The 84,196-nt window shown below is 72.2% G+C and carries 76 protein-coding genes and 2 tRNA genes; 50 read left to right on the top strand and 28 right to left on the bottom strand.

Annotated elements, in window-relative coordinates; all coding sequences use genetic code 11:
• Nucleotides 1–113 precede the first annotated feature (113 nt).
• Nucleotides 114–1,511: a carbohydrate-binding protein gene (locus KUA19_RS38950; protein ID WP_217404484.1), complete on the bottom strand. Its 1,398-nt coding sequence runs from the start codon at nt 1,509–1,511 to the stop codon at nt 114–116.
• 317 nt (nt 1,512–1,828) lie between these two features.
• On the opposite strand from KUA19_RS38950, the gene KUA19_RS38955 reads away from it, so the two are divergent.
• The 7 genes from KUA19_RS38955 to KUA19_RS38985 all read left to right on the top strand — a co-directional run bounded on the left by KUA19_RS38955 (nt 1,829) and on the right by KUA19_RS38985 (nt 9,125).
• A complete protein-coding gene (locus tag KUA19_RS38955) occupies nt 1,829–3,046 on the top strand; it encodes a deoxyguanosinetriphosphate triphosphohydrolase (protein ID WP_217404486.1) in 1,218 nt (405 codons plus the stop codon).
• A gap of 79 nt (nt 3,047–3,125) precedes the next feature.
• On the top strand, nt 3,126–4,973 hold the full coding sequence (gene dnaG / locus KUA19_RS38960; RefSeq protein WP_217404488.1) for a DNA primase: 1,848 nt from the start codon (nt 3,126–3,128) through the stop codon (nt 4,971–4,973).
• The gene (locus tag KUA19_RS38965; protein ID WP_217404490.1) at nt 4,973–5,482 is read left to right on the top strand and encodes a hypothetical protein; all 510 of its coding nucleotides are present in this window, start codon (nt 4,973–4,975) and stop codon (nt 5,480–5,482) included. The genes dnaG and KUA19_RS38965 overlap by 1 nt, the downstream gene beginning before the upstream one ends.
• A gap of 78 nt (nt 5,483–5,560) precedes the next feature.
• The gene (locus tag KUA19_RS38970) at nt 5,561–6,475 is read left to right on the top strand and encodes an ABC transporter ATP-binding protein (protein WP_217404613.1); all 915 of its coding nucleotides are present in this window, start codon (nt 5,561–5,563) and stop codon (nt 6,473–6,475) included.
• A complete protein-coding gene (locus KUA19_RS38975) occupies nt 6,475–7,230 on the top strand; it encodes an ABC transporter permease (protein WP_217404491.1) in 756 nt (251 codons plus the stop codon). The genes KUA19_RS38970 and KUA19_RS38975 overlap by 1 nt, the downstream gene beginning before the upstream one ends.
• Before the next feature lie 11 nt (nt 7,231–7,241).
• Nucleotides 7,242–8,063 carry an ABC transporter permease gene (locus KUA19_RS38980; protein WP_217404493.1) on the top strand — a complete coding sequence of 274 codons (822 nt, stop codon included), beginning with the start codon at nt 7,242–7,244 and terminating at the stop codon, nt 8,061–8,063.
• A gap of 168 nt (nt 8,064–8,231) precedes the next feature.
• Nucleotides 8,232–9,125: an IolE/MocC family protein gene (locus KUA19_RS38985; RefSeq protein ID WP_217404495.1), complete on the top strand. Its 894-nt coding sequence runs from the start codon at nt 8,232–8,234 to the stop codon at nt 9,123–9,125.
• 80 nt (nt 9,126–9,205) lie between these two features.
• On the opposite strand, the gene KUA19_RS38990 is transcribed toward KUA19_RS38985, so the two are convergent.
• Nucleotides 9,206–9,412, bottom strand: coding sequence for a hypothetical protein (locus KUA19_RS38990; protein WP_217404497.1), 207 nt, complete (start codon nt 9,410–9,412; stop codon nt 9,206–9,208).
• A 168-nt stretch (nt 9,413–9,580) separates the two neighbouring features.
• Here KUA19_RS38990 and KUA19_RS38995 point away from each other — a divergent pair.
• The 4 genes from KUA19_RS38995 (at nt 9,581) to KUA19_RS39010 (ending at nt 11,859) form a co-directional block, all read left to right on the top strand.
• Nucleotides 9,581–9,653, top strand: a tRNA-Asn gene (locus KUA19_RS38995).
• Between the two features lie 184 nt (nt 9,654–9,837).
• Nucleotides 9,838–11,304: a hypothetical protein gene (locus KUA19_RS39000; RefSeq protein WP_217404499.1), complete on the top strand. Its 1,467-nt coding sequence runs from the start codon at nt 9,838–9,840 to the stop codon at nt 11,302–11,304.
• A gap of 208 nt (nt 11,305–11,512) precedes the next feature.
• Complete coding sequence (locus tag KUA19_RS39005; RefSeq protein ID WP_217404501.1) at nt 11,513–11,695, top strand: hypothetical protein; 183 nt, start codon at nt 11,513–11,515, stop codon at nt 11,693–11,695.
• A gap of 90 nt (nt 11,696–11,785) precedes the next feature.
• Nucleotides 11,786–11,859, top strand: a tRNA-Ile gene (locus KUA19_RS39010).
• A gap of 233 nt (nt 11,860–12,092) precedes the next feature.
• Here the strand turns inward: KUA19_RS39010 and KUA19_RS39015 are convergent.
• Nucleotides 12,093–13,052 (bottom strand): hypothetical protein, encoded by a 960-nt coding sequence (locus KUA19_RS39015; RefSeq protein WP_217404503.1) that lies wholly within the window; start codon nt 13,050–13,052, stop codon nt 12,093–12,095.
• A gap of 523 nt (nt 13,053–13,575) precedes the next feature.
• Between KUA19_RS39015 and KUA19_RS39020 the strand changes: the two genes are divergently transcribed.
• The gene (locus KUA19_RS39020; protein WP_217404505.1) at nt 13,576–16,752 is read left to right on the top strand and encodes an ATP-binding protein; all 3,177 of its coding nucleotides are present in this window, start codon (nt 13,576–13,578) and stop codon (nt 16,750–16,752) included.
• On the opposite strand, the gene KUA19_RS39025 is transcribed toward KUA19_RS39020, so the two are convergent.
• Nucleotides 16,736–17,485, bottom strand: a complete 750-nt coding sequence (locus KUA19_RS39025; protein ID WP_217404507.1) for an ABC transporter permease — start codon at nt 17,483–17,485, stop codon at nt 16,736–16,738. The genes KUA19_RS39020 and KUA19_RS39025 overlap by 17 nt on opposite strands.
• Nucleotides 17,482–18,420 carry an ATP-binding cassette domain-containing protein gene (locus tag KUA19_RS39030; RefSeq protein ID WP_217404509.1) on the bottom strand — a complete coding sequence of 313 codons (939 nt, stop codon included), beginning with the start codon at nt 18,418–18,420 and terminating at the stop codon, nt 17,482–17,484. Before KUA19_RS39030 ends, KUA19_RS39025 begins: the two co-directional genes overlap by 4 nt.
• A 121-nt stretch (nt 18,421–18,541) precedes the next feature.
• On the opposite strand from KUA19_RS39030, the gene sigJ reads away from it, so the two are divergent.
• Both sigJ and KUA19_RS39040 read left to right on the top strand, forming a co-directional pair.
• On the top strand, nt 18,542–19,486 hold the full coding sequence (gene sigJ / locus KUA19_RS39035; protein WP_217404511.1) for an RNA polymerase sigma factor SigJ: 945 nt from the start codon (nt 18,542–18,544) through the stop codon (nt 19,484–19,486).
• A gap of 114 nt (nt 19,487–19,600) precedes the next feature.
• Complete coding sequence (locus KUA19_RS39040; protein ID WP_217404513.1) at nt 19,601–20,791, top strand: NAD(P)/FAD-dependent oxidoreductase; 1,191 nt, start codon at nt 19,601–19,603, stop codon at nt 20,789–20,791.
• Between the two features lie 94 nt (nt 20,792–20,885).
• Here KUA19_RS39040 and KUA19_RS39045 read toward each other — a convergent pair whose 3' ends face one another.
• The 4 genes from KUA19_RS39045 to KUA19_RS39060 form a co-directional block, all read right to left on the bottom strand.
• Nucleotides 20,886–21,953: a hypothetical protein gene (locus KUA19_RS39045; protein ID WP_217404515.1), complete on the bottom strand. Its 1,068-nt coding sequence runs from the start codon at nt 21,951–21,953 to the stop codon at nt 20,886–20,888.
• 197 nt (nt 21,954–22,150) lie between these two features.
• Nucleotides 22,151–22,804, bottom strand: coding sequence for a hypothetical protein (locus tag KUA19_RS39050; RefSeq protein WP_217404517.1), 654 nt, complete (start codon nt 22,802–22,804; stop codon nt 22,151–22,153).
• A complete protein-coding gene (locus tag KUA19_RS39055; RefSeq protein ID WP_217404519.1) occupies nt 22,801–23,364 on the bottom strand; it encodes an RNA polymerase sigma factor in 564 nt (187 codons plus the stop codon). Before KUA19_RS39055 ends, KUA19_RS39050 begins: the two co-directional genes overlap by 4 nt.
• A 309-nt stretch (nt 23,365–23,673) precedes the next feature.
• Nucleotides 23,674–23,826, bottom strand: coding sequence for a hypothetical protein (locus KUA19_RS39060; protein WP_217404521.1), 153 nt, complete (start codon nt 23,824–23,826; stop codon nt 23,674–23,676).
• A gap of 198 nt (nt 23,827–24,024) precedes the next feature.
• Between KUA19_RS39060 and KUA19_RS39065 the strand changes: the two genes are divergently transcribed.
• The 4 genes from KUA19_RS39065 (at nt 24,025) to KUA19_RS39080 (ending at nt 29,271) form a co-directional block, all read left to right on the top strand.
• A complete protein-coding gene (locus KUA19_RS39065; RefSeq protein ID WP_217404523.1) occupies nt 24,025–24,714 on the top strand; it encodes a RibD family protein in 690 nt (229 codons plus the stop codon).
• A complete protein-coding gene (locus KUA19_RS39070) occupies nt 24,711–25,160 on the top strand; it encodes a cytidine/deoxycytidylate deaminase family protein (RefSeq protein WP_254550819.1) in 450 nt (149 codons plus the stop codon). Before KUA19_RS39065 ends, KUA19_RS39070 begins: the two co-directional genes overlap by 4 nt.
• A 77-nt stretch (nt 25,161–25,237) precedes the next feature.
• Nucleotides 25,238–28,537 (top strand): phosphodiester glycosidase family protein, encoded by a 3,300-nt coding sequence (locus tag KUA19_RS39075; protein WP_217404525.1) that lies wholly within the window; start codon nt 25,238–25,240, stop codon nt 28,535–28,537.
• A gap of 104 nt (nt 28,538–28,641) precedes the next feature.
• Entirely contained in the window at nt 28,642–29,271 is a 630-nt protein-coding gene (locus KUA19_RS39080; RefSeq protein ID WP_217404527.1) for a DUF899 domain-containing protein, read from the top strand.
• A gap of 40 nt (nt 29,272–29,311) precedes the next feature.
• Here KUA19_RS39080 and KUA19_RS39085 read toward each other — a convergent pair whose 3' ends face one another.
• Entirely contained in the window at nt 29,312–30,190 is an 879-nt protein-coding gene (locus KUA19_RS39085) for an aminoglycoside phosphotransferase family protein (RefSeq protein WP_217404529.1), read from the bottom strand.
• Between the two features lie 292 nt (nt 30,191–30,482).
• On the opposite strand from KUA19_RS39085, the gene KUA19_RS39090 reads away from it, so the two are divergent.
• A complete protein-coding gene (locus tag KUA19_RS39090; RefSeq protein WP_217404531.1) occupies nt 30,483–30,626 on the top strand; it encodes a hypothetical protein in 144 nt (47 codons plus the stop codon).
• Between the two features lie 14 nt (nt 30,627–30,640).
• On the opposite strand, the gene KUA19_RS39095 is transcribed toward KUA19_RS39090, so the two are convergent.
• Nucleotides 30,641–31,846 (bottom strand): glycoside hydrolase family 3 N-terminal domain-containing protein, encoded by a 1,206-nt coding sequence (locus tag KUA19_RS39095; RefSeq protein ID WP_308167900.1) that lies wholly within the window; start codon nt 31,844–31,846, stop codon nt 30,641–30,643.
• Nucleotides 31,847–32,253: 407 nt separating this feature from the next.
• Between KUA19_RS39095 and KUA19_RS39100 the strand changes: the two genes are divergently transcribed.
• The 6 genes from KUA19_RS39100 (at nt 32,254) to KUA19_RS39125 (ending at nt 37,907) form a co-directional block, all read left to right on the top strand.
• Nucleotides 32,254–34,698 (top strand): glycosyl hydrolase family 28-related protein, encoded by a 2,445-nt coding sequence (locus tag KUA19_RS39100; protein ID WP_217404535.1) that lies wholly within the window; start codon nt 32,254–32,256, stop codon nt 34,696–34,698.
• Between the two features lie 254 nt (nt 34,699–34,952).
• Entirely contained in the window at nt 34,953–35,300 is a 348-nt protein-coding gene (locus KUA19_RS39105; RefSeq protein ID WP_217404537.1) for a hypothetical protein, read from the top strand.
• Nucleotides 35,300–36,334: a hypothetical protein gene (locus KUA19_RS39110; RefSeq protein WP_217404539.1), complete on the top strand. Its 1,035-nt coding sequence runs from the start codon at nt 35,300–35,302 to the stop codon at nt 36,332–36,334. The genes KUA19_RS39105 and KUA19_RS39110 overlap by 1 nt, the downstream gene beginning before the upstream one ends.
• Nucleotides 36,335–36,519: 185 nt before the next feature.
• Nucleotides 36,520–36,909 (top strand): roadblock/LC7 domain-containing protein, encoded by a 390-nt coding sequence (locus KUA19_RS39115; protein WP_308167901.1) that lies wholly within the window; start codon nt 36,520–36,522, stop codon nt 36,907–36,909.
• Between the two features lie 51 nt (nt 36,910–36,960).
• Complete coding sequence (locus tag KUA19_RS39120; protein WP_217404541.1) at nt 36,961–37,332, top strand: hypothetical protein; 372 nt, start codon at nt 36,961–36,963, stop codon at nt 37,330–37,332.
• 158 nt (nt 37,333–37,490) lie between these two features.
• On the top strand, nt 37,491–37,907 hold the full coding sequence (locus KUA19_RS39125; protein ID WP_308167902.1) for a hypothetical protein: 417 nt from the start codon (nt 37,491–37,493) through the stop codon (nt 37,905–37,907).
• A 71-nt stretch (nt 37,908–37,978) separates the two neighbouring features.
• Here KUA19_RS39125 and KUA19_RS39130 read toward each other — a convergent pair whose 3' ends face one another.
• The 4 genes from KUA19_RS39130 to KUA19_RS39145 form a co-directional block, all read right to left on the bottom strand.
• Nucleotides 37,979–39,907, bottom strand: coding sequence for a multicopper oxidase family protein (locus tag KUA19_RS39130; protein ID WP_217404543.1), 1,929 nt, complete (start codon nt 39,905–39,907; stop codon nt 37,979–37,981).
• 231 nt (nt 39,908–40,138) lie between these two features.
• Nucleotides 40,139–41,401, bottom strand: coding sequence for a ketosynthase chain-length factor (locus KUA19_RS39135; RefSeq protein WP_217404545.1), 1,263 nt, complete (start codon nt 41,399–41,401; stop codon nt 40,139–40,141).
• Complete coding sequence (locus KUA19_RS39140) at nt 41,398–42,663, bottom strand: beta-ketoacyl-[acyl-carrier-protein] synthase family protein (protein WP_217404547.1); 1,266 nt, start codon at nt 42,661–42,663, stop codon at nt 41,398–41,400. The genes KUA19_RS39135 and KUA19_RS39140 overlap by 4 nt, the downstream gene beginning before the upstream one ends.
• A 95-nt stretch (nt 42,664–42,758) precedes the next feature.
• Nucleotides 42,759–43,601, bottom strand: a complete 843-nt coding sequence (locus KUA19_RS39145; RefSeq protein ID WP_217404549.1) for an AfsR/SARP family transcriptional regulator — start codon at nt 43,599–43,601, stop codon at nt 42,759–42,761.
• 253 nt (nt 43,602–43,854) lie between these two features.
• On the opposite strand from KUA19_RS39145, the gene KUA19_RS39150 reads away from it, so the two are divergent.
• The 12 genes from KUA19_RS39150 (at nt 43,855) to KUA19_RS39205 (ending at nt 56,289) form a co-directional block, all read left to right on the top strand.
• Nucleotides 43,855–44,778 (top strand): SRPBCC family protein, encoded by a 924-nt coding sequence (locus KUA19_RS39150; protein ID WP_217404551.1) that lies wholly within the window; start codon nt 43,855–43,857, stop codon nt 44,776–44,778.
• Complete coding sequence (locus tag KUA19_RS39155) at nt 44,771–46,462, top strand: class I adenylate-forming enzyme family protein (RefSeq protein WP_217404552.1); 1,692 nt, start codon at nt 44,771–44,773, stop codon at nt 46,460–46,462. The genes KUA19_RS39150 and KUA19_RS39155 overlap by 8 nt, the downstream gene beginning before the upstream one ends.
• A 14-nt stretch (nt 46,463–46,476) precedes the next feature.
• Nucleotides 46,477–46,770, top strand: coding sequence for an antibiotic biosynthesis monooxygenase family protein (locus KUA19_RS39160; protein ID WP_217404554.1), 294 nt, complete (start codon nt 46,477–46,479; stop codon nt 46,768–46,770).
• A gap of 33 nt (nt 46,771–46,803) precedes the next feature.
• Entirely contained in the window at nt 46,804–47,064 is a 261-nt protein-coding gene (locus KUA19_RS39165; protein WP_217404556.1) for an acyl carrier protein, read from the top strand.
• The gene (locus KUA19_RS39170) at nt 47,061–48,770 is read left to right on the top strand and encodes an acetyl-CoA carboxylase carboxyltransferase subunit alpha (protein ID WP_372452013.1); all 1,710 of its coding nucleotides are present in this window, start codon (nt 47,061–47,063) and stop codon (nt 48,768–48,770) included. Before KUA19_RS39165 ends, KUA19_RS39170 begins: the two co-directional genes overlap by 4 nt.
• A complete protein-coding gene (locus tag KUA19_RS44330; RefSeq protein WP_217404558.1) occupies nt 48,767–49,369 on the top strand; it encodes an acetyl-CoA carboxylase biotin carboxyl carrier protein in 603 nt (200 codons plus the stop codon). Before KUA19_RS39170 ends, KUA19_RS44330 begins: the two co-directional genes overlap by 4 nt.
• 12 nt (nt 49,370–49,381) lie before the next feature.
• On the top strand, nt 49,382–50,743 hold the full coding sequence (locus KUA19_RS39180; protein ID WP_217404560.1) for an acetyl-CoA carboxylase biotin carboxylase subunit: 1,362 nt from the start codon (nt 49,382–49,384) through the stop codon (nt 50,741–50,743).
• Between the two features lie 85 nt (nt 50,744–50,828).
• On the top strand, nt 50,829–52,067 hold the full coding sequence (locus KUA19_RS39185; protein ID WP_217404562.1) for an FAD-dependent oxidoreductase: 1,239 nt from the start codon (nt 50,829–50,831) through the stop codon (nt 52,065–52,067).
• A gap of 9 nt (nt 52,068–52,076) precedes the next feature.
• Nucleotides 52,077–52,844 carry a cyclase family protein gene (locus tag KUA19_RS39190; protein WP_217404564.1) on the top strand — a complete coding sequence of 256 codons (768 nt, stop codon included), beginning with the start codon at nt 52,077–52,079 and terminating at the stop codon, nt 52,842–52,844.
• A 26-nt stretch (nt 52,845–52,870) separates the two neighbouring features.
• Complete coding sequence (locus tag KUA19_RS39195) at nt 52,871–53,329, top strand: nuclear transport factor 2 family protein (RefSeq protein ID WP_217404566.1); 459 nt, start codon at nt 52,871–52,873, stop codon at nt 53,327–53,329.
• A 270-nt stretch (nt 53,330–53,599) separates the two neighbouring features.
• A complete protein-coding gene (locus tag KUA19_RS39200; RefSeq protein ID WP_308167903.1) occupies nt 53,600–55,048 on the top strand; it encodes an ATP-binding protein in 1,449 nt (482 codons plus the stop codon).
• Nucleotides 55,049–55,098: 50 nt separating this feature from the next.
• Complete coding sequence (locus KUA19_RS39205) at nt 55,099–56,289, top strand: GNAT family N-acetyltransferase (protein ID WP_217404568.1); 1,191 nt, start codon at nt 55,099–55,101, stop codon at nt 56,287–56,289.
• Nucleotides 56,290–56,523: 234 nt separating this feature from the next.
• On the opposite strand, the gene KUA19_RS39210 is transcribed toward KUA19_RS39205, so the two are convergent.
• Together KUA19_RS39210 and KUA19_RS39215 are read right to left on the bottom strand one after the other, a co-directional pair.
• Nucleotides 56,524–58,752, bottom strand: coding sequence for a M4 family metallopeptidase (locus KUA19_RS39210; protein ID WP_217404570.1), 2,229 nt, complete (start codon nt 58,750–58,752; stop codon nt 56,524–56,526).
• A gap of 154 nt (nt 58,753–58,906) precedes the next feature.
• A complete protein-coding gene (locus KUA19_RS39215) occupies nt 58,907–60,208 on the bottom strand; it encodes a hypothetical protein (protein WP_217404572.1) in 1,302 nt (433 codons plus the stop codon).
• 398 nt (nt 60,209–60,606) lie between these two features.
• Here KUA19_RS39215 and KUA19_RS39220 point away from each other — a divergent pair, with 398 nt between their 5' ends.
• Nucleotides 60,607–61,725: a DUF3626 domain-containing protein gene (locus tag KUA19_RS39220; RefSeq protein ID WP_217404574.1), complete on the top strand. Its 1,119-nt coding sequence runs from the start codon at nt 60,607–60,609 to the stop codon at nt 61,723–61,725.
• 132 nt (nt 61,726–61,857) lie between these two features.
• Here KUA19_RS39220 and KUA19_RS39225 read toward each other — a convergent pair whose 3' ends face one another.
• Entirely contained in the window at nt 61,858–63,045 is a 1,188-nt protein-coding gene (locus tag KUA19_RS39225; protein WP_217404576.1) for an aminoglycoside phosphotransferase family protein, read from the bottom strand.
• Between the two features lie 51 nt (nt 63,046–63,096).
• A complete protein-coding gene (locus KUA19_RS39230; protein ID WP_254550821.1) occupies nt 63,097–64,707 on the bottom strand; it encodes an MFS transporter in 1,611 nt (536 codons plus the stop codon).
• Between the two features lie 121 nt (nt 64,708–64,828).
• Between KUA19_RS39230 and KUA19_RS39235 the strand changes: the two genes are divergently transcribed.
• From KUA19_RS39235 to KUA19_RS39255, 5 genes are read left to right on the top strand one after another with little or no spacing between them, the layout of a single operon-like run.
• Nucleotides 64,829–65,755 (top strand): STM4015 family protein, encoded by a 927-nt coding sequence (locus KUA19_RS39235; RefSeq protein WP_217404578.1) that lies wholly within the window; start codon nt 64,829–64,831, stop codon nt 65,753–65,755.
• A gap of 13 nt (nt 65,756–65,768) precedes the next feature.
• On the top strand, nt 65,769–67,109 hold the full coding sequence (locus KUA19_RS39240; protein ID WP_308167904.1) for an STM4014 family protein: 1,341 nt from the start codon (nt 65,769–65,771) through the stop codon (nt 67,107–67,109).
• Nucleotides 67,106–67,960 (top strand): STM4013/SEN3800 family hydrolase, encoded by an 855-nt coding sequence (locus KUA19_RS39245; protein ID WP_254550822.1) that lies wholly within the window; start codon nt 67,106–67,108, stop codon nt 67,958–67,960. The genes KUA19_RS39240 and KUA19_RS39245 overlap by 4 nt, the downstream gene beginning before the upstream one ends.
• A 7-nt stretch (nt 67,961–67,967) precedes the next feature.
• On the top strand, nt 67,968–69,287 hold the full coding sequence (locus KUA19_RS39250) for an STM4012 family radical SAM protein (RefSeq protein WP_254550823.1): 1,320 nt from the start codon (nt 67,968–67,970) through the stop codon (nt 69,285–69,287).
• Nucleotides 69,284–70,195 carry an STM4011 family radical SAM protein gene (locus KUA19_RS39255; RefSeq protein WP_217404580.1) on the top strand — a complete coding sequence of 304 codons (912 nt, stop codon included), beginning with the start codon at nt 69,284–69,286 and terminating at the stop codon, nt 70,193–70,195. Before KUA19_RS39250 ends, KUA19_RS39255 begins: the two co-directional genes overlap by 4 nt.
• On the opposite strand, the gene KUA19_RS39260 is transcribed toward KUA19_RS39255, so the two are convergent.
• Entirely contained in the window at nt 70,158–71,279 is a 1,122-nt protein-coding gene (locus KUA19_RS39260) for a DUF6745 domain-containing protein (RefSeq protein WP_217404582.1), read from the bottom strand. The genes KUA19_RS39255 and KUA19_RS39260 overlap by 38 nt on opposite strands.
• A gap of 11 nt (nt 71,280–71,290) precedes the next feature.
• Complete coding sequence (locus KUA19_RS39265; RefSeq protein ID WP_217404584.1) at nt 71,291–71,611, bottom strand: DUF8820 family protein; 321 nt, start codon at nt 71,609–71,611, stop codon at nt 71,291–71,293.
• A gap of 131 nt (nt 71,612–71,742) precedes the next feature.
• Here KUA19_RS39265 and KUA19_RS39270 point away from each other — a divergent pair, with 131 nt between their 5' ends.
• Complete coding sequence (locus tag KUA19_RS39270; protein WP_217404586.1) at nt 71,743–73,008, top strand: hypothetical protein; 1,266 nt, start codon at nt 71,743–71,745, stop codon at nt 73,006–73,008.
• A gap of 54 nt (nt 73,009–73,062) precedes the next feature.
• Complete coding sequence (locus KUA19_RS39275) at nt 73,063–73,221, top strand: hypothetical protein (RefSeq protein ID WP_217404588.1); 159 nt, start codon at nt 73,063–73,065, stop codon at nt 73,219–73,221.
• 64 nt (nt 73,222–73,285) lie between these two features.
• Here KUA19_RS39275 and KUA19_RS39280 read toward each other — a convergent pair whose 3' ends face one another.
• Nucleotides 73,286–74,746 (bottom strand): MFS transporter, encoded by a 1,461-nt coding sequence (locus KUA19_RS39280; RefSeq protein WP_217404590.1) that lies wholly within the window; start codon nt 74,744–74,746, stop codon nt 73,286–73,288.
• Between the two features lie 62 nt (nt 74,747–74,808).
• Between KUA19_RS39280 and KUA19_RS39285 the strand changes: the two genes are divergently transcribed.
• Both KUA19_RS39285 and KUA19_RS39290 read left to right on the top strand, forming a co-directional pair.
• Nucleotides 74,809–75,768 (top strand): helix-turn-helix transcriptional regulator, encoded by a 960-nt coding sequence (locus KUA19_RS39285; RefSeq protein ID WP_217404592.1) that lies wholly within the window; start codon nt 74,809–74,811, stop codon nt 75,766–75,768.
• Nucleotides 75,769–75,810: 42 nt separating this feature from the next.
• Nucleotides 75,811–76,722, top strand: a complete 912-nt coding sequence (locus tag KUA19_RS39290) for an ADP-ribosylglycohydrolase family protein (protein WP_217404594.1) — start codon at nt 75,811–75,813, stop codon at nt 76,720–76,722.
• A gap of 85 nt (nt 76,723–76,807) precedes the next feature.
• Here KUA19_RS39290 and KUA19_RS39295 read toward each other — a convergent pair whose 3' ends face one another.
• The gene (locus KUA19_RS39295; protein WP_217404596.1) at nt 76,808–78,043 is read right to left on the bottom strand and encodes an MFS transporter; all 1,236 of its coding nucleotides are present in this window, start codon (nt 78,041–78,043) and stop codon (nt 76,808–76,810) included.
• Nucleotides 78,044–78,147: 104 nt separating this feature from the next.
• Here KUA19_RS39295 and KUA19_RS39300 point away from each other — a divergent pair, with 104 nt between their 5' ends.
• A complete protein-coding gene (locus KUA19_RS39300; RefSeq protein WP_217404598.1) occupies nt 78,148–78,519 on the top strand; it encodes a hypothetical protein in 372 nt (123 codons plus the stop codon).
• A 138-nt stretch (nt 78,520–78,657) separates the two neighbouring features.
• Nucleotides 78,658–79,527: a hypothetical protein gene (locus KUA19_RS39305; protein ID WP_217404599.1), complete on the top strand. Its 870-nt coding sequence runs from the start codon at nt 78,658–78,660 to the stop codon at nt 79,525–79,527.
• Here KUA19_RS39305 and KUA19_RS44840 read toward each other — a convergent pair.
• From KUA19_RS44840 to KUA19_RS39320, 3 genes are all read right to left on the bottom strand, one after another.
• The gene (locus KUA19_RS44840) at nt 79,500–80,261 is read right to left on the bottom strand and encodes a phosphotransferase enzyme family protein (RefSeq protein WP_308167905.1); all 762 of its coding nucleotides are present in this window, start codon (nt 80,259–80,261) and stop codon (nt 79,500–79,502) included. The two genes, KUA19_RS39305 and KUA19_RS44840, sit on opposite strands and share 28 nt — an antisense overlap.
• A 727-nt stretch (nt 80,262–80,988) precedes the next feature.
• Nucleotides 80,989–81,546: an orotate phosphoribosyltransferase gene (locus tag KUA19_RS39315; protein ID WP_217404603.1), complete on the bottom strand. Its 558-nt coding sequence runs from the start codon at nt 81,544–81,546 to the stop codon at nt 80,989–80,991.
• 63 nt (nt 81,547–81,609) lie between these two features.
• Nucleotides 81,610–82,179, bottom strand: coding sequence for a hypothetical protein (locus KUA19_RS39320; RefSeq protein WP_217404605.1), 570 nt, complete (start codon nt 82,177–82,179; stop codon nt 81,610–81,612).
• A 162-nt stretch (nt 82,180–82,341) separates the two neighbouring features.
• Here KUA19_RS39320 and KUA19_RS39325 point away from each other — a divergent pair, with 162 nt between their 5' ends.
• A complete protein-coding gene (locus KUA19_RS39325; protein ID WP_217404607.1) occupies nt 82,342–82,851 on the top strand; it encodes a GNAT family N-acetyltransferase in 510 nt (169 codons plus the stop codon).
• On the opposite strand, the gene KUA19_RS39330 is transcribed toward KUA19_RS39325, so the two are convergent.
• Together KUA19_RS39330 and KUA19_RS39335 are read right to left on the bottom strand one after the other, a co-directional pair.
• On the bottom strand, nt 82,848–83,600 hold the full coding sequence (locus tag KUA19_RS39330; RefSeq protein WP_217404609.1) for an alpha/beta fold hydrolase: 753 nt from the start codon (nt 83,598–83,600) through the stop codon (nt 82,848–82,850). The two genes, KUA19_RS39325 and KUA19_RS39330, sit on opposite strands and share 4 nt — an antisense overlap.
• Before the next feature lie 414 nt (nt 83,601–84,014).
• Nucleotides 84,015–84,196 (bottom strand): hypothetical protein (locus KUA19_RS39335; RefSeq protein ID WP_217404611.1); only part of this gene is annotated, 182 nt, incomplete at its 5' end.

Consider the following 84,196-nt stretch of genomic DNA (forward strand, 5'->3'; position numbering starts at 1 on the left):
ATCGGGCGTATGTGGGTCCTTGATACGCCCGATTGCCCGGCAACTCGAACGATCACGGCGTCCGGTGGGCGCGGCCGAGAAGACCGCGCCCACCGTCGCCACACCGTGTGGGATCAGTGCCGGAACTGGAACCAGTCGATGTTGACGTAGTCGGCGGGCTGGCCGCTGGTGAAGGTCAGGAAGACCGTGTGCGTGCCGGTCACCGCCCCGACGTTGGCCGGGATGTTCTGCCAGCTCGTCCAGCCGCCGGTGTTGGCGATGGCGAAGCTGCCGATCGGGGCGTTGGACCTGCTGTCTATACGCACCTCGACCAGGCCGCTCACGCCCCCGGCCGCGCCCGAGGCGGCCCTGGTCACGAAGTCGATCGGGCGGGTCGACCCGAAGTTCACCCCGTCGAACTGCAGCCAGTCACCGTTGGCGATCGCGGTGACGTAGCTGCCGCTGGTGGTGGTGCCCGACTGGGCGTTGCGGCTCTCCGCCTGGATCTGGGCGTACGCGTCGCGGTTGCCGGTCGGCGGCGGGCTCGACGACGGCGACGCGGGCGGCGGCGACGATGGCGGGACCGTGGTGGAGTTGGTGTACACCGCGATGTAGTCCACCCGCATCGGCTGCCCCGACACCGTGCTGCCGGTCGGCGTCGCGCCCCCGGCCAGCGCGTTCGGGAACGCCCCGCCCATGGCCACGTTCAGCAGGATGAAGTAGCCCGCGTGCGAGGTCATCGTCGACCAGTACGACCCGACCTGGCTCTGGTTGACCGTGTGGAACAGCGTCCCGTCCACATACCAGCGCAGCTGCTGGGCGCTCTCGTTGGTCCGGTCCCACTCGAACCGGTACGTGTGGAACGCCGACTGGCAGCTGCTGCCCGGACAGGCGCGGCTCGCGCCGAGGCCGGTCGTCTCGTTGCACGGGCCGCCCGGGTTCACGCCGCAGTGCAGCACGCCCCAGACCGAATTGATCCCGTTGACGTTCTCCATGATGTCGAACTCGCCGATGCCCGGCCAGTTCCAGTAGTTGCCCCGGTACGGCGCGCCCAGCGCCCAGAACGCGGGCCAGTATCCGGCCGCGCTGGCACCGGTCACGTTGGGCATCTGGATGCGGCCCTCGATGCGCAGGATGCGTCCGGCGGCGGGCTTGAAGTCCGACCGGACCGACTCGATCCGGCCGGAGGTCCAGCTCGAACCGCTCTTGATCGGAGTGATGAGCAGGTTGCCCGCCCCGTCCTGACGCAGGTTGGACGTGCTGTTGGTGTACGTCTGCACCTCGCCGGTGCCCCAGTTGGCGGGGCCGCCCGGGTACTGCGTGCCGGTGTCGACGATCCAGTTGCTCGACGAGGGGAGCGTGTTGTTGGCGCCGTTGAAGTCGTCACTCCAGACCAGCGACCAGCCGGAGGGGGTGGCGGGCAGGGAGGCCTGAGCGGGCAGTGCGTTGACCGCGCCGAGCGCGGTGACGACCAGGCAGGCAGCGCCCGCCGACAGGGCCGCCCAGCGGCGCCTGGAGATTCGCATACTCATCAGGGGGTTCTCCTCGGGGGAGTGTTCAGCCGGGTGTGAGAGCGCTCTCTTGGAGAAGTACTTAACGCGCTCGCAACAAATAAGTCAACGCCTGTCAATGCCAACCTCGCGGTCACGCTCGCGGTGCGTTGCGCTCGCGGTGCGTTGCGCTCGCGGTGCGTTGCGCTCGGTCGGCAGTTTCGGGGAAACTGCACGAATCCGGCCCAAGATTCCAGCACTTTCCCCGAAACTGCAGCCTGGCGTTTGGTCATCCAGCGGACGGGTGGGGTTGGTCCGTCCTATGCGAACGGGCCTCGGGGGCTGCGTACGCTTGGTTGATGGTTGATCCCAGCGAGCGGTTCACCCCCGAGCCCGGCAAGGACACCGGTTCCGGGCGCAGCCCGTACGAGCGCGACCGGGCGCGGGTGCTGCACTCGGCCGGATTCCGGCGCCTGGCCGCCAAAACCCAGGTGCATACGGCGGGCAGCGGCGACTTCCTGCGTACCCGGTTGACGCACTCGATCGAGGTGGCGCAGATCGCCCGCGAGATGGGCGCCCGCCTGGGCTGCGATCCCGACGTGGTCGACGTGGCCGGGCTGGCCCATGACCTGGGGCATCCGCCGTTCGGGCACAACGGCGAGGACGCGCTGGACGAGGCGGCGCGGCCCTGGGGCGGCTTCGAGGGCAACGCGCAGACGCTGCGAGTGCTGGCGCGGCTGGAGGCCAAGGTGGAGGGTGCCGGGCTGAACCTGACCCGGGCCTCACTGGATGCGACCTGCAAGTATCCGTGGCCGCGCCGCGAGGGCACCCGCAAGTTCGGCGTGTACGCCGACGACCGCCCCGTCTTCGACTGGGTCCGCCTGGGTGCCCCCGACGCCGACCGGCGCTGCCTGGAGGCGCAGGTCATGGACTGGTCAGACGACGTCGCGTACTCGGTGCACGACGTGGAGGACGGGTTCTTCTCCAACTTCATCTCGCTGCAGCCGCTGTTGACCGACGCCGACGAGCGGGCCGCACTCTGCGCCGATGTGGCGAAGGTGTATTCGTCGGAGTCGACGGCCACGCTGGCCGAGGCGCTGGTCGAGCTGCTGGCTGATCCGGCGGTGGCGCCGCTGGCGGGCTACGACGGGTCGTACCGCGCGCAGATCGCGCTCAAGGCCTGCACCAGCGCGCTGACCGGCCGTTTCGTCGCCGCCGCGCTGGACGCCACCCGGGAGAAGTACGGCGACGGCCCGCTGCGCCGCTACGACGCCGACCTGATCGTGCCCAGTACCGCCCGCATCCGCTGCGCCCTGCTCAAGGGCATCGCACTGCGGTACGTGATGCGCCGTCGGGGCATGGAGCCCTGGTACACGCGGCAGCGCGAGATCCTGACCGAACTGGTCGCGGTGCTGGCCGAGCGGGCACCCGACGAGCTCGACCCGATGTTCGCGCCGCTGTGGCGCGAGGCTCCCGACGACGCGACCCGCTGGCGCGTCATCATCGACCAGGTCGCCTCCCTGACCGACCCCGCCGCCCAGTCCTGGCACCACCGCCTGACCAGTATCGGCTCCTGAGCCTCCCGAGGTGGGGTGGGCCACGTCGGGGCGGGATCGGTCGTGCGAGGCGTCGGCGGGGACTGGCAGGATGTAGCGCATGGCTGGGGGACGCGTTCGAGACGAGGACATCGCGCTGGTACGCGAGCGCAGTTCGATCGTGGACGTCGCCGGTGAGCAGGTCACCCTCAAGAACGCCGGTGGCGGCAACCTGAAGGGCCTGTGCCCGTTCCACGACGAGAAGACCCCGTCGTTCACCGTGTCCCAGGGCCGCAACGTGTGGTTCTGCCACGGCTGCGGCGAGGGCGGCGACGTGATCAACTTCGTCCAGAAGATCGATCACCTGACCTTCATCGAGGCCGTCGAGCGACTGGCCGACCGTGCGGGCATCCAGCTGCGGCGGATCGAGGGCGGCCCGGCCGTGGCGCGTCCGCAGCAGGGTCAGCGCCAGCGCCTGGTCGCGGCGCACGCCGCCGCCGCCGAGTTCTACGCCGAACAGCTGCTCACGCCGGGCGCGCGGGCGGCGCGGGAGTTTCTGGCCCAGCGCGGCTTCGACCGCGACGCCGCGCAGCGGTATGGCTGCGGCTTCGCCCCGGCCGACTGGGACCTGCTGACCAAGCACCTGCGTGGGCGCGGTTTCGGCAACGCCGAGCTGGAGACCGCGGGCCTGGCCCGCCCGGCGCGCTCGGGCAGCATGGTGGACCGGTTCCGGCGGCGGCTGCTGTGGCCGATCCGGGACGTCTCCGGTGACGTGATCGGGTTCGGCGCGCGCAAGCTGTTCGACGACGACGACGGCCCGAAGTACCTGAACACCCCCGAGACGCCGCTGTACAAGAAGTCGCACGTGCTCTACGGCATCGACCTGGCCAAGCGGGACATCGCCCGGCAGGGGCGGGCGGTGATCGTCGAGGGGTACACCGATGTCATGGCCTGCCACCTCGCGGGCGTGACCACCGCGGTGGCGACCTGCGGCACCTCGTTCGGCACGGACCACATCGGGGTGCTGCGACGGCTGCTGCTGGACACCGACACCTTCGCCGGGGAGATCATCTTCACCTTCGACGGCGACGCGGCCGGGCAGAAGGCGGCGCTGCGGGCCTTCGGCGACGACCAGCGGTTCGTCGGGCAGACGTTCATCGCGGTCAGCCCCGACAGCATGGACCCGTGCGAGCTGCGCCTGGCAAAGGGCGAGCTGGCCGTGCGCGACCTGGTCGCCAGCCGCGAGCCGCTGATCTCCTTCGCGCTGCGCTCGACCCTGGCCCGCTACGACCTGGACACGGTGGAGGGTCGGGTCGCGGCGCTGCGCGCCACCGCCCCGATGGTCGCCAAGATCAAGGACAGATCACTGCTCACCGGGTATGCCCAGAAGCTCGCCGGCGACCTCGGCGTCGACGTCGACCAGGTGCGTACGGCGGTCCGCAACGCGTCCAGCGACAACCCCGCCCCCGCGCCGCGCCCGGCGACCCCCGCGCCCGACAACCCGCGCCTGGTGGTCGAGCGTGAGGCGATCAAGCTCGCCATCCAGAATCCGGTGCTGGCCGGGCCGGTCTTCGACGCGGTCGACGAGACCCACTACGCGCATCCGCCGTACCAGGCCGTCCGTGCCGCGATCGCCGCCGCCGGCGGGGCCAGCGCGGGCGTCGCCGGGCCGGGCTGGGTCAACGCCGTCCGCGACGCGTGCCCCGATCTCGCCGCGCAGATGCTGGTGCTGGAGCTGGCGGTCGAGCCGGTGCGCTACGACGGCGAGCCCGACTCGGCGTACCTGCACGTGGTGCTGGCCCGGCTGCAGCTGGCGATGCTCAACCAGCGCATCGGCGAGGTCAAGTCGAAGCTGCAGCGGATCAACCCGGTCACCGAGGCCGACGCCTACCGCGCCCGGTTCACCGAGCTCGTCGCCCTGGAACAGCATTCCCGGGCCCTGAAAGAGAAGGCCGCGGGAGGGCTGTGATGGCGTTTTCACTGTTCAAGGGTCGACGGGTGCTGCCCGTGGAGCGCCGCCCGGCGCTGGAGCGCGACGAGCGGGTGCTGGCGTGGGCGCCCTCGGGCGACGAAACCGTCGTGGCCACCAACCTCGGCCTGTGGTGGGACGGGGAGCGCGTCGGCTGGCACCGTATCGACAAGGCGGCCTGGGACGGCACGGTCCTGGCGATCACTCCGGCGACGGTCGTCGCCGAGCGGGCGGGGTACGAGGTCGTCGCCGACGCGCCGCCCGTACGGCTGCCGCTGACCGACCCCGACCACCTGCCGCACCAGGTGCAGCTGCGGGTGACCAACTCGGTGCGCTACCCGCTGCACCACGAGGTGCCCGGCGGCGGCCTGTGGGTCTTCGCCCGGCGGGTGCCCGGCCAGGACGGCCTGGCCTGGACGGTTCGCTACGACGAGGGCACCGATCCGGACAACCCGGCGGTGGTCGCCGCCACCGACCAGCTCGTCGCGGCGGCGCGCAACGATCTATGAACTGGTAAAACCGTTGCGAACTTGTCGGCCGGTGCCGATAGGGTCGCCGACGTGACAGAGCAAGCCGCCAGGCCACCCATGATCTACGCCCGCAACCTGGTGAAACGCTTCGGTGAGTTCACCGCCGTCGACGGCATCGACCTGGAGGTGGCGCCCGGGGAGGCGTTCGGCTTCCTCGGCCCCAACGGGGCGGGCAAGTCGTCGACCATGCGCATGATCGGCTGCGTCTCCCACCCGACCAGCGGTGAGCTGCGCATCCTCGGCATGGACCCGGTGGGCGAGGGCTCGAAGATCCGCGCCCGGCTGGGCGTGTGCCCGCAGACGGACAACCTCGACCCCGACCTCACCGTCTTCGAGAACCTGACCACGTATGCGCGCTACTTCGGCATCCCGCGCGCCGAGGGCCGTCGCCGCGCCGCCGAGCTGCTGGAGTTCGTGCAGCTGACCGAGAAGGCGACCAGCACCGTCGAGCCGCTGTCGGGCGGCATGAAGCGGCGCCTGTCCATCGCCCGCGCGATGATCAACGAGCCCGACCTGGTGCTGCTCGACGAGCCCACCACCGGCCTGGACCCGCAGGCGCGGCACCTGCTCTGGGAGCGGCTGTTCCGGCTCAAACAGCGCGGGGTCACCCTGGTGCTGACCACGCACTACATGGACGAGGCCGAGCAGCTGTGCGACCGGCTCGTGGTCATGGACGGCGGGAAGATCGTCGCCGAGGGCTCGCCCCGGCACCTGATCGAGACCCACTCCACCCGCGAGGTCGTCGAGCTGCGCTTCGGCGAGGAGACCCCCGCGTCATACGTGGAGAAGCTGGCCGGGATCGGCGAGCGGCTCGACCCGCTGCCCGACCGGCTGCTGCTGTACAGCGCCGACGGCGACGCCGCGGTCAACGAGGTGCACCGACGCGGCTTCACCCCGTCCAGCGTGCTGGTGCGCCGCTCGACGCTGGAGGACGTGTTCCTCATCCTCACCGGCCGGACGCTGGTCGACTGATGGGCGGCACGTTCGCGGTGCTGGAACGGCACCTGACCCTCTACCGGCGGCTGTGGCAGGCGTCGGTCTTCTCCTCGTTCATCCTGCCGATCCTGTTCGTGGTCAGCATCGGCATCGGCGTCGGCGGCTACGTCAACGACGTCGACGGGGTGAGCTACCTGGACTGGATCGTGCCGGGCGTGCTCGCCTCGACCGCGTTCCAGCAGGCCGTCGGCGAGTCGACCTTCTCCGTGCTGGGCGACTTCAAGTGGGTGCGCGGCTATCACGCCATGCGGGCCACGCCGGTGCGCATCGCCGACATGGTCGCGGGCTGGCTGCTCTACATCGTGTTCCGGGTGCTGCTGGGCGCGATCGCGTTCCTGGCGGTCAGTGCGGCGTTCGGGGCGATCCACTCGGCCTGGGTGGTGGTCACGCCGCTGGTGTGCGCGCTGCTGGCGGTGGCCGTGGCCGCGCCGACCATCGCGTTCTCGGCCCGGATCGAGAACGACAGCTGGTTCGCGATGCTGTTCCGGTTCGTGGTCATCCCGTCGACGCTGTTCGCCGGGGTGTTCTTCCCGGTGTCGCAGCTGCCCGAGGCGCTGCGGGTGCTGGCGTACGCGTCGCCGCTGTGGCACGCGGTGGAGCTGTGCCGGTCGGCCACGCTGGGTGTCGCGCCGCCCTGGCCGATCTGGGCACACCTGAGCTACCTGCTGCTGTGGGCGGCCGGCGGCAGCCTGCTGGCGTACGCGTCGTACCGGCGTCGGCTGAAGGACTGAGGGGTAAGCACATGGTCACCACGTATGCCGTGACGCGGGCCGCCCGCGAAGGTCTGGTCTCGCCATCACGGATCTTCTCGGTCATCAACCGCAACGTCGGGGCGCTGCGCTCCGGCCCCGCCTACTGGCTGGTGCTGGCGTCGGGCTTCTTCGAGCCCGTGCTCTACCTGCTGTCGATCGGCGTCGGGGTCGGCGCACTGGTCGGTGACCTGACGCTGAAGAACGGCCAGGTCATGCCGTACGCCACCTTCGTCGCTCCGGCGATGCTGGCGGTGGCGGCGATGTCGGGCGCCCTGTCGGAGACGACCTTCAACTTCTTCTTCAAATTCAAGTACGCCAAGACGTACGACGGCATGCTGGCCACCCCGCTGCGGCCGATGGAGATCGCGCTCGGCGAGCTGGTCTGGGCCATCACCCGCGGCTCGATGTACACCGGCGCGTTCCTGGTCCTCATGGTGATCCTCGGGCTGACCACGGTGCCGCTGGCGCTGCTGGCCTTCCCGGCCACGATGCTGATCGGGCTGGCCTTCGGCGGGGTCGGCATGGCCGTCAGCACGTTCGTGCGCGGCTGGCAGGATTTCGACCTGATCAACGCCGGGCAGTTCTCGCTGTTCCTGTTCTCGGGCACCTTCTCGCCGGTGCAGAACTACCCGCTGCCGGTCGAGGTGCTGATCGCGCTCACCCCGCTGTACCACGCGGTCGAGCTGATCCGGGGCATCACCACCGGCACGTTCGCCTGGTCGATGCTGCTGAACGTGGCCTACCTGCTGGTGATGTTCACCATCGGGCTGTGGGTGGCCGGACGGCGGATGACCTCGGTGCTGTGCCGCTGACCCTGACCGGGTGAAAGGGCCGCTCCCGCCCGTGCTGGAGCGGCCCTCTTGACGTGAATGAGAAGATGAGCGAGATCAAGTTCACCGTCTCATTAGCTACCCTCTATTTGTCTGATGTGGATCAGGCGAGTACTTTCTCGGCAACACCGCGCCGTGCGGAGGTGACCGATGCGCCTACGACACCCCGACGGACAGACCGTGCACGTGGCGACGGTCGTCTCCGTCGAGAACGTCAAGGACGTGCGCGGCCTCCTGCGGCGCCTGGACGCCGCGGTCGTGCCGCAGCGCCAGCGTCTGCTCGCCGATGTGCTCAGCATCAGCCTCCGGCTCGGCCCCATCCTCGCCACCACCCTCGCCTCGTCCATCGGGCTGCGGCGGCGGCTGCGCAGCGAACTGGCCAGCCGCTCCCTCGAAGTCGTCACCCTCGACGCCGGAGCGGAGGCCACCCCCGCCGACGGCACCTGGCGCAGCTGGTGGCTCTACACCCTGGACCTGGCCCGGGTGCTGGTGGACCTGATGCCCGAGGACAGCAACCACGGCTCCGTCTCCACCACCCTGCCCCGGTTCGGCACCGAGCACGCCGACGCACACCGCGAGATCGCCGCCCGGCTGTTCAGCGACCTCAGCGCCGGGCTCACCGAGGTCGCCTGGCACACCGGCCGCCTGGTCCGCGTCGCCGTCGAAGCCGCCCCGCAGACCCTGGTCGGCGGCTCGCAGGACATCGTGGCGCTGCTCGACCGCGCCGACCCGGCCCGCATCGGCGCCTGCCTCAGCCCGGCCCATCTCATGCACTCCGCGGAGAGCGCCACCCAGGCGCTCAACCAGCTGCGCCGGGCCCGGCTGGCGGTGGTCAAGGTCCGCCTCGGCCGCCACGACGACCCTGAGCAGGCCGAACTCGCTCGCACCATGCTCGCCGCGGTGCTCGGCGGACCGCACGCCGACTGCGACCACCTGGAAGTCGACGACGTGGAGGAGCTCGACGCCGCCCGGGACGAGCTCGGTGTCGTCGGGCTCGACGGCGCCGCCGACCGCCCCCTACCCGGCGCCGGCCGCTCCGCCTGACCGCCTACACGAGTTGCCGGGCAATCGGGCGAATCTTGTACTGCCATACGCCCGATTGCCCGGCAACGTGGATGATCTTGCTAGACGTGCTGGTTGAGCTTGCGCAGGCCCTCGTCGTAGAAACGCGCCGCCTGCGCCTGCACCACACCCGCGGCCTCCTGGACCGTCGGGTGGTCCATCACCTTCCGGGCGGTGATGACCAGCTCGTCGTACTTCTCGCGACCGGCACGAGTGCCGAACACGTACCCGACCGCCGCACCGGCGGCGAACCACCAAAGCTTGCTCATCGTGGCTCCTGTCCTCGATCGCGTGTTGTGTCCCATCCTGCCTGGTACGTGCGCTCCAGGACACCGGACGGGCCGGGGGTTACCCGTTTGCCATACCCGGGGTGGTGTCCTGTACTCTTGTCGAGGCGCGGTGCTGAGGAGAGATCCGGAGCACAGCGTCGAGCACATTCCCCTGTAGCTCAATTGGCAGAGCAGCCGGCTGTTAACCGGCAGGTTCTTGGTTCGAGTCCAAGTGGGGGAGCAAGCAAAGCCGGAGACCCCATGCCTGTTGGCATGGGGTCTCCGGCATTTCGCCTCCGGTCGCGTGGGTTGACGCGAAGAAATGACGCGTTTGCGTATTTGGTCATATTTATGCGGATACTGGGACATAAGCTCCGTCTCGGGTGTTTTTCTGGCACACCGTCACCCGTACCGGAGGTAGACGCATGACGACCACAGCCCGTTCAAACCGGAAGATCCTGCCGGTAGCGCGTGCCGCACTGGTGAGCCTCGGGCTCGCGACCGTGCTGGCCCCGGGGGCGACCTTCCCGCAGTCCAGCCGCGTCACCGAAGCGGGTCTCACCACCGAACTGCGTACCGCGTCCCAGGCGACGCTGACCACCACGGCGCCGTCGAACCTCCCGGTGGGCAGCGCTCTCAAGGACCGGGCGACGCTGGCCGGCGGGGTCGAGAACCCGACCGGCACGATCACGTTCCGCCTGTTCTTCGCCGAAGACGAGATGTGCTCCTTCCAGCTCTTCACCTCGACCGTGGAGGTCGACGGCAACGGGACGTACGACTCCGGGACCTATACGCCGACCGGCATCGGCTACTTCCAGTGGACCGCCGAGTACAGCGGAGACGACCACAACGAACCGGTCTCGACCAGCTGTAACGACATCCACGAGACCACCTCGGTAGTGCCCGTGCAGCCGACGCTCAGCACGGTCGCGTCGGACGACATCGTGCTCGGCGGCTCGATCCACGACACCGCGACGCTGTCCGGCGCCTACATGCCCTACGGGTCGATCGAGTTCTACCTGTTCGGACCGGCGGATCCGGACTGCCACGGCCCGGCCGTGTTCAGCTCGGTGAAGTCGCTGACCGGCGAGAACGGGTCGTTCGACTCGGCGAGTTTCACGCCGACCGTCGCCGGGACCTACCGGTGGGTCGCCGACACCCTCCCCGACGAGAACAACCTCCCGGTCCACACCGGATGCCATGACCCGGGCGAGGACGTTGTGGTCAGCACGCGGGGCGTGTCCCTGACCACGGCCGCCTCCCCCAACGTGGCCCTGGGCGGCAAGATCAGCGATGTCGCGACTCTGGCTGGTGGCGCTCAGCCCACCGGGACGATCACGTTCCACCTCTACGGGCCGAACGACGCGACCTGTGCGAAGGCAGCGGTGTTCACGGCGTCCGCAACGGTCGACGGCAACGCCGCATACCCCTCCGGCGAGTTTCAGCCGACCAAGGCCGGAACCTACCGGTGGACCGCTGCCTACAGCGGGGACGTGGACAACGAGCCCGTCGCGAGCCTCTGCAACGCGCTCGGCGAGCGCGTGATCGTGAGCCCGGTGACGACCCCGAAACTGGTCACGGATGCTTCGGGAAACACGCAGGTCGGCAGCCGCGTCTACGACCGGGCGACCCTTTCCGGCGCCGTCAACCCCACCGGCACCATCAAGTTCAGCCTCTACGGGCCCAACGACAGCACCTGCACGACGAAGCCGGTCTTCACATCGACCGTCCAGGTCAAGGGAAACAGCGGCTACCGGTCCACGGACTTCCGGCCTGCGAAGGCGGGCACCTACCGCTGGCGGGCCAGCTACAGCGGTGACACCCGCAACGCCGGCGTCACCACCCGCTGCGACGACTCGGCGGAACGGGTGATCGTCCGCCCGAAGCCCTGAACTCTGTCTCGATCTGTCCCGGTGGGCCTGGTACGCGTCAGGCCCACCGGCGTGTCCGGATCCTGGGCGCCGGGGGTCGGAACTGCTGCCCGAAAACACCAGTGGTGGACGCCAGCGCCGACCCGGCACCACCGAGGCGGCGATCGCGACGGCCGGGCTGCGGGTCGACGAGCGCATCGAGATCGGGACCGAATGGGGCGAGCGCGCCATGGAACGTCGCGGCGGGCCGGGGCGCAAGCTGCTGCAGGCGGCGCGACTGCGGCGTTTTCGGGACGAGTACGTCGCACGGTATGGCGAGGCGGTGTACGAGATGAAGCTCGGCGACTGCCGGTGGCACGGGTACGCGATGATCGGCAAGCTGACCCGGCGGGCATATGTGCTGTCCCGGTAGGGCGGGTGCGTTGCCGCTGTGCACGGTGATCGGGTATGAAAACAGCGGGCCCGAACGGTTACGCTAGGGCCCGCCGACCGTGGTCGGCTCGGGGCGGTAGCTCAGCAGGTTAGAGCAGGGGACTCATAATCCCTCGGTCGCGGGTTCGAGTCCCGCCCGCCCCACAAAAGCACACGCGCTTGACCTGCAAGTTCGTTCAAGGTGCGTGGTCTTCCGGGATCGCCACCGATTTTGGATCACTCCGCGTGGCCGTTGCGTGGCCATGAGAGGCGTGAAGATCCTTCGGTTGTTTCTGGGGCGCCCAGTGCAGGTGCGCCAGGCGCCCATCAGCGGCACTCGTCGAAGAGCGTCTTGTGCGGTCTTCCCCGTTGGGCCGCACACGATCTTGTCTCGTCTTCTACAATCCGAACTCCGCAATGATCGACTGCAGGTCGGCCACCGTGACCGCCGCGTTTCCCTTGGCGTGCAGCAGATTGTGGGCCTTGACGACGGCGCCCTCGTTGCCCGAAGACGCGATCTTGTCGATGAGCTCGAATCGGGTCTGATCCCCGGAGAGCATGTACTCCGAACCGGCGCTGCTAAGGCTCGATTGGCCAGAGTTCTCAAGGAACGTCGGTGAGCCGCCCGCGATGTCACCCATGGTCTTCGCGGTGCTCAACGTCCCGGCCGCCTTACCTGCGACTTGCAGTGGAACAGTGGCACCCGGCACGGAGCCGGCGGTCTGCACTCCACCGCTGTTCTGCAGGGCGCTGTCGAGGGTTTTGCCAAGTTCACCGCGGACGGACGTGTGAGCTCTGTTCCACCAGAACTTGAACTTGAACCAGCGTTTGTACCAGGCTGCTCCGGCACCGGCCAGCAGCGCGGCGAGCAGGGCGAGGAGCCATTTCCACAGGTCACTGGACGGCTTCGGGGGCGGTGGAGTGTCGATTTTGACGATGGGAATGCACTGGTCCACCACCTCGCGATTGGGGCTGGTGACGCACAGGGTCCCGGTGATGTCGCTATCCAGCGTCAAGGTCGCTGTGCCTGGGCCGATGGACTTGCACTCGGGGCTGGTCTGCAGCCACTCCGTCGAGCCTGAGTAATTCTTGCCGGAACCGGCCATCCGCCAGTTCACGAACCCGCCGAGCGAGTTGCCGCAATCGTCTACGCCGCCCAGATAGGTGCCGACATAGGAACCGCCACCCGCGCTGGTCACCTTGATCTGGCGAGCGTCCGAACCCTCGCCCCAGGTCCAGGTCCCGAGGATTGGCGCATCATCGTTCGCCAGTGCGGTGTTGGCGGGCATCAACACCATTACCGCCACGGTCGCGAGCAGCCACTTCTTCACCGCTATGCCTTTCTTGAAAGTCGCCACATAGAAGATCACAGCGGTTCGGCCCAAGGGGATCGGGCGCTAGCACGATCTTTTTGGGCTGTCTTCCAGCGGTCAAGTGGCCGGTAGTCGACGCCGAGGGCGTCCCAATCGTCTCGCCGCCCAGCGGGCGGCGAGGTGACGCAGTCGGCCAGCCGGGCCACGGCCCGATCAGGTGGCCTTCGCCGCCAACCGCCTCGCTCGCCATCGATCTGGCCGCGCCCAACCGGAGACTCCGTCGCCCGCACGGGGCGAAGATCGCAGCACCGCAGCGCAATCGTCGCCAAAGCCGACGTGGCCACGCTTGCTGGGTATGGCGAACAGACGCGATCCGTGTCACACGCTCGGACCCGTAGCGCGGCAGCTGCCGAAGAAGGCGAGGCGAGCCGCCTGTTTCGGCATGTGACCTGGCTCGCCGGCACCGACAGTGGACCGCCCACGATGCGCACATGCCGTTTCGCATGCTGACGCTGCGGTCCCACTTCGCAGCTGATGCTCCTCCGGCGGGCGTGGCAAGATCTGCCGGGTGAAGATCGGGATGCTCGGGTCGTTCGAGGTTCGTACGGACGACGGCACCCTCGCCGATGTGCCGGGCTCGCGGCTGCGCGGTCTGTTGATCGCTCTCGCGCTCGAACCCGGTCGGGTGCTTCCCAAAGCGACGCTTATCGACTGGATCTGGGGTGGACACCCGCCCGCCGACGCGACGAACGCCCTGCACCGCCTGGTCTCCCGACTGAGAAAGACCCTGCCGGACGGATCGATCGAGGGGCACACGGACGGCTACCGGCTGACCGTGGCGCGCGACGCCGTCGACGCCGTACGGTTCGAACGCCTCATCACCGCAGCCCAGGTCCGCAACGACGACGATCCGCAGCGGGTACACCTGCTGCGAGAGGCCGTCGCACTGTGGCGCGGGGCCCCCATGGCGGACGTCGGACTGTCCGACAGCCCGGCGTTCGACGCGGCGGTGACCCGGCTCGAACGGCTTCGCCTCACGGCCATGGAGGACCGGTTCGACGCGGAGATCAGCCTCGGCCATGCCGCGGAGCTGGTCACCGAGCTGACCGACCTGGTGGCCGCAAACCCGCTGCGGGAACGGCTCGTGGCCGCGCTGATGCGGGCCCTGGTCGCGACCGGTCGTGACACCGAGGCGCTGCTGGCGTACGAGCGCACCAGAGAGTCCCTGGCCGACGCGTTGGGCGTCGACCCCTCACCGGAGCTGTCCGCATTGCACGTCGCGCTGCTGCGACGCGAGACCGGACGGCAGGAGCAGACCCGGAAGACGAACCTGCGGGCCGAGCTGACCAGTTTCGTCGGCAGGTCCGCCGATGTCGCCGCGGTCCGCGAACTCATCGCCGGACATCGGCTCACCACCCTGATCGGACCGGGCGGGTCGGGCAAGACGAGGCTGGCCACGGAGACCGCGCACACGCTGCTCGGCGACCTGACGGACGGAGTCTGGCTGGTGGAGCTCGCGGCCGTGGGCGCGGACGGTGACGTGGCGCAGGCGGCGCTGGCCGGGCTTGGCCTGCGCGATGCGCTGTTCGGCGAGGCGCCAGGCGCGGAGCCGACGGATCGCGTCATCGCGGCGGTCCGCGAGCGGGCGGCGCTGCTGATCCTGGACAACTGCGAGCACGTGATCGAGTCGGCGGCGGAGTTCGCCCACCGGGTCCTCGGCGAGTGCCGGCGGCTGCGGATCCTCGCCACCAGCAGGGAGCCGCTCGGTATCACCGGTGAGTCGCTGTGGCCGGTCGCGCCGCTGATCCTGCCCGCGCAGGACGCGGACCCCGATGAGATCGAGTCGGCTCCGGCCGTCCGGCTGCTGCGCGACCGTGCCGGCGCGGTGCGCAAGGATCTCGCGGTCGACGCCGGCACCTCGGCCACCATGGCGCGGGTCTGCCGGGCGTTGGACGGGATGCCACTCGCGATCGAACTCGCCGCGGCCAGGTTGCGCACCATGCCCCTCGACCAGCTCGCCAATCGGCTCGACGACCGGTTCCGTCTGCTGACCGGCGGTAGCCGTACCGCGTTGCCCCGGCACCGGACGCTGCGGGCGGTGATCGACTGGAGCTGGGAGCTGCTCTCCGACGCCGAACGGGCGGTCCTGCACCGGCTCTCGGTGTTCTCCGGCGGGGCGAGCCTGGAGGCGGCCGAGCGGGTCTGCGCGGGCGGCACGGTCCCGCCGGGTCAGGTGTTCGAGCTGCTGACCGCGCTGACCGAGAAGTCGCTGGTGCTCGCCGAGGGGGAGACGGCGCCGCGCTACCGCATGCTCGGCACGATCAAGGAGTACGCCGAGCAGCGGCTGGCGGAGGCGGGGGAGTCGGATCAGGCCCGTCGGGCGCACCTGGCGTGCCTCACCGAACTCGTCGAGACCGCCGAGCCGCATCTCTACCGCGCGGAACAGTTGGCATGGCTGGCCCGGCTCGAGGCCGAGCACGACAACATCGGCGCGGCGATGCGCGCCGCGATCGCGGCCACGGACGCGGCCGGGGCGATGCGGCTCGCCGCCGCGGCGGGCTGGTACTGGTGGTTGGGCGGGCACAAGGCGGAGGGCAACGAGCTGATCATGGCGGCCACCGCGCTGCCCGGTGAGGTGGCCGACGCGAGCCGGGCCGTGGTGTACGCGCGCGCCGTACACGCCGGGGTGCACGCCGGTCGTTCCGTTCGTGATCTCGCGACCTGGGGGCCGGGTGATCAGGACCAGGCCGAGGCGTGGATCCGCAAGGCGTACGAGATCAGCCAGCGCGTGCCGAAGGACCACCGGGCGCTGCGGTTCGTGGCCGCGTTGGAGCGCCTGCTGCACGCGCCGAACGCGGCCGCCCCCGCGTTCGAACAGCTGCTCACCGACGAGGACCCGTGGTTGCGCGCCCTGGCCCGGCTGCACCTGGGCAGGTTGCGGATGCTGCTCGGCCACGACGGCCGCGACGTCGACGGAGTTCTGGAGACGGCGCTCACCGAGTTCCGGGCGCTCGGCGATCGATGGGGGATGTCGTTCGCCCTGACCGAGCTGGCGAACCGGATCGCGATGCGCGGCGAGTTCGCCGCTGCCTGTGACTACTACGAACAGGCGATCGCGGTCGTCTCCGAGTTCGGTGCCAACGAGGACGTGGTGTCAATGCGGTCGCGGCAGGCCCAGCTGTACTGGCTGTCGGGCGACGCGCAGGCGAGCGCGGCCGCCATGGCGCAGGCGCAGCGGCACGCCGAGCGGATCTCCTGGCCGTACGCGCTGGCGGAGCTGGCCCTGGCGAAGGCCGAACTCGCGCGCTGGAGCGGCGACGCCGAGCAGGCGCACCGGCAGCTCGACGCGGCGAGGGCGATGCTGGGTGACGACGCCAAGCGGGCGTACGTCCGCGCGGTGATAAACGACCTGCTGGGTTACCTTGCCGTCGATCTCGACGAGGCTCGTGGACACCGCGTCGCGGCCTTCCGGACGGCGATCGAGACGGGGCACCCGCCCCTGGTCGCCCAGCTGCTCGTCGGGGTCGCGGATCTGGCGCTGCGCGCCGACCAGCACGAGCAGGCCGCGCGGCTGCTCGGGGCGAGTGCCGGGGTGCGCGGCCTGCCGGACCGGTCCCACCCGGACGTGGCCCGGATCGAGCAGACAGTGCGGCGCCGCCTCGGCGACGCGAAGTTCGCCGCGGCGGCGCTGGAGGGGAGTCAGCTGGACTGGGGCCGGCTGGTCGCGGTCACGCTCGCTTCGTGAACGTGGAGCGCGCCCACAGGTAGCCGACGAGCGCGATGCCGACGCACCAGGCCACGGCGAGCACCGTGTCGCTGGTCGACGGCGCGCCGTTGACCAGTCCACGCAGGGTCTCGATGATCGGCGTGAAGGGCTGGTACTGCGCGAACTCGCGCAGGCCCGGGCCCATCTTCTCGGCCGGCACGATCGCGCTGCTGAAGAAGGGCAGCATGACCAGCGGCACGGCGGCCATGCCCGCCGTCTCCGGGGACTTCGCCGACAGGCCCAGGGCGACGGTGAACCAGCCGGCGGCGGCGGCGAGCAGCACGATGACGCCGACCACACCGAGCCAGTCGGTGAGGCTCGCCTTCGGGTTGAAGCCCAGCAGGAAGGCCACCCCGACCAGGGCCGCGATGGCGATCAGGTTGGTCAGCACGCTGGCCACGACGTGACCGGTCAGCACCGCGCCACGGGAGACGTCCATGACCTTGAACCGGTTGATGATGCCCTTGGTCATGTCGGCGTTCACCGCGGTGGCGGTCGACCCCAGCCCGTAGCAGACCGCCAGCAGCATCAGTCCCGGCGTCGCGTAGTCGATGTAGTTCACGCCGACGTCGAAGGCGTCCCCGAACATGTACACGAACATCAGCATGATGATGATCGGCATCAGGACGGCGTTGAACACCGAGGTCGGATTCCGGGCGATGTGTTTGGCGTTGCGACGCAGCATGACCAGCGAGTGGGACTTGGCGCTCATTTCGCGACCTCCGTGGTGTGGCCCGTCAGGGCGAGGAAAACGTCGTCGAGGTCGGGGGTGTGCACGGAGCACTCCTCGGCACTGAGCGAGTACTCGTCAAGCCGGTCCAGCAGGGCCCGCAGCGACTTGGTGCCGCCGTCGCTGGGAACCCGCAGGGTCAGCGCCTCGTCGTCGCGGGTGGCGTCGGTGAGGACCCGCGCGGCCGCGTCGAGTTCGAAGGCGGTGGTGAACCGCAGTCGGACGTGGGTCCCCGGGATCAGGCGCTTGAGCTCGTCGGGAGTGCCCTGGGCGACCAGGCGGCCCTGGTCGAGCACCGCGATCCGGTCGGCGAGCTGATCGGCTTCCTCCAGGTACTGGGTGGTGAGGAAGATGGTCACGCCGTCGGCGAGCAGGCCTCGGATGATCGACCACATGGTGCGGCGGCTGCGCGGGTCCAGACCCGTCGTCGGCTCGTCCAGGAAGATGATCCGGGGGTTGCCGACCAGCGTCATGGCCAGGTCGAGCTTGCGACGCATACCGCCGGAGTAGGTGGCCGCGGGCTTGTCCGCCGAGTCCGTCAGCTCGAACCGTTCCAGCAGGTCGGTGACGATCCGCTTGCCGTCCTGGGCGGGCACCCCGCTCAGGTCGACCATCAGCTGCAGGTTCTCCCGCCCGGTCAGCAGATCGTCCACCGCCGCGAACTGGCCGGTGACGCCGATCGCCGCGCGCACCGCCTTGGCCTCGGTGGTGATGTCATGGCCGGCGACGCGGACCGTGCCGCCGTCGGCCCTCATCAACGTGGTCAGCACGTTGACTGTCGTGGTCTTGCCCGCCCCGTTCGGACCGAGCAGGGAGAACACCGTTCCCGTGGGGACGTCGAAGTCGATGCCGTCGAGCACGACCTTGTCCTTGTACGCTTTTCGCAGTCCGGAGACGGCGATCGCTGAAGTCGTCATGCGGTCGACTATCGGGATCCGGCCTGTCACCCCTCTGACACGCCTCTGACACGCCCCCTGACACGGCAGGCCGCCTGGGACGACATCGGGTCCGGACGTACCGCGGGCTAGGCTCGGGGCCATGACCTTGCGCGCCGACGATGTCGACCGGTTCGTGGCCGCCCGGCCGCGCCTGCAGGCCATCGCCTACCGGCTGCTCGGCTCCGCCGCCGAGGCCGAGGACGCCGTGCAGGAGACCTTCCTGCGCTGGCAGGCCGCCGACCTGGACCGCGTCGAGGTCCCCGAAGCCTGGCTGACCAAGGTCCTCACCAACCTGTGCCTCAACCAGCTCACCTCCGCGCGGGCGCGCCGCGAGACCTATGTGGGCCAGTGGCTGCCCGAGCCGCTGCTCGGTGGTGACCCGATGCTGGGCCCGGCCGACACCGCCGAGCAGCGCGAATCGGTCTCGTACGCGGTCCTCACCCTGCTGGAGCGCCTGTCTCCCAACGAGCGCGCGGTGTACGTCCTGCGCGAGGCGTTCGACTACCCGCACCGGGAGATCGCCGAGATCCTCGACCTCACCGAGGCCGCCAGCCAGCAGCTCTACCACCGTGCCAAGAAGCACGTCGCCGACGGCACGGTCCGTACGGAGATCGACGCGGCCGCCGCCCGGCGGATCGTCGAGGAGTTCCTGGCGGCCGCCGTCAGCGGTCGGACCGAGTCGCTGGTGCGCCTGCTCACCGCCGACGCGATCGCGATCGGCGACGGCGGCGGAAAGGTCCCGGCCCGCGCCAAGGCGTTCGAGGGCGCGGTCGCGGTCGCGAAGTTCCTGTGGGGCCTGTTCAAACCGGCCGCGTCCAAGCGCGCGCTGGTCGGCGGCACCCCGGAGGTGTACGCCTGGACCGCCAACGGCGACCCCGCGGCGGTGGCGGTGGTGGACGGCCGCGTCGTCGGCATCATGTGCCTGGAGGTGACCGCCGGGGGCATCGCGGCGTTCCGCAACCAGGTCAACCCCGACAAGCTCGACCGGGCGAGCGCGTACTGGGCGACGGTCGAGCACGGGGAGCCCCTGTTCCACGCCTTCTGACCGCGGTATTTCGCCTTCTGGCCGCGGTATGAGGTGCTTCACACCGCGTTCCTGTCAGCAAACGGCGGGCCGCCCGGTTCAGGTGGCGAACCCGCGAAAGACAGGAGCGAGGAAATGCAGCACCGCGTCATCGTCCTCGGCGCCGGATACACCGGAGCCACCGCCGCCGGTCGCCTGGCCAAGCGGCTGCGCCGCGAGGACGTCACGATCACCCTCGTCAACGCCGAGCCCGACTTCGTGGAACGGGTCCGGATGCACCAGCTGGCGACCGGCCAGGAACTGAAGCCCCGACCGCTGCGCGAGATGTTCGCGGGCACCGGCGTCGAGCTGCGGCTGGCGCAGGTCACCGGTGTCGACGTCGACCGTAGGACCGTCACGGTGAGCGACGCGAACGGCACCGCGGAACTCGCCTACGACACGCTCGTCTACGCCCTCGGCAGCGGCTGGAACGCGCAGGGCGTCCCGGGCACCGCCGAGCACGCGTACCAGATCGCCAGCCGTCCCGGGGCCCTGCGGCTGCGCGAGCGGCTGGCCCGCCTCGACGCCGGGCAGACCGTGGCCGTCGTCGGCGGCGGCCTCACCGGCGTGGAGGCCGCGACCGAGATCGCCGAGGCCCGGCCGGACCTCCACGTCGCCCTCGCCGCCCGCGGCGAGCTCGGCGACTGGCTCTCGATCAAGGGTCGGGCCCACCTGCGCAAGGTCTTCGACAAGTTCGGGATCACCGGGTACGAGCACGCCGCCGTCACCGGCGTCGAAGCCGACCGCGTCACCACCGCCGACGGCCAGGCCATCCCGGCCGCGGTCACCGTGTGGACCACCGGCTTCGCGGTGCACCCGATCGCGGCGGCGACCACGCTGGAGGTCACCGGCACCGGCCAGATCAGGGTCGACGCGACCATGCGCTCGGTCTCGCACCCGGACGTGTACGCCGTCGGTGACGCGGCCTACGCGATCGGCCCCGAGGGCAAGCCGCTGCGTATGTCGTGCGCCTCGGGCGTCCCGATGGCGTGGCAGGCCGCCGACGCGATCGCGGCGCGCCTGACCGGAGGGAAGCTGCCGACCACGCCGATCCGCTACTTCAACCAGTGCATCTCGCTGGGCCGTGCTGAGGGTCTGATCCAGTACGTCACCGCCGACGATCGCGCCGTGCAGGGGGTCCTGACCGGCCGGTTCGCCGCCGTCTACAAGGAGCTGATCTGCAAGGGCGCTGCCTGGGGCGTGGCCAACCCCACCCTCGGGCTGCCGACCCGGCGCCGTGCCGTCATGCGAGCGGAGGCCGACGCGGCCGCCACTGCGCTGGCGTGACTTGTCAGTGGCGCGAGCGCGACCGGGCGGGGCGATTGCGCACCCGCTCGGTCTGCGGGGCGCCTGAGCCATGGCCGGGCGGCGGTGCCGCGGTTCAGCCGCGGCGCCGCCACCATCGGCGCTTTTCGGGCTGCGCCGGTTCCCCCTCGTCGTCACCATCCGGGCGGGTCAGCACGGCCATCGCCGCCGCCCGGTCGTCGGCGCGGCAGCCGGGGGTGGCGAGCATCAGATGCGCCAGCGACTCCTCGATGGTGACCAGCCTGTTCGCGGCCATGGCCGCGTCGAGCCGGGCACGGACCAGGTCACGCACCTCCTCGCGCAGCTCCGGCTCCCGGTACGCGGCGGTGACCAGCGCGAACAATGCCGCGTCGGAGACCCAGTCCTCGATGCCGAACGCGAGGTCGACCAGCACCTGCCGCCGCGTCGAGGTGGCCCACGGCTCGTCCTTGGCGTGGTGCAGGATGCCCAGGCACACCCACGGCTGCATCAGCCGGAACCAGTACGACGGCGTCGACTTGCCAAGGTGCTGCCAGCGCGGGGTGTCCGGCGCCTGTGGCAGGTGCGCGAGCAGGCCGAGCAGGTCCGCCAGCGGCAGCCCGCCCAGCGGCTCGGCTTTGAGATACCCCGACAGCAGCGACGGCCACGGCTCCGCGCCGACTTCGTGCAGCACCCGCACCGCCTCGTCCGACGGCGCGGGGACGGCGGGCACCGGCTCGCTGCCCTCGTAACGCCAGACCGCGTACCGGCCGGGGCGGACCGGCGTCCGGATGTCCGGCTGCGGGAAGGCTTCGACGCCGATCTCGACCGGGCCCGCGATCCGGCGGAAGGCGGTGACCGCACTGGCGGGCTCGGCAGCGGACAACCCCAGACCAGTGATCTTCAGGTCCTCGCCCTCGGCACGGCGCCTGGCGACCTCACTCGCGATATTGGAGATCGCCTCGCTGGGCATCGGCACCCAGTTGAGCCACGACCGCTGCGACCCGGCGACCGCGAAGATGATCTCGGTCATACCGCACGGATGCGGATCGTCGTGCACCGCGACCAGTTCCGCCACGTCACCGGTCGCGCGGAACCGGACCGCGTGCTCGGCCGCCGTATGGTGCGGAAAGTCGGGATCGTCGAGCATCCGCCGCAGCATGCCGTCTTCTTCACCCGCAAACATGGCGCGGAGCCTAGCAACCCCGGCTGCGGCGCGCCGTCCCGATCATCCCAGTAGCAGTGTCGGTGAGGCAGGCTGCAGTTTCAGGAAAACTGCACGAATTGGAGCCTGATTTAGCGCAGTTTCCCCGAAACTGCACGGTCCATAACGCCGCGCACGTGGCGGCGGTCCGCATCGGACCGCCGTCACGGGACGGTGGGTCAGCGGCGAGGCGGGGTGGGGATGGGCAGGCAGCCGGGCATGGTTCTGACCACGGCGGGGCGGACGTATGTCGTCGGGCCGTCGGGGCCAGCGGCGAAGGCGTAGCCGAGGGCGAGAGTGTCGGCGCTCGGGATCAGCCAGGGCCGGATCGTGATGAGTACCTCCTCGTCGCCCAGCCGGTAGTCGACGGGGAAGCGGGCGATCTGGGCGGCGACCTGCTCCGGCGTGGGATCGTCGGGCATCCGGAACGCCGGGTCGATGTCGGGCGGGGTGGTGCACTGACCGGCCGGGACCATCGGCAGCACCGTCGTACGCGCGCCGACCCGGGCGAGCGCCGCGTTGAGCTTGTCCGGACTGTGCAGTTGGGACGGCCGGATGACCACCGCGACGGTCCCGTCGGGGTGGCGGTCCACGGTGTAGGCGGCGGCCGGTTGGGCGAGGGCGAACACGCCCGCCGCGGCGACCGCGACCGCTCCGGCGAAGCCGACCACGAGTCGGCGGCGGTTGCGGGCGGGGGCGGGTGGTGCCGTGTCGGGGCTGTCGAGCACCCGGGACAGCAGGTCGCGGGCCTGCGGGTGCCGCGGGTCGGGTGCGGTGGGCGCGGGGTCGGCGGCCCGCAGCCGGGCCAGGGCCTGGGCGGTGCGGTCGTTCATGAGGTGGTGCTCCCTCCGGCGATGATGGACGGACGGCGGACCGGCGCGGTCTCGCGGTCCTCGGTGGCCAGCAGCCGCTGCGCGAAGCGGCGCCTGGCCCGGTGCAGTCGCACCTTCAGCGCGGTACGGCTGCACCGCAGGACCAGCGCCGCCTCGGCCACCTCCAACCCGTCCCACTCGATCAGGCGCAGTACCTCCTGGTCGGCGGGGGAGAGACGGTCGAGGACGGCCCGCACCCGCAGCTGCTCGTCGACCTGGGCCGCGTGGTCCTCGACCCTCGTGTCGGCGATCCCGGCCGCCTTGGCGGTGAGTCGGTCCCAGCGGGTCCGCCCGCGCACCTCGTTGGCGATGACCTGCCGGGCGGTGGCGTACAGCCAGGCCCGAGGGTGATCGGCGGGTAGTTCGGCGAACCGGCGCCAGACGACGAGGAACGTGGCGGCGACGACGTCACCGGCCGCGTCGGCGCCCACCCGGCGGGACGCGAACCGGGTCAGCTCCGCGTAGTGGGCGTCGAACAGCTCCTCGAAGCGCTGTCTGTCGGCCGTGTGCTCTGGTTCCATGCCTGGGAATGTCCGCCTGCCGCACCTTGGTTACACCCGGCTTGTGCTCGGGACGCGGCGCCCATCATCCGACCGCCCGGGGGCGGGGTGGCACGGGCGTGGCCTACGGACTGCGGTTTGTGGTCAGGTAGGGCTTTCGTGCGTGGCGTATGCGGCGCTGCGGCCGGTCCGAGGGTCGTGATCCGCACTGGCTCTGCTCGGTGATCGGCTGTTGCGGCGGAAAGTGGGTTTGGGTCGGTGGACTGTGCAGTGTTGTGACCGGAGGTCGCGATCTTCGGGGCTGTTCCGGCCGATGATCGCCGTCGTCGGTCAAAAGGTCGCCCTGTAGCCGACATGGTGACCGAGGAACGCGATCATGGCGCCGCCAGCCGCCAGCCGCCAGCCGCCAGCCGCCAGCCGCCAGCCGCCAGCCGCCAGCCGCCAGCCGCCAGCCGCCAGCCGCCAGGCTGGGGAGTGCGTCACAAGATCACCTGAAGGGGGGCGTCGCTGCGGTAGCATCCGTACGTGCGGCGCCGGAGAAAGCGCAGGCCATCACGGCTGCGGGCGCATGACGGCGCGACCGGTGCCCAGGGAACCCAGGGCCACCGCGGGGTCCGGCGCCGACGATCGCCGCGGCGTGGCGGCGGTCCGTCCCCCATCCACTGCCCCCTGGAGCGCTCCGTGGCCGACCGCCCGTACGTCCTGCTCGAGGCAGCCATGTCGCTGGACGGTTACCTCGACGACGGCAGCGCGCACCGGCTGCTGCTGTCCAGCCCCGAGGACTTCGCCCGAGTGGACCGGCAGCGGGCGGCCGTCGACGCCATCCTGGTGGGGGCCGCCACGATCCGGGCCGACAACCCGCGCCTGCTGGTCCGCTCGCCCGAGCTGCGTCAGCAGCGGCTGGACCGGGGCGAACCCGAGACGCCCGCGAAGGTGACCATCAGCGGCAGCGGCGCGCTGGATCCGGCGGCGCCGTTCTTCACCACCGGCGCCTGCGCCAAGATCGTGTACGTGCCCGACGCCGTCGCGGCCCAGGCTCGGGCGACCCTTGGCGGGGTGGCCGACGTCGTCGCCGCGGGCGACCCGGTGTCGCTGCCGGAACTGCTGGCCGACCTGCACCGCCGCGGCGTACGCAGGCTCATGGTCGAGGGCGGCGGCACGATCCACACCCAGTTCCTGGCACAGGGCCTGGTCGACGAGATCGAACTGTCGGTCGCGCCGTTCTTCGTCGGCGACAGCGCCGCCCCCCGCTTCGTCGGCGACGCCGCCTTCCCCTTCGGCCCCGGCCGCCGGATGCGGTTGGCCGACGCCGGCCGCAACGGCGACTGCGCGTACCTCCGCTACCTCCTCACGAACGAAGCACAGGCATGATCGCGACAGACCTGGACCTCGCCCACATGCGCCACGCCATCGAGTGGTCGCGGCGCTGCCCGTCGGTCCCGGACGCGTTCAACGTCGGCGCGGTGGTCGTCGACGCGTATGGTGGCCAGCTCGCGTACGGCTACTCCCGCGAGACCGACTCCTACGTCCATGCCGAGGAGTCGGCCCTGGCCAAACTGGCCGGAGTGGATCTGCGCGACGCGGCGATCTACTCCACGTTGGAGCCGTGCTCGGTGCGCGCCTCGCGTCCGCTGCCGTGCACGCAGTTGATCCTGCGGGCGGGGATTCCGCGGGTCTACTTCGCCCTGCGCGAGCCCCTGCTGCTGGCCGACTGCGAGGGGGTGGAGCTGCTGGCCGCCGCCGGGGTGCAGGTGGTGGAGCTGCCGCAGTTCGCCGCCGACGTGGTGGCGATCAACGGACACCTGATCCGTCGGTGAGGGGTCATCAAGAAGATTCCCTTCATACACACGGAATCTCTTGAAAATGTTCGCCGAAGGCGGGTGTACTGCCTTCTATGTCTCATCCCCCTCGACTCCTGACGCGCGGCGCGCTGGTCGGCGCGCTCGTCGCCGCCACGCTGGTGCCGCTGTCGCGCCCGGCGGCCGCGGCCGCCCCGCTGCCCGCGCTGCAGACAGCGCAGACCACCCGCCCGGTCGCCCCCGGCATCACGCTGACCTCGACGGACACTGTGGACGGCACGGCCTGGCTGCGCACCGACACCCTCAGCGTCGACCTCGGCAAAGGCACCACCATCGACTACCTGAGTCCGGGCACGGTCGCCGCCGACGACACCGTCCGGCACATGGCCGCCGCCGCGACCTCACGCGACACCCGGCCCGTCGCCGCGATCAACGGTGACTTCTTCGACATCAACAACTCCGGCGCGGCGCTGGGCGTCGGCGTCGAGAACGGCGCGCTGGTGCAGTCGCCGACCAGCGGCTGGAACAACGCCGTCGGATTCAGCGCCGAGGGCGTCGGCCGCCTCCTACAGGTGTACTTCGAGGGCTCGGCCGCGTGGCCGGGCGGCTCGGCGCCGCTGACCCAGTTCAACAACCGGGTCGGCACCGACGGGGTCGGCCTGTTCACCGCTCGCTGGGGCGCCTACCCGCGCCAGCGCGCCGTCGACGGCGCGACCGACGTGACCGAGGTGCTGCTCAGCGACGGGGTGGTGACCGCGGTCTCGTCGAGCGCCGGGACCGGGACGCTGCCGGAGGGCAGCACCGTGCTGCTCGGGCGCGAGGGCGGCGCCGCCACGCTGCGGCAGCTCGCGGTGGGCGAGCGGGTGACCGTGTCGTACCGGCCGCGCACCTCCGACGGCGGCCCGCTGCATGCGGCCATCGGCGGCAACTTCCAGCTGGTCAAGGACGGGGTGCCGCAGACGTTCGACGACAACGCGCCCGCCGCGCGCACCGCGATCGGCTTCGACCGGGCGGGCACGCGGATGTTCCTGCTCACCGTGGACGGCAAGCAGGTCAACAGCGCCGGGGTCGGGCTGACCCAGTGGGCGCGGATGGTGGCCGACGCCGGGGCGTACACGGCGCTGAACATCGACGGCGGCGGTTCCTCGACGCTGCTGGCGCGCCGGCCCGGCGAGGCCGAACTCACCCTGGAGAACAGCCCGTCCGACGGTTCGGAGCGCGCGGTCGCCAACGGCCTGGCGCTGTACGCGCCGCAGGGCTCCGGCAGGCTGCGCGGCTACTGGGTGGCCCCGGACGCCGACCCCGCCGTGGCGCCCGGCGCCGACCAGGTCACGTTGGCCCGCCCCGACCGGGTCTTTCCCGGCCTGACCCGGAAGTTGACCGCGCACGGCTACGACGAGACCTACGGCCCGGCCACGGGTGCTCCGCTCTGGCTGTCCGACCACCCGCTGGTCGGCTGGCCGGGCGGGGACGGCGTCTTCCATGCGCTCTTCCCGGGCACCGCCGAGGTCACCGCGCGGCGCGGCGCCGCCACCGGCAGAGCCACGGTGACCGTCCTGCAACCGCTGGACCGGGTGCGCCCGACCGTGGCCCGGCTCGGCCTGTCCGGCACCGCCACGACCGGTGGGTTCGGCGTCGTCGGCGCCGACCGGCAGGGCTTCACCGCCCCGATCGAACCCGCCGACGTGAAGCTCGACTACGACCACGACCTGTTCGCGGTCGAGGCCGGAGCGTCGGGAACGTTCACGGTCACGCCGCGGGTGGCGCCCGGCGCCGGACTGATCACCGCGACCGTCTCCGGGCACAGCACCACCGTCGCGGTCACCGTCGGCCTCACCGACGTGCCGGTCGCCTCGTTCGAGGACGCGGCGCAGTGGACGTTCAGCCAGGCCCGCGCCTCCGGCTCGCTGTCGGCGGCGCCCGGTCGCACCGGGACCGGACTGCGGCTGAGCTACGACTTCACCCAGTCCACGGCCACCCGGGCCGCGTACGCCAACCCGCCGGCGCAGTTCACCGTGGACGGCCAGCCGCAGGCGTTCGGCATGTGGATCCACGGCGGCGGCAAGGGGGAGTGGCCCGCGCTGGAGTTCTACGACGGCCTCGGCCAGTCCAAGGTGCTGCGCGGCGACTTCGTGACCTGGACCGGCTGGCGCTACGTCGAGATGCCGGTCCCGGCCGGGATCGCGTACCCGCTGAAGCTGCGGCGCTTCTACGTGGTGGAGACCAAGGCGGCGGCCCAGTACACCGGTGAGGTGATCGTCGACGACCTGGTCGCGAAGGTGCCGCCGTCGGTCACCGCGCCGCCGGAGCCGCGGGTGCAGGACCCGGTGATCGCCGCGTACGGCGCGGTCGACGCCGCGGACTGGCGGTTCGCCGTCATGTCCGACTCGCAGTTCGTCGCCCGCGCGCCCGACAGCGACATCGTCGCCAACGCCCGCCGCACCCTGCGCGAGATCAAGGCGGCCCGGCCGGACTTCTTCCTCATCGACGGCGACTTCGTGGACGAGGCGTCCCCGGCCGACATCGCCTTCGCCAAGCAGGTCCTGGACGAGGAGATCGGCGACTCCGTGCCGTACTACTACGTGCCCGGCAACCACGAGATCATGGGCGGGCCGATCGCCAACTTCGAGAGCGTCTTCGGCGCCACCCGGCGGGTGTTCGACCACAAGGGCACCCGCTTCGTCACCCTCGACACCTCGCCGCTGACGATCCGGGGCGCCGGGTTCGACCAGTACGGGATGCTGAGGTCCGCGCTGGACTCGGCCGCCGCCGACGCGACGGTCGACTCGGTCGTGGTGGTGCAGCACGTGCCGCCGCGCGACCCGACGCCCGCCCTGGCCAGCCAGCTCAACGACCGCAAGGAGGCGGAGCTGCTGGAGCGGTGGCTGGCCGGTTTCCGGGCGGCGTCGGGCAAGGGCGCGGCGTTCATCGGGGCGCATGTCGGCACCTTCCACGCGGCGCGGGTGGACGGGGTGCCGTACTTCGTCAACGGCAACTCCGGCAAGAACCCGTCCACCGCGGCCGACGACGGCGGCTTCACCGGCTGGTCGCTGTGGGGCGTCACCGGTCGCCAGTTGTCGGTGCAGGTCAACCCGCACGTCGACGGGCTGGAAGTCGCGGCGCCGAGCACGCTGGCCCGGGGCGTGACGGCCGACGTGACGGCGACGTTGACGCAGCCGGGCGGGCGGACCGTGCCGGTGGCGTACCCGGCGTCGCTTCGCTGGTCGGGCGGGGCCGGGTTGCACCTCGGTCCGCGCCTGTTCGCACGCCCGTGGGATGTCGCCTCGTTTGACCCGGCCACCGGCGAGCTGACCGCGCTGCGCGCGGGGACGGTCGCCCTGTCGGTCACGGTCAACGGCGTGACCGGCACCGCGAACATCACGGTCACGGGCTGACCCGGCGGCTGGTCGCCGTGACCTGTTTGCGGCGACCAGCCCCGGTCGACACGATTGGTGATCGACAGGCCGTTTTGTCGGTGCGCGGGACGAGAATCGGGGGTATGGAGAAACCACCGGTCGTATCGGCGGAAGACTGGCAGCAGGCGCGCGACGAGCTGCTCAAAGCCGAGAAGGAAGCAACCCGGGCCCTCGACGCGATCGCGGCGCGCCGCCGTCGCCTACCCATGACCAAATTCAGCACCGAGTACGTCTTCGACACGCCCGACGGTCCGAAGACCCTGCTCGAACTGTTCGAGGGTCGCACCCAGCTCGCCACCTACCAGTTCATGGACCGGGGCCCGAACCGCTTCTGCCCCGGCTGCACCAGGTTCACCGACAACATCCCGGCCGCGAGTCTGGCGGATCTCAACAGCGACGGCGTCACCTGGGTGAACGTCTCCAACATGCCGCTGGCCCAGATCGAGGCGTACAAGGCGGAGCGGGGCTGGACGCTGCCGTTCGTGTCGTCGCACGGCACCTCGTTCGCCGACGACATCGGCGCGGGCGGCGGCTTCATGCTCAGCGTGTTCCTGCGCGACGGCGACGACGTCTACCTCACCTACAACACCACGCAGCGGGGCGTCGACCGGGTGCTGTTCGCCAACAACATCCTGGACCTCACGCCGTACGGCCGCCAGGAGGACTGGGAGGACTCGCCGCCCGGCTGGCCCCAGCACCCGACCTACGGCTGACGGGTCTACGGGCGCGGTCGCCGACGGCTGCCGCGCCCGTTCAGCCGTCGGCCAGTACGGCCGCGACCTTCCGCTTTCCCTCGGTGACCATGGCGGGGTACGTGTCCCAGTAGTAGGGCAGCACGACCAGCGCTGTCGACAGCGCCCAGCCCCGACCGCGCAGCCACATCGCCTCGTCGCAGCCCAGCGCGTCGCGGAACAGGTCGCGGGAACTCCCCGAGAACATGCTCCACGCGGGCATGAGCTCGACCGCCGGGTCGCCCAGCCCCAGGCCGCCGAAGTCGATCACGGCGGAGAGGCGGCGCTCGTGCACGAGCAGGTTCCCGGCCTGGAGGTCGCCGTGCAGCCATACCGGTGGGCCGGTCCAGGCGTCGGCTTCCAGCGACTGCTCCCAGGAGCGGGTCACCGCACGGGTGTCGACCCGGTCGCCCAGCGCGGCGATGGCCTGGCGGGTCAGCTCGTCCCGGGCGGCCAGCGGCACCCCGCGCATCGTGCCGGTCTTCACCGGGCCGCCGGTGGTGTCGACACGGCTCAGGGCCGTGATGAACGCGGCGAGGTCGGCCGCTGCCGCGTCCGGGTCGAAGTTCCCGTCGGCTGGGTTCTCGCCCGGCAACCATGGCACCACCGACCAGCGGTAAGGGTAGCCCGCACCCGGCTCGCCCACCCCGAGCGGCACCGGGACCGGCAGCGGCAGGTGCGGTGCCAGCACGGGCAGCCAACGGCTGTCGCTGTCGGCCTGGTCGGTCGCCCAGTCGATGCGCGGCATGCGCGCGACCAGGTCGTCGCCGATGCGGAACAGGGCGTGGTCCGTGCCGCCGATGGGTTGGCCGATGACCGGCAGCCCGGCCCACCGCGGGAACTGGCTCTCGATCAGGCGGCGCATCTGATCAGAGCTGACGGTGATCTCGTTCTCATGCATCGCCGCGCAGGTTAGCGGCATCCGGCCCGGTCGGGCCAGCGCGTTTCGGCTACCTGGCCGACCTGGGCGGCTGTCGGGCGCGTTCGCGGCTGAGTGGCCGCCACCCGCGGTGATGCGGTCGGCTGAGGTTTCGGGTACGCCCGGGTAAGGGTTTCGGGGCCCTGGATGAGGAGTTCTGCCGACGACCGGGGGTGCGCTGCGAACGGATGCTTTCTCCGCGACGCCGAGGGGTGTCGCAGCCCGACAAGGCGAAGGACAAGGCCATGAAGATTGTGCCGTCCTCACCGCACTGGTGATCAGCGCAGCCGCCGCCGGCAGCACGCTGCTGGGGGTCGCCCCGGCCCACGCGGCGGTCACCACCTCGACGGTGTGCGACGAGGTGATCGAGGTCCAGGAGGCGTCGTGGGACGTCTACACCGGCTGCGTCGTGCGGTGACCGGCGGAGTGTCGTCATCTCGACGGCCACAGGGCGTCGATGCGGGCCACCGACCGGTCGATCTGCGCCTCGGTCACCTTTCCGGCGCGGACCAGGTCGAGCACGGTGCCGACGACGCCCTGGACGACGTCGGGGTCGTACACCGCCTGGTTGCCGAAGACGAGCTGGTCGACCCCGGCCGCCAGGGCCAGCTCGACGGCCTGTTCGCGGCGGTACCGGTTGGTGATGGCGGTGGCCTGCATGTCGTCGCTGACCACGAGCCCGTCCCAGCCGAGCTGCTCGCGGAGCAGCCCGGTCACGACCGCGTGGGACAGCGACATGGGCAGCTCGGGGTCGAGCTGCCGGTTGTGGAAGTGGGTGACCATCACCGTGTCCACGGTGCCGTCCTTGATGAGCGTGCGGTACGGCTCCAGCTCGGTCCGGGTCCAGGTGTCGGTGACGTCGACGGACTCGAAGTCGGTGTTGCCGCTGGCGCTGCCCAGCCCCGGGAAGTGCTTGACCGAGGAACGCACCTTCGCGGCGCGGTACGCCTTGATCGCGATCTCCGCGTTGGCCGCCACCACGGCCGGGTCGGCGGAGAAGGCGCGGTCGAGCTGCGCGATGGCCGGGTTGTCGGGGTTGACCGCGAGGTCCACCACCGGCGCGAAGTTGTAGTCCACCCCGATGTCGACCAGCGTCTTCGCCATGCCCTCGGCCCACTGCCGAGTGGCCTTCGGCGAGTCGCGAGCGCCGATCGCCTCCTGCGAGGCGGTGGCGGGGAAGCCGTTGGCCGGCTTCAGCCGCGCGATCTTGCCGCCCTCCTGGTCGATGGAGACGATCACGTGCGGTGCGGCCGCACGCAGAGCGCGGATCAGGGCGGTCACCTGCCGCGGGGAGTCGATGTTGCGGCTGCCGCCGGTGAGCTGGTCGCGGTCGAACAGGATCACGCCGCCGAGGCCCTGCTCGGCGATGGCGCGCACGATCCAGTCGCCGGGCCCGACCGTCGCACCCCGGAACCCCGCGATCAGCATCCGCGCGATCTTCTTGCGCAGCGCGGCCTCGGCTGCGGGGGACGGGCTCGGCGCGGCCGTCGGACCGGACACGGCGGCGGCCGGAGAGGTCGGCGCCGAGGTCGCGGCGGTGGGCGAGCCACCCGGCCCGCAGGCGCCCAGGCCCGTGGCGACCGCGCTCGCGCCCGCCCCGGCGAGCAGCGTGCGGCGGGTGATTCGGGCACCGGTCACCCCGTACACGTTACGGACCTGCAGCGTCGCCGGGCACCGCTTCCGCGCGGTTTGACGCCGAACCGCCTTGCATTGAATTGCGTTACCAGACGAGATATTTGCGTAAACCATGTTCGCCAAAACTGGGCCGAACGGCTGCTTTGGTGGAGCACATCGGACTTCAAGGCGCCGTGTCCTACGGGGTGTGGTGCCGCACAGTCCCTTGCTCACCTGCGATTTCAAGACGGGCAGGACCTCACTCGTGTGCAAAGACGTGCAACGTTGCTGTCGAGAAGTTGCGTGATCCTCTGGACTAATTCCAGGCGTGGTGCTTACGCTGCTCAGCGCGGATCACGGCGGCGACGCGCCCGAAACACCCCCGACCTCCGCCTGACCGCCCCTCACCCGTCCTTCCTAAGGAGCCATCCATGCTGCTCCGTACCGCCATGGTGGTGGCGACGGCCGCCGCCACCGGCGTGCTCGCGGCGGTGCCCGCCGCCGCGGCGCCCGCGACCCCCACCGTGCCGTCCCTACCCGGCACCGCGCTGCCGCTGCCCGCGCTGCCCGGCGGCCCCGGCGCCCCCGTCCCGTTCACCGAGTACGAGGCCGAGCACGCCCGCACCAGCGGCAGCGTGCTCACCGCCGACCGGGCGTTCACCCACCTGGCCGCCGAGGCGTCCGGCCGCCGCGCGGTCAGCCTCGACGCGGGCGAGTGGGTCGAGTTCACGCTCGCCCGGCCCGCCAACGCGGTCGACGTGCGCTACTCGGTCGCCGACGGCAGCAGCACCACGCTGACGGTCACCGCCAACGGCGCCCTGCTGGGCACGCTGCCGCTGACCTCGAAGTACGCGCACGTGTACGGCAACTACCCGTACACCAACAACCCGGCCGACCGGGGGCAGCACCACTACTTCGACGACGTGCGCACCCAGTTCGGACGAACGCTGCCCGCGGGCACCAGGGTGCGGCTGCGCGCCGCCGCGGCGGCCGTGGTCGACCTGGCCGACTTCGAGGTCGTGGCCCCCGCCGCGACCGCCCCGGCCGGGTTCCTGAACGCGCTCGACTTCGGCGCCGACCCGACCGGCGCGGCCGACTCCGGGCAGGCGCTGCAGGACGCGATCGACGCCGCGAAGGCGCAGCAGCGCGGGCTGTGGCTCCCGGCGGGCACCTACACGGTGCCGCGCCACCTGGTGGTGGACCGGGTGACCGTGCGCGGCGCCGGGCCGTGGCACACCGTGCTGCACGGCGCGGGGGTGGGCGTCTTCGGCAACGGCGCGCCGAACACCAGCACCGACGTGCACCTGGCCGACTTCGCGATCTTCGGCGAGACCGTGGTCCGCGACGACTCGACCAGCGACAGCGGCCTGGGCGGCTCGCTCGGCGGTGGGTCCACGGTGGACAACCTGTGGATCGAGCACACCAAGGTCGGCATGTGGTTCGACGGGCCGTCCGAGGGCCTGACCATCACCGGCGGCCGGATCAAGAACGTCTGGGCCGACGGCCTCAACCTGCACAACGGGGTGAGCGACACCGTCGTGCAGCAGCTGTTCGTCCGCAACACCGGTGACGACGGCCTGGCCATGTGGTCGGACGTCAACGCCGACCACCACAACACGTTCCGTCGCAACACGGTGTCGGTGCCGCTGCTGGCCAACGGGTTCGCGGTCTACGGCGGGCACGACAACACCGTGGCGGACAACATCGTCGCCGACACCGTGACTCAGGGCGGCGGCGTGCACGTCGGCAACCGGTTCGGCGCGGTGCCGCTGGCCGGGACCACCTCGATCGCGCGCGACCTGCTGGTGCGTACCGGCGACCTGGTGCCCAACGAGCCCACCGAGATCGGTGCGCTGTGGTTCTACGCCGCCGACGCCCCGATGGACGGCGCGATCGAGGTGCGCGACCTGACCCTGCTGGACAGCTCGTACGCGGGGATCCAGTTCTTCGGTAAGTCGATCACCAATGTGTCGGTGGACCGAGTCGCCATCGTCGGGGCGGGCACCACCGCGGTGCAGCTCCAGGCGCCGGGCGCGGCCACCTTCGCACACGTCGTCGCCGCCGGGCTGGGTGGCGCGGGCGCGTACGACTGCGCCAGCGGCTTCGCCCTCACCCGGGGCGCAGGCAACCTCGGCTGGTCGAGCACGAAGTGCGGCTTCGCCCCGGCGGGCCAGCTAGAGATCGCCCAGGCCAAGGGGGTCGACTTCGGTTTCCAGCCGGTGGGCACCGAGGCCGTGCTGCCCATCGCGATCACCAACCCCGGTCCGAAGCCGATCACCGTCGAGGCGGTGTTCGTCCCCAACGGCTACACCGTCGCGCAGGGCTGCACCACCATCGCCGTCGGCGCCACCTGCACCCTGCGGATCCGGTTCGCGCCGCAGTCGTCGGGCAACTACGCCGGTCCGGTGACCATCCACAGCACCTCCCCGGCCGGGCCGTACGTGGTGGGGCTGACCGGGATCGGGTTCGACCCGGACGGCAACCTGGCCCTGGGCCGCACGATCACGTCCAGCTCGCAGGCGTGCTGGTGGTGCGGGCCGGACCGGCTCGCCGACGGCGACCAGGGCTCGTACTTCGAGAGCCAGAACGGGGCGTTCCCGCAGACGGTCACCGTCGACCTGGGCCACCAGGTCTCGGTCAGCCGGATCGTGCTGAAGTTGCCCGCGAACTGGGGCGGCCGCTGGCAGACCATCGCGGTCGACGCCGATGGGACGCAGCTGGTCGGGCCGGTGGAGTACCTGTTCGCGCCGGAGACCGGCAACGTCGTGGAGATCGCCTTCCCGGCCACCGTGGCGCAGCGGATCACCCTGACGTTCACCAGCAACAACGGTTGGCCCGCGGCACAGATCTCGGAGTTCGAGGTGTACGCGCACTAGCCGTACCGAACAGACGAGGGGCGCGGCCGCACGGGGGCCGCGCCCCTCGCCGTGTCCTAGCCGTGACCGCCCGACGGACACCATGTGCGATCGCCGAGCGTGTGCGCCGCATAACCTGCCGCGGTCGGCGTCGGTCGGACAGGCGCGGCCGACACTCCCTCCCCTGACGGTGCCGGTGCTGGGGCGGGTCTGGGGGCGGCATCAGAGCGGCAGGGGAGCGGCTTGTGCTCGACATAGAGAACTGTCTTCATCAGATGATGACGCTCAACGGCGTCCTGGGAGCCAGTCTCATCGACTACCCCAGCGGTTCGACCATCGGCACGGCCGGGCGCGGCCACGGCGACCGCGACTCCTACGACGCGGGCGCCGCCGACATGATCCACGCGACGATGCAGACGGCCGCCTTCGCCACCGTGGGCCAGCCCGCCCACGTCGAGGGCATCGTCATCACCGCGGGCAACGGCTACCACCTGCTGCACCTGATCAGCACCGACATCGCGGCGCGGATGGTCCTCTACGTATGGCTCGACCGGCAGGTCGGCAACCTGGCCGTGACGCAGCGACGCCTCAGCGCGATCGCCGCCCAGTTCTCGCTGAACTGATGCCGACCGAGGTGACCGCCGGGACGGACGCCGGAGCGCCGAAGGTGTCGCGCACGGTGCGGCCGTACCCGGTGCGCGAGGCGTTGGAGCCGTGGTGCGCGGCCGGGGTCAGCGGCGTGATGCGGATCCTCGACGCCCCCGGCGGTGCGGTGTACGTCGTCGACGGCAAGATCGCATACGCCGAGTGCTCGGTCGCGGCCGGGATGGAACGGCTGCTCACCGGCTCGGGACGGCTGCCCGCCGAGGCGTGGCGCGCCGCGGTCGGCGCGGGACGGGCACAGCACCGCGTCGGTGCCGAACTGGTCGCCACCGGGCTGGTCACCCAGGCGGAGCTGGAGGCGTTGAGCGTCATCGCCCTGTACGACGCGGCCTTCTTCCTGTTCGACCTCGTCGCCACCGCCCAGTTCGAACCCGGCGCCCGGCACCCGTTCGGCCACCTGCGCACCCTCGACCTGCGTCTGGTCTGCCAGGAGGTGGACCGGCGCAAGCGGCTGCTCGCCGACGCGTGGCCCGACGCGTCCATCGACACCGCGGCGGTGCTGCCGCGCCGCCGCCTGCCCACCCAGGCCGTCGCGCTGACCGCGCTGCAGTGGGAGGTGGTCGCGGGCGCCGACCGGCGCCGCAGCCCCATCGACCTGGCCCGGCTGCTGGGGCGCGACACGTTCACGGTGATGCTCGAGGTGCGCCGGATGTCACGGGCCGGGCTGGTCGAGCCGGGCCGTCCCGGTGGGTCGGTCGCGGCCGAGTCCGTCGCCACGGTACGGGCCCGCGCCGCCGCCCGCCCCGAACCGGTGCTGCCGCTGCTGCTGCCGCGCACCTTGCCGGAGCGTACGCCCGACCCGGAGCCCACGCCGCGCCGCGCCGAGCGCAGGGCCGAACCGCGCGGCTCGGCTCCGCTGGTGCCGCTGCCGCGCCGCCCGGCCCGCGAACCCGGCGCCTTCGGCGACTTCGACGCCGAGGATCGCCCCCTGGTCGACGGCCGCCCGTCCGACCTGATCCTGTCGCGCCTGATCGCGGGCCTGGAGGCGCTGTGATCCGAGCGCTGCTGGACCTGCTGCGCCGCGAACCACAACCGCGCCACGAACCGCGCCACGAACCCCGTCACGAACCGCGCCACGAACCCCGTCACGAACCGCGCCACGAACCCCGTCACGAGCCGCGTCACGAACCCCGTCACGCCGACCACGACATCCCCGAGATCCGGAAGAGAGGCGTCGCCGTGGACACCGAGACCGAGACCCCGCTGCTGGCGGAGCTGCGCGAGCTGCGCCTGCGCGTCCCGTACGTCACCGGAGTACTCGTGGCCAGCGTCGACGGCATGCTCGTCGCCCAGGACACCCCCGGCATCGAACCGGAGGTGTTCGCGGCGATGTCGGCCGCCCAGCTCGGCCTGGGCCAGCAGATCGTGGCCGCGCTGCACAGCGGCGAGTTCCGCGAGACGGTCACCGCCGCCACCAACGGGTACGTCGCGACGTTCGCGGCGGGGCAGACGGCACTGCTGACCGTCGTGGCCGGACCCGAACTGAACGTCGCCCGGCTGCATCACGAGGCCCGACCAGTGGCCGCCCGCATCGGGCAGTTGATGAGCGCCGTCTACCACCCCGCTTAAGGCACCAAGGATCACCCCTCATCGCAGGGCAAGAGGAGAAACGAGGAACCAATGTCTGACATGGAGAGCTCGCTGCAGGAGGCGATGCAGATCGAGGGCGCGATCGGTGTCGCGCTCGTCGACTACACCAGCGGTATGGCGCTGGGCACGCTCGGGAGCTCGAAAGAATTCGACCTGACCATTGCCGCGGCGGGCAACACCGACGTGGTCCGGGCGAAGCTGCGCACGCTGGAGATGCTCAAGCTCAAGGACTCGATCGAGGACATTCTGATCACCCTGGGTGCCCAGTACCACGTCATTCGGCCGCTGACCAGCCGCAACACCCAGGGGCTGTTCCTGTATCTGGTGCTCAGCCGGACCCGCGCCAACCTGGCCATGGCCCGGCACAAGCTCAAGACCATCGAAACCGACCTGCAGATGTGAGGCAGGCCCTCAGCCACCCCGCGGTCATCCTCCCGACCGCGGGGTGTCTTCGTCTCCGGGCGGGTCGGCCGTTCCGCCCCGGGATACCAGGACGCGGACTCGGGCCGATTCTGGCAGGCTGTCCTATCTCAACCAGACAGTGACGCCAGGAGGCCATCGTGTCCGTCCTCGAACTCAGTGACGCCAGCCGGATCATCGCCGGGGTTGTGCTGATCACCATCGTGACCATCGAGTTCGGTGGGTACTTCATGACGAAGATCGTGCGGGGCCAGGTGCCGATGACCGACTTCCAGAAGTCGTTCGCGCGGGCCGGGCACGCCCACGCGGGCGTGCTGGTCACGCTGAGCCTGATCTGCCTCGTGCTCGCCGACGCGACCAGCCTCGACGGCTTCTTCGGCTGGGTGGGGCGCATCGGCGTCCCGCTGGCCGCGATCCTGATGTCGGCCGGTTTCTTCGCCGCCTCCGCGGGCCGCGGCCGCACCCAGCCCAACGGCGCCATCGCCGTCCTCTGGGTGGGCGCCGCCAGCCTCGCCGCCGGTACCCTCACCCTCGGCCTGGGCCTGCTCACCGCGTGACCCCTCGGCCCGCCACCACCGCTCGGCCCGCCACCACCCCTCGGGTTGACGGGGTGGTGGCGGGTCCTGGGTCAGGGGCGTGGGGAGACGGTGAGGGGGCGCATCATCTCGTTGTCCTCGTGCTCCAGGATGTGGCAGTGCCAGACGAACTGGCCGGGCAGGTCGAAGGTGGCCCTGATGCGGGTGACCTCGCCGGGGTAGGTCAGGACGGTGTCCTTGCGGCCGGACTCGTTGGGCTCGGCGGGGCGCGGCGTCTTGAGGAAGACGTTGCGGTCCAGGACCTCGAACTGCACCTGGTGCAGGTGGACCGGGTGCGCGTGGTCGGTGAAGTTGAGGATCTCCCAGGTCTCGGTGTTGCCCGCGGTCGGCGTCTCGGTGGCCGCGTCGTGCCAGTGCAGCAGCTTCTGCTTGCGGTCCGGGCTCACCGTGCCCAGCATCGCGACCCGGTTGCCGACACCGGTCAGCACCGCCGAGTCCAGCTCGTCCAGCATCACCCGCCGGGTGACCGTCGAGGCCGGGGACGCCGCGACCGCAGGCAGGGTCAGCTGGTCCGCCGGCACCGTGGTGTCCTTGCCCTTCAGCGGCCGCACGTCGAAGCGCAGCACCTGGCCGGTGGTGGCCGGGTCGGCCGCCTGGAACGCCGTGCCGAGCTGGCCGCCCGCGAACGGCCCGTCCGGGCCCTCGTTGATCAGGAACAGCTCGGTGCCGGGGTAGACCTCGCTGAAGTCGACGATCACGTCGGCGCGTTCGCCGCTGGCCAGCAGCAGCTGCTCCAGCCGCACCGGCTTGGCCAGGTAGCCGCCGTCGGCGCCGATCTGCCAGAACGGCACCGCGGCGGGCGCGGGCCGGGCGCCGGTCGCGGCCGAGGCGATCTTCAGGATGAGGGTACGGGAGTTGCTGGCGTTGAGCAGCCGCAGCCGGTAGCGCCGGGGCTCGACCGGCACCCGGGGCCAGGTCGCCCCGTTGACCACCATCGTGTCGCCGGCGAATCCCGGGTGCCAGATCGGCGCGATGTCGCTGTCGGGCACGTACGGCCCGGCGAAGTGGTCGAAGAACTCCGCGCGGCTGGCCGGGTAGTAGAGCGAGCCGTCGGTGTTGAAGGAGCGGTCCTGGATGATCAGCGGCAGCTCGTAGTGGTTCGTGCCCTCCTTGTCCCCGGGCTTTGGCGCCGGTCCGGGCAGGACGCCCGCGGGCAGGTCGGCGTCGCCGCCGCGCAGCAGGTAGAAGCCGACGGGTCCGGCGTACACGTTGAGGCGGGTCATGCCGAGGGTGTGGTCGTGGTACCACAGCGTGCCCGGCGCCTGGTCGTTGGGGTAACGGCAGACCGTGGTGCCCGCCTGCCACGTCGTGCCCTGCTGCTTGGCCCGGTCGCGGAACAGGTCGTGGTTGGTGCCGCCGACCGCGTACCCCTTGGGCAGGTTGTTGGCGGCGGGCAGGGTCCACGCCGAGGGGTGCCCGTCGGACTCCTCGCCGGTGTGCGCCCCGTGCACGTGCGTGACCAGCGGCACCGGCCCCTTGTACGGTCCAGGCGTCTTGGTGAACTCGCCGTCCATGTCCCGGCCGTCCTTGCCGCCGGGCGGGTTGGCCCAGTGCAGCGTCGGGTCCACCGCGAACAGGTGGGGGCGGAAGTGGCCGTCCTCGTCGTACAGCTCGTTGGCCCAGGTCACCTGTACCGGGCGGTCGACGGTCGCCTCGATGGTGCAGGCCGGGTAGCCGAACGACGTCGAGTGGCCGACGGCGCCGTACCCCCAGACCGTGGTCCTCGGCATCCCCGGCGGCAGCACCTGACGGCGCAGCTGACGCACGGCGATGCGGTACACGTCGGTGTCGCCCTTGCGGCTGACCGCGGGCATGGCGCCCGGAATCGGCAGCCGCACCTTGTACTTGGCGATCTTCGCGGGGTCCAGCCGGACCCGCGCGGCGGCCCACGCGGTGCGGCCCGGCAGCAGCAGCGCTGCCGTCCCGAGTGTGGCGGTGGTCAGCAGCTGCCGTCGATACATCGATCGTTCCCCTGTTCGGCCGGGTGCCTGGAGGTCCGGGCGTCAGGTTTCGACCAAATGTCGTTATTGCCCGGAACCGTCGGTCACCCTATCTGCCCCCACTGACCAGCACAAACAGCCACACCGCCCCGGGCGATGATCGTTCAAGTTGCCGGGCAATCGTGCGCTTGAGGACTCAAGATACGCACGATTGCCCGGCAACTTGGGTGATCTTGATGGTCGGCGGGCGGGTTAACGGGTCAGGACGATGGCGGCGTTGAAGCCGTGGGTGCCGCGGGCCAGGACCAGGGCGCAGCGCGGGTCGGTCTCGCGGGCGGTCCCGACGACCAGGTCCAGGTCGGGGTACGCGGGTGAGGTGATGTTGGGCGTGGGCGGGATGACGCCGTCGCGCATGCTCAGCAGCGCGGTGGCGATGTCCAGCCCGCCCGCGCCCGCCGCCAACCGCCCGGTCGCCGCCTTCGGCGCGGTCACCGGGACCGCGTGCGGGCCGAACACCAGCGTCAGCGCCTGCGCCTCGGCCCGGTCCAGTTCGGGCACCCCGGCCGCGTCGGCGAAGACGACGTCCACGTCGGAGGGGTCCCGGCCCGCGTCGGCCAGCGCCAGCCGGATCGCCCGCAGCAGCCCGGACGGGCGGCCGCTGCCCGGCGGCGGGTCGAACGTGGCGGCGTAACCGCTGATCTCGCCGTAGGTCTGGGGCGCGCCGCGGGCGGCCGCGGTCCTGGCATCCTCGACGACGAGGATGGCGCCGCCCTCGCCGGGCACCCAGCCGTCGGCGTCGCGGTCGAACGGCAGGTACGCCCGTGCCGGGTCGTCGCGGCGGCTCATGTTCCCCTCGGCGAGCTGGCCGATCCAGCCCCACGGGCACAGCGAGCCGTCGACGCCGCCGGTGACCGCGAGCGCGGTGCCGCCGCGCAGGTGGCGCCGGGCCTGCCCGACCGCGTCGAGCCCGCCCGCCGAGTCGGTGACCAGCACCCCGCTGGGTCCGCGCCCGCCGTGCCGGATGGAGATCTGACCGGTGTTGACCGCGTAGAACCAGGCGAACGACTGGTACGCCGACACGTGGTCGCTGCCCTTGGCCCACAGCTTCTCCAGCTCGTTCTGACCGAAGGCGAAGCCCCCGGCGGAGCTGGCGGTGACCACGCTCATGCCGTACTCGGGCAGCGTGGCCGGGTCGACGCCCGCGTCGGCCAGCGCCTGCTCGGCGGCGGCCAGGGACAGTCGGGTGACGTGGTCGGTCTGGGGCAGCAGCCGTTCGGGCAGGTGCGCGGCCGGGTCGAAGTCGCGGATCTCCCCGGCCAGCCGCGCGGGGTACTGGCCCGGGTCGAAGCGTTCGACCCGGCCGATGCCGTTGCGTCCGGCCAGCGCGGCCTGCCAGAAGTCGTGGGTGTTGAGGCCGGTCGGGGCCATGACGCCGAGGCCGGTGACGACGGCGCGGACCGGGCCGTCGGGCTCGGCGGGACGGTGCTGCGGGCGGGTGGCGGTCTGGGTGCTCATCGAGTCGCCTCCGGGCGGGCCAGGACCATCGCGCTCTGGAAGCCGCCGAAGCCGCTGCCGACTGAGAGCACCGCGTCCAGGTGGCGGTCGCGGGCCTCGTTGGGGACGTAGTCCAGGTCGCATTCGGGGTCGGGTTCGTGCAGATTGGCGGTGGGTGGGACGACGTTCTCGGCGATGGCGAGGGCGCACGCGGCGACCTCGATCGCGCCGATCGCGCCGAGCGAGTGGCCGATCATCGACTTGATCGAGCTCATCGGGGTGGCGTACGCGTGCTCGCGCAGCGCCAGCTTGACGGCGGCGGTCTCGTGGCGGTCGTTCTGCTTGGTGCCGGAGCCGTGCGCGTTGACGTACCCGATCCGGGTGGGGTCCAGCTTCGCCAGGCCGAGGGCGTGGGTGATGGCCTCGGCCATCTCCCGCCCGTCGGGGCGCAGACCGGTCATGTGGAAGGCGTTGCAGCGGGAGGCGAAGCCCACGATCTCGGCGTAGATCTCCGCGCCGCGGCGGCGGGCGTGCTCGTACTCCTCCAGCACGAACATGGCCGCGCCCTCGCCGAGCACGAACCCGTTGCGGCTGTTGTCGAACGGGCGCGAGGCGTGCGCCGGGTCGTCGTTGCGCGGCGTGGTCGCCTTGATCGCGTCGAAGCAGGCCACGGTGATGGGCGAGATGGGCGCGTCGGTGGCGCCGCCGATCACCAGGTCGGCGCTGCCCTCGCGGATCAGCTCGACCGCGTGCGCGACCGCGTCCAGGCCGGAGGTGCAGCCGGTGGAGACGACCGCGGCTGGGCCCTCGGCCCCGACCGACCAGGCCACCTCGGCCGCGAACGAGCCGGGGACGTAGTAGTCGTACAGGTGGGGCGAGGTGTGCGTGTTGTCGACCAGCCAGTGGCGGCCGCGCTCGGAGGCGATGACGTACTCGCGCTCCAGGCTGGTGGTGGCGCCGACGGCGCTGCCCACCACGGTGCCCAGCCGGGTCGGGTCGAGTTCGGCCGGTTCGATCCCGGCGTCGGCGACCGCCTCGGCCGCGGCGACCACGGCGAACTGCGCCGCCCGGTCCATCCGGGTCACCTGCGCGGCGGTCAGCCCGTGCGCGGCGGGGTCGAAGTCGCACTCGGCCGCCACCTGCGAGCGGAACGGCGACGGGTCGAAGAAGGAGATGGTGCGGGTGGCGGTCCGGCCGCTGGTCAGCAGCTCCCAGAACGCCTTGGTGCCGATGCCGCCGGGGGCTATCACGCCCATCCCGGTGATCACGACTCGTCGGTGCATGCGGGCCTCCCCGTGGGTGGGTTGTGGTCGAGCGTCAGTCGAGCGTCATCCGGCCGGGCTCGAGTCCGGCTTGGACAGGTTTGTCGAGCAGGGCTTCAGCGCGCGCCCGCGCCGGCCAGGACTCCGGCCTCGGCGTACGACACCGAGGTGTCCAGGGCTGGGTCGGCGCTGAGAATGGCCCGTTGGATGTGCTGCATCCGGCGCGACGGCTCCAGGCCGAGGTCGTCGAGCAACACCCCGCGCAGCTGCTGGAACGCCTGCAGCGCGTCGGTGCGGCGCCCCGCCCGGTACAGCGCGATCATGTACTGGGCCTGCAGGTCCTCGTGCAGTGGATGCCGGGCGGCGAGGCTGCTGAGCTCGCCGAGGATCTCGTGGTGACGGTCCAGGGCCAGGTCGGCGTCGATGCGCTGCTTCCAGGTGGCCAGGCGGTCCTCCTCCAGCCGCCGCGTCTCGACCCGCAGCACCGGACCCACGCGCACGTCCACCAGCGCCGCGCCCCGCCACACGTCGAGGGCCTGTCCGAACAGGCGCGAGGCCCGCCCGTGGTCGCCGCGCGCGGCGGCCAGGCGCCCCTCGGCGGTCAGCCGCTCGTACTCGTGCAGGTCCAGCTCGTCGCCGGTGGCGCCGGGCCGGTCGCGCACCTGCAGCCGGTAGCCGTCGGAGGCGGTGACCAGCAGGTCCCGGGCGACGGTGGCCGGGTCCAGGTCGAACGTGCGCGCCAGCATCCGGCGGATCTGCAGGATGTAGGTCTGCAGCGTGGTCTGCGCGCTGGCGGGCGGCTCGTCGTCCCACAGCTCGGTGCCGAGCACGTCGGTGGGGACGACCCGGTCGGCGTGCATCAGCAGCAGTGCCAGTGCCTTGCGCGGTTTGGGCGCGGTTAGTTCGCCGGTGGCGAAGGACGACCGTACGGTCAGCGGTCCGAGTACCCGAAACAGCATTGTGTTACCCCCAAGGACGTCTCTGGCCGGTCAGCGCGGTTGGAGACCACCTCTCCCACTATTGGTGTTTCGTGAGCTCGAAGTGCGATTTCCGCACAATTGGCCGGTTGGCTATTTTCTGCTCCTCCATGCGCCTGATCTGGGCATTCAAGTCGGACTCGACCGGGGCTCAAGCCGCCTACTGCGACGGTTTCTCACAGACCGGTCCGGCCGCGCCACCGTGCGGCTCATCCAGATCCGTGAAGGAGCACCCATGTCCAAGAGCACCAACCGCACCGAGACCCGCACCGCGGTCGTCAAAGCGCCCGCGTCGGTCGCCTTCGAGATCGTGACCGACCTGCGGCACTGGCCCCAGTTCTTCCCCGACGGCGTGTACGCCGAGGAGGACGGCGACGTGGTCCGCTGGTGGGCCCTGGAGGGCGACGGCGTACGCCACTGGGCCAGCCGCCGCACCCTGGACCGCGGCGGGCTGAGCGTCACCTACGACCAGGTCGACTGCCAGGCGCCGCTGACCTCGGCCAGCATCCAGTGGCGGTTCCGCCCGGCCGCGGACGGCACCTGCGAGGCGGAGTTGACGCTGCGCGCCGACGGCCAGAACAGCAACGCGGGCCGCGACGCCGTGGCCGCGCACCTCAAGGGCGCCGACGAGCTGATCAAGCAGGTCGCCGCGATCGCGCAGAACTGGGACCAGCTCAAGGACCTGGTCGTCCACTTCGAGGACCCGCTGTTCATCGCGGGCAACACCGAGGCCGTGTACGGCTTCCTCTACGACGCGGACAAGTGGCCCGAGCGGGTGCCGCACGTGACCGCGCTGACCATGACCGAGGACCAGCCCGGCGTGCAGTTCTTCGACATGGACACGGTCACCCCGGAGGGCCGCGCGCACACCACGCGCTCGGTGCGGATCTGCCTGCCTCACAAGATCATCTACAAGCAGATCGGGCTGCCCAAGCTGCTCGACGCGCACACCGGGCACTGGCACTTCCACACCACGCCCGAGGGCGTCACCGTCACCGCCCGGCACACCGCCACCATCCGGCCGGACGCGCTGAACCTGCTCGGTGAGAACACCACGGTCGCCGACGCGCGCCGCTACCTGCGCCGCGTGCTCAGCACCAACTCGCTGCAGACCCTGCGCCACGCGCAGGCCTTCGCGGAGGAGCCGGCGCATGCGTGAGTCCACGGTGGCGGGCGCGCCGCCCGACCCGGACCTGCTGCGCGCGGTCCTGCCCGAAGCGGTGCTGACCGACCCGGACGACGATCCGGCGCGGCGGCTCGCGGCGGTGCTCGACCGCAGCGGCGGGACCGTGGACGGGATGCTGCGCCACGCCGCCCGGACCGCGCCGGGGCGGGCCGCGATCAAGTCGGGCCAGCGTACGGTGTCGTTCGCCGCGCTCGACGCGGCCGCGGACAACTTCGCCGCGGCCCTGCTGGAGCTGCTGCCGACTGGACACGGCGCCAACGCCCTGGGCGGGGCGTCCATGGTCGGGGTGGCCGCCGCGCTCGATCCGGCGTTCGCGGTCGCCTACTACGGCACCGTCCGGGCCGGACACGTCTGCGCGGTGGTCAACCCGCTGCAGGGCGCCGACGAACTGCACTGGGTGCTGGAGTCGGCCGACGTACGGGTGCTCGTCGCGGTCGCCGACATGGCCGACCGGCTGCGTGCCATCCGACTCGACCTGCCCAACCTGCGCCACGTGGTGTACCTGGACCGGCCCGGCGAGGGCGGCCTGTTCACCCTGGCGGGCATGTCCCGGCGGCACCGGTCCGCCGAAGCGGCCGCGCACCGGACGGATCCGGACGCGGCGGCGGTCGCGCAGTTCACCAGCGGCACCACCGGGCGGCCCAAGGCGGTGCTGCTCACGCACCGCAACGTGGTCTACAACGCGGCCCAGGTGGCGCTCGCGCACGGACTCGGGGCGACCACGGTCGGCCTCAACCACCTGCCCACGTACCACCCGATGCACCTGAACTCGGCCGTGTGCGCCGGGTCGACCCAGGTGCTGGTCCCGGCCGGGGACCCGGCCGAGGCGGTGGCGCTGGCCCGCACCACCGGGGCCACCCACTTCTACAGCCTGCCGGTGCGGCTGGCGCGGATGGCCGCCGACCCGCGGCTGTCCGGCTGGCAGCTGCCGACCGCGCGGGCCGTGCTGTCCGGCGGATCGGCACTGTCGCCGTCCGCGGCGGCGCGGCTGTCGGCCGCGCTGGGCGTGCCGGTCATCCAGGGGTACGGCCTGGCCGAGACCTCACCGCTGACCCACTGCGACCGCATCGACGCGCCGCAGCCGGGCTCGGTCGGTCGGCCGGTCCCCGGCACCGGCTGCCGCGTGGTGGACCTCGACACCAGGCAGCCGCTGCCACCCGGCCAGCCCGGCGAGGTGCAGGTGTCCGGCCCGCAGGTGATGGCCGGGTACCTGGCCACCGACGGCTCGGTGCACCGGCCCGTCGACGTCGACGGCTGGTTCGACACCGGAGACGTGGGCTACCTCGACACCGACGGGGCGCTGTTCCTGGTCGACCGGCTAAAGGACGTCTTCAAGTGCGACAACTGGCTGGTGTCGCCGGTGGAGGTCGAGCGCACCGTGGCCAAGCATCCGGCCGTCGTGGACTGCATGGTGGTCGACCTGCCCCACCCCGAGCGCGGCGCGGTCGCGTACGCGTTGGTCGTGACCGACGACGACGACGTCACCGGCGACGACATCACCGCCTTCGTCAACGGGCAGCTGCCCGACTACCAGCACCTGCACGGCATCGAACTGGTCCGGGAGATCCCGCGTTCGGCCACCGGCAAGGTGCGCCGCCGCGACATCCGTACCCAGCTGCACGGGCGGCTGTCCGCCGCCCACCAGAACACCGTCTGAACAGGAGATTCATCATGGTCACCTTCATCAATCGGCTCACCGTCCGCGGCGACGTCGCACAGTTCGAGCAGGTCATGCGCGACCTCAACAACTACATGGCGGCGCAGCCGGGCTTCCTCGGGCGCCAGTGCTACCGCTCGCGGCGCGAACCCAACGTGTTCGTCGAGACCGTGCAGTGGGCCGACCCCGCCGACCACGCCAAAGCCGTGGCCACCGACGGATTCCGGGCTCACGTGCGGGAACTGGCCGCCGTGGCGGTGCCCGAGCACGACCTCTACGACGCGGTCGTCGAGCCCGTCGCCGCCTGATCCCGTCGTGACCGTTCGGAAGGAGGCTCTGCCATGTCCACCGTTTCCGACTTCACCATCGACGACGTACGGCGCGTGCTGCGCGACGTCGCCGGTGCCTCGAGCGTCGACCTCGACGGCGACATCAGCCAGACCAGCTTCGCCGACCTGGGCTACGACTCCCTGGCCCTGCTGGAGACCACCGCCCGCCTGCAGCGCGATCTGAGCATCAAGCTGCCCGACGACGCGGTGTTGGCGGTCCGCACACCGGCGCAGCTGATCGATCTGGTCAGCACGGCCCGGATCGCGTCGTGAACGCGGCACAGGTCGACGACCCCACGACGCGGTGGGTGTCGTGCGGCCGGTGCCAGGGGGTCAGCTACGCCAAGCGCCTGGCCCGGGGGCACGGCGTGTGCCCCCGCTGCGGCCACTGTCAACCGCTGAGCGCCCCGGACCGGCTGGCCATGCTGGCCGATCCGGGCTCGGTCGAGCCGCTGGACCTCGTCGCCGTCGCCGAGGACCCGCTGGGCTTCACCGACCACAAGCCGTACCCGCAGCGCATGGCCGACGCCCGGCACGCCACCGGGCTGGCCGAGGCGGTGGTCTGCGCGCGGCTGCGGATCACCGGGGTGCCGGTGGTGGCCGCGGTGATGGACTTCCGATTCCTGGGCGGCAGCCTGTCCGCCGGGGTCGGTGAGCACATCACCCTGGCCGCCGAGACGGCCCTGGCCGAGCGGCTGCCGCTGCTGCTGGTCACCGCCTCGGGCGGGGTACGCATGCAGGAGGGCGTCATCGGCCTGATGCAGATGGCCAAGACCGCGCAGGCGCTGCACCAGCTCGACGAGGCGGGACTGCCGACGTTGTGCCTGGTCACCGACCCGACCTACGGGGGAGTGGCGGCGTCGTACGCGATGCTCGGCGACGTCCTGGTCGCCGAGCCCGGCGCCCGACTCGGCTTCGCCGGGCCGCGGGTCATCTCGCAGACCATCGGCGAGCAGTTGCCGCCCGGCTTCCAGACCGCCGAGAAGCTGCTCGAACACGGCTTCCTGGACCTGATCTGCCCGCGTCCGACGCTGCGGCACCGCCTCGGGCGGCTGCTGTCCATCGCCACCCGACGCCCGGCCGACCAGCCACCGGAACCGGTGGCACCGGTGGTGGTCCGGGAGCCGGAGCGGCTGCCCGAACGCAGCGCCTGGGAGGCGGTGCGCCGGGCCCGCGACATCCGGCGGCCCACCACCTCGGACTACCTGTCGCTGATGCTCGACGACTTCGAGGAGCTGCACGGCGATCGGGTCGGCGGCGACTGTCCGGCGATCATCGGCGGCGTCGGGCGGCTCAACGGCAGCCCGGTGCTGGTGATCGGGCATGAGAAGGGCCACAACACCCGGGAGCTGGCCGCCCGCAACTACGGCATGGCGCATCCGGCGGGCTACCGCAAGGCGGCCCGGCTGCTGCGGCTGGCCGCCAAGTGGGGGCTGCCGGTGGTGACGCTGGTGGACACGCCCGGGGCGTACCCGGGCGTGGACGCCGAGCAGCGTGGCCAGGCCACCGCGATCGCGGAGAACCTGCGCCTCATGGGCTCGCTGCCCGTCCCGGTGGTCACCGTGGTCACCGGCGAGGGGTGCAGCGGCGGCGCGCTGGGGATAGCCGTGGCCGATCGGGTGCTCATGCTCGAACACGCCGTATACACCGTCATCAGCCCCGAGGGGTGCGCCGCGATCCTGTGGCGTGACCCGGCCGCCGCGCCCGCGGCCGCCCAGGCGCTGCGCATCGACGCGCGGTCGCTGCTGGAACTCGGGGTCGTCGAGGGCGTCATCTTGGAGCCGCCCGGCGGCGCCGAGGCCGACCATGCCGCCGCCGCCCTGCTGCTGCGCGACGCGGTCCATGCCGAACTGGCCGAACTGGCCGGATGTCACGGGACCGCACTGGTCGCCGCGCGCCGCGCCCGGTTCCGCCGGTTCGGTCGACGGCACCAGCAAGCCGAAGAGCTGCTGGTCAGCACTGAAGGAGGGGTACGGTGACCGGTCTTCTCGATCCGTCCATGCCCGCGATGACCTGCCCCGGCGAGCAACTCGCCGGACTGCCCGAGGTGGGGCGCACCGTCGCCGACGACCTCGACGACGTACGCCGCAGTGCCCAGCAGTTGCTGGCCGAGGTGGACACCCCGCCCAGCGCGCTGCGCATCCGGGCCGGGGAGGTGGTGGTGGAGATGGAGTGGGCCAGAGCTGCGGCTGTGGTGGCGCCCGCACCGTACCTGCCGACCGTGGCGGCGCCCGCACCGTACGTGGTGCCCGCGCCCGTCGCGCCACCCGCCCCGGCGCAGGCCACGGCGCCCGAAGCGGTCGAGGCACCGGCAGCGCCGCCGGTCGGCCAGCTCGACCTGTGCGCCACCACGGTCGGCACCTTCTACCGGGCACCGGAGCCCGGCACGGCGCCGTTCGTGATGGAGGGCGACGTGGTCCAGCGCGGCCAGCAGGTCGCGATCATCGAGGTGATGAAGCTGATGATCCCGGTCGAGGCGGAGGCCGACGGCCGGATCGTGGCGATCCACGCCGCCGACGGCACCTCCGTCGAGTACGGCGACCGCCTGTTCAGCCTCGCCGCCGGACACGACCGGTAACGGGGGAGAACCGTGTTCACCACCGTACTGATCGCCAATCGGGGCGAGATCGCCCTGCGGATCGCCCGTACCTGCCGGGAGCTGGGGCTGCGGGTCGTGGCCGTCTACTCCACGGAGGACCGGGACTCGGCCGTGGTGCAGGCCGCCGACGACGCGGTCTGCATCGGGCCGGGCCCGGCCCGCAGCAGCTACCTCGACATCGCCGCGATCCTGGAGGCGGCCCGGCGCACCGGCGCCGACGCGGTGCACCCCGGCTACGGGTTCCTGTCCGAGGTGGGCGACTTCGCCGAGGCGTGTGAGGCGTACGGCATCACGTTCGTGGGCCCGCCCGCCAACGTGATCGACCAGTTGGGCGACAAGGCCGTCGCCCGCGCCACCATGGCCGCGGCCGGGCTGCCCGTGCTGCCCGGCAGCACCGGCCCGGTGACCTGCCCGGACGGGGCGGCGAAGCTGGCCGCCGAGATCGGCTACCCGGTGATGGTGAAGGCCGTCGCCGGGGGTGGCGGCCGGGGCATGGTCGCCATCACCGATCCGGACCAGTTCCTCGCGCAGCTGCGCGAGGCCCGCAGCACCGCGCAGAGCCTGTTCGGCGACGACCGGCTCTACCTGGAGCGGTTCCTGCCCTCGGCGCGCCACGTCGAGGTGCAGGTGCTGTGCGACCAGTACGGCGGCGCCGTCCACCTGGGCCAGCGGGACTGCTCGGCGCAACGGCGCCGCCAGAAGATCATCGAGGAGACGCCGGCGCCGCTGCTGCCGGAGGCGACCACGCGGGCCATGGGCGAGGCCGCCCTGCGCGGCGCGCTGGCCGCGGGCTACGTCGGGGCGGGCACGTTCGAGTTCCTGGTCGACCCCGACGGCGGCTACCACTTCATGGAGATCAACTGCCGGATCCAGGTCGAGCACCCGGTCACCGAGCTCACCCACGGCGTCGACATCGTCCGCCAGCAACTGCTGGTCGCGGCGGGCGAACGGCTGGAACTCACCCAGGAGACGCTGGTCCCGCACGGGGCCGCGATCGAGTGCCGGATCAACGCCGAGGACCCGAGCCGGGGCTTCGTGCCCGCGCCGGGGCGGATAGAGAAGCTGCGGCTGCCCGGCGGACCGTTCGTCCGGGTCGACACCGACGCGTACGCCGGCGGTCGGGTCTCGCCCGCCTACGACCCGCTGCTGGCCAAGTTGTGCGTCTGGGCACCCGACCGGGCCCAGGCCCTGGCCCGGATGCGCCGGGCCCTGACCGAGTTCCACGCCGAAGGGCCGGGGCTGGCCACCAACCGCGACTTCCTGCTGTCCGTGCTGGACCATCCGCGGTTCATCGCGGGCACGCACGACACGTCGCTGGTCGGCGAACTCACCGCCGAGCCCGTACCGGCCTGACGGTCACGAGTTCCAGCTCGGCCTGAGGGCCGCGAGTTCCAGCTCGGCCTGACGGCCGCGAGTTGCACGGAGAGGAGGCGGCGCCATGGCGACCCTGTCGACCGACGTCTGCGTGGTCGGGGCCGGACCGGCCGGGCTGGCCATGGCGCTGCTGCTCGCCCGCTCCGGCGTGGACGTGGTGCTGGCCGAGAAGTCGACCTCGTTCGACCGGTCGTTCCGCGGCGAACTGCTGCAACCGGGCGGGCAGGCCGTGCTCGACCAGCTCGGCGTGCTGGAACCTGCCCGCGCCTGGGGCAGCCACGCGCACGAGCGGCTGCAACTGCACAACCACGGCAGGCAGGTGCTGGTGGTCGATTACGGGACGCTGCCCGGCCCGTACGGCCGCCTGCTCGCCATCGCGCAGCCGAATCTGCTGCGGGAGCTGCTGGCCGCCTGCCGCCGGCAGCCGCTGTTCCGCTATCTGGAGGGTCACCGGGTCACCGACCTGCTGCGCACCCCGCAGGGGGTACGCGGGGCGGTGTTCGCCGGGCCGGACGGGCCGGTCACGGTCAACTCCCGTTGCGTGATCGGGGCCGACGGGCGTTACTCCAAGACCCGGCAGCTGGCGGGCATCCGCTACGACCGCCGCGAGGCGGCCGACTTCGACCTGCTGTGGTTCCGGCTGCCCGCGCCCGGCGGCGCCCCGACGGCGCTGACCGTACGCGGCGGGGGCGGGCGGATGCTGGTCAGCCACGGGGTCCACCCCGACACGGTGCAGCTGGGGTGGGCGCTGCCGCACGGCGGCTACCCCGAGTTCGCCGAGCGGCCGTTCGAGCGGTTCCGCGACGAGCTGTGCCGGGCGGCGCCGGAGTACGCCGACGGCGTCCGTACCCATCTGAACAGCCTGGCCGACGTCAGCCTGCTGGACGTCTTCACCGGCACCGCGCGGCGCTGGTCCCGCGACGGCCTGCTGCTGCTCGGCGACGCCGCGCACACGCACGGCCCGCTCGGCGCCCAGGGCATCAACCTGGCCCTGCAGGACGCGGTGCTGGCCCACCCGGTGCTGGTGGCGCAGCTGCGCACGCCGGGCACCGACGTGGTCCGCGCCGAGGCGCTACAGCCCTACATCGAGCCGCGCACCGACGACGCGCACCGGGTGATCCGGTTCCAGCAGTCGCAGGCGCGCAGCGCGCTGGGCAGCGGACGGCCGCTGGCCGACGCCGCCCGGCGCACCGCCACCGCCCTGATCGGGCGCACACCGCTGCGCCACCGCCTGACGCGCCTGCTCTGCTACGGCAACCCGCGCGCCCAGGTACGCACCGACCTGTTCACCACCACAACCTGAGGAGCCCGCATGCGCATGATCGACCTGTCCACAGCCGTGGACGCGGCCGCCTGGGAGCCCGAACCGGTGCTCCACGAGATCGTGACCCCCGCCGAGGGCGCGGTGCACATGGCCGAGGAGATGAAGCTGCACTTCGGAGTCGACTTCGACCCGGCCGTGCTGCCCGACGGCGAACTGCTGTCCATCGACACGCTCAAGCTCACCACGCACACCGGCACCCACATCGACGCGCCGTCGCACTACGGCAGCACGGCGACCTACGGCGTGCCACGCCACATCGACCAGATGCCGCTGGAGTGGTTCCACCGCCCGGGGGTACGGCTGGACCTGACCGGCGCCGAGGGCGACACCGTCGACGCGGACTTCCTGGACAAGGAGTTCGCCCGTATCGGCTACCGCCCGAACCCGCTGGACATCGTGCTGCTGCACACCGGCGCCTCGGCCTGGTCGGGCACCCAGCGCTACTTCACCGACTTCAAGGGCCTGGACGCCTCGGCCACCCACTTCCTGCTCGACCTGGGCATCCGGGTCATCGGCACGGACGCGTTCAGCCTGGACGCGCCGTTCGGCAAGATGCTCGCCAAGTTCAAGGAGACCGGCGACCGGGGCGTGCTGTGGCCGGCCCACTTCACCGGCCGCGAGCGCGAGTTCTGCCAGATCGAACGGCTGGCCAACCTGGACGCCCTGCCGGAGCCCTACGGCTTCACCGTCTCCTGCTTCCCGATCAAGATCAAAGGCGCCGGGGCCGGCTGGACCCGCGCCGTCGCCCTGCTCTGACCCGTCTTCTCTCGGAAGGAACCACCATGGCACTGACCGCGCTCAACCAGACCCTCGACACCGCCCCGCTGTACGTCGCCGTCCAGCAGTTCTACGCCCGCCACATGCAACTGCTCGACGAGGGCGACCCGGACCAGTGGGCCGCCACGTTCACCGAGGACGGCAGCTTCCACGCCCCGGGCATGCCTCAGCCCGTACGCGGGCGGGCGGTGCTGGCCCAGGCTGTCCGGGACACCCGGGCCAAGCTGGCCGAGCAGGGCGAGATCCGGCGGCACTGGCACGGGATGGTGAAGGTGGCGCCCGCCGCCGACGGCTCCCTGGACGTACGCTGCTACGCCATCGTGATCCAGGTGGCCGCCGACGGCACCCCGCGCCTGCACCGGCACTGTGTCTGTCAGGACAACCTGGTCCCGTCGGTGGACAGCCCCGACGGCTGGCTCGTCCGCTCCCGCCAGGTCTCCCTGGACCCTCTCGCCACCGCCTAACCCCCGCCCACCTAAGCCCCATCCCAGCCCCGCCCAGCCCAGCCCAGCTCCGGCCCGGCCCAGCCCAGCTCCGGCCCGGCCCGGCCGGCCTGGTCCCGCCCCGATCGCAAGATCGGCCAAGTTGCCGGGCAATCGGCCGTAACCGCACCACGATTACGCCCGCTTGCCCGGCAAGATGCGGCCGTAGGTTGGGGTGGTTCAGGTCGGCAAGGGCGGGGGGAGTTGGGTAGATTGAATCTACGTAGATTCAATCTACCTAAGGTGGGCGGCGTGGCGAAGGTGTTTGTCGGGCGTTCGGCGGAGCTCGGCTACCTGCGTAAACGGCTCGATCGCATCGAGTCGTCGGGTGCCGGCGTGGCGGTGGCGCTGCGCGGGCGGCGGCAGGTGGGCAAGTCCCGGCTGGTGCAGGAGTTCTGCGACCGGGCGGGCGTGCCGTACCTGTTCCACACCGCGGTCAAGGGCTCCTCGCAGGTCGAGGCGCTGGCGGCGTTCAGCGCCGAGCTGCGCGAGTCGGCGTTGCCGCACGACCGGGAGCTGATCCCGGCCGCCGCCCCCGCCAACTGGCCCGACGCGTTCCGCCTGCTGGCCTCAGCGCTGCCCGCCGCGCCGTCGGTGGTGGTCCTCGACGAGGTGCCGTGGCTGGCCGAGCAGGACGAGCAGTTCGACGGCGCGCTGCAGGCGGCCTGGGACCGGCTGCTGCGCGACCGGCCCGTGCTGCTCCTGCTGCTCGGCAGCGATCTGCACATGATGGAACGGCTGACCGCGTACGACCGACCGTTCTTCGGCCGGGCCGACAACATGGTGCTCGGGCCGCTGAACCCCGGCGACGTCGCGGGCGCGCTCGGCCTGACCGGCGCCGACGCCGTCGACGCCCACCTCGTGTGCGGCGGCCTGCCCGGCATCGTTCGTGCCTGGCCGCACGGCACGCCACCGATGGCCTTCGTCGAGGCGGAGTGCGCCGATCCGGCCTCGCCGCTGTTCAGCATCCCCGAGTCGGCGCTGATGGCCGAGTTCCCCGCCCCCGATCAGGCCAAGCGGGTGCTGGAGGCGGTGGGTGGCGGCGACCGCACCCAGGCGAACATCGCGGCGACCGCCGGGGGCAGGCAGGGCCCGCTGCCCTCGGGCGTGGTGTCGCCGCTGCTGCGCAAGCTCGCCGAGGAGAAGCGGGTGCTGGCGATCGACGAACCGCTGTCGATCCAGCCCGGCAAGCCGAACCTGTACCGCATCGCCGACAGCAACCTGCGGCTCTACCTCGCCGCGCTGCGGTCCGCGCAGGAGCAGGCCCGGCGCGGCCGACCGCAGGCCGCGTACGCGGTGGTCAAGCGCCGGTGGGCGTCCTGGCGCGGCCGGGCGGTCGAACCGCTGGTGCGCGAGGCGATCGAACTGGCCGCGCTCGCCGGTGAACTGCCCTGGTCGGGTGTCGAGACAGTGGGCGGCTGGTGGAATCGGCAGTTCGATCCGGAGGTCGACCTCATCGGCGCCGACCGCGGCCCGGTCGCCCACCGGATCTGGTTCGCGGGCTCGATCAAGTGGTTGGGCACGCCGTTCGACAACCACGACCTGGCCGACCTGGTGCGTGGCGTGGCGGCGGTGCCGGGACACGAGCCGGGTTCGACCGGGCTGGTGGCCGTGTCGCTGTCCGGCGTCGCCCCGAACGCCGACACCGCGCAGCTGGGCCTGGTCTGGGGGCCGGAGCAGGTGTTGTCGGTCTGGCAGTGAAGCGGGCATATTCGCGCGACCGGGGCATGGGCGGCTGGCAGGATGACCGGGTGACGTTCGACGTACGGGCGCTGACCGCGCAGGACCAGAAGCAGGCGTGGGACCTGGGCAGTCTCGCCTTCGGCTACCACGATCGGCCCATGCCCGAGGGCTGGGTCTCCGACAGCCCCGGGCGGTACACGCTCGGCGCGTTCGACGAGGGCGGGCGGCTGGTCGCCAAGGCCGTCGACCGCGTGCAGGAGCAGTGGTTCGGCGGGCGGCTCGTGCCGACCAGCGGCGTCGCCGGGGTGGTCACCGCGCCGGAGCTGCGCGGGCGTGGGCTCGGGCGGCTGGTGCTGACCGGGCTGCTGGCGTACGCCCGCGAGCGCGGCGCCGTGATCAGCACCCTGTTCGACACCACGCCGCTGCCGTACCGCGCGCTGGGCTGGGAGGAGGTCGGCTCGCTGGACTACCACGCGTTCCCCACCCGGGTCCTGGCCTCGGTCCGCCCCGACCCGGCGGTGACCCTGCGCCCGGCCGTCGCGGCCGATGTGCCCGCCATCCAGGAGATCTACCGGCGGGCGGCCCGCACCAGCACCGGCCTGATGGAGCGGTCCGGCCCGCTGTACACGGGCGGCCCGGCCGAGTTCCTCGCCGAGTACAACGGCGTGACCGTCGCGGTGAGCGCCTCCGGCGCCGTCGAAGGGTACGCGAGCTGGGACCGCGGCCCCGGCTACGACTCGGACGGCAAGCTCACCGTCGATGACCTGATCGGACTCACGTCGGGCGCGACCGCGACCCTGCTGGCCATGCTCGGCGGCTGGGCCAGCGTGGCGCCGACGACCATCATCCGGCTCGGCGCCGCCGACCCGGCCCGCAGCCTGCTGGCGAAGGTCGACGGCAAGGTCGAGTCGTCGCAGCCGTGGATGCTGCGCGTCGTCGACGCCCCCGGCGCGGTCGCGGCCCGGGGCTGGTCCCGCTACATCTCGGGCGAGGCCGACCTGGAGCTGGTCGACGCCGAGTGCCCCTGGAACGTGGGCGCGTACCGGCTGGTCCTGGACAAGGGCGAGGCCCGCCTGGAGCCCGGTGGCACGGGTGCGGCCCGACTCACCCCACGCGGCCTGGCTGCCTGGTACGCCGGTGCCGCCACCCCCGACCAGCTGCGCCGCAGCGGCCACCTCACCGGCGGCACCCCCGACACCGACGCCTTCCTCCAGACGGCGACGGCGGGCCCGATCCCCACCCTCCACGACTACTTCTGACGCGCGTCGCGTCTGACGTGCGTCGCGTCTGACGTGCGTCGCGTCAGACGTGCGTGCAGTTTCGGGGAGACTGCGCGAATCGCGGCCAAGATTCCAGCACTTTCCCCGAAACTGCACGCTCACGACAGCGCGCGGGCGGGCGCGGCCTGCCCGCGCGCTGCGGGCAGAAAAGGGCGAAGGCGCCACCCCCAGCCGGGAGGGTGACGCCTTCGCTTGGAGCGGGTGGTGGAGCGGTTACAGCGTCAACGACCAGGTGTCGATCCGGCCGGTGTCCAGCGACGCCGCGTCCTGCACCCGCAGGGTCCAGGTGCCGTTGGCCGCCTCCGAGGAGAGGTTCACGGTGAACGTCTGGATGATGTTGTCGGCGCTGCCGCCGGCACGGTTGCTCAGGGTGTAGACCGAGCCGTCCGGCGCGACGAGCGCGACGACCAGGTCACCCTTGTAGGTGTGGTAGATCGTCACCGGGACCGAGCTGGTGGCCGACGCGTTGCGGTTGCAGCCCGAGATGACGATGGTGCTGGTCACCGTGGTGTTGTCCGGGATGGTGACGTCGTTGCCGTTGGTGCCGGTGCAACCCGGAGCCCCGTTCACGGTGAGCGAGTACGTGGTGGTCCGGGTCGAGCTGGCGCCCGTGCCGGTGACGGTCACCGCGTAGGTGCCGGCCGGGGTCGACGCGCTGGTCGCGATGGTCAGCGTGGAGGTGCCGCCGGCCGAGGTGATCGACGACGGGCTGAACGACGCGGTCGCGCCGGACGGCAGACCGGCCGCGGTCAGCGCCACGGTCTGGGCCGAGCCGTTGGTCAGCGTGGCGGTGATGGTGCTGGTGACCGAGCTGCCGGGGTTGACCGAGCCCGACGCCGGGGCGGCGGCGAGCGAGAAGTCGTTGCCGGCCGGGCAGGCCGCGTCGGTGCTGGCCACGTTCACCGCGGTCCACGCCGCCTGGACGGCCTTGTACTCGGCCGAGCAGGTGCCGTAGAGGAAGGTGGCGGCCGCCAGCGTGTGCAGGCGGGCGTTGTTGGCCGGGGTGCTGGTGTTGACGTACGCGGTGCTGGAGGTGAAGTTCACGTCCAGCGCGCGGTACCAGATCTTCTCGGCCTTGGTGTTGCCGATGCCGACCACGCCCGGAGCCGAGCCGCAGATCGGGCTGGTGCCGTACGACGTGGCGCCGGTGCCGACGGCCAGGTTGAAGAAGAAGTGGTTGGCCACACCCGAGGAGTAGTGCACGTCGACGTTCTTGGTGCTGGTCGACCAGCAGCCGTGCGACGAGCCGTCCAGGGTCGGGTTGTACATGTAGCGCAGCGGCGTGTTGTTGCCGTTGATGTTGATCTTCTCGCCGACCTGGTAGTCGCCCGGGTCCGACGGCGCGGCCGCGTAGAACTCGACCATGTTGCCGAAGATGTCCGAGGTGGCCTCGTTCAGACCGCCGGACTCACCGGAGTAGGTCAGGCCCGCCAGGGCCTCGGTGACGCCGTGGCTCATCTCGTGACCGGCCACGTCCAGCGACACCAGCGGGCGCGAGTTGCCCGAGCCGTCGCCGTAGGTCATCTGCGCGCCGTCCCAGAACGCGTTGACATACGCGCTGCCGTAGTGCACCCGGCTGGGCACGCCCGTGCCGTTGCCGAAGATGCCGTTGCGGCCGTGGATGTTCTTGAAGTAGTCGAACGTCTTGGCGGCGCCGAAGTGCGCGTCCACACCGGCCGACTGCCGGTTGGAGTTGCTGCCGGTGCCCCACACGTTGTCGGCGTCGGTGAACGTGGTGCAGGTCGACGTACCGTTGTTCATGTCACAGGTACGGCCGTTGCCGCGCACCGGGTCGATCATCGAGTAGATCGAGCCCGACAGGGTGGTGTCGATGCTGACCGCGCCGGTGTAGATGCCGGTGCCGGTGCCCGCGACCGTCTCGATCTCGTCGAACTGGCCGATGTGCGCACCGGTGACCGCGTCGGTGATGACGTGCAGCTTCGACGGGGTCTGCTTGTCGGCGGCCCAGCCGTTGACGACGCTCTCCCAGGCCAGGCGGCCGGTGCCAGAGGTGGCGTCGACGAACAGCTCGGAGGAGCCGGTCGAGGTGATGGTGCCGGCGAAGTGGGTCTTCGCCGTGGCCATGGCCGTACCCGCGCTGATCTTCGGGGTGGTGCTCAGCGTGAGCGGTGCGGCCAGGCCGTTGGAGGCGCTGGCGAAGGCGCCGCCGGGGGCCGAGTGGACGACGAAGTCGCCACCGGAGACCCGAAGGCCCTGGTAGGTGCGGTCGTAGCGGGTGTGCGTGGCGCCGTTCGGGTCCTTGATGACGCGGTTGACGGTGTAGCCGTCAGCCGCCGACGCGCTGATCGCGGCCGCGGTCGCACCGACGGAGCTGGCTTTGCCGGCAGCTCCACTAGGTGCGGCAGCGCCACTCGACGCTGCCACTGCCACGAACGCGGCCGCGGTGACGGCCACGCTCGTAACTGCGAGGAATTTCCTCACGAGTCCTCCCCGACTCTCCAAAGGGTCATGCGGCGGTAGCCACAAGTTCTCTCTGGATACACGAAAGCCGGAGTCAAGGAAAGACTTACATATTGAGATACGTTTGTGGAAGACTGAGTGACCCTGCTGGTGGGAGCGTGCTCAAGCGATCAATTCAGTCTTTCGTGGCGGGCGGCGTCGGCGTCCAGCCGTGCAGTCGGGCCGCCAGATCGGCGGGCACCGTCCACAGTGCCCGGGGCAGGACCGCGTTGCTGCCGGAGAACACCAGGCGCAGTCTGGGCTCATCCCCGACCAGGTCCAGTGCCACCTTGGGCTTGCGCTGCTGGCCCAGGCCGCCGAGTCCGAACAGGACCACCGGCTCCCGCACCGGCAGGCCCAGCGCGGTGCGGCCGTCGCGCCACACCCGGTACGCGTGGCCCAGGCGCCACGGCGCCGAGTCGCCCAGCCCCTGGTAGAGCCCGTGTACCCAGGTGTCGGTCAGCTCGGCCCGGAAGGCGCGGCTGGGCCGTCCCGCGAGCAGGCTCGACAGCTGGTCGTCGACCCGTACCCCCGACATGGCCAGCGCCTGTGGCACCTCACCGCGGCGCAGCGCCTCGAACGCGGGCTGGACCAGGTCCGCCGCGCGCACCTGCCAGCGGTCCGCGGCCGGGGTGCCCGCGTGGCGGCCGTGCCACAGCCACGGGGTCGCGTCCCAGCGGTGGCGCTGGTTGGCGCCGATCAGGTCGGCCATGGACACGACCAGGCAGTCGTCGGCGGTGCGCACGGTCAGCCAGCTGCCGCGCAGGTGCGGGCGCGCGTTGCCGTACGACGCCAGCGCCACCACCGCGTTGCGCTGGAACCGCCCCGACTGCTCACGCGGGAAGTGCCAGCACAGGGCCGCCGGGTCCAGCGCCGCCACGGCCGTGGCCGCCTGCGCGGGCAGGGTGCCGTCGACGGTGACCCGGGGTGCGGCGGCGGCCGCCTCGCGGTGCTCGAAGCAGCGCCGCTGCCGCCGCAGCTCACGGGCGGCATCGGGCACCGGCGTGCGGGTGGTGAACAGGCCGGTGCGCCGGTCCCACAGGATCAGCTCGTCGGCGGCCGCCTGCGCGGTGCCGTGCAGCCGGTACAGCACCAGCGGGCGGGTGCCGTGGCCGCCGGAGCCGTCGTCGTCCTCGTGCACCTGCACCTCGTAGACCAGCTCGCCGGCCGAGTCCAGGTCGTATCCGGACTCGGGGCTGCGGGTCCAGCTGTGTCCGCCCCACTGGTGCTCGGCCGGGATGCGGTGGGCCCGCACCACGGTGACCACCGCCGACCAGCAACCCTCGTCGGCAGACGACAGCAGCGCGCGCACCGTCGCGCCGCGTTGTCCGGTGAACTCGCCGACCGACACGGCGACACCCGCTTCGGTGCACAGCCGCGCCACCGGTGCGAGCAGTTCCGCGCGGCGGGCCGCGTGAACGTCCTCAAGGTTGGGCATGGCCGGGATTCTCCCTCAGCGCTGCGACACCGACGGCCTGGTGCGACTTCTCGAACGGGTGGGTGAACGCCCCGGCCGCCGGCGTTCCCGCCACGTCCGCGCCGCCGGCGACGGGTCGGCTCCGCGTCCGGAAAGAGCCCTCTGACAAGGTACTTCCTACGGCAGTGGCGCGCCAAGGCATCCAGACATAGGTGATGGTCTCCATGGTGGTCCGGCCGGGCCGCCCGCATCGGCGCCACCTGCGCAGTCAGGTATCCGTCGCGCCACGCCGACACTCTGCGTCATTGTGCCGACACAGAATTGGCATACTCGGCGGTCCCGGTAACTCGGATGACCTTGGACGGAGCGCGGCCCTATCCTCACGGTGCCAGCAGGACCGCCGGAAAGGTCGCACCGCGATGGACGAAGCCACCCAGAGCGCGGCGCCGCGCGCTGAAGCCACCCTGACCGAGGCACAGTCGCGAGCTCTGGACCACATACGGGTCCGTGCCCGCGCCGCGCGCGAGAACGCGCTGGCGACCCTGGATCGGCTGCTGGCGGGCACGGGGCACGACCCGGCCGCCGTCATCGCCGCCGCACTCGACCGTGGCCGGATCACGCTCAACTTCCACCCCGACCGCCTCGTCACCGACGGCCGCAGCGTCGCCCGCGCGCTGGCCGAGGACGGCGTCTACCGCAGCCAGTTCGAGACCGGCATCTCCAACGGCGGCCGCACCGCGTACCCCGGCGGCGACCGCGACCGGTGGGAGGAGGGCCTGTTCGGCGGGGCGTACCACACGCCGGAGGTCACCGCGGCCGACCGGCCCCGCTACGGCGGCCTGGACCTGCTGGCCCACCCCGACGGGGCCTGCCCCCGCTTCGGCTCCTGCTACCTGCGGCTGCGCCCGCACGTGCTGGACCGGGCGACCTTCTGCTTCGGCGACAGCCACCTCGGCCCGGAGCACCTGGGCACCGCCGACGCGGCCGAGACGGTGTTCGCCGCCCTGCTGCGCGGGGTGGCCGCCGACGGGGTCGCGCTCGGCGTACCCGGGCTGACCGTGCCGGACCTGGTGACCCGCCTGCTCAGCCCGCGCCCGGCCGCTCCGGACGGCCCCGCCGTGCGGTCGCTGGACGACTACCTGGAGGTGCAGGTGCACGGGCCGGTCCTGCTGGCCCGCGACGTCGAGGCGATCGTGGCAGACCCGTCCTTCCAGGACACGCCCAGCGGCAAGCATCTGGCCGAGACCGCCGACCGGCACGGGTTCGAGCTGCACTGGCATCGTGGCTTCGAGCTGCCCGTCGACGAGGTCGACGCCGAGTTCCGGGGTCCGGCGATCCCGGTGCTGGCCCGCCGGGTGCACCGCGAGTTCGCCCGGCCGGGCGCGCTGGTGAACGCCGCGCTGGTCGGCCTCGCCGCCGCGTCGGTGACGACCGACCCGGACCGCTGGGCCGACCACGGCACCCAGGACGAGACGCTGCAGCACCTCAAGCAGCTCTGGCACGTCCTGGTCCACTTCGGCGCCCCGGCGGCCGCCTGACCGCTCACGCCCGTGCTGCCTCGGCCGCCTGACCGCTCACGCCCGTGCTGCCTCGGCCGCCTGACCGCTCACGCCCGTGCTGCCTCGGCCGCCTGACCGCTCACGCCCGTGCTGCCTCGGCCGCCTGACCGCTCAGGCCCGTGCGGCCTCGGCGGCCTGCGCCAGCCAGAACGGCACATCGTCGGCGTGGTACGGGTGCTCGGTCGGTTCGATCGCGGCCAGGAACCCGGCGTACGCGGCGGCGTTGCGCAGCGCCACGACCGGCCGCAGCAGCTCCACCGCCCGCGCCGGGTCGCTGCCCGGCACGGCCGCGCGCCAGCGCCGCACCCACGCGTCCAGCAGCAGGCGCTCGTCGTCGGCGGGGACCTGCTCGGTCAGCCGCAGGATGTCGAAGGCCGGGTGGCCGAGCACGCAGTCGCCCCAGTCGAGGATCACCCGTCGCTGGGCGTCGCCGCGTGCGTTGCCCGGGTGCAGGTCGCCGTGGACCAGCGTGTCCGGCAGCCCGCACGCGGCCACCTCGGCCAGGCGTGCGGGCAGGCCGTCGACCAGGGCGCGGACGCCGTCGTCGGTGTGTTCGGGGTGCGCGGCCACGACGTCGGCACAGAAGCGGACCAGCGCGGAGCCGCGCCGGTCGGGCACCCCGAGGGCACGCAGCGTGTCCAACTCGGTCGCGGCGGTGAGCTGGATGGCGTGCAGATCGCCGGCGATCGCGTCGCGCACGTCCGGGCCCGCGCCGTAGAGGTCGTCGCCGGGCAGGTGGTCGAGCAGCATACGGCCGTGGGCCCCGGCGATCAGCGAGGGTACGAGCGAAGCGTGCGGCCCCCGGCCCAGGTGCCGCAGCACGGCCGCTTCGTGTGCGAAGAACACCGGGACCTGCTTCAGCCAGACCGGGCCCGCCGGGGTGTCCAGCCGCCAGATCGCGGACAGGTTCCAGGTGCGCTGCTGGTGCGCCACGGTGTGGGCCGGGCGGCCCGCCTCGGCCAGCGCGGACGCGGCCCAGCGCAGCGTCTCGGCGGGGCCGCCGGGCTCGGCGTACGCGGCGCGGCGCGGGTGCGGCGACAGGTCCAGCTCAGGTGCCGGGCCCAGCTCGGCGGGCAGCACCGCGGCCTCGGCCAGGTAGGTGACCGCCCCGCCGCGCGGCGCCGGGCGTTCGTGCGACAGCAGCCGCAGCACGGTGACGTCGAGCCCGAACGACTCCTTCGCCGCCGCGACGACGTCGGAGGCCTCCTGCCAGTACGGCATCCTCGCCTCGAACGGCGGCAGCGTCCCGCGTACCACGCCGTCGGCGTCGACCAGGACCAGGGTTACAGTGCGCGACACGTCCGCCGACGCTAGCCCCTGCACCCCGCCCGGCCCAGCGGTTTTCGCCGCCTACCCGCGCGCGGTGGCGGAACCGGCGGCGTCGGCGCGGGCGTAGCCGGACAGCAGGGCCAGTTCGGCGTCGTGGTGGGGGAACAGCAGGGCGACCAGGCCAATGCCCAGCAGGATGGCGAGTATCGCGGCGGAGTAGGCCCATTGGTCGCCCTTCAGGAAGGCCTCCCGGGCGGCCGCGATGATCTGGTCGGCGTACGCGGGGTAGCGGGCGGCGGTGTCGGCGGCGCTGGCGAACGACTTCTGCAGCTCGGCCTCGGTGGCCTGGCTGATCGAGGCGGACTCGGGCGAGGCCGCCACCTGCTGGGCGAATGACTTGGCGTAGCCCGCGGTGAGCAGGGCGCCCAGAATGGACTGCATGACCGCGCCGCCGAGGTCGCGTTGCAGGTCGGCGGTGCCGGAGGCCATTCCGGCACGGGCTACCGGGACGGAACTGGTCAGCGAGCGGGAGGCGGGCGTGCCCGCGAAGCCGACCCCCGCGCCGAGCAGCGCGTACGCCAACCCCACCCGCCAGTAGGCGCCGCCCTCGCCCCACAGCAGCAGCATGGTGGCGAAGCCGAGCAGGCAGAAGACGTATCCGACGAGCAGGGTGAACCGGGCGCCCCGCCGCTCGACCAGCTTGGCCGAGCGAGGCGCGCACAGCGCCATCACCACCGGTGAGGGCAGGACCGCCGCGCCCGACTGCAGCGAGCTGTAGCCGAGCACGTTCTGCATGAACTGCTGTCCGATGAAGAGCGCGCCCATCAGCGAGCCGAACACGATCATGCCGGCGACGGCGGCGACCCAGAAGGTGCGCCGGGACGCGACGGACAGGTCGTAGAGCGGGAAGCGGGTGCGGCGCTGGCGCAGCACGAAGGCGATACCGGTGGCGACCGTGACGATGGCCAGGCCCAGCACCGTGGCGCCCTGGTTCGGCATGGGCGCGAAGTTCACCGCCAGCACCAGCCCGGCGATCATCAGCACCGACAGCACACCGCCGAGGTTGTCGACCGGTTCGGTGCTCTCGTGTACGTGCGCCGGCACGTTGCGGACCGCCATGAACAGCGCGACCACCAGCATCGGCAGCGTGAGCAGGAAGGCCGAGCCCCACCAGAAGTGCTGCAGCGCGGCGCCCGCCGCGAGCGGGCCCATCGACGAGATCGCCCCGCCGATGCTCGACCACAGCGCGATGGCCTTCGTCCGGGCCGGGCCGGTCCACAGCGCGGCGATCAACGACAGCGTCGTCGGGTACGCCATGCCCGCCGACACGCCGCCCAGCACCCGCGCCCCGAACAGCACGACGTCGCTCGGCGCGTACGCGGCGAGCAGGCACGCGGGTGCGGACAGGCACATGCCCGCGACCAGCATCTTCTTGCGTCCGTGGACGTCGCCGACCGCGCCGAGGTAGAGCACGGAGGCGGCCAGGCCCAGTGAGTAGCCGACCGCGACCAGGTTCAGCATGGTCTGCGCGGAGTCGAAGTTCCGTCCGATCTCCGGCAGCGCCACGTTGGCCACCGACAGGTTCAGGTTGGCCACCCCGGCGACCAGGATCAGCGCGGTCAGCACCCGCCCCGGTCTCGCGGGCGAGGTGCCGGCGGTCATCGCAGCGCTGACCGTCCGGGTATCCGCCATCGTGGACCTCCGCTGCCGACTGTTCCTCCAACCTAAGACGACGCCCCCGGCCCAGGCGGCGAAACAGCCGAGGTTGCTAAGGTCGGCGCGACAGTGGACCCCCTCGTCCCGAAGAGGCCGGATGACCATCAACGAGCACATCAGCCGGTTCGCCGGGCTGCCGGTGGCGGCGTTCGACCCGCACGGCGACGTCCCGGCCGACCCGGCCGCGTACGCCTGGCGCGTCGACACCGACTACGACGGTGGTGCGGAGCTGTTCCAGCTGCGCTTCGACGGATTGGTGAACGCCGACTGGGCGCATCTGGTCACCGCGCTGGTGATCGGCGAGTGGGGCGAGGCCTACGACTCCCCGGCGCCGATCGAAGCGCTGGTCGCCGCGGCCGACCGGCTACCCGCGCTGCGGGCGCTGTTCCTGGGCGAGATGACCTACGACGAGCAGGAGATCTCCTGGATCACCCAGGGCGATGTCACGCCCCTGCTGCGGGCCTACCCCCGGCTGGAGGTGCTGAGTGTGCGGGGCGCGGTCAGCCTCGAGCTGGCGCCGGTGCGCCACGACCGGCTGCGGGAACTGACCTTCGAGTCCGGTGGCCTGCCCGCGCACGTGGTGCGCGCGGTCGGCGAGTGCGAGCTGCCCGCGCTGCAGCATCTGGAGCTGTGGCTGGGCACCGCCAACTACGGCGGCGACGCCACCGCCGAGGACCTGGCCGCGATCCTGTCCGGCACCCGGCTACCCGCGCTGACCTCGCTGGGCGTACGCGACTGCGAGATCGTCGACCAGATCGCCGCGGCGCTGGCCGGGGCGCCCGTGGTGGCGCGGTTGGAACAGCTGGACCTGTCCCTGGGCGTGCTCACCGACGCCGGCGGCGCCGCGCTGCTCGCGGGCCAGCCGCTGACCCATCTCAAGCGGCTCGACCTGCACCACCACTTCCTGAGCGAGCCCATGATGGACCGGCTGTCGGCCGAGCTGGAGGCCGTCGGCGTCGAGCTGGATCTGAACGACGCCGGCGACCCGGATGACGACGACCGCTTCATCTCCGTATCGGAGTGAGCCGCGCCTGGCGGTGGTCGGCAATCCCGACAACCGCCGGGTCCGACTCTTCCTCGACGCGGTACGGGCAGCCGGGCTGCCCGCCCCGCACGTGGTGCCCTGGCACACCGTCGCCGCCGGCGCACCCTTCGGCTTCCCGGCCGGATCACTGGTGCGGATCGACTCGCCGGGCGAGGACCCCGAGGTTGACCGCCTACTGCGCGGTGCGGCCGAACCCGCCCGGCACGGCGAGATCATCGGCCTGCGCAGCTGGTACCACGGCTTCAACCGCGCGCTGGCCCGCGTCGCCGACACCGCCGCCCGTGACGGCGCGACCCTGCTGCACGACCCCGCCGAGATCGCCGTCCTGTTCGACAAGTCCCGCTGCCACGCCCGCCTGTCCGCCGCCGGGGTAGCCGTTCCGCCTGTCCTGCCCGTGCAGGAATTCGACACCGCCGTCGAGCTGGACGTGCGGCAGGCCGCGGGGCAGGAATTCGGCCGGGTCGAGGGTCGGCCGCGCGGCTCCGTCGCGGGGCCGCACGCTGCCGGTGCGTGGGCGGCGCTGCGCGCGGCGATGCGGGACGTGGGCTGGCACCGGGTGTTCGTGAAGACGCGGCACGGGTCGTCGTCGTCCGGGGTGCTGGCGGTGCAGGTGGCCGGTGCGCGCTGCCAGGCGGTGACCTCGGTGGAGCTGGCCGCCGACGGCCTGTTCAACTCGCTGCGGGTGCGGACCTACACCGCCGAGCGGGATGTGGCGGCGATCGTGGAGCGGCTCGCGCCCGAGGGGCTGCACGTGGAGCGGTGGTTCCCCAAGGTCGGGTTCGGCGGGCGCACCATCGACCTGCGGGTGCTGGTGATCGGCGGGCGACCCGCGCACACCGTGGTCCGGGCCAGCCGCCATCCGATGACGAACCTGCACCTCGGCGGCGTCCGGGGCGACCTGGCAGCCGTCCGCGCCGCTGCCGGACCGCACTGGTCCGCCGCCATGGACAGCTGCGCTGCGGCCGCCGCCTGCTTCCCCGGCAGCCCGCACGTCGGCGTCGACCTGATGTTCGGCCCCGGCTGGCGCCGCCACGCGATCGCCGAGGTCAACGCCTTCGGCGACCTGCTACCCAACCTGCTGCACGACGGCCGCGACGCCTATGCCGCCCAGCTCGCCGCGCTGGCCCTTGCCGGCGCCGCTCCGCAGCCCGCCGCTCCGCCCTGCTCCGGCGGCGCCCAGCGGCTCGCCGCTGCGGGCAGCGCAGGAGACACCATCACGGCCTGCGCCCCACACCACGTACGGTGTGGCCACATCACAGGTGGTGTGACGGCGGCAGCGATGGACTCCGCGAACCGGTCGGCGGTCGCGCCGGGGAGGGAGGGCGACCGATGACCGGCACGGATCTCGACGGCGGCCCAGCGGCCGGCCCGACGGTGGACATGAACGTGGTGCTGGGTGGGCACGACATCCTGTTCGTCACGCTGGACACGCTGCGCTACGACGTGGCGGCCGAGCTGGCCGAGCAGGGGCGCACGCCGCACCTGGCCCGGGTGCTGCCGGGCGGGCGGTGGGAGCGGCGGCACACCCCGGCGTCCTTCACGTACGCGGCGCACCAGGCGTTCTTCGCGGGCTTCCTGCCGACTCCGACCGAGCCCGGACGGCACGAGCGGCTGTTCGCGGCGGCGTTCCCCGGCAGCGAGACGTCGACCGGGCGGACCTGGGTGTTCGAGGAGCCCGACGTGGTGACGGCGCTGGGCCGGGCCGGATACCACACGCTCTGCCTGGGCGGGGTCGGCTTCTTCAACCGGGCCTCGGCGCTGGGCAGCGTGCTGCCGGACCTGTTCGCCGAGGACCACTGGCGACGCGAGTTCGGGGTGACCCATCCCGATCCGCTGCGCGCCCAGCTCGACCAACTGCGGGCCAGCATCGCGGCGCTGCCCGCCGCCCGGCCCCTGTTCACCTTCCTCAACGTGTCCGCGCTGCACCAGCCCAACCGGCACTATCTGCCTGGCCTGGCCGAGGACGGCCGAGCGAGCCACGCCGCCGCGCTGGCCTACGTGGACACCCGCATGCCGGAACTGTTCGCCCTGGTCACCGGCCGAGGGCGGCCCTGCTTCGCGATCGTCTGCGCCGACCACGGCACCGCGTACGGCGAGGACGGGCATACCGGGCACCGGCTCGGCCACGAAGTGGTCTGGACGGTGCCGTACGCGCATTTCACGCTGCGACCGGGGGAGTGGTGACGGAGTGATGAGCATGCTCGACGGCTCGCCGTACCAAGGTTATCTGTACGCGTACCCGCACAAGACCGCGTACCGGCCGCTGCGCCCGCGCCCGTCCCTGCGCGAGGTGTGGGCCGACGAACCGAGGCACGCCCTCTTCCTCTATCTGCACGTGCCGTTCTGCGAGATGCGGTGCGGGTTCTGCAACCTGTTCACCCGGGCCAACCCGCCCGCCGAGCAGGTCGGGGCGTACCTGCGCCAGCTGCGGCACCAGGCCGCGGCGACCGCCGACGCGCTGGGCGGGGCCGGGTTCGCCCGCGCCGCGATCGGCGGCGGCACACCGACCTTTCTGACCGCCGACGAGCTGGCGGAGCTGCTGACGATCCCGGCCGGGCTGGGCGTGGACCTGCCGCGCGCCGCGCTGTCGGTGGAGACCTCGCCCGCCACCGCGACCGCCGACCGGATCGCGGTGCTGGCCGGGCACGGGGTGCACCGGGTCAGCATGGGCGTGCAGAGCTTCCTCGACGCCGAGGCGCACGCGGCCGGGCGCCCGCAGCGTCGCGCCGAGGTCGAGGCGGCCCTGGACGTGCTGTTCGCCGCGGCCATCCCGGTACGCAACCTGGACCTGATCTACGGTATCCCCGGCCAGTCCGCCGCCACCTGGCAGTTCTCTCTCGACGAGACGCTGCGCCGCCGCCCCGAGGAGGTCTACCTCTACCCGCTGTACGTCCGCCCGCTGACCGGTCTGGCCCGCCGCCACGACACCGGCCCCGACCCGGCCTGGGACCGGCAGCGGCTCGACCTCTACCGGCAGGGCCGGGACGCGCTGCGCGCCGCCGGCTACCGCCAGCTGTCGATGCGCCAGTTCCGCCGATCCGACGTGCTCGACCCGGACGGGCCGGACTACTGCTGCCAGGACGACGGCATGGTCGGGCTGGGCTGCGGCTCGAGGTCGTACACCCGTGAGCTGCACTACTCGTTCGACTACGCCGTCGGCGTCGGCGGGGTGCGCGCGATCATCGACGACTACCTGCGGCGCCCGCCCGGCGACTTCGCCTTCGTGGAGCACGGGTTCCGGCTCGACGCGGTCGAGCAGCGCCGCCGCTGGGTGCTGAAGTCGCTGCTGCGGGCCGACGGGCTCGACCTGGCGGCGTACACGGCGCGGTTCGGCACCGAGGCGGGTGACGACTTCCCGGCGCTGCCCGAACTGGCCGGGCGCGGCTGGCTGGACGGCCGCGCGGGCGCGCTGCGGCTGACCGACGACGGGCTGGCCCACTCCGACGCGATCGGGCCGTGGCTGGTGTCCGGGCCGGTGCGCGAGCTGATGGCCGGGCACGCGCCGCGATGAACCTGTCCATCCTGTATCGCGGCCCGCTGGCCTCCTGCGACTACGACTGCCCGTACTGCCCGTTCGCCAAGCGGCGCGACAGCCGCGAGCAGCTGCGCGCCGACCGGGCCGCGCTGGCGCGGTTCGTCACCTGGGTGCGGGCCAACCCCGCCGGGGACCGGATCTCGGTGCTGTTCACGCCGTGGGGCGAAGGGCTGGTGCGCTCCTGGTACCGCCGCGCGATGGTCGAGCTGTCGCAGCTGCCGCAGGTGGACCGGGTCGCGATCCAGACCAACCTGTCTGGGCGGCTGGACTGGCTGCTGGACGCGGACGCGGGCCGGGTGGCGCTGTGGGCCACGTACCACCCGGGGCAGGTGGCGCGGGAGCGGTTCCTGGGCAAGGTGTCGTGGCTGGCCGGGCACGGGATCCGGCACTCGGTCGGCATGGTCGGCCTGCCCGAGCACCTGGCCGAGGCGCGCGCGGTGCGGGAACTGCTGCCGGAGGCGACGTACCTGTGGGTCAACGCCGCCGAGGGGCACCGCTACGACGCCGCCGCCGAGGCGGAGTGGACTGCGATCGACCCACTGTTCGGGTACAGCGTGCGCCCGCACGCCTCGCTCGGGCACGAGTGCCGCGCGGGCGAGACGGCGCTGTCCGTGCTCGGCGACGGCACCGTGCGCCGCTGCCACTTCCTGCCCGAACCGCTGGGCAACCTGTACGACGGCTCATACCGCGCCGCGCTGCGCCCACGCGGTTGCACGAAGGCCGAGTGCGACTGCCACATCGGCTACGTACACCTCAAGCGGTTGGACCTGTACCAGGTGTTCGCGGGCGGCGTGCTCGAACGTGTGCCCGCGAACCCCGGCCCGACCTGGGGCGCCCCGGTTGCGGCTACGTCTGCACCAGCGGCTGGTACTCCTCCTCGGTGACCCCGAACGTCCACGCCACCCCGCCCTTGGCGGTGCGGATGGTCGGCGGCACCCGCAGGAAGTACGTCCGGAAGCTGCCGTCCGGCTCGGCCGTGGAGTTGACCACCTCGACCATCACCAGCGGCTCGTCGCCGGGCAGCTCCACCCGCCACAGGATGCCGGTCTCGTCCTGGTGCACCTGCCGGGCCTTCGACTCGCGCAGGTAGCGGTCGTAGCCGAAGAACTCCAGCATCACCCGGCGGACCTCGGCGTTCTCCTCGGCCCGGATGCGCGCGATGGTGAGCCGGGGCAGCTCCGCCGCGACCTCCGGCGGGATCGGCATGCCGCGCCAGGCGTAGAGCGAGAAGCCGTCCGGATACGACAGGGCCGGGCCGGAACCGTGGTGCAGGCGGCCCAGGTTGTCGCGGTGCAGCGCGGTCGGCCGCTCGGTCAGGATCGCGACCTGCTCGAACGCCCACCACCAGCCCGCGCTCGCGGCGACCGCCGCCAGCCCGCCCAGCTCCCCGTCGACGGTCGCGCCGGTGAACGCGGGCAGCCACGCCGCGTCGTGCTGACCGTGCACCACGTCCAGCAGGGCCGCCCGCGCGGCCCGCCCGAGTTCGCCGGGGTCGGCGGCGAACTGCGCGTCCAGCCGGGTCCGCAGCGGGGTGACCAGCTGCTCGTTGAGCTGCTGCCACGGCCGCCGGGCGCTGGCCGCCCAGTGCCGGGCGAAGCCGACCCCGCCCAGCTGGGTGCTCAGCGCGGCGCGGGCCCGCGCCCACGGCGCCGTGCGCACCTGCGGCCGCACCGATCGACCGAGCCGCTGCCCGCCGGGCGCGCAGCCCTGCGTCAGCAGCCGCTGCCGCACCAGCTCCGCCCCGGCGGGCAGCGCCCCGGTGGCCCCGGTGGCCAGTAGCGCGACCGCGATCGCGCCCGCCTCCGGCGAGCCGAGCCACACGATGCGCTCCGGCGCGGCCAGTCCGGCGGCGGCATACGCCGCGCGTACGCCCGCCTCGGCGGCGGCCCGCTCGGCCGGTTCGGTGCACAGGCCCGAGCCGAGCCAGGCCTCGGCGCGCCGGGCCAGGTCCATGTCCTGCAACAACATCCGGGTGCCTCTCAGTCCGCGACCGGACGGATCGCGCCGGGGAAGTATTCCCGCTGGCGGATCACCTTGTAGATGCCGACCGGCAGCGCGATCGCGCCGTGCTCCTCGTGGCCGAGGCGGCCGTAGCCCTCGACGATGACGTAGAGGCTGGCCGGGTCGTCGGGCGGGCAGAGCAGGCTCACCCGGTCGCCGGTGAGCACGTGCGCGTGACCGGTGGCCTCGCCGTACGCCAGCACCATCCGGTTGCCGCGGTCGCGCGGCGCGTCGACCAGCCCGACCGGCAGCGCCTCCCGCGCCATCGGCTGGACCAGCACGTCTCCCTGTCGGTACATCGCTTCCGCCCTCATCGCTCCATCGTGGACGTCACCGACGCTAGCCGCACGGTCCGACAGATCGGCGGGACCACCGACGTGGCGGCTCCCTGCTAACGTGCGGCACTGCCGGTTCAGACGGGGAGATCGTGATGCGGTACCGAGCACTGACAGCACTCACGCTGGTGCTGCTGTGGGGGCTGGCGGGGTCGGCAGCCCGCCAGACCCCACCGAGTCGACAGCTGGCCCTCGCCAAGGGCGAGTCCCTGACCATCGTCGCGGACGGATACGCCATCCGCTCGCGAGGGCACGACTCCGACGGCTCCTTCGACCTGTACGACCTGACGACCGGCCGCTCACTGTGGCATCGCGATCCAGCCCTGGCCAGGATCGTTTCCTACCAGGCGCTCGGCGACACACTCGTCCTCACGGAGCAGGCGAAGGTGGACGGGCGGCCGGCGCCCGGTACCGGGCACACCTACGCCGTGGCCCTGGCCACCGGGGCGCCGCTGTGGGACCGGGACGGCTCGCTCGGCTTAGGTTCCACGCCGGACACGGTGCTGCTCTACTGCAACGGGTGCACCCGCGACGGTGTGGCCGTGGACACCCGTACCGGCGCGCTGCGCTGGCAGTCGCCGCTGCTGCGCGGCGACAGCATGTGGGCCCGAGACGAACTGTGGAACGTGGCGGCAGACGGCAGGATGCGCGGCGTCAGGCTGGCCGACGGCGTGGTACGGGAGATCGGCCGCCTTCCGGCCGGATCGCAGCTGGCGGGCTGGGACGAGCGATACCTGATCGTCATCCCGAGCTCGGTGCGCTCGGCGAGCGGCGCCACGGAGCCGACCACGCTGAGGCTCTACGACCGCTCGACACTCGCCGCCGCCGGGCCGCCCTTCCCGTTCCCCGCCCGGACCGGCGGACCGGCGTCGATGCAGCTGTGCGGTGTCCACATGTGCGCCCGCGGCACCGACCTGACCGTGTACGACCTCGACGGCGACGTCGCGTACGTGAAGCCGCAGTTCCTGCTGAGCAACGCGCTGAACCTGGACGGCGGACAGTCGGTGCTCGTGGGCGTGCAGAGCGGGCAGGGCGGGGACCGCACCGTGGTCCTGGACACCGCGACCGGCCGCCAGATCGGCGACCTCGGGCGGTGGCGGGCGCTGTCGTCCGAGGGCGACCGTCTGTGGGTCTTCGGGGGCGACTGGTCCGGTGCCGCCCTCAAGGTCCCGGTGGAACGGCGCGGGCCTGGGTCGTACCTGGGGGTGGTCGTGCTTCGGCCCGGCGGCTTGACCGTCACCTCGGTGACGCGGCTGGACGGGTACTACGACAGCTGCGACATCGGCCACGGCTGGCTGCTGTGCCGCGACGACGTTCGCCACGTGGCGATGGCCCGGCGGCTGCCGGTCCTTCTCGGCTGAGCCACCCTGCTGAGCTCCTCTCGCGGCATCCCCCGCAACGAGGCTTATCTGGGCGTGGTCGACCTGGACGCGGCGGAGCTGAAGGTCATCCGAAAGTCGCCGCTGGGCGGCAGTTACGAGGACTGCGACGTCGCGTACGGCTGGATCCTGTGCACCGACGGCTTCAACGGCCAACCGCCGCTGGCCGCGAGGCTGCCCCACCTCGGCGCCTGACCACGAGGTTAGGAAGGGCACCTTCTACATCGGATTCCGACAAGAAGGTGCCCTTCCTTCGCTCTCAGACGAGGGCGGGTTCGCGGGGCGCGGCTTCGGCGGGCGCCTGCGCGGGGGCGTGGCCCTGGCGGGCGCGCCTGGGCAGCGCGAACGCCAACCCGAAGGCGACCACCGTCAGCGCCAGCGCGATCAGCGTGACCCGCTGCACGGCGGGCAGGAACGCCGCCGACGCGCCGATCGTCGTGAAGAACACCGTGCCCAGCGCGGCCACGCCCAGCGACGAGCCGAGCTGCTGGATGGACTCCAGGATGCCCGCGGCCGAACCGACCTCGTGGTCGGCGATCTCGCCCATGATGACGTCGAACAGCGGCACGAAGATCATGCCCATGCCCGCGCCGTACACCAGCAGCGGCACGCTGAGGCTCCAGCCGCCGATGCCCATGCCCCGGTCGTCGAACGCGGCGTACAGCAGCACCAGGCCGACGGCCATCACGGCCAGGCCGAGGTGCAGGATGCGGCGGCCCAGCTTCGCCATCGCCCCGGCGCTGAAGCCGGAGCCGAGGAACGCGCCGATCGCCCACGCCGACATGGCCACGCTCGCCCCGATCGGGCTCCTGCCCTGGCCGAGCTGCAGGAACAGGCCGACCGACAGGGAGAAGCCGACGATGGCGCCGAAGAAGACGAGCACGAACAGCGCACCGGAGGTGTACGACCGCTTCGCGAACACGCTCAGCTCCACCAGCGGCGTACCCCCGGTGGCCTTGCGGCGCAGCTGGTGCGCGGCGAACAGGCCCAGCACCACGGCCGACGCCGCCAGCATCGCCCAGGTCCACCCGGGCCAGCCCGCCTCACGGCCCTGCATCAGCGGGTAGACGAGCAGGAACATGCCCGCCCCGGCCAGCAGCGCGCCGGTGAGGTCCAGCCGCCGCACCGCCACCGCGGCGCGCCCCGCGGGCAGCGTACGCAGACCGACCAGCAGCGCGAACGCGCCCAGGGGCAGGTTGATGCCGAACACCATGCGCCAGCCGGTGCCGAAGACGTCGGCGTCGACCAGCGCCCCGGCGACGATCGGTCCGAGGATGGTGGACAGCCCGATCGCGGGCCCGAACGCGCCGAACGCCTTACCCAGGTCGGCCGGGCCGAACAGGTCGCGGATCAGGCCGAAGCCCTGCGGGATCATCACCGCCCCGAACAGGCCCTGCACCACCCGGGCCGCGATCAGCGCGCCGGGCGACCAGGCGGCCGCGCACAGCAGCGACGCGGCGACGAAGCCGACCACGCCCAGCAGCAGCATCCGCCGCCGCCCGAACATGTCGCCCAGGCGTCCGCCGACGAGCAGTCCGACGGCCAGCGCCAGGGTGTACCCGGCGGCGATCCACTGCAGGTCGGCGTAGCTGCCGTGCAGGTCGGCCAGGATCGACGGGGCGGCGACGTTCACCACCGTCGCGTCGAGCAGGTTCATGAGGGTGGCGGCCAGGATCGCGAGCAGGCCGAGCCAGCGGCGGCCGTTGCTGATGTTTGTCATGCGGTAGACCCTGCCAGGCAATCAGGAAAGGTCCGTTCCTGATTGCCTGGCAGGGTGGAAATATGTTGGAGACCTCAGCCCGCCTGCTGCGACTGCTGTCGCTGCTGCAGACCCCGCGCGAGTGGAGCGGCCCCGAGCTGGCCGACCGCCTAGACGTCAGCACCCGCACCATCCGCAACGACGTGGAGCGGCTGCGCAGCCTCGGCTATCCCGTGCACGCCACCCGGGGCGCGGTCGGCGGCTACCGGCTCGGCGCCGGGGCGAACCTGCCGCCGCTGCTGCTCGACGACGAGGAGGCGGTCGCGGTCGCGGTGGGGTTGCGTACCGCGGCGAGCGGGTCGATCGCGGGGATCGAGGAGACGTCGCTGCGGGCGCTGGCCAAGGTGGAGCAGGTGCTGCCGGTGCGGCTGCGGCGGCGGGTCAACGCGCTGCAGTCGTACACGGTGGCGGTGCCCTCGGCCCGGCGCGGCCCGCAGGTGGACGCCTCAGTGCTGACAACGCTGGCCGCCGCCTGCCGCGACGCCGAGCGGGTCCGGTTCGACTACCGGGCGCACGACGGCAGCGCCACCCGTCGCGACGTCGAGCCGTATCGCCTGGTCAACTGGGGTCGCAAGTGGTACCTCGTCGGCTACGACACGCTGCGCGGCGACTGGCGCACGTTCCGGGTCGACCGGATCGAGCCGCGCACCCCGGGCGGCCCGCGTTTCGCCCCGCGTCCGCTGCCCGCCGACGACCTCGCCGCGTACGTGTCCCGCGGCGTGTCCACCGCCGCCTGGCATTATCGGGCCCGGCTGATCGTGCGCGCGCCCGCCGACGTGATCGCGCAGCGGCTGCCCGCCTCCGCCGGGTCGATCGAGGTCGCCGACGAGCACAGCTGCGCGGTCACCATCGGCGCCGACAACCCCGAGACCATGGCGCTGTGGCTGGGCCTGCTCGACGCCGACTTCACCGTGGTCGACGCACCGGAGCTGTCCGTCGCGCTGCGGGCACTCGCCGAGCGGCTGAACCGCGCCGCCGGATAGCCGTTGCTCCCGACCGCTGCCGCGCGCGAGGATCGGGCCAAGATGTCCTTCATCCTGCACGAGAACACGCGGCTGGGTTACGCCGCGGACAGCCTGGCGGGACTCACCGTCGGCGACGCGCTGGGAGCGCAGTACTTCACGGTCGGCCCCAAGGTCGACGATCTACTCGCGGGCACGGTCCCGCCGCCGGTCTGGGAGTGGACCGACGACAGCGAGATGGCCTGCTCGGTGCTGTGGATGCTGCGCCGGGCCGGTCGGATCGACCCCGACGAGCTGGTGGACGCGTTCGCCCACCGCTGCGAGCCGAACCGGGGCTACGGCGTCGGCGCGTTCGTGCTGCTGCACAACGTCCGCCAGGGCGTGCCGTGGCGGCAGGCCGCGGCCGAGCTGTTCGACGGGCAGGGCTCCTGCGGCAACGGGGCCGCGATGCGGGTCGCGCCGCTCGGGGCGTACTTCGCCGGGGACCCGCAACGGGCCGCGGCGCAGGCCGAGCTGTCGGCCCGGGTCACCCACGCGCATCCGGACGGGGTGGCGGGCGCCGTCGGGGTCGCGGTCGCGGCGAGCCTCGCGGTCGCGGGCCGCCTGTCGGGGGTACGCCCGAAGCCCGGCCCCTTCCTCGACGCCGTGCTCGCGCACCTGCCACCCGGGAAGGTCCGCAAGTACACGGCGGCCGCGCGGCGGATGCTGCACGTGCCGGTCGCCGAGGCCGCGTACGTGTTGGGCAACGGCGCCGGGGTCACCGCGCAGGACACGGTGCCGTTCACCCTGTGGGTGGCCGCGCGGTGGCTCGACGACTATCCGGCCGCGATCCGGGCCTGCGTCAGCGCGGGTGGTGACATCGACACGACCGCGGCGATCGCGGGTGGCATCGTCGCGTCGTACACCGGCGCCGACGGCGTTCCCGCCGACTGGCTCGCCGCCCGGGAACCCCTGCCCGCCTGGCTGGACGAGTAGCGTCCGGCGTTGATCCGAAATTGTGGACGCTGGGTGTCGCCTGGGCAGCACCCAGCGTCCACAATTCGCGATCTCGGCGGGCGGGTCAGGGGTGGTCCCGGCCTGCCTCCGCGGCGGCCCAGCGGGTCAGGGGTGGCACGGCCAGGCCGGTCGCGGCGACCGTCGCCGCCAGCGCGTACCAGCCCCAGCGGGAATCGGGCCGCAGCAGCGAAACGGTGAGCAGGGCCGGGCCCACGGCGTTTGTCAGGCCGGTGAGCAGGAGGAAAGCGCCCTGATACTGCCCGACCGCGGTGGGCGGAGCCAGCTCGTACGCCAGGCCGGTCGAGCCGTTGCCGTGCCACAGGTCGCCGATCGTGTGCACCGTCGTCGCCCCGAGCAGCAGCACGATCGTGGCGGGCACGCCGAGCCCGGCGGTGGCGGCGTACCCGAGCAGGCCCGCCGCGATGAGCAGCCCGCCGCGCCGGGTCATCCGGGCGGCCGCGCCGGGACTGCGCACGCCCCGACCCAACCGCACCGCCAGCAGCACGCTGAGCACGGTGTGCCAGACCAGCACCAGCGAGATCACCGTACGCGGCGCGTCGGTGCGGATGGCGATCCACAGCGGCACGATCAGCTTGAGGGCGACCCGGTGCACGCCCATCGCGGCGGCGGCACCGGTGACGGCGAGAAAACGCGGCGCGCGCAACGCCGCCCGCGCCGGTTGGTCCCGAGCCCCGGCTCCCGCCTCGGGCGGCGGGAAGGCGGGCAGGCGCATCAGCAGCCCGGCCGAGACCAGGTAGGTGACGGCGTTGCCGGCGACCAGCAGCCGGTAGCCGGTGGAGGTGTCGGCGGCCAGCGCGAACGCGGCCAGTGCCGCCCCCACGCCGATGCCGACGTTGGCCACGGCGCGCAGCGCCGCGAACGCGTGCACCCTGCCCTCCGGTCCGGCCACGACGGCCACCAACGCCGCGCGTACCGCCAGATTGCCCACGGTCAGCAGCGACTCCAGCACCGCCACCACCAGGAACGTCGCGAGCGAGTCGACCAGCAGGAAGGCCAGGCCCACCACGGCCTGCGCCAACTGCAGCGCCGCGCGCAGCGCACGCGGATCGCGGCGGTCGGCCAGGTGTCCCAACGGGACGGAGGCGGTCAGCCCCACCAGGGCCGCCACGGACAGTCCGGCGCCCACTGCGGCGACCGACAGGCCCGCCGACCGGGTCAGGTAGATCGCCGCCCCGGCCGCCCAGAGGCCGGTGCCCACCGTGTTCGCCAGCGTCGCGTAGGCGGCGGTGCGCAGGTGGCCGGGCGGGGGCAACACCGCGGCGAGCAGGCGCGGCTCCATACGAGCGGACGCTACGCGCCGGGCATGCGCGGGATACGCCCGCATCGCTGTGGTCTCGATCACTCGGGATGCGACATCAGGCGGTGCAGAGTAGTTTTCTTTTCGTGACATTCAGCGCGCTCGCCGGTCCACTTCGGTGGGTCGCGCGCCTGTCGCTGCGCCTGCTCGCGGCGCTGGTGCTGATGTCGCTGCTGTCCAGCCCGGCGGGTGCCTGCCCGGCGGTGTCCACCGAGGACATCTGGACGCCTCCCGCGACGGTCGGCTCGGCCACCGTCGTCGAATTCGCCCCGACCGGCCCGGCGGCCACCGCGGACGCCCCCGCTGCCGCCGCCTGCGACGCCGCCCCGGTGGTCCAGCTGCGCATCGGGGCCGGCGAGCCGGTCACGCTCACGTTCGGGCCGCACACGTGCCCGCAGCCGATCGGCGACCCCTTCGCCGACGGGCACACCTCCCGCGCTCCGCCCGCCGCGCGCTGAGCCCGGCGGCGCACGCCGCATCCACCCCAGCGCGCACTCGCGCACCCTCGCACCCTGCTGCCCGCTGCCGGACGCCGCCGCGTCGCGGCCGGGCGCGCGTACCCCTCACCCACACCGCTCACCCCGAGGTGTCGAACCATGGACGTCGTATTCGCCAACCTGCTACTCGACCTGTCCCACGCCGCCCTGATCTGGCTGGGCCTGGCCGTCGCCGCCGCGCTGGCCGCGGTCGCACTGGCCGTCTACCACCACGCCGCCGACCGGGAGCGCCCCGGCGCCGCACCCACCCCGGTCGTCCCGCTGCGCCGCATCGGTGAACTGCTGCGCGGGGCCATCACCGGCCCGATGATCGAGGAGCCCGCACCGGTCGCCGCCGGTCCGTCAACCGGGCAGCTGCTCGCGGCACACACCCGCACGCTGCAGCAGCGCGCCAAGGAAGCGGTGCAGGCCGCGGAGCGGGCCGCCGCGCTCGCGCGCCGCCGCCGCGACGAGTGGCTGACCGCCCAGGACGCCGCCGACCGTGCCTGGCACGAGTACGACGCCGCCGACACCGACGCGCGCCGGGTGCTGGCCGCCAATGCCATCCCGCTGCCGCGCACCCCGCAGACCCCCGCCGAGTACGCCTTCCGCGAGCGCTTCCTGCACCGTGGCGCCATGTCGGCCTGCTCGCACAACCGCCTGTCGGCACTGGAACTGAGCGACGCGCTGGCGCACCGGGGTGGCTGGGACCCGCGCCGCCACCCGATCGAGCAGGAGGCCGTCCTGAGCCGGGCGGCTCGGGAGACGCTGCGCGAGGAGTACGGCCGTGCCGCCGCACGGGAGAAGACGGCGTGGCTGGCCAGCGAGGCCGCGGCCGCCGCGGCGGCGAGCCTGCGCCGGGCCGCCGACGCCGCGGGCACCCGGGCCCGCTGGGCGCAGCGCCGGACGGTGCCCGGGGCCGTCGCGGGCACCCCGGACCAGACCATGGTGCTGCCGGTGATTCAGGCGGTGGACAGCGCGTCGCGGTGACGGTCGAGGTGGGCCGCGTCGGCGTCGTACAGGTCGGCGTGGCCCTGCGCCAGGTGCCGGGCGAACGCCGGGTGCCCGAGCGCGGCCTGCGTGCGGATGTGTTCGGCCAGCGCCCGCACCCGACGTACGGCCGTCTCGGGCAGGCGCCGCCGGTCGCCCGGGTCGAGGCCGTACGCGTCGGACAGCAGCCGCAGCCGCCGCCGCTGCTCGTCCGGCGGCGCCGTGAAGTCGGGGTTCTCCGGTGCGCTCAACGGCACGAACCGGTACGCCGTGTACGCCAGGTCCCACAGCCGCGGCCCCGGATGGGCGGTGTCGAAGTCGATCGCGGCGACGAGCTCCCCGTCGCGGAACACGCAGTTGTAGGGCGCCAGGTCGCCGTGGCAGAGCACCTCGGCGGGCTCCCGCGGCGGCAGCTGCCACACCGCGCCCGGCGGCGGGGTGAACCCGAGGCTCGCGTCGTGCAGCCGGCGCAGCAGTGCGCCGACCGCGACCAGGGCGGCGTCGGCGCGGGCGTATTCGGGCAGCGGATAGTCGGGCACCTCACCCGGGATGAAATCCAGCACCTCCCGCCCGGCTCCGTCGAAGCCGTGCACCGCCGGGCCCTGGGTGAACCCGGCCGCGCGAAGGTGCCGTAGCAGCGCGTGCACGGCCGGGGTCCACGGCCCGACGGGACGGTGCACCACCTGCCCGACCCGCTCGACCTCGTTGACGCCACCTTCGAAGCGCTGTCCCACGCTGGGCACCGTACCGCCGCGCCCGCCCGCGCCCCGCCTCGCGCCCCGCCCCCGCGCCCCGCGCGGTTCGGTTCGGTTCGGTTCGCAGTTTCGGGGAAAGTGCAGATATGTAGTCCAAGATTCCGACAGTTTCCCCGGAACTGCTGCGGAGCGTGATCTCGATGACGGTACGGAGGGGGGTAAAAAGGATTAATCGCGCGGGGTGAATGGGACGGGCGGCGCAGTGGGGGGAGAGTCGGGCGGTGGGCGAGGTGGCTCGGTATACGCTCCGTGTTGGCAATGCATACACAAAGTAAAAAAATCTTGGGTTTGCCCTGGACGGTGGCCTGTTCTGCGACGTAGCGTGATCGGCAGGCACAAAGCTCGAGGAAAGCCCGGAGCTCGAACAACGTTTGGGGGTCCCGAAGGGCGAGGCCCGGCCGAAAGCTCTTTCGGCTGGTGGCGCCGAGTGGAGTGCCCGGGGGATGGGTGGCATGCCGTTGGGGGACGGCACCACCCGAACAGATGGTGGCCGGTGGCGGCGCTAACGGGGGTGAGCGCCGCCGCCGGGCCACCTTTTTTCGTACCCCACAAAGCCCCTCATCCACCCGCTCCGCGAGGAAAGGAAGGGCACCTTCTTATCGCTTGCGTAGAGGAAGGGCACCTTCTTAACCCTGTGGCCGTCCTTGACCCTGCGGCCGTCCGTGACCCTGCGGCCGTCCTTGACCCTGCGGCCGGCGGGCGGTCGTCAGTGGTGGGCCGCGTCGAGGTCGGTGTGGGTGAGGTCGAGGTCGGTGCGGGTGAGCAGGGGGTGCAGGGCGATGCCGTGTTCGGCCAGGGCCGCCGTGCCGCCCTCCTCGCGGTCGAGCACGCAGACCGCGTGCTCGATCACCGCACCCAGCTCGCGCAACTGGCCCGTCGAGATGACGATCTGGCCGCCCGACGTGACCACGTCCTCGACGACCGTCACCCGCCGCCCCGCGACGTCCGCGCCCTCGGCCAGCCGCGCGGTGCCGTACGCCTTGGCGGTCTTGCGGACGAACGCGCACGGCAGGCCGGTGTGGCGCCCAAGTGCGGTGACCACGGCGATACCGCCCATCTCCAGCCCGGCCAGGACCTCGGTGTCCGCGGGCACCAGGGCGGCCAACTGCCCGGCCAGCGCGTCCAGCAGCACCGGGTCGGCCTCGAAGCGATACTTGTCGAAGTATTCGGTCGCGGTGCGCCCGGACCGCAGCAGGAACTCGCCCCGCAGGCGGCAGCGGCGGTCGACAGCGGCGGCCAGCTCGTCACGATTCACATAGATCATCATGCCACCATCCGGCGCGGTACCGGCCCGAGGGCCCAGCGTCGGTGCGCACACTGGGTCCGATCAGGATGCGGGTGAGTCTTCGGAGCAGGTGCTGCCGCTGGAGCGCAGGCCGAGCGCGGCCCGCACCGCGTTGGCGGCATCGCCGTCGCAGACCGGGTCGAGGTTCTCGGACAGGGCGTAGAAGCGGGTTCGGGTCGGGGCGTGCGCGAGGTCGAACCAGCTCCGGCGGTTGGTCGCCTTCGCGGCCAGGAGGATCTCGACCTCCTTTCGTACCGTCGGCGGCCAGTTCGTACCGGCCAGCGCGGCAGCCTCGGCGTCGGCGGCCTCAAGGAAGGTCTTGGCCGCTTCCTGCAGCTCCCGCCAGTCGATGCCGGAGTCCTTCTCGGCCGCCTCGTCGACCCGCTCCCAGAAGGTCGTCATCGCCGCGTTGTAACCGTCGGCGATCTCCAGGTACCGCTTCGCGGCCGCCTCGGGGGTCAGCGGTTCGCCGGTCGGGCTGGGCAGTACCGGCGCCGTGTACGCGGGCGGGGACGAAGCGGCTCCCGAGTCCGGCGGATTCGCGAGAGAGCAGCCGAGGGTGGACAGGGCGAGCGCGGCGGCGGCGAGCACGAGGGCGATACGGCGGGTCACAAGGGCCAGAGGTTAGGCCGTCCGGCCGTGCGAGGCCGTCCCACGGCCGAGGTCGTGATCATTTTGTTGCCTGCCAGGCCCGGCTGGATCTGCTCCGGGCCGCCGGCAGCGCCCGGACGGGGCACCGGCGCGTAGGTTGGGGGCGGACGAGAGGAGCGCGGGATGCGCGAGACGATCACGGCGCGGCGCGGCGGTCCCGACGATATCCCGGCTGTGTTGAGCCTGCTGGATGTGGCGGTGGAGTGGCTGGTGGCGCAGGGGCGCACCGGCCAGTGGGGCACCGGGCCACAGTCCACGAGCCCACGGCGGCTGGCCCAGGCCGAGCAGTGGGCGCGAGCCGAGGGCTTCTGGATCGCCGAGACCGGCGGCGTCGTGGTCGGCGCGCTCGTGGTCGGCCTGCCCGCCGACTTCGCCCCGGCACCGTCCGAACCCGACCTGTACGTCAACCTGCTCGTCGCCGACCGCCGCCGCCCCGGCCAGGGCATCGGCGCATTCCTGCTCGACCATGCCCGTGCCCTGGCCCGCGCCGCCGGCATCGGCCTGCTCCGGCTCGACTGCCACGACGCGGGCGATCGCGCGCTGGTCCACTACTACGAGCGGCAAGGGTTCACCGCGACCCATCCGCTGACCTTCGGCGAGTGGACGGGCCGCGTCCTGGAGCAGCGGCTCTAGCCGCGCAGGAACTCCAGCAGCAGCGGGTTCAGCGCCGCCGGGTCCTCGAGGTTGGGCAGGTGGCCGGCCCAGTCGAGCACGGTGTGCCGCGCGCCCGGGATGTGCGCGGCCAGGTGCTCGGCGGTCTGGGTGAAGAAGTCCAGGTCGTGGGCGCCGGAGACGACCAGCGTACGGGCCGTGACTGCGCCGAGGTCGTGGTCCTGATCGGACCTGCCCACATCGGCGCCGCCGAGCTGCACCTCGAAGTTGTGCAGCTGCATCGCGGTCACGCGCTCGCGGGTGGCCGCGTCGGCGCGCGGGCCGACGAAGGTGGCCACGTTCAGCGCGGCCGCCCCGGCCAGGTCACCGTCCTCGACCAGCTTCTCCTCCTGCTCGGCGAAGGCGGCGATGGCGTCGGTGGGCGTCTGGTCGCGCCGCGCGGCGCACAGCAGGGCCAGCGTCGTCACCCGGTGCGGCCACCGGGCGGCGATCTCCTGCGCAACGCGGCCGCCATACGACGCGCCGACCAGGGCGAACCGCTCGATGCCAGACGCGTCGAGCAGGGCGAGCACATCCTCGGCGTTGTTGTACGGCCCGGCCGGGTACGGCGTGTCACCGAATCCGCGGAAGTCGGCGCGCAGCACCCGGTAACCGGCAGCCAGCAGCGGTTCGCGCTGCGGCTCCCACATCCGGCGATCGCACACCGAGGAGTGCAGCAGCACCACCGTCTCCGCGTCCACCGGTCCTTCAAGATCATGAGCAAGAAGCATGTCGGGGAGCCTACCGCCTGCTCCGCTGCGGTCCGGCTCGCTTTCGCCACGGGCACAAGCACCCTCGATCGGACCCGCCTCGACCGCCTTGCCGCGGCATTGCGACTTTCCGCACGTGGAACGCCGGATCAGCGGCCGAAACTTCTTCCGGCGATGAGGGGGTGACCCACGAACTGTGATCTTCGACCTGGTCGCAGGTGGTGATCGTTCGGTGGGGCGGGCGGCGGGCTCTCGCGCGACGCGGCTGCAGTGTTTTGACCGGTGACCGTGATCTTTGTGGGTGCTGTTGCGGGTGCCGTCGTGGGTGATCGTCGTTTCCGGTCAGAATCCGGGTTTTCGGCCATGGCCTGTGCAGCGAAGTGACCGGAGATCGCGATCTTCGGGGCTGTTCCGGTCGATGATCGCTGTCGTCGGTCAAAAGGGCGCTGTGCAGCCGAGATAGTGACCGAAGACGGCGATCATCGTTACGCGCCAGCCGCCAGCCGCCAGCCGCCAGCCGCCAGCCGCCAGCCGCCAGCCGCCAGCCGCCAGCCGCCAGCCGCCAGCCGCCAGCCGCCAGCCGCCAGCCGCCAGCCGCCAGCCGCCAGCCGCCAGCC

The sequence above is a fragment of the Catellatospora tritici genome, from assembly GCF_019083965.1.
GTDB lineage: Bacteria > Actinomycetota > Actinomycetes > Mycobacteriales > Micromonosporaceae > Catellatospora > Catellatospora tritici.

What these genes read in the sequence shown, in the direction of transcription:
- KUA19_RS38950 (WP_217404484.1), bottom strand. Translation starts at nt 1,511, where the DNA reads ATGAGTATGCGAATCTCCAGGCGCCGCTGGGCGGCCCTGTCGGCGGGC.
- KUA19_RS38955 (WP_217404486.1), top strand. Translation starts at nt 1,829, where the DNA reads ATGGTTGATCCCAGCGAGCGGTTCACCCCCGAGCCCGGCAAGGACACC.
- dnaG (WP_217404488.1), top strand. Translation starts at nt 3,126, where the DNA reads ATGGCTGGGGGACGCGTTCGAGACGAGGACATCGCGCTGGTACGCGAG.
- KUA19_RS38965 (WP_217404490.1), top strand. Translation starts at nt 4,973, where the DNA reads ATGGCGTTTTCACTGTTCAAGGGTCGACGGGTGCTGCCCGTGGAGCGC.
- KUA19_RS38970 (WP_217404613.1), top strand. Translation starts at nt 5,561, where the DNA reads ATGATCTACGCCCGCAACCTGGTGAAACGCTTCGGTGAGTTCACCGCC.
- KUA19_RS38975 (WP_217404491.1), top strand. Translation starts at nt 6,475, where the DNA reads ATGGGCGGCACGTTCGCGGTGCTGGAACGGCACCTGACCCTCTACCGG.
- KUA19_RS38980 (WP_217404493.1), top strand. Translation starts at nt 7,242, where the DNA reads ATGGTCACCACGTATGCCGTGACGCGGGCCGCCCGCGAAGGTCTGGTC.
- KUA19_RS38985 (WP_217404495.1), top strand. Translation starts at nt 8,232, where the DNA reads ATGCGCCTACGACACCCCGACGGACAGACCGTGCACGTGGCGACGGTC.
- KUA19_RS38990 (WP_217404497.1), bottom strand. Translation starts at nt 9,412, where the DNA reads ATGAGCAAGCTTTGGTGGTTCGCCGCCGGTGCGGCGGTCGGGTACGTG.
- KUA19_RS39000 (WP_217404499.1), top strand. Translation starts at nt 9,838, where the DNA reads ATGACGACCACAGCCCGTTCAAACCGGAAGATCCTGCCGGTAGCGCGT.
- KUA19_RS39005 (WP_217404501.1), top strand. Translation starts at nt 11,513, where the DNA reads ATGGAACGTCGCGGCGGGCCGGGGCGCAAGCTGCTGCAGGCGGCGCGA.
- KUA19_RS39025 (WP_217404507.1), bottom strand. Translation starts at nt 17,485, where the DNA reads ATGAGCGCCAAGTCCCACTCGCTGGTCATGCTGCGTCGCAACGCCAAA.
- KUA19_RS39030 (WP_217404509.1), bottom strand. Translation starts at nt 18,420, where the DNA reads ATGACGACTTCAGCGATCGCCGTCTCCGGACTGCGAAAAGCGTACAAG.
- sigJ (WP_217404511.1), top strand. Translation starts at nt 18,542, where the DNA reads ATGACCTTGCGCGCCGACGATGTCGACCGGTTCGTGGCCGCCCGGCCG.
- KUA19_RS39040 (WP_217404513.1), top strand. Translation starts at nt 19,601, where the DNA reads ATGCAGCACCGCGTCATCGTCCTCGGCGCCGGATACACCGGAGCCACC.
- KUA19_RS39045 (WP_217404515.1), bottom strand. Translation starts at nt 21,953, where the DNA reads ATGTTTGCGGGTGAAGAAGACGGCATGCTGCGGCGGATGCTCGACGAT.
- KUA19_RS39050 (WP_217404517.1), bottom strand. Translation starts at nt 22,804, where the DNA reads ATGAACGACCGCACCGCCCAGGCCCTGGCCCGGCTGCGGGCCGCCGAC.
- KUA19_RS39055 (WP_217404519.1), bottom strand. Translation starts at nt 23,364, where the DNA reads ATGGAACCAGAGCACACGGCCGACAGACAGCGCTTCGAGGAGCTGTTC.
- KUA19_RS39070 (WP_254550819.1), top strand. Translation starts at nt 24,711, where the DNA reads ATGATCGCGACAGACCTGGACCTCGCCCACATGCGCCACGCCATCGAG.
- KUA19_RS39075 (WP_217404525.1), top strand. Translation starts at nt 25,238, where the DNA reads ATGTCTCATCCCCCTCGACTCCTGACGCGCGGCGCGCTGGTCGGCGCG.
- KUA19_RS39080 (WP_217404527.1), top strand. Translation starts at nt 28,642, where the DNA reads ATGGAGAAACCACCGGTCGTATCGGCGGAAGACTGGCAGCAGGCGCGC.
- KUA19_RS39085 (WP_217404529.1), bottom strand. Translation starts at nt 30,190, where the DNA reads ATGCATGAGAACGAGATCACCGTCAGCTCTGATCAGATGCGCCGCCTG.
- KUA19_RS39100 (WP_217404535.1), top strand. Translation starts at nt 32,254, where the DNA reads ATGCTGCTCCGTACCGCCATGGTGGTGGCGACGGCCGCCGCCACCGGC.
- KUA19_RS39105 (WP_217404537.1), top strand. Translation starts at nt 34,953, where the DNA reads ATGATGACGCTCAACGGCGTCCTGGGAGCCAGTCTCATCGACTACCCC.
- KUA19_RS39110 (WP_217404539.1), top strand. Translation starts at nt 35,300, where the DNA reads ATGCCGACCGAGGTGACCGCCGGGACGGACGCCGGAGCGCCGAAGGTG.
- KUA19_RS39120 (WP_217404541.1), top strand. Translation starts at nt 36,961, where the DNA reads ATGTCTGACATGGAGAGCTCGCTGCAGGAGGCGATGCAGATCGAGGGC.
- KUA19_RS39130 (WP_217404543.1), bottom strand. Translation starts at nt 39,907, where the DNA reads ATGTATCGACGGCAGCTGCTGACCACCGCCACACTCGGGACGGCAGCG.
- KUA19_RS39135 (WP_217404545.1), bottom strand. Translation starts at nt 41,401, where the DNA reads ATGAGCACCCAGACCGCCACCCGCCCGCAGCACCGTCCCGCCGAGCCC.
- KUA19_RS39140 (WP_217404547.1), bottom strand. Translation starts at nt 42,663, where the DNA reads ATGCACCGACGAGTCGTGATCACCGGGATGGGCGTGATAGCCCCCGGC.
- KUA19_RS39145 (WP_217404549.1), bottom strand. Translation starts at nt 43,601, where the DNA reads ATGCTGTTTCGGGTACTCGGACCGCTGACCGTACGGTCGTCCTTCGCC.
- KUA19_RS39150 (WP_217404551.1), top strand. Translation starts at nt 43,855, where the DNA reads ATGTCCAAGAGCACCAACCGCACCGAGACCCGCACCGCGGTCGTCAAA.
- KUA19_RS39155 (WP_217404552.1), top strand. Translation starts at nt 44,771, where the DNA reads ATGCGTGAGTCCACGGTGGCGGGCGCGCCGCCCGACCCGGACCTGCTG.
- KUA19_RS39160 (WP_217404554.1), top strand. Translation starts at nt 46,477, where the DNA reads ATGGTCACCTTCATCAATCGGCTCACCGTCCGCGGCGACGTCGCACAG.
- KUA19_RS39165 (WP_217404556.1), top strand. Translation starts at nt 46,804, where the DNA reads ATGTCCACCGTTTCCGACTTCACCATCGACGACGTACGGCGCGTGCTG.
- KUA19_RS39185 (WP_217404562.1), top strand. Translation starts at nt 50,829, where the DNA reads ATGGCGACCCTGTCGACCGACGTCTGCGTGGTCGGGGCCGGACCGGCC.
- KUA19_RS39190 (WP_217404564.1), top strand. Translation starts at nt 52,077, where the DNA reads ATGCGCATGATCGACCTGTCCACAGCCGTGGACGCGGCCGCCTGGGAG.
- KUA19_RS39195 (WP_217404566.1), top strand. Translation starts at nt 52,871, where the DNA reads ATGGCACTGACCGCGCTCAACCAGACCCTCGACACCGCCCCGCTGTAC.
- KUA19_RS39215 (WP_217404572.1), bottom strand. Translation starts at nt 60,208, where the DNA reads ATGCCCAACCTTGAGGACGTTCACGCGGCCCGCCGCGCGGAACTGCTC.
- KUA19_RS39220 (WP_217404574.1), top strand. Translation starts at nt 60,607, where the DNA reads ATGGACGAAGCCACCCAGAGCGCGGCGCCGCGCGCTGAAGCCACCCTG.
- KUA19_RS39230 (WP_254550821.1), bottom strand. Translation starts at nt 64,707, where the DNA reads ATGGCGGATACCCGGACGGTCAGCGCTGCGATGACCGCCGGCACCTCG.
- KUA19_RS39235 (WP_217404578.1), top strand. Translation starts at nt 64,829, where the DNA reads ATGACCATCAACGAGCACATCAGCCGGTTCGCCGGGCTGCCGGTGGCG.
- KUA19_RS39245 (WP_254550822.1), top strand. Translation starts at nt 67,106, where the DNA reads ATGACCGGCACGGATCTCGACGGCGGCCCAGCGGCCGGCCCGACGGTG.
- KUA19_RS39250 (WP_254550823.1), top strand. Translation starts at nt 67,968, where the DNA reads ATGAGCATGCTCGACGGCTCGCCGTACCAAGGTTATCTGTACGCGTAC.
- KUA19_RS39255 (WP_217404580.1), top strand. Translation starts at nt 69,284, where the DNA reads ATGAACCTGTCCATCCTGTATCGCGGCCCGCTGGCCTCCTGCGACTAC.
- KUA19_RS39260 (WP_217404582.1), bottom strand. Translation starts at nt 71,279, where the DNA reads ATGTTGTTGCAGGACATGGACCTGGCCCGGCGCGCCGAGGCCTGGCTC.
- KUA19_RS39265 (WP_217404584.1), bottom strand. Translation starts at nt 71,611, where the DNA reads ATGTACCGACAGGGAGACGTGCTGGTCCAGCCGATGGCGCGGGAGGCG.
- KUA19_RS39270 (WP_217404586.1), top strand. Translation starts at nt 71,743, where the DNA reads ATGCGGTACCGAGCACTGACAGCACTCACGCTGGTGCTGCTGTGGGGG.
- KUA19_RS39280 (WP_217404590.1), bottom strand. Translation starts at nt 74,746, where the DNA reads ATGACAAACATCAGCAACGGCCGCCGCTGGCTCGGCCTGCTCGCGATC.
- KUA19_RS39285 (WP_217404592.1), top strand. Translation starts at nt 74,809, where the DNA reads ATGTTGGAGACCTCAGCCCGCCTGCTGCGACTGCTGTCGCTGCTGCAG.
- KUA19_RS39290 (WP_217404594.1), top strand. Translation starts at nt 75,811, where the DNA reads ATGTCCTTCATCCTGCACGAGAACACGCGGCTGGGTTACGCCGCGGAC.
- KUA19_RS39295 (WP_217404596.1), bottom strand. Translation starts at nt 78,043, where the DNA reads ATGGAGCCGCGCCTGCTCGCCGCGGTGTTGCCCCCGCCCGGCCACCTG.
- KUA19_RS39305 (WP_217404599.1), top strand. Translation starts at nt 78,658, where the DNA reads ATGGACGTCGTATTCGCCAACCTGCTACTCGACCTGTCCCACGCCGCC.
- KUA19_RS39315 (WP_217404603.1), bottom strand. Translation starts at nt 81,546, where the DNA reads ATGATCTATGTGAATCGTGACGAGCTGGCCGCCGCTGTCGACCGCCGC.
- KUA19_RS39325 (WP_217404607.1), top strand. Translation starts at nt 82,342, where the DNA reads ATGCGCGAGACGATCACGGCGCGGCGCGGCGGTCCCGACGATATCCCG.
- KUA19_RS39330 (WP_217404609.1), bottom strand. Translation starts at nt 83,600, where the DNA reads ATGCTTCTTGCTCATGATCTTGAAGGACCGGTGGACGCGGAGACGGTG.